Here is a 100,574-nt window from a genome sequence, read left to right as displayed (position 1 = left end):
GACTCCCGCTCCTGCTGGCTGCACGACGACCTCGCCGACTTCAACACGGAGAACGCCCAGGTGCAGAACTACCTGATCGGCGCCTACAACAAGTATCGCCCCCCGTCCTGCCCTGGTGGCGCGGCGGGGGCGAAGACGTGCACCACCCCCGGGTTCCGCCGCCCGGGCTCCCGCCGCTGCGGCAAGCCACGGCTGACGGCCCCGCTCGCCGCTGTGCGGACCTCAGCGACGCGGCAGGCGATACGGGCGCGGCATGCCGCCGGGCGTCCTCGCCCCGGTCCGACTTCGCCGTCCGTGTCACGCTGACGCGGCGAGCGGCATGACCACCGCCGCCGGACGGGCCCGCCAACCAGCGGGCGATACCGGCGCGGCAAGCCGCCGGGCGCTACGGGTACGGCCACCCGCCGGGCGGCCCCGACGGTCCGCTTCGCCTGCCGAGTCACGCAAACGCGGCAGGCGATGCGGGCGCGGCAGGCCGCGCCGGGCGTCCTCGCCCCGGCCCCGCTTTCGCCGTCCGTCTCGCGCTGACGCAGCGAGCGGCATGACCACAGCCGCCGGACGGCCAAGGTCCCGGCCGGACCCCGTCCACACGGCGGGCGCTACCGGCGCGGCATGCCGCCGGGCGACCTCGCCAACCGGGGGTGCTCGCCCGTCGCTTCAGGCTTCGGTGACGCGGCCGTTGGTCACCTGGAGGCGGCGGGTGGTGTGGACCGCGTCGAGCATGCGGCGGTCGTGGGTGACCAGGAGCAGCGTGCCGGTGTAGGAGGCCAGGGCGGACTCCAGTTGTTCGATGGCCGACAGGTCCAGGTGATTGGTGGGCTCGTCCAGGACCAGCAGGTTGACCCCGCGCGCCTGGAGGAGCGCCAGCGCCGAACGGGTCCGCTCCCCCGGTGACAGCGTGGCGGCGGACCGCAGCACATGGTTGGCCTTGAGGCCGAACTTGGCCAGCAGCGTCCGTACGTCCGCGGGCGCCAGCTCGGGCACCGCCGCGCCGAACGCGTCCAGCAGCGCCTCGCCGCCGAAGAAGAGGGCGCGGGCCTGGTCGACCTCACCCACCACCACACCAGGGCCGAGCGCCGCCGCGCCCGCGTCCAGCGGGAGGCGGCCGAGGAGGGCGGCGAGCAGGGTGGACTTGCCGGAGCCGTTCGCTCCGGTCACCGCGACCCGGTCGGCCCAGTCGATCTGGAGGTCGACCGGGCCGAAGCGGAAGTCGCCGCGCCGCGCCTCGGCCCCGCGCAGGGTCGCCACGACCGCGCCCGCGCGCGGCGCCGCGGCGATCTCCATCCGCAGCTCCCACTCCTTGCGCGGCTCCTCGACCACGTCCAGCCGCTCGATCATCCGGTCCGTCTGGCGCGCCTTGGCGGCCTGCTTCTCGGTGGCCTCGACGCGTGCGTTCCGCCCGATCTTGTCGCCGTCGATGGCTTTGCGGCGCGCGTTCTTGACGCCCTTCTCCATCCACGCGCGCTGGGTGCGGGCCCGTGTTTCGAGGGCGGCGCGGGTGTCCGCGTACTCCTCGTAGCGTTCGCGGGTGTGACGGCGGGCCGTCTCCCGCTCCTCCAGGTAGGCGTCGTAGCCGCCGCCGTAGAGCTTCACCTGCTGCTGGGCGAGGTCGAGTTCGAGGACCTTGTCGACGGTGCGGGCGAGGAATTCCCGGTCGTGGCTGACGAGCACCGTACCGGCGCGGAGTCCGCCGACGAAGTTCTCGAGGCGCTGGAGCCCGTCGAGGTCCAGGTCGTTGGTCGGCTCGTCGAGCAGGAAGACGTCGTACCGGGAGAGGAGGAGCGAGGCGAGTCCGGCCCGCGCCGCCTGTCCGCCCGAGAGGGCGGTCATGGGCCGGTCCAGGGAGATGTCGAGCCCGAGCGAGGCGGCGACCTCGCCGGCACGCTCGTCGAGGTCGGCGGCGCCGAGGGAGAGCCAGCGCTCCAGGGCGGTGGCGTACGCGTCGTCCGCGCCGGGCGCGGCGTCGACGAGTGCCTGGGTGGCGGCGTCGAGCTCGGCCTGCGCGGCCGCGACCCCGGTACGGCGGGCCAGGAACCCCCGCACGGTCTCCTCGGGCCGCCGCTCGGGCTCCTGCGGGAGGTGACCCACGGTCGCGTGGGGCGGGCTGAGGCGTACGGCCCCTTGCTCGGGGTCGGTGAGGCCGGCGAGCAGTCGTAGCAGGGTGGACTTGCCCGCACCGTTGACGCCGACGAGCCCGATGACTTCGCCGGGGGCGACGACGAGGTCGAGCCCGGAGAAGAGCGTACGGTCGCCGTGTCCGGCGGCGAGGTCCTTGGCGACGAGAGTGGCAGTCATCAGAGGGCCGATCCTAGTCGCCGTGGGGCGCCTGCCGCCTTGGGGTTTTCTCCGGGCCGGTGGGTGTGCCGCTCCGCCGCGTGATGGGCTCGGCCCTGGGCCCCCGCCGGGGTTCGGGACGGGCTTGTTCCCCACCGCCCGAGGGGCGTCCGGGGCCCGGGGCGGAGCCCCGGTGGGGGTCAAGGGGGCGGAGCCCCTTGTTCCGGGAAGGGGCGGGGTGGGGACTCCGCCCGTCGCAGGCGCCACACCGCGCGGCGGAGCCGCACACCCACCGGGACGAGGCGAGCCCTAACGGCGGGCCACCGGGGTCACCAGCACCGCGTCGCTCGTGCGGGCCACCACGAACGACTCGCCCCGCACCGCCCGGGCGTCCAGGGGAATCCGATGCGCCCCCGGCTCCAGAGAGGCGTCGAAGAGCTCATGCGCATGCGGGCGGGAGAGCCGGTCGAGCCGGTGGGCGACCAGCCGGACCCGGCACTCGGAGGCCACCTGCACCACCGCCTCGTCGCCGCCCGCCGTGAGGCCAAGGAGGCGGCGGCGGTCGTAGGGGGTGCGGTCCAGGGCCTGTTCGACCTGGGCGACGAGCAGGGGGACGATCGGGGAGAGCGCGGTCATCAGGACGGCCTCGGAGCGGGCGGTCGCGAAGGCGTCCCGTACGGCGTCGCGCTCCTCCTGACCCACCGTCCGGCCGAAGACCACCGCACTGTACTTCCGCAGCTCCTCCGCGAGCGCCCCTACCGCGTCGAGGGTGATCTCGGCGCCGATGCCGATGCGCCGCAGCGCCGCGGCGAGCTTGGCGAGGACGGCGGCCCGCTGCCCGACGAGCAGCACCCGGGGACCCGTGGGGACCTCGTGCGCGCCATCGGCGAGCAGCAGCCGCTCCAGCGCGGCATGGTACTGCTCGCCGCGGAAGCGGTACGGGCCGATGCCGTGGTAGCCGTTGAGTTCAAGGTCGGGGGTCTCGTCCGTCTGCCAGACGAAGTCCCGCCAGACGAAGTCCGCCCCGTCCCGCTCGATCACGGCGGTGACGGCCCCGCACTCCAGCCCCTCGCACTCGGGGCAGCCGTAGATGACGAACCGGCCCCCGTCCAGCGGCGCGTCGGTCTCCAGCAGCAGCCTGCGGACCTGCTCCGTGAAGATGGAGGGGCCGAGGTCGGAGGCGAGCGGCGAGACGGCGTCGAGGTCGGCGAGGCGCAGCAGCAGCGGTCTGCCGTCCACCACGAAGTCCAGGAAATCGCGGTGTATTTGGTACGCGCCATTGGCCAGGACACCGCCGGCGCGCATCGCCGGCGCCAGCCCGAAGGTCACGTACCTGAAGGTCATGCCCCAAGTATTCCCACTTCGGGGATCCATCACCGCGACTCGCCTATACAGAGCGGCATAAGGGATGAATCCGGAGTGCCGTGGACGGTCTGGTGTCCCCTCTCCACCCCGGCGATAGCCTCCGCACATGACATGCGATGCGATCGTCGTCGGCGGTGGGGTCATCGGCCTGACCAGCGCCATCGTGCTGGCCGAGGGCGGCCGGCGGGTAACGGTGTGGAGCCGCGATCCGGCCGGGCGCACCACATCGGCCGTGGCCGGTGGGCTGTGGTGGCCGTACCGCATCGAGCCGGAGGAGCAGGTGGCCGCCTGGTCCGTACGGACACTGCACACTCTGACCGCACTGGCCGAGCGGCCGGCGGAGACCGGCGTCCGGCTGGTCGAGGGGACACAGGCGGGCATCGGCACCCGGGACCTCGGGGCGTGGGCGGCGGCGGTGCCGGGGCTGCGCCCGGCGCGCCCCGACGAGCTGCCGGACGGCCTCACGCTGGGTCTGCGGGCCCGCGTCCCGCTGGTCGACATGGACACGTACCTCGGCTATCTGCGGCGACGGCTGGAGGCGGCGGGCGGAACGGTCGAGGAGCGCGCCGTGACCTCGCTCGGCGAGGCCCGCCGGGCCGCCCCGCTCGTCGTCAACTGCACGGGCCTGGGCGCCCGCGAGCTGGTGCCCGACGCCGAGGTGCACCCGGTGCAGGGGCAGCTCGTGGTCGTGGAGAACCCGGGCGTGGAGGAGTGGCTGGGGGCCGTGGACCCCCACTCGCCGGACACCCTGTACATGCTGCCGCAGCCGTACGGCCTGGTGCTCGGCGGCACCGCGCGCGAGAACGCCTGGAGCCTGGAGCCGGACCCCGCGACGGCCAAGGCGATCGTGGCGCGCTGCGCCCGCGTCCACCCCAGGGTGGCGCACGCCCGTGTCCTCGCCCACCGGGTGGGGCTGCGGCCGGCGCGGTCGCGGGTGCGGCTGGAGCCGGAGGAACTGCCGGGCGGCGGGGCCTGCGTCCACAACTACGGCCACGGCGGCGCCGGCGTCACGGTCGCCTGGGGCTGCGCCCGCGACGCCGCCCGCCTCGGCGGTCTCGCGGTGGAGTGACGGTGGCAGCGGCCTGTTGGCCCGCCCGTACGGCGGCCATACCGGCGCCCGGTCTCGGCGGGGCCCGCGGGGAGGCAACCGGGCGGCTGACCGCCGTACGGCGACGTCACGGCGAGGCCGGCCGGCGGACCGGGCCCGGCGGCCTCAACGTGACCCGGCCCGTGCGGGCGCGGTGAGGAACGACCCGGTCAACACCGCGCCGATGGCGCCACAGGCGGCGGTGCGGATGAGGGGCGACGACGAGAACCCGTGCGGGCCTCCTTGGGTAGAGGGGGTTGGGGACGGCGCGGGGTGGCAGAGCCTTGCCGTGCGGCCGGCTCGGTCAGTCGTGCGCGGACGCGAACGGGATCGGCGGCTGGTGACGCGGGGCTCGCACGCCCTTCAGGGGCGGCGTGGCGGCCGCCTGCCTGCCGGAGACCGCGGCCTCCGGCGCGCCGCCCACCAACGGGAGGCGGGCCGAGGTGCGGGGCAGGTCCACCGTGAGGCGCGGGGTGGTGGACGGCGGTTCGAGGAGGCCCGCGTCCGTGCCGGCGATGATCAGGGCGAGGCGGTGGCCGGCCGGGACGACATGGTCGGTCGCGGCGAGGTCGAGGGTGAGGGTGTACGCCCTGCCCGGGGTCAGCGGGCGGCCCTTGCCGTCGCCCGCGTAGTGGCCGAGGTCGGCCCAGCCGCGGCTGAAGACCGTGTAGTCGACGTTCGCCTTGTCCGCCGCGGTCTCCTTGAAGCAGGCGCTGTCGCCCGCCGTACTGCTGCCCCAGCAGGTGCGGTTGTCGAGGGTGACGATTCCTTCACCGTTCCCGGTGTAGTCACGGATGGTGGCCGGGCCGAGGTCGACCAGGACCGCCGAGAGATGGGCGCTGGTGGTGGAGGGCGTGGCGGTGACCGTCACCGTGCCGGAGCCCGACAGCCGCAGGTCCTTGGCGAGCGGACCGGTGGTGAAGCCCGCCTTGTCCGGTGTCGACGTGTCGAGCCGCGCGGCCCAGTCGGCCTCGCTCAGCCGGGGGTCGTCCGTGAAGGTCGCCGTCGCGCCGGGCCAGGCCCGCTCCGTACCGAGGACGCCCACACCGGGGGAAGCGCCGCCGCGCGGGCGCAGGGTCGTCTGCCGAGTGCCGGCCGGGGGCCAGATGCGGTCGGTGGACCACTGGTCGGCGGCGCGTTCGATATCGGCCATCGGCTCGCGCTCGATGCCGTTGTCGATGCCGAGGAGGTAGTGGTCGAACCAGCGGTGCAGGGTGCGCACCCACTCCCCGCGCCGGAAGTCGAAGGGGTCGACATGCCCCGCCTGGGAGAGCCAGATCTTGCGCTCCACACCGGCGTCGGCCAGTGCGCTCCACCACTGCCCGAGGTGCTTGGTGCGGACGTTGAGGTCCTGCGCGCCGTGGACGGCGAAGACGCTGGCCCGCACCTTGTCGGCGTTCGGCACATAGTCGCGCGCGCTCCACAGGCCGGTCCAGTCACCGGTCCGCGGCGCGCCGTCGATCAGCCGCCGCTGTACGGCGGCGCACCGCGCGTGCGCGCCGTCGCTCTCGACGGCGTCCGAGAGGCTGTCGGGGCCGGAGTCGAAGAGCGGGGCGCCCTTGGCGAAGTAGTAGTCGTACCAGGAGGAGATGGCGCCGATCGGCACGACGGTCTTGAGTCCCTTGACCCCGGTGGCGGCGACGCCGTTGGCGACGGTGCCGTCGTAGCTCTTGCCGATCATGCCGGTGACGCCGTTGGACCAGCTCGCCCTGACGGTCATTCCGCCGGTGCGGGTGGTGTATCCACTGGCCCGGCCGTTCAGCCAGTCCACGACGGCCTTGGCTGACTGGATGTCGGACCGGCCGCCGATGTCCACACAGCCGTCGGAGCGGTTGGTGCCGGCGAGGTCGACCAGGACGGTGGCGTAGCCGCGCGGCACGAAGTAGTTGTCGTAGAAGAGCGGGAACAGGACGGGTTTCCCGGCGGCGTCATAGGTCTTGGTCTGGCTCTCGTTGCCGCGTCCGCAGCAGGAGTAGTACGGACTGGCGTCCATGATGACGGGGATCCGGCGGCCCTGCCGCGTGGGTTCGCGCGGCCGGACAATGTCGACGGCGACACGGTCGGTCTTTCCGTCCGCGTCGCCGTCGACCTTGGTGTCCACCCATACGGATTCGCGTATGGCGTCCTGGTAGGAGTAGACGGGTCTGCTCTCCCGGGCGGTGGCGGCATGTGCGGCCGGTGTGCCGAGCGGTGGCAGCAGCGATACGGCGGCGGCGACCAGTGCGGTGACCGCCGACAGTACGAGCGTGGTCCAGTGGATGCGGGGTTTCCGCCTCTGTAGCAGCACGGGCGGACCGTAGCGCGAGTCAACTCCTGTGCAGAAGAGGGCGAAGGCGTGGCGTGAGGAAGCCTCAGGGGCCGGTGTGTCGGCCGGATGTCGATTACATGCCAGGTGACACGATGGACGGGAGACGGGCACAGGGAGTACATAGGGTCACGAGTGATCGTTCTTAGACTCCTCGTCCCGAGCGCGGCCGCGGCCTGCCTGCTGCTGGCGATCCCGGCCTCGGCGGCCGACGCCACGCCGGGCGCCCCCGGCATCGGAGACTCCTACTACCCCTCCTACGGCAATGGCGGGTACGACGTCTCCCACTACGACCTGCGGCTGAAGTACCAGCCGAAGACCGACGCCCTGGAGGGCACGGCGACGATCGTGGCCACCGCCAAACAGGATCTGTCCCGCTTCAACCTCGACTTCGCGCTCGATGTGAGCGAGGTCCTGGTGGGCGGGAAGAAGGCGGGGTTCACGGCGACCGGCGACCATGAGCTGGAGATCACCCCGGCCGCGCCGCTGGACTCGGACCGCCCCTTCACCGTGGTCGTGCGCTATGGCGGTACGCCTTCCAAGATCGTGACGAACGGCTTCACCGCCTGGCTGCGCACGCCGGACGGCGGGATCGCGGCCAATGAGCCGGAGTCGGCGTGGTGGTGGTTCCCGAGCAATGACCACCCGCTCGACAAGGCCACCTACGACGTCTCGGTCGCGGTGCCGGACGGGACACAGGCGATCAGCAACGGCACCCTGCAGTCGACCAGTTCGAAGCTGGGCTGGACCCGCTACAGCTGGCGCTCCAGCAAGCCGCAGGCCACGTATCTGGCCACGCTCGCGGTCGGCAAGTTCGACATCACGACGGACAAGACCGCGAGTGGCCTGCCGGTGATCAACGCGTACAGCAAGGACCTCGGGGCCAACGCGGGCGCGGCGCGGGCGAGCGTGGAGCGGTCGGCGGAGATCGTGGACTGGGAGTCCACGGTCTTCGGCCCGTACCCCTTCGACGCGCTGGGCGGCTATGTGCCGAATGTGCCCACCGGGTACGCGCTGGAGACGCAGACCCGGCCGTTCTACAGCCCGAAGGGGTTCGCCAGGGGCGCGAACACCTCGCTGATCGTGCATGAGCTGGCCCATCAGTGGTTCGGCGACAGCGTCTCGGTGAAGGACTGGCGCGACATCTGGCTCAACGAGGGCTTCGCCAGCTATGCGCAGTGGCTGTGGTCGGAGAAGGAGGGCGAGGGTACGGCGCAGGAACTGGCGGACTACACCTATGCCTCGTATCCGGCGGACGATCCGTTCTGGACGGTGAAGCCGGGGGATCCCGGGCCGGAGAACCAGTTCCATGACGCGGTGTACGACCGTGGGGCGCTGGCCCTGCAGGCGCTGCGCAATCACATTGGCGAGAAGGACTTCTTCGCGATCCTGAAGGGGTGGACGACGGAGCACCGCTACGGGAACGCCTCGGTGCGCGATTTCGTGAGCTACGCGGAGAAGGTGTCGGGGAGGCCGCTGGGTGCGCTCTTCGACACCTGGCTGTTCCAGCCGTCCAAGCCGACGGCGGCCGAGGCACGGACGGCGGCGGTGGGCAAGGCCCCCGCTCAGCCCAAGTCGTGGGCGCGGATCCAGGCGACGCACAGCGCGCACGCCCGCTGAGCCCGCCGGGCCCCCGCCGGGTGTTCCGCCCAGGACCCCGGCCGGGGGCTTCGCCTCGTATGCCCTAGCGAGTCGCGTCACGGTTGAAGACCGCCCGCGCCCAGAGGTAGCCGACCAGGGTGAGGCCCACGCCCGCCCATGCGTCACCGGGATCCAGTCCACACAGGCGAGTGCCGGGCGGAGTCGTCCGCCCGGCACCACGCTTCGGCGGGCGGTACGCCTCAGCCGGAGAAGAGGACGTTGTGCGGCTCGGAGTACGCGCCGGTGGCGCCGCAGTTGCCGCCCTTGATGGCGTAGCCGCCGGCGATCCAGGTGGTGGGGTCCGTCTGGTACGTGCGCACCGTCAGGTAGTCGCCCCACCGGGGGATGCCACCCGACAGGCAGGTGTTGCCCTCACCCCACAGGTAGTAGTTCGGGTCGATGGCGATGGTGGTTGGCCCGGAGCTGTTGACCGCGGACCCCGGGTAGTAGTGGGTACCGCCGGTACCGCCGCCCCAGGCGAACTCGCTCCCGACCTGGCCCAGGGAGTTGGACGCCAGGGACATGTACTGGATGCCTCCCCAGTCGGCCCACTGGTCGCCGGAGCCGACGTACGCCTTGTCGGACTCGTTGAACCACACGATCCGGGTGTACGGGAACGGGTGACCGGCGTCCTGCTTCGCGTTGAAGGAGAAGCCCAGCGCCCCGCCTGCGCGGTACGCGCCCAGCACGCGTGAGTCGGCGAACTGGCACCAGTTGGTCACGACGCCGTCGCTGCTGGCGCAGTTCTGCCCGTCATCCCGGTACATGAACACGTAGGGGGCGACCGCACGGTCCCACCACGCGTACGTGTCGGAGTTCTCGGGCCAGGCGAACACCCGGAAGGAGGCGCCGTTGCTCTGGCCCCAGTTGCTGCCCCAGTACAGGGTGTCGGTGGAGCCCGGCGTCAGCTTGAAGGTGAAGTCGTCGGTGCGGGTCAGGTAGTTGTACGAGATCGGCGCGCAGGCGCTCATCGCCTCCTTTGGCAACCGCAGCAGCCCGGTGGCTATCGCTGACGTCCCGCCCGGTGGGTAGACGTTGGTGGAGATGTTGACATTGCCGTTGGTGATGGTCAGGTCGTTGTAGTCCAGCGAGTTGTCGTCGGCCAGCCCGAGCCAGGACGGTGTGATCTCGTACGAGCACCAGTTGGTGAAGGCTCCGCTCCCGCTCGCCGGGGCGTTGGCGATCGTCAGGTGATCGTCGTACTGGAGCAGCCAGAACTGCTGCCCGGTCGCGGCGTCGTACTGGGTGACCTGGTCGCAGCAGAACCCGCTGCCGAAGAGCGTGAAGGGATTCAGGTAGGTCCACGTGGCGCCGCTGTCGAGCGAGCGGCTGGCGTACCAGTTGCCGACCTGGAAGATGTTCGGACCGTTGGCGTCGGTGCTCGGCTCCTGTGTCGACGACACATACGAGGCGCCGCCGGCGACCGCCGACGCCGGGATCGTCGAGTCGCGCAGCACAGTGGCGGCCAGCGGCCTGGCCTCATCGGTCTTCTTCGGCACCGCCAGCCCCGGTCCCAGCGGCTCCTGATCCGGGACCGACGCCGTCGCGTCCTTGGGCCCGGTGCCCTCGCGGTCGAGAAGGCGGTTCAACTGCTCCAGTTCCGCCGCGGTGCGCCGAGGCGGCGCGTCCAGCACCTCCGCGGTGACCCGGTCTCCGGCGCCTTGGCGGGCGCGCACCGAGTCGGCGTGGCTGGAAGCGGCTGCCGTGGCGGGGCCGGCCACACCGGCCTGCACACCGACCGGTATCACCAGCAACAGGACCGCGCCGACCGACCACCGGCGCAGGCGCGGGCCGAACCGGCCCAGCGCCGAGCGAGTGGATCTTCGCATGGCGTTCTCCTCATGTTGACGACAGGGGTGACGACCAGGGGAACGGCGAGACGCCCGGATCTCCGGTGGTTCTCCATCGCTGCGTCGGCCTTGGCCGTCCAACTACTCTCCGTCATGCATCGAACACGTGTTGCGACGATATCGGCGCGCGTCATCCGGCGACCAACTCAGCAGGGCCGGACGAGTGCACGAGGCCCCGCCGGGGACGACCGGCGTGCGCCACGTGTCAGGGGGTGCGTCAGCCGGGCTCCGGGCCGGACCCGTCGCGGGCGCGGGCGCGGTGGCGCGCCTGACGGGCGAGGGGGAGATACCGCAGTCGCTCGGGCAGAAGCGGCACCACGATCCGTACGAACAGGCCGAAGAGGCGCAGCCTCCGCTCCTGCCCCGCACTCCACCTCAGCCCGATCGCCTCACGCGCGTCCGCCGGCATGAGCCCGACGGTCAGAAAGGCGCGGAAGCGGGCGAAGGACGGCAGGAGGACAGGCCAGACGACGCGCAGCGCCCGCCGTACGACGGACGGGCCGTGGCCGGGCGGCGGCACGGACCGGTTGACCGCGACGAGCTCGCGCGCGACGGCCGTCGGCTCCAGCTCCTCGCGCAGCACCCGCCGGTAGTACGGCCAGAAGTCGTCGACCGTCTGCGGCATGTCCCGGTCGTCGATGCCGAGCAGCCGGCCGACCCTCAGCCACTCCGCGTACAGCTGCCGCTCCTCGGCCCGGGTGAAGGGCCGACGGCCCAGATAGCGCTGCGCGTGCCGGTAGACCGGGAAGCCGGTGGCGTGCACCCAGGCGTAGACGGGCGGGTCGAGCGCGCGATAGGGGCGGCCGTGCGCGTCGACCCCGCGGATGCCCTCGTGGAGCGCACGCAGCCGGCGACCCTCGGCCGCGGCCCGCTCCCCGCCGTACACCCACAGCTGCACGGACCGCAGCGAACGCTCGCCGCGCCCCCACGGGTCGGTGCGGAAGACGGAGTACCTGTCCACGCCCGCGCCGACGGCCGGGTGCGCGACCTGCATGGCCAGGGCGGCGGGCAGGGCGAGAACGCTGCGGATCTCCCCGGCGACCGACCACAGGATGCCCTCCGGGGGCGGAGGGGCGAGGCCGACCGGTCCGCCGCCCGCGCTGCTGCCGGGTGCGGTGACCACATGTCCATCATCGCTCGCCCCCGCGACCGCCCGTCCGTCCGGCCGTCACCCGGGGCGGCGGCGGCCGGACGGCGGGAACCGGCCCATATGAGGCCGAGGTGAGCGCGAGGTGCGGACGGAAGGTTTCACAGTGCTGATGAGACAGCAATACTGATGAACCCGATGGGGGCAGCAGCACACCGGAGAGCGAGGCGCGGCCGATGACCATCCCCGACACCGAGGAACCGACTCTCACCGTCGACGAGCTGGCGGCCCGTGCCGGGGTGACCGTCCGTACGGTCCGCTTCTACGGCACCCGAGGGCTGCTGCCGCCGCCCGTGATCGGCCCGCGCCGCGTCGGCCACTACGGCGCCGAGCATCTCTCCCGGCTCGCGCTGATCGAACAGCTTCAGCATCACGGCATGACACTCTCCGCCATCGAGCGCTATCTGGACCAGCTGCCGGAGGATCTGAGCGCGGACGATCTCGCGATCCACCGCGCCCTGGTCGCCTCCTGGGGGCCGGACGCACCGCAGGAGGCGAGCCGCGAGCAGCTGGCCCGGCGGGCCGGGCGGGAGCTGACCGAGGAGGACATCGACCGGCTGGCCGCGCTCGACGCGCTGGAGCGCACAGACGACCCGGACCTCTTCCGTATCGACCCCCGGGTGCTCCACCTGGGGCTGCGGCTGCTCGATGTGCCGATCGAGCTGGAGACGATACTCGCGGCCCATAGGGTCGTCCTGGAGCACACCCGCTCCGCGGCGCGGGAGCTGAGCCGGCTGTTCCGGGATGAGGTGTGGGGGCCGGAGCGCGACCATGAGTCCGTGGCGGGAGCGGAGCGGGTCAAGGCGAAGAAGTCGCTGTCCGCCCATATGCAGCCGCTGGTGGTGCAGGCGCTGGTGATCGCGTTCCAGCGGTCGATGAAGCAGGAGCTACGGGCCTGGTACGGCCAGGACCTCGACTGAGCCGGCCGCCGTCAGGCCTCCATCAGGGCAGCGGCGAGCTCTTCGGGGCGGGCGGCGAACGGTGAATGACTGCCCGGCAGGGTGCGCACGGTGAAGGGGTGGTCAGGCAGGGCCGCGTCCGCCTCCGCGATCATCAGATCCTGCAGGGCCGGTGTGGCGGCCCGGTCCTCGGCGCACCGGCTGTACGTACCCGCGGGTCGAACTGCCGGAGCTGGTGCTGTCCTTCCGGGCCCGGGACCGCTCCCCCGTCCTGGCGGCCTTCCTGGATACGACCCGTGAACTGTGCCCCGGGGTGAGCAAGCAGCTCGAACGCCGCCTCGGCCCCCGCTGACGGGGCGGGCCGAGACCCGCCCCGTCAGCGACCGGGAGCTAGTCCGTGAACCGCTCCCCCCGCTCCGCCTTCTCCAGCAGCAGCGCGGGCGGCGCGAACCGCTCCCCGTACGCCGACTCCAACTGCCGCGCCCGAGCCACGAACCCGGCCACTCCGCCCTCGTAGCCGTTGATGTACTGCAGCACCCCGCCCGTCCAGCCGGGGAAGCCGATGCCGAGGATGGAGCCGATGTTGGCGTCGGCGACGGACGTCAGCACGCCCTCCTCCAGCAGCCGGACCGTGTCGATGGCCTCGCAGAACAGCATCCGCTCCCGCATGTCCTCGAACGGGATGCGGGTGTCGGCGCCGAAGTGCTCGCGCAGCCCCGGCCACAGCCGGGTGCGCTTGCCGGTGGTCTCGTCGTAGTCGTAGAAGCCGCCGCCGCCGCTGCGGCCGGACCGCCCGAACTCCTCGACCATACGGTCGATGACCGCGTCGGCCGGGTGCGCCTGCCACTGGCCGCCCGCCTCCTCGGTCGCCCGCCGTGTCTCCTCGCGGATCTTGCGCGGGAGGGTCAGGGTCAGCTCGTCCATCAGGGACAGCACCTTGGCCGGGTAGCCGGCCTGGGCCGCCGCCTGTTCGACGGAGGCGGGGTCGATGCCCTCGCCCACCATCGCCACGCCCTCGTTGATGAAGTGGCCGATGACGCGCGAGGTGAAGAAGCCGCGCGAGTCATTGACCACGATCGGGGTCTTGTTGATCTGCCGTACCAGGTCGAAGGCGCGGGCCAGCGCCTTGTCGCCGGTCCGCTCGCCCTTGATGATCTCGACCAGCGGCATCTTGTCGACGGGCGAGAAGAAGTGCAGCCCGATGAAGTCGTCGGCGCGCTGCACCCCCTCCGCGAGCAGGGTGATGGGGAGGGTGGAGGTGTTGGAGCACAGCAGCGCGTCGGGTGCGACGAGGGGCTCGATCTCCTGGAAGACCTTGTGCTTGAGCGCCGGGTCCTCGAAGACCGCCTCGATGACGGCGTCACAGCCCTCGAGGTCGCGCGGATCGGCGGTCGGGGTGATCCGGGCCAGCAGCGCGTCCCGCTTCGCCTCGGTCGTACGGCCCTTGGCGAGCGCCTTGGCCAGCAGCTCCTCGGAGTACGCCTTGCCCTTGGCGGCGGCTTCCGCGGACACGTCCTTGAGGACGACCTCGATGCCCGCCTTGGCACAGGAGTACGCGATGCCCGCGCCCATCATCCCGGCGCCCAGCACCGCGACCTTGCGGACCTGATGGGGCTCGATGCCCTGGGGCCGGTTGGCACCGGAGTTGACCGCCTGCAGATCGAAGAAGAACGCCTGGATCATGTTCTTGGCGGTCTGTCCGATCACCAGCTCGGTGAAGTGCCGGGCCTCGATGGTCTGCGCCGTCTCGAAGTCGACCTGGGCCCCCTCGACGGCGGCGGCGAGGATATTGCGCGGCGCCGGGTAGGGCGCGCCGTTCAGCTGCTTGCGCAGATTGGCGGGGAAGGCGGGAAGATTGACGGCGAACTTCGGGTTCGCCGGGGTGCCGCCCGGGATCCGATGGCCCTTCTCGTCCCAGGGCTGCCGCGACTCGGGGTGGGCGTCGATGAACGCACGCGCCCTGGTCAGCATCTCCTCCGGGGTGTCCACGACCTCGTGGACCAGCCCCGCTTCCAGGGCGCGCCGGGGGCTGTACTGCGTCCCCTGGAGCAGCACCTTGAGCAGCGCGTCGGTGACGCCGAGCAGCCGTACGGTACGGGCGATGCCGCCGCTGCCCGGGAGCAGCCCCAGGGTGACCTCGGGGAAGCCGATCCGGGAGCCGGGGGCGTCCAGGGCGACACGGTGGTGGCAGGCGAGGGCGATCTCGAAGCCGCCGCCGAGCGCCGCGCCGTTGATCGCGGCGACGACGGGCTTGCCGAGGGTCTCGATCCGGCGCAGTCCGCGCTTGATACGGAGGTTCAGGTCGAAGATCTGCTGGGCCTCCTCGGGCCCGATCTTGATCATGTCCTTGAGGTCGCCGCCCGCGAAGAAGGTCTTCTTCGCGGAGGTGACGATGATCCCGCGGATCGACTCCCGCTCGGCTTCGACGCGGTCGGCGATGGCGTCGAGGGAGGCGATGAAGTCGGCGTTCATGGTGTTGGCGGACTGACCGGGATCGTCGAGGACGAGGGTGACGACGCCGTCGTCACTCTGCTCCCAGCGGATGGTCGAGGCGGTGGCGGAGCTGGTCATCTCACGGTCTCCAGGGGGAGGGGGGAAGCGGAAGCTTGTCAGGAGGGTCGTCGGGCCGTGGCCTAGAGCCGCTCGACCACCGTCGCGATGCCCATCCCGCCCCCCACGCACAGCGTCACCAGCCCGTACCGCTCGTCGCGCCGCTCCAGCTCGTCGATCAGCGTGCCGAGGATCATCGCGCCGGTCGCGCCCAGCGGATGGCCCATCGCGATCGCGCCACCGTTGACGTTGACCTTGTCCAGGCTCAGCCCCATGTCCTCCACGAAGCGCAGCACCACCGCCGCGAACGCCTCGTTGATCTCGACGAGATCGATGTCCTCGATCGTCAGCCCGGCCTTGGCGAGCGCCTTGCGGGAGGCGGGGGCCGGGCCGGTGAGCATGATGGTGGGGTCGGCGCCGGAGACGGCGGCGGAGAGGATACGGGCGCGCGGCGTCAGCCCGAAGCGCTCGCCGACCTCGCGGTTGCCGATGGCGACGAGGGCCGCGCCGTCCACCATGCCGGACGAGTTGCCCGCGTGGTGGACATGGTCGATCTCCTCGATCCAGTGGTACTTCTGCAGCGCCACCGCGTCGAAGCCGCCCGCCTCGCCGATGGACGCGAACGAGGGCTTGAGCCCCGCCAGGGTCTCGGGGGTGGTGCCGGGGCGGATGTGCTCGTCGCGGTCGAGGACGGTCAGTCCGCTGCGGTCGCGGACCGGCACCACCGAGCGTTCGAAGAGCCCGTCCTTCCAGGCGCGCGCCGCCCGCTCCTGTGAGAGCGCGGCGAAGGTGTCGACGTCATGGCGGCTGTAGCCCCCGATGGTGGCGATGAGGTCGGCGCCGATGCCCTGCGGTACGAAACCGGTCTCGTAGTTGGTCATGGGGTCCGCGAACCAGGCCCCGCCGTCGGAGCCCATTTTCACGCGCGACATCGATTCGACACCGCCCGCGAGCACCAGGTCCTCCCAGCCGGACCGGACCTTGGCCGCCGCCAGGTTGACGGCCTCCAGACCCGACGCACAGAAGCGGTTCTCCTGGACGCCCGCGACCGTGTCCGGGAGACCTGCCGCGATGGCCGCGACCTTGGCGATATCGGAGCCCTGATCGCCGAGCGGGCTGACGACGCCGAGCACGACATCGTCGATCGCCGCCGGATCCAGCTCGGGAAAACGCCGCCGGATCTCGTGGATGAGGCCCACGACGAGATCGACGGGCTTGGTGCCGTGCAGGGCGCCGTCGGCCTTGCCGCGCCCGCGCGGGGTGCGGATGGCGTCGTATACGTACGCTTCGGTGCTCACGTCTGCTGCCTTTCGAGGGCGGGGGCCGGGGGCGAGGGGGACGGGGACGGGGGCGAGGGGGACGGTGGGTCGATGAAGCTCAGTCGGCGAGCAGGGAGCGGCCGATGATCTCCTTCATGATCTCGGTGGTGCCGCCGTAGATGGTCTGGATACGGCCGTCGGTGAACGCCTTGGCGACGGGGTACTCGGCCATATAGCCGTAGCCGCCGTGGAGTTGCAGGCAGCGGTCGGCGGTCCGCTTCTGCAGCTCCGTCGCCCACCACTTGGCCATCGACGCCCGCACCGCGTCCAGCCCGCCCGCCGCGTGGTCGGCGATACAGCGGTCCAGGAAGGCGCGGGTGACGGCGCATTCGGTGGCCATCTCGGCTATTTCGAAGCGGATGTGCTGGAGCCTCGACAGCGGCTTCCCGAACGCCTCGCGCTCCTTGACATACGCCGTGGTGATCTCGAGCAGCCGCTCGGCGGCGGCGATCGCGGAGACCGCGATCGTCAGCCGCTCCTGGGCGAGATTGGTCATCAGATGGCCGAATCCGCCGTGCAGCTCGCCTTGGAGGTTGCCCTTGGGCACCTGGACGTCGTGGAAGAACAGCTCGGCGGTGTCCTGCGCCTTCTGGCCGATCTTGTCGAGGTTGCGGCCGCGCTCGAACCCCGCCATCCCGCGCTCGACGACCAGCAGGCTCAGCCCCTTCGCACCGCCCTCGGGGGTGGTCTTCGCGACCACGATCACCAGATCGGCGAGGATGCCGTTGGAGATGAAGGTCTTGGAGCCGCTCAGCACCCAGTGGTCGCCGGCGTCGGTGGCGGTGGTGCGGATGCCCTGGAGATCGGAGCCCGCGCCCGGCTCGGTCATGGCGATGGCGGCGATGGTCTCGCCGGAGCAGAAGCCGGGCAGCCAGCGGCGCTTCTGCTCCTCGGTGGCGAGCGAGAGCAGATACGGGCCGATCATGTCGTTGTGCAGACCGATCGCGAGCCCGGGGGCGCCCGCCCGGGCCAGCTCCTCGTTGAGCACGGCGGAGTAGCGGAAGTCGTCGGTCCCGCCGCCTCCGTACTCCTCCGGGACGGCGAGCCCGAGCAGCCCCTGCCGCCCCGCCGCGCGCCAGACGGCGCGGTCGACCACGCCGTCCCGCTCCCACCGCTCGTAGTGCGGCGCCACTTCCTTCGCCACGAAGGTGCGGACGGTCTCGCGGAAGGCGTCGTGCTCGGCGGTGAAGATCTCGCGCTGTGGAGGCATGGGCGTCACGACGGGGTCTCCTCGGTGAAGGGGGGCACGCCCCAGTCGCGGGCCACCTCGGCGGCGTCCGCGCCGGGCCGGGCGGGCGGGCGGCGCACCCCGCCCGGGGTGGCGGAGAAGCGCGGTGCGGGCGCGGGCTGGGTGATCCCGCCGTGGTCCACGAAGGTGGAGCGGGCGGCGAGATGCGGATGGGCCGGGGCCTCACGCAGCGACAGAACGGGCGCGACACAGGCGTCGGAGCCGGCGAACACGGCGGTCCACTCCTCGCGGGTGCGCTCCTTGAAGCGGGCGGCGATGGCGGCCCGCAGCGCGCCCCAGCTGCCGAAGTCCTCCCGCGCCGGGGCCTGGTCGGCGATTCCGAGGAGCTCGATGAACTCCTCGTAGAACTTGCGCTCCAGCGCGCCGACCGCCATATGACCGCCGTCGGCGGTCTCATAGGTGCCGTAGAAGGGGCAGCCGCCGTCGAGCAGATTGGCGCCGCGCCGGTCCTGCCAGCCTCCCGCCGCCATCATGCCGTGGATGACGGCGGTCAGATGCGCGGTGCCGTCGACGATCGCGGCGTCCACGACCTGGCCGGGTCCGCCCGCGCGGGCGTGCTGGAGAGCGGCGAGGACCCCGATGACGAGATAGAGCGAGCCGCCCGCGTAATCCCCGAGGAGGTTGGCGGGGGGCACGGGCGGGCCGTCAGCCGCGCCGATCATGCCGAGGGCGCCGGTGACGGCGATATAGCCGATGTCGTGCCCGGCGGATTCGGCGAGCGGGCCCTGCTGGCCCCAGCCGGTCATCCGGCCGTAGACGACCTTGGGGTTACGGGCCAGGCATGCGTCCGGCCCGACGCCGAGACGCTCGGCGACCCCCGGGCGGTAGCCCTCGATGAGGATGTCGGCGCGCTCGACGAGGTCGAGCACGGCGGCCACGCCGCGCTCGGACTTCAGATCGAGCAGCACCGAGCGCTTGTTGCGGTTCGCGAGGTCGTAGTCCGGGTCGATCCGCAGGCCCCCGGTGGAGCCGGGCCGGTCGACGCGGACGACATCGGCTCCGAGATCGGCCAGGACCATGGCGGCGAACGGCCCCGGCCCGATCCCGGCGAGCTCCACCACCCGCACTCCCGCCAGCGGGCCGGCCACCGCCGCCCTGTCCTGTGCCGCCCCGCCCGGTGCCGCCCCGCCCGGTGCCGCCCCGTCCGCCGTCGCCGCCATCCCGTCCCCAACCTTGTGACACTACTGCTGTAACACCGCTGATGCTAAGAACGCGGTCCGTATTCCACAAGCCCCCCGGCGGGTCTGTGGACAGCGAAAACTCATGGCCCGGCCGGTCTTTGGCCGCCGGAGCCACGGGGTGGGCCGGGTGTGGCGCCGTCAGCCCGCGTCGAGCTCCGCGACCAGCTTCTTGGGGGCGACGGTCCGGTAGCTCTCCTCGACCCAGTCACACAGCAGGTCGGCCCTGGGCGCGCCCTCGCCGAGCGGTATGGACACCCAGCCCGCCCGGCCCAGCCCGTACCCGGTGGGCACCGCGCCGGGGGCGGACATCGCATGGGCATGCGCCTTCTCGTCCCCCAGCTTGACGGTGACGCCGGGCGGTCGGTCGCCCTCGCCCTCCCCCAGGAAGACGAAGATCTTCTTATTGACCTTGATGACGCAATCGCCCCACGGGAAGTCCTCATAGGCGCCGGGGAGCCCGAGCGCGAAATCACGCACCGCGCCTCGTACGCGCAGCGGGTCCTTCGACGCGGCCATCGGCTCCTCCGGTGGGTCGTGCTAGCTGGTCTTCTCCACGCTAGCCTCCGCCACTGACAACGGCCGTCCGGGCACGAGATGGTCCTCGGCCCCCGCCGGATCGGTCAGCCGGCCCAGACGGCGCGGCACATCGCCGCCGATCAGCACGATCACCACCAGCGTCAGCCCGAAGGTGAGCACCGCCAGCGCCCGTCCGAGTGACATGCCCTCGGCCAGGTTGGCACCGAGCACCGGCGCCACCGCGCCGCCGAGCGCCCCGGTGTTGTAGACGAAGCCGAGCGAGGCGGCCCGGCTCCCGGTCGGGAAGTGGCTCGCGATGTACTTCGGCAGAATGCCGGAGATCCCCTGGCTCAGCGCGAGCAGGAAGAACAGCAGCACCCCGAGCCCGACCAGAGTGTCCCGCACCGCGAAGACCGGGAAGACGAAGGCCAGCGAGGCGAGCAGGGTGCAGGCGTAGGCGCGCCGGGTACCGAGCCAGTCGCCCGCGAAGCCCGCGAGCCAGCAGCCGAACATCGTCCCGAATCCGGCGTAGAACATCACATCCGTGACCTCGCCGGGCGAATATCCCAGCTCCGTCTTCAGATAGGTCGGCAGCAGCGCCTGGATCGGCCAGCTGTAGAGGAACGCGCAGAAGACGGTGCACATCAGCGCCACATACAGCAGCCGGCGGGGCCGCCCGCCCAGCTGTGCCGCGAAGGCGAACAGGCACCCCGCCGCCAGCAGCGACAGCGGCCAGCGCAGCCCCTCCCCCAGCGGGGTGAAGACACAGAACAGCGCGGCGCTCGCGGCCACGGCCAGCACGGTGTTGACGGAGGCCCGGCGGCGTCCGGCGAACAGCGACCGGAAGGGGTTCGGCCGCGCCTTTGCCGCCGCCACCTCCTCATGCCAGTCCCCGGCCTCCGGGAGCGCACGCCGCACCCACAGCGCCACCAGGACCGGCAGCACGCCGATCCAGAACATCCAGCGCCAGCCCCAGTGCGGGACCACCCACTTGTAGAGCTCGGAGGCGATGATCGTGCCGCCCGCGTAACCCGAGATCAGAAAGCCGGAGGCGCGGTTGCGCAGCCGCGCGGGCCAGCTCTCCAGGACATACGTCGCGCTCGCGCTGTACTCGCCAGCCATGCCCATGCCAATCACAAGGCGGGCCGTGAACAAGCTGATGTAGTTCCAGGCGAAGCCGCACGCGAAGGTGCCGAGCGAGTAGAGCAGAATGCTGACGATCATCGCGGGCTTGCGTCCGTAGCGGTCCCCCAGCGCGCCGAGCAGCGCCCCGCCGAGCCAGCGGGTGATGAACGCGCCCGAGATCAGGCTCGCCGCCGACGCCGTACTCAGATCGAACTCATCGGCAATCTCGGTCAGCACGAGCGTGATCAGCACGAAATCGAAACCGTCGAGGAGATAGCCGATCCACGCGGCGAACATCGACTTCCACTGGCCCGGGGAGACCTCCCGGTACCAGGGCGCAGCGGCGGCGTCGGTCACGGCAACAGCCCCCCGTCCACAAGGACCTGACGTACGGTCTTGACGGCGGCGTCGCCGAGCGGCACCTGCGGCGCGGCGGTGGCCGGGCAGTCGATGACGCCCAGCAGATGCAGCGCGGCCTTGAAGCCGCCGAGCCCCGAGGAGCTGCCGCCCATCAGGGCCGGGTCCCCGGCGCCGGTGAGGGCGAAGAGCGCGGCCAGCCGGTCCTGTTCGGCCGCGGCGTGCTCCCAGCGGCCCGCCCGCGCGTGGTCGTAGAGCCGGACGAAGCCCGCCGGATCGACATTGGCCAGGCCCGGTACGACACCATGGGCCCCGGCCAGCAGCGCGCCGTCCACGGCGAGTTCGGAGCCGGTGAGCACGGAGAACGACCCGGCGAGACCGCGGCGGCGGACCTCCACGAGCAGCCGGCGCAGCGCCCCGTCGTCCCCGCTGCTGTCCTTGACCCCGGCGAGCGTGCCATCGGCGGCCAGCGGAAGGACGATCGCGGGCGTCAGCTTGGAGTGGACGGCGATCGGGATGTCGTACGCGAACAGCGGCAGCCCGGCGCCGTCGCGCAGCCGCCGGAAGTGGTCGGCGATCTCCACGGGGTGGGTGCGGGTGTAGAAGGGCGCGGTGGCCACGATCCCGTCCGCCCCCAGCTCGGCGGCGGTACGGGCGTGGTCGAGGACCCGCTCGGTCGTCATGTCGATCACCCCGGCGAGCACGGGCACCCGGCCGTCCGCCGCCTCGATGACCGCCTGGAGGACGGTACGGCGACGGCGGTCGCCCATATAGGCGGCCTCGCCGCTGGAGCCGAGCGCGAACAGGGCGCTCACGCCCGCGCCGATCAGCCGCTCGACGAGGACGGTGAGGGAACGCGTGTCAACCTCACCCGCCGGGGTGAGCGGGGTGCACAGGGGCGGAACGACACCGGTGAGCGGAGCCGGAAGACTCATGGCGACCCAGCTTTCTGAAGAGCAGGGCAATCTGAAGAGCAGGGCAATACGGACGTGGGACGTCCTGTGTTCGGGGCCGAATCTGACGGAGCACCGAGCGTGCTGTCAAGTATTTCGCCACCGGCCGTTTCGCCCCAGCGCACTGTCCGAATCCCGCCGGCGCCCGGAGAATCCACGGAGAGCACGGGACCCATGAGCGACGACGACCAGAACCGCTATGAGATCCGGGCCCTCGCGCCCGACGTGCTGAAGCAGCTCGGACCGGCGACGACGCGGGCAACCCCCCGCGCCTGGTGGTGGAGGACGAGGAAGGCGGCAACCCGCTGCGCTGCTGTCTGGGCCGCAGCCTGCCGTACGCGGCCATCGCGCTCGTCTCCTACGCCCCGCTGCGCCGCTGGGCGCGCGAGACGGGCGCCACCCCCGGCCCCTACAGCGAGGTGGGCCCGGTCTTCATCCACCCGGACGAGTGCGGCGGCTGGACGGGGTCCGGCTTCCCGGACGGCATCCGCGGCCGGCGGCGGGTGCTGCGGGCGTACTCCGCCGCGGGCGGCATCCTCGGCGGCCGGCTGCTCGACGGCGGGGAGATGACGATCGCGGAGGGGCTGGCCGAGCTGTACCGGGATCCGCGGGTGGCGGCGCATGTGCGCGCGGTCGAGTTCGGCTGCTTCCTGGCCGGGACACGGCGGAGCTGACGGCCGCTGTTCTCAGGGACGCGTACCCGCGAGAGCCCGGCGGCACAGCGCGTCGGCGCGCCGTGTCGTCTCGGGCTGCCGGTAGTCACGGGCGAGGTGGAGCGTGTACGCGCAGGCATCCGCGATGCCCACCCGGTGGCCGACCGAGACGAATACCGGCTTCACCCCGTCCTGGGTCCGCAGGGCGCGGCCGACCTCTTCGTCCCCGTCCAGGAGCGGCGACCAGTCGCCACGGCGCGGACCGGGCGCGTCGTGGCGGACGGTGAAGGGATTCTTGGCCACGCCGATGGCGGGCAGCCCGGTGAGCACCCCCAGATGGCTGGCCAGCCCGAAGCGGCGGGGGTGGGCAAGGCCATAGCCGTCACAGATCACCAGGTCGGGGCGGTGGCCAAGCCGGTCCAGGGCACCGAGCGCGTCCAGCACGGCCGGGATCTCACGGAACGCCAGCAGACCCGGTATGTACGGAAAGGCCACCCGGCCGACCGCGGTCGCCTCCCCCACGACGGCGAGACTCCGGGCGTCCAGCGCCACGGCGGCGGCCGCCACCACACCGCGCTCGTCGTCGTACGCCACATCCACCCCGACGACCGCGCCCGCGCCCTTCCCCGGCTCGGGCACCTCGCCCTCGGCCACGACAGACGCCCGCAACCGCTCCTGGACGGCGATCGCCTCGGCCTCGGTGGTGGGCCAGTCGCGGGGCGTATCGGACGGTGGATCGACGGCACTGGTCATGGTGCGGCCCACGTTACTAGCCTGCGGATCATGTTCGTACTGGAGCTGACCTACACCGCGCCCCTCGACCGCATCGACGCCGCCCTCCCCGAGCACCGCGCCTGGGTCGACGCCCACTTCGCCACCGGCGCCTTCCTCGCCTCCGGCCCCAAGCAGCCGCGCGACGGCGGAATCATCCTGGCCCTCGGCGAAGACCGCACGAAGATCGAGGAGATGGTGGCCAGCGACCCCTTCACGGTCGCGGGCGTGGCCGATTACACGATCACGGAGTTCGTCGCCACGAGGACGGCACCGACGCTGGAGGAACACCGCCGGCAGCCGCCGTCCTGACCGGTGGTGGGGCGCGGGCGCCGCACGCGGTTGCTCGGGCGCAGCGCACCCCGAGCAACCGCGCCGGCGCGGGCGCTTCGGCGGCGCAGCCCAGCCGCCCCACCGCGCTCGCCCGCACCGACTCCGGACAGATCCTCGTCCGCGGCGATCTGCTGATCGAGACCGCGGACGGCCCCCGCAAGGAGACCCGCGCCACGCTGTGCGGCTGCGGGGCCAGCCGTAACGACCCGTACTGCGATGGGTCCGGCCCGTGCGGGAACGCCGTCCGCGGCTGCGGGGGCCCGCAGGCCTAACGGCTGACGCAGACCCGGACCAGCAGCGACACACAGTCCTTCGAGTCGTCGGGGGACGACGCGGTCGGCTTCGGCGTGGACCCGTCGGTCGGCTTATCGGTCGGCGAGTCGCTCGGCTGCGGCTGCTGCGGCCGGCTCGGCGTGCCCTGCGGATCCGCCGTGCCGCCGCCGTCCGTCGGCTGCCCTGTCGGCTCGTCCGTCGGCGTATGGGACGGGGTACCCGACCCGGACGAAGAGGGCGAAGAGGGCCGTGACGAGGGCGAAGCGGAAGACGACGGTGTCGACCGCGAGGGGGACACGGCGCTCGACGGCACATCCGTCGGCGAGTGCCCCACGGGCACGCCCGACGCGGACGCCCGACCCCGCGACGCATCCGACCGCGGGGCGCCCGGCTGTCGCGATGACGCTCCGGACGCGGAAGACGCAGCGGACGCGGCGGACGACTCCCCCGAACCCGACGACGAGCCGGACGAACCGGACGAGCCGGAAGAGCCCGAAGCGTCGGAAGAGCCCGAAGAATCGGACGATCCGGATGTGTCGGAACCCCGCGGCTTCGCCGGCGCCGATGCCGCCGCCGGCTGCCCGGCCTCCACCGAGCCGCCGCCCGTCAGCGTCAGGCCCGCCGCGACCGCCGCCCCCGCGATGACCAGCACACCGACCCCGGCCACCGTCGCCGTGACCGGCCCTGCCTGGCGTATCTGCCCGCGTATGAGGTGATGCACGGAACGGCGTGTGGAGACGAGCGGCCCGCCCGTCGGGGCCGCGTGCGCGGCGCCGAACGCCACGGTCGCCGCCCCGGCGCCCGCCCCGGCGGCGCCGAGGGCACCGGCGGCCGCCAGCGGCGCCAGGAACCGGGCCGTGCCCCGGTCGTGCAGGGCCAGCAGCGCCGGCCCGGTCAGCGCGGGCAGCCGGTCGTCGGCCGCCACCAGCTGCTCCATCCGGGCCCGGCAGTCGGCGCAGCCGTCGATGTGCACCGCGATCCGCTCGGCCTCGTGCGGGGAGTCCGCGCCCTGCACATGTCCGGGCAGCCGCTCCCAGTGCCCACCGCAGGCCGCGCTCGCCGGCGTACCGGGCTGGGCCCGCAGGAACTCCTGACGCACGCTCTCCCGGGCCCGGTCCACCAGAGCCGCCGCGCCGTCCGCGCTCGCCCCCGTGCGCCGCGCCACCCCCTCCGGCGACAGCCCGTCCACCTCCGCGAGCCACAGCGCCGTGAGCCACCGCTGCGGCAGCTCCTCGAGGACCCGTACCAGCGGTTCGAGGTACGACGCCTGCTGCGGCGCCCCCCAGCCCGCCGCCGCGGTGGAGAGCCCGCGAACGGCGCTCGTCAGCTCGGCCGGGACGGCGTCGGCGCCGATCTCATGGCCCGCGCGCAGTCGCCGCCAGACGCGGTAGTGCGCCTCGGCGGCCAGGTCACCCGCCGTCCAGGGGTTACCGGTGAGGGTGCGGGCATACCCGACAAGGCGCGGATATTCGGCTTGGTAGATACGGGTGCAGGCGGCCGCGTCCAGCGCCGCGTGACCTTCGGTCATGGTGGAACAACCCCTGGGGTGGGTGCCTCGTCGCGGCCGGAGTTTTGTAACAGCTCCGCACGGCGCCCGAGACCTTGCATGGATTTCGCAAGCCTAAATGGCGTATGTCCCCTCCAAAACCACGTCGTGATGTACGTCACGTGCACCGTGGGTGCACTGCCCTGATCGCCCGTACGTCTTAACGGTCGTAAGAGGCAAGGACCCCCGCCACGATCGCAAGGGAGCCGGCGTTGACCACTGTCATCGACCAAGCCGTTCAGGCCCACCTCATCGCGTCGACGCCCGAGGCACGCGCCATCCCGGCTTGCCTGCGCTACGAACGCGACGACCCCTTCGCCGTCCGGATCTCCTTCCCGCCCGCGGCGTCGCTCGACGGCTCCGCGGTGGAGTGGACGTTCGGACGTGAGCTGCTCGCGGCCGGGCTGCGGGGCCCCGCGGGCAACGGCGATGTGCAGATCTGGCCGTGCGGGCCGCACCACACGGTGCTGGAGTTCCATGCCCCGGAGGGCATGGCCATGGTCCAGTTCACCACCGGCGACCTCCTGAGATTCCTCGGCCGCTCGTACGCCATCGTCCCCGAGGGCAGCGAGATCGGGGAGCTCGACCTGGACGACGGTCTGGCGTCGCTGCTGAACGACGCCGCCTAGCCAGCGCGCGCCCAGCGCTCGTACGCACGGCGGTGGAGCGGCGTGCGCGCCGCGTGCCGTACCGCCCCGTACGGCCCCGTACGGCCCCGTACGGCCCGGTACGGGGTCGTGTGCGCGTCCGGCGCCGCCACCGCTCGGTCAGTTGTTGATCGCGGACGTGGTCGCCGCCAGCATCGCCGTGGTGACAGCGGCGGCGAGCGCCGTCCGCACCTGGGCGATCACCTTCTCCAACGCCCGCCCCACGCCCCCGCAGCGCTCCCCCAGTTCGATGATCCGCTCCTTGCGCGCCTTGGCGTCCTTGGCCGTCACCACGGTCCGTAGCTCACCCGCCGCCGCGAGGGCGACCAGCGCCGCGTCCCGTTCGGACACCTCGGCCACGGGCTGCGCGCCGTGCAGGACGCGCACCGCCTCGTCCCGCATCCCGGCCACCAGGTCGGCCCGTTCCAGTGCGTACTCCCTGGCCGGGAACAGCCCCAGGACGCGCTTTCCCGCCGAGCGCACATACCCGGCCGCCACCATCTGGTGGCGGACCGCGCGCTCGGTCAGCTGCGGCTGATGTCCCACCCAGGTCTGCCAGGTGCGCGGCCGGGACTCGCCGATCAGCTCCAGCAGCCCGTCCAGGGCCGGGTCGCCGGTGCCGGCGTCGGGGATCGGGCAGGGCCGGCCGTCCGCGTCGGTGAGCATCCCGCGCTGGACGAGTTCGGTGAGGGCCGCGGCGCGTACGAGATAGCCGGTGTGGGCGCCGGCGGGCTTGCCGGTCTCGGGGTCGTAGGAGAGCAGGTAGAGCGAGGCGGCGAGGGAGAGCGGGCCGTTGGGCACGGGAACCTCCGGCGGTCGGGTGTCCGGTGGGCGGCCCTCCCGACCATAACGGCCGGGGCCCTCATGACCCGTCACTCCACCGCCGTCACTCCGTCGCCGTCGTCAGCCGCAGCGCCGCGTCCCGCACATCCGGGTGCGGATGGCGGCGCAGCGCGCGCAGCCGCTCCCGCCAGGGCTCCGCCCATTCCGTCCGCGCCCCGCCCACTCCCGTGAGGGTCGCGGCGAAGAGCCCGGAGGCGTGGCCTCCGTCCTCGCCCAGCCGGCGCGCGGCGCGCAGCAGGGCCTCGCCGGAGCCCGGCCGCATCGCGGTGTTGAGCCGCTGGTGCAGTACGTCGGCGGTGCGGGCGGCGAGCGCGGAGCGGGCGGCATGGAGCCGGGCGAGGCGGGCGAGCGCGGCCGCGAGCGGGCCGGGGTGGGCGTCCAGGTCGAGGGCGTTGACGAGGACATGAGCGGCGTCCTGGACGAAGGTCTCGTAGCCCGCGAGGAGTTCACCGGCCGCGGTCGCGGTGGGTCGCATCGCGGGGGACCGCATCCGGCTGTGCATCGCCAACCGGTCGGCGATGTGCCGGATACGGCGGCGGGCGGGCCGGTCGCGGTCCGGTTCGGCGTCGGGCGCGCCGGGCCGGGCGTCGGCGGTGGCGAGGGCGGCGAGGGCCCAGGCCAGGGGGTTGTCCTCGGGCACCCCGTCCGGGGCCGCCGCCATCAGGTCGAGCAGGGAGTCGGCGGCGGACCGCCAACTCGTCCGGTTCTCCAGGTCGGTGACGGCCGCCACCAGCACCGCCGCCGCGTCCGGCGCCCATGGCGACCAGACGGCGAGCGCCGCGTAGCCCGGCGCGGCCACCTCGGGGTCGTCCGTATCGCAGACGACGCGTATGAGCTGGGCGTAGCGGGCCCGGTGTGTTTCGGGGAGGTCGAGCGGGCGGGTGCGCAGCACGGCGTGGCGCAGCTCGCGCCGCCCGCCCGCGGCGGCTGCCAGCAGCTCCCAGGCGCGTTTGTGGTCGAGCAGCCGGGTCGCGAAGGCCACACAGGCGGCCTGTACGTCGTGGTGCTGGCCGGGCAGCTCGTACGCGTCGGCGAGCAGCGTGGCCGCGTCGGGCACCGGCAGCAGGGTGGCGGCGAGCCGCGCGGCCTCCTTACGGCTGGTGACCTTGGCGGGGACGGGCGGTACGGCGGTGGCCACACCGTCGGGCGCGAGGACGCCGCGCACCAGCCGGCCCAGCCGCGACGGCTCGACGTACAGGGAGGCTCCGGTCGCGGCGTGGACCGCCACCCGGGCCCGGTCGCCGCCCGCGTGGGCGAGCAGCGCGGGCAGCGACTCCCCCGGCCGGTCGGTCCGGGCGAGGGCGGCGAGCGCGGTCTCGGCGAGGACCACGTCATCGGCGGCGGCCCAGGCCCGTACGGCGGTGGCCCCCACGTCCGGGATCGGGGCGGCGGCGGCGATGGCCGAGGCGCGCTCATGGGACCGCAGCGAGGTGTCGGCGGCGGCGCGGGCCAGGAGGCGGGCGGCGGCGGCCTGTTGCCGGGGCAGCCAGCGGCCCGCGTCGCGCCCGGTGGGCGGGGTCCAGTGGGTGCCGGGTGTCAGGAAACGCCCGTACGGCGGGGTGTCGGCGAGGACGAGGTCGAGCAGATCGGTGCGGCGGCGCGTCAACACCGCGAGAACGGGCGGCAGTACGGCCGCCGAGGGCTCCTGCGCGAGGAGGTCCGCGACGCGCGCGTCCCGCTCGCCCGCCGGCTCCAGCCACAGCCCGATGGCGGTGCCGACGGTCGCGTCGCGGCCGAACTGGATGGCCTGCCGCAGCAGTTCCTGCAGCTCCGGCATGGCGTGGGCACGCCGGCCGAGCGAGCGGGCGAGGGCGAAGGTCAGCTCATGGTCGACGCGGTCCGCGCCCGCCTCCAGCCAGGGCCGTAGCGCCTCGAACACCGCGTGCTCCTGGCCGCGCCGCAGCTTGTGGTCGAGCCGCCCGAGGTCGGCGGCGCCGACGCTGCCCGCGAGCCGGGTGACGGTGCGCAGCGCCCAGCCGAGCAGCTGACGCCGCCCGGTGACGGAGTGCTCGCGCAGCAGCGCGACGGCGAGGCGACGCAGCGCCTGCCGGGTGGCCGGGGACGAGTCGCGGGCCTGGATCGCGTCGGCCGCGACGCGGTCGAGATGCTCGGCCGCGTCGTCCGTGAACAGCGCGGGGTGGGTCGCGGCCAGCGCGCCGAGCGCGGCGGAACGCACCGGGTCCTGCTCATTGCGCAGCCGCTCCAGCAGCCGCAGCAGGGAGGTGACGGCGTCGGGGTCGCCGGAGCGGGCGGCGTTGCGGATCAGCAGCGGATAGGCCAGGGCACGGTCCTCCGCCGAGGAGCGGCCCACCGCCGCCAGCAACTCCTCGCGCGCCTCCTCCACGGGCAGATACGCGACCGCCTCCAGCACGGTGGTCCACGGCGCGCCGCACTCCCGCGCCTGGACGGCCATCCGGCGCGCCTCGGCCTGGCGGCGCGGACGTGGCAGTACATCGAGTACGGCGGGCTCGACGACGGTGTGGGCCGGGTCGCGCCCGGCCGTGGCCGTGTCGAAGAAGTCGGCGCGACGGGCGGGCGGCAGGGCGGCCAGCAGCCGGGCGAGCGCCTCGGCATCATGCCGCAGGGCGCGGCCCAGGTCGATGAGTTCGGGCGGGTCGGCACGCACGAGTCGGCGCAGCACGGCGGGGTGCGGACCCGGGCCGCGGAGGGCCCCGGCGCGGTCGGGGGCGAGCAGCAGCCGCAGCGTACGGCCGGGCTCGACGGCCACCAGCGCGCCCAGCCGTCGCCGCACGGGCAGCGGCAGCGGTCCATGGCACAGCAGCTCCAGCAGGTCCAGGACGCGCCGCGGCTCGGCGGACGCGGCGAGCGCGACGCCGGGCGCGTAGCGGAACCACCAGTCGCCGCGCAGCGCGACGGGCAGCCCGGTCAACTGGCGCGCGGCCTCATCGAGCACTGCCACCGGGTGGCGGGAGACGAGCGGCCGCCAGCCACGGACAGCATGGAACAGCCCGGGCAGCAGCCGCTTCACGGTCTCGGCCCCGCACCCGGGCAACAGCCGGGCCGCCTCGCCGTCCCCCCAGCGCTCCCGCAACGGCTCGATGAGCCGGTCCGCCAGCGCGGTCCGCCGCCCGGCCACGACCGTACGCACCAACTGGCGCCGTACGACGGCGGGCGCGTCCTCGAAAGCCGCCTCCAGCGCGTCGTCGCTCACCGCACCCCGACGGGCGGCCCGCAGCGCGCGGTGGCGCACCACGGGGTCCGGGTCCGCCAGCCTTGCCCCGAGATAGTCGGCGCGCCCACCGACCGCCGCCACCACGACCGCCAACCGCCGCTCATACGCCCCGCCCCGGCCCAACCCGTCGAGCAGCGCCCCGAGCTCGCCCTTGTCGCTCGCCGCCCGCGCACGCACGGCCAACTCTCGCATCCGACGCGGACAGGACAAGGGATCGAGAGCGCCGAGCAATTCGTCAACGAGGGCGCGAGGGGCTTCGACGTCGTGGACCATGCCAGGGATTGTGCACGCTGGAGGAGGATTCAGGGGATGGATGGGGGACCGATGCCGACACTGGATGATCTCAACGAACCGGAACGTCGTCTGAGGGAGGCCTTCGCGACCGGTGCCGAGGTCGATCTGCGGCGCGCCGCGGTAGCGGGTGAGTCCGACGACGACGGTTCCGGCTGGGGGCCGCAGCGCACCGTGCGAGCCGAAGTCATCCGTTCTCTGCTGCTCGGCGGCGTCGACAGTCGAAGGGGCGAAACCCCGGTGGTCCACCTCGTCGGCGCCCGGGTGTCGGGACAGCTGAATCTGGAATTCTCCGAGGCGTGCTGCGTCCTACGGCTGGAGCAGTGCTGGTTCGAGCAGGCACCCAAACTGTACGGGGCCACGCTGCGCGTCACCGGTTTCGGTGGCTCACACCTGCCCGGGCTCCAGGCCAGCGGCACCACGGTGGCGGGAAACCTGGACTTGACGCACACACGGGTCCGGGGAAAGCTCGGCCTGACCAACGCCCGCATCGACGGCAGTCTGCTCCTGCAGGGCGCACGTCTGTCCAACCCCGATGGCCTGGCGCTCAACGGTTCGTGGCTGGAGGTCGGCGGCGGCATCGTCGGCCGGGACGGATTCCGCGCCGAGGGCGAGATACGCCTGCTGGAGGCGCGGGTTGGCGAAGGGCTGCATCTGGAGGGCGCGCATCTTCACCATCCCGGCGGTGACGCCCTGCGCGCCGAGAGCATGCAGATCGCCTCCCGAGTCGACTGCGACCAGGGCTTTCATGCCCATGGTGCGATCGTCCTGACCGACGCCACCGTCGGCGGCCGCATCACCTTCCAATCCGCCACGATCCGCAACCCCACCGGACATGCGGTGGCCTGCCGACGCCTGCGGTCCCCGGAACTCGACCTGCGGACCGCGCACGCGGAAGGCACCGTCGATCTGCGCCATGCCCACCTCGATGTGCTGCACATCGCGGCCGGCGCAGCCCATCCTCCCCTCTACCTCGACGGACTCGTCTACCGCTCATGGGAACCGCACCTGCCCGCCGAGCGACGCCTCGCCCTCCTGCGGCATGACCCCGAGGGCTATCGGCCGCAGCCGTACCAGCAGTTGGCCGCCACCTACCAGTCCATCGGCCACGACGACGACGCACGCGGCGTCCTGCTGGCCAAACAGCGTCACCGCCGCGCCACCCTCCGCCCTGCCGCGCGGGCATGGAGCTACCTGCTCGACGCGGCAGTCGGCTACGGATACCGTCCCTGGCTGGCCGGACTCTGGCTCACGGCACTCACACTCCTCGGCACAGCGACCTTCAGCACCGCCGGCCCGAAGCCCATCAAACCCGGCGAAGGCGCGCCCTTCAGCCCCCTCGTCTACACCCTGGACCTCTTGATCCCCATCGGCGGTCTGGGGCAGCGGAACTCCTGGTACTGGGAGACGGGCCCCGTCCAATGGCTCGCCTACACGCTGATCGCGGCAGGCTGGCTGCTGACGACGGCCGCCGTCGCGGGCGTGACACGCGTACTGAACAGAAACTGACGTCCTGACCAGCCGCGGCTCCGCCGACTGCCGCCCCGGTTCCGCGCCTGCGGTACCCCCTTCCGAAAAACGCTTGACCCGGCGCAACTACCTCGTCAAGCAACTTCGCGGGGGTCGGACGTTGCCATGGGGCGACGGCCGGCAACGCACACACCCGGCCAGGGCGACTCGCCGCCGGCGTCGGGATGCGTTCTCGCTTGCTCGGGGAACTTGACGTTCCCAGCGTCGGTCGGTCACCCCGTGGCGGCGTCGTAGGCTTCCTGGCCCGGCTGAGGGCCCGTACAGAGTGTCGGCTCGATCATGCGGGCGACCCCCATCGGACCGTTGCCACGCCCGGCTCGCGGGAGCGGAATCCGCGCCGGGGCAGCAGCGGCCGGGCAGCCGTCACCCGGCGTAGGACGAAGGCAACGAGCAGTACGAGGGCGAGCGCGCCGAGGCCGAGGGTGTGCGCCCGAGAGCCAGCCGCGCTGGTCCGTCTCGACGATCGTGTGGACGCCGAGCATCAGACCGCTGGTGACCAGGAGCGCGTCCGCGCCGGCACCGAGCCCGGTCCCGGGGCTCCGGGAAGAGCGTCACGATCATGCCGAGGCTCACCGCCGAGGCCATGGCACCGCCGAGGCCATGGCACCGCCGATGCCCTGGACAAAGCGTGCGGCGATGAGCGTCTGCGGGCTCCCGGCCGCCCCGCACAGCACGGCCACCGGGCCGCCCCGCCAGAAGCAGCAGCCCGCCAAACGCGATCGGGTACGCGTTCACCGTCCAGGCCGGCCCGGAGGGCGAGAAGCCGAGGTCGCGCTGGATGGCGGGGAGCCGCCGCACACACGGTCCGCCTCACCGGGCTGGAGCGCTCGATCGAGGGCATCAGCCGGCGCATGCTCACCCTGAACCTGCGCAAGGCACCCGACCGTGCCGCCCAAGGTCGAGTACGAGCTGACGGACATGGCCAGGGAGCTGTACGAGTCGCTGACGGGGCTGGTGAGCTGGGCGGAGCCGCATCGCACCGCGATCCGCTCCGCCCGCCGCGCCTACGGCGCGGCCCAGTAGAGCCCCGCGAGGGGGCCGGAGCGATCCCGTACGCCGTGCGCGGGTGACCGGCGCCGCTTACGCTCGGTGTGTGGGCCGGCCACGCGGATCGACGGAACGACCACGGGGGTCGGCACTCCGTCCGAGCCCGGAGGCGAGACACCCATGCCGGAGCTGTTCATCGGCGGCCAGTGGACGACCGCCCTCGACGGACACACCCGTGAGATCCGCTGCCCCGCGGACGGCGCTCTGGTCGCCGTGGTCGACGAGGCCGGGCCGAAGGACGCCGCGGCCGCGGTGGCGGCCGCGCGTGACGCCTTCGACCGCGGGCCGTGGCCCGGCACCCCGGCCGCCGAGCGCGGCCGGCTGCTGCTGCGCGTGGCCGATCTGCTGAAGCGCGACAAGGCCGACCTCGCCCGCGTGGAATCCCTGGACACCGGGAAGCGGCTGGTCGAGAGCGAGTACGACCTCGATGACATCGCGAACTGCTTCCGCTACTTCGGCAATCTGGTCGCCTCCAGCGGCGCGGGCCGCGTGGTCGAGGTGGGCAGCCCGGAGGTCGACAGCAGGGTGGTGCATGAACCGGTCGGGGTCTGCACCCTGATCACCCCATGGAACTATCCGCTGCTGCAGACCGCCTGGAAGGTGGCCCCCGCACTCGCCGCCGGGAACGCCTTCGTCCTCAAGCCCAGCGAGCTGACCCCGCACACCGCGATCGGTCTGATGCGGCTGCTGGCGGAGGCCGGGGTGCCGGCGGGTGCCGCCAATCTGATCCTGGGCGCCGGGTCGACGGCGGGTGCGCCGCTGGTCACGGACGGACGGGTGGACATGGTGTCGTTCACGGGCGGTGTGGTCACCGGGCGGTGGATCATGGCGGCCGCCGCGCCCACGGTGAAGAGGATCGCCCTGGAGCTGGGCGGCAAGAACCCCAATATCGTCTTCACCGACTCCGATTTCGACACCGCCGTGGACTATGCCCTGACGGCCGTGTTCCTCCACTCCGGGCAGGTCTGTTCGGCCGGTGCCCGGCTGCTGGTGCAGGAACAGCTGCATGACGCGTTCGTCGACGAGGTCGTGCAGCGCGCCCGGGAGATCCGGCTGGGCGGCCCGTTCGACGAGAACGCCCGCGCCGGCCCGCTGATCTCCGCCGCGCACCGTCAGAAGATCGCCGACTATGTGACGGCCGGGCTCGAGGAGGGCGCGGTGCTGCGCTGCGGCGGGGCGCCGCCCGACGACCCGGAGCTGGCCAACGGCTACTACTACCTGCCGACCGTGCTGGACGACTGCACCCCCGATATGTCGGTGGTCCAGGAGGAGTCGTTCGGCCCGGTGCTCACCGTGGAGCGGTTCCGCGACGAGGAGGAGGCGCTCGCGCTCGCCAATGACACGGTGTACGGCCTGGCCGGGGCGGTATGGACGCAGGACGCGGAGAAGGCGCACCGGGTGGCGTCCCGGCTGCGCGCCGGGACCGTGTGGATCAATGACTTCCATCCGTATGTGCCGCAGGCCGAGTGGGGAGGTATGAAGCAGTCCGGTATCGGCCGTGAGCTGGGCCCGACGGGCCTCCACGAGTACCAGGAGCTCAAGCACATCTGGCGTAACACCGCGCCCCGCCCCCTGCGGTGGTTCGCATGACGGCGACCGAACCCGCCGCACCAGAACCCCGCCCGGACCGTTCGCACGACGACGACTCGCTCGCCGAGCTCGGCTATCGCCCCGAGCTCAAGCGCACACTGGGCAACTTCCACACCTTCGCCGCCGGGATCAGCTATATCTCCATCCTCACCGGCACCTTCCAGCTCTTCTACTTCGGGGTGAGCCACGGCGGCCCGGCGTACTGGTGGTCCTGGCCGATGGTGTTCCTCGGTCAGCTGATGGTGGCGCTGTGCTTCTGCGAGCTGGCGGGCCGCTATCCGGTGGCCGGGTCGGTCTACAACTGGTCGAAACTGCTGGGCGGCCCGCACGTCGGCTGGCTGGGCGGCTGGATGATGATGACCGCCTCCATGGTGTCGCTGTCGGCCGTCGCCCTCGCCTACCAGGTCACGCTGCCGCAGATCTCCCCGTGGTTCCAGTTCATCGGCGACGGCAGCAGCGGGACCGAGCGGGCGGCCAACGCGGTGGTCCTCGGATCCATCCTGATCCTGTTCACCACCCTGGTGAACGGCTTCGGCGTGAAGCTGATGGCCCGTATCAACTCCGCGGGCGTGGCCATCGAGCTGATCGCCGCGATCGTCCTGATCCTGCTGCTGGCCGCGCACATCTCCCGCGGCCCGTCCGTCGTGTTCGACACCTTCGGCCGCGGCCACGGGCAACCGCTGGGCTACTTCGGCGCGTTCCTGACCGCCTCGCTCGCCTCGGCATACGTCATGTACGGCTTCGACACGGCGTCATCGCTCGGGGAGGAGTCCATGGACCCGGGCCGTAACGCGCCGCGCGCCATCTTGCGGGCGCTCGTCGCCTCGTTCCTCATCGGCGGGCTCATCCTGCTGTTCGCCCTCATGGCGGTGGAGAACCTGCACTCGAAGCTGCTGTCCGTGGACGGCCTGCAGTACGTGGTGCTCTCCACCCTCGGTCACACCATCGGCGAGATCATGCTGTGGTGCGTGGTGATCGCGATCACGGTGTGCGCGCTGGCCGTGCACACCGCGAGCATCCGGCTGATGTTCGCGATGGCCCGGGACAACAACCTCCCCGGCGGCTCCAGGCTCGCCCATGTCCATCCGCGCTTTCAGACACCGGTGCTCCCGGCGATCCTGATCGGCCTGGTGGCCGTGGGGATCCTGGTCATCAATATCAACCAGCCGCAGATCTTCTCCGTCGTCACCAGCATCGCGATCATCATGATCTACATCGCGTATCTGCTGGTCACCCTGCCCATGCTGGTGCGGCGGCTGAAGGGGGAGTGGCAGCCGGCCAAGGGCCGCTTCTCGCTGGGCCGGTTCGGACTGCCGGTCAATGGGCTGGCCGTGCTGTGGGGCATCGCGATGTCCGTCAACCTCGCCTGGCCACGCGCCGAGGTCTACAACGCGACCGAGCCGCACCACTGGTATCTGCGCTGGGGCGCGGTCCTGTTCATCGGCGTGGTGGCGCTCGGCGGCTTCGGCTACTACTGGTTCGTCCAGCGGAAGTACACGGGCGTGCTCTCCGAGCACGCCGCCGCCACCACCTCGTGAGGAGAGGGCCGTGGATGAGTTCGACTACGTAGTGGTCGGGGGCGGTACGGCCGGGTCGGTTGTCGCGTCGCGGCTGACCGAGGACCCGTCGGTGACGGTGTGTGTCCTGGAGGCGGGCCCGTCGGACGTCGGAGACGACAACATCCTGCGACTGAACCGCTGGATGTGGCTGCTGGAGTCCGGCTACGACTGGGACTACCCCATCGAACCGCAGGAGAAGGGCAACAGTTTTATGCGGCAGGCCCGCGCCAAGGTGCTCGGCGGCTGCTCCTCGCACAACTCCTGCATCGCCTTCTGGGCCCCCGCCGAGGACCTCGACGAGTGGGCGGCCCAGGGCCTGGACGGCTGGTCGGCCGAAGACTGCTTCCCGCTGTTCCAGCGCCTGGAGAACAACGACGCGCCCGGCGACCACCACGGCCGCAACGGCCCGGTCACCATCAGCACCATCCGGCCGAGGGACCCGTGCGGCAGGGCGCTGCTGGCGGCCTGCGAGGAGGCGGGCATCCCGATCACCCCCTTCAACACCGGCACGACGGTGCTCCGCGGCGCCAACTGGTTCCAGATCAACGCGCGCGAGGACGGCACCCGCTGCTCCGCGTCGGTCGCCTACCTCCACCCCGTCATGGACTCGCGGCCGAACCTGGACGTGCGCACCACACTGCAGGCCAAGCGGCTGGTCCTGGACGAGAACCTGCGCTGCACGGGAGTCGACTACCTCTCCCCCGATCTGATCCGCACCCTCAGGGTGCACGCCCGGCGGGAAGTCATCGTCTCCTGCGGCGCCATCGACACACCGAAACTGCTGATGCTGTCCGGCATCGGCCCCGCGAACCATCTGCGGGAGACCGGAGTGGAGGTGATCGTGGACTCCCCCGGTGTCGGCAGCAACCTCCAGGACCACCCCGAGGGCGTCATCATGTGGAACGCCGAGCAGCCCATGGTCACCACCTCCACCCAGTGGTGGGAGATCGGCATCTTCGCCGCCACCGAACCCGATCTCGACCGCCCCGACCTGATGTTCCACTACGGCTCCGTGCCCTTCGACATGAACACCTACCGCCACGGCTACCCCACCTCGGAGAACGCGTTCTGCCTCACCCCCAACGTCACCCGCGCCCGCTCCACCGGCACCGTGCGCCTGCGCACCCGCGACTTCCGCGACAAAGCACGCGTCGACCCCCGCTACTTCACCGACCCCTACGACATGGGCATCATGACCCACGGCCTGCTTCTCGCCCGCAATATCGTTGCCCGGCCCGCCCTGGCCCTGTGGGCGGGTTCCGAACTCGCCCCCGGGCCCGACGTCAACACCGACAACGAGCTCGCCGCCTACGTCCGCGAGACGCACAACACCGTCTACCACCCGGCGTGCACCGTGAAGATGGGCGCACCCGACGACCCGGCGGCCCCGCTCGACCCCCAGCTGCGGGTCAAGGGCGTGACGGGCCTGCGGGTCGCCGACGGCTCGGCCATGCCGTACCTCATCGCCGTCAACCCGTGCATCACGACGATGATGATCGGGGAGAAGTGCGCGGACATGATCAAGCGACGCCATCCGTGACCCGCGCCGCACCCTCGGTGGCCACGGAGCGCCCGCTCGGATCGCGGAGGAGGCGGGGGCGGACGCCGCGCTCGTCGTGCGTGACCGGGACGACGCCGCCGCGATGCCGGTCGCGGACCCCGGCCGGCTCACCCCGGCCGTTCCCCGCCGGTAGCACACGGCGGCTCCGAGCGGCCCCTCACTCCAGTGGCGGTATCCGGCGTGAGGGTTGCGGGACGGGTGGTCATGGTGGGGGGACGGACCGGTCGCGGTCATGGCGTTTGGCGGCGGAGAGGAGCGGTACCCCGTGACGATGCGATGGGGATACACGATGATGACCGAGCAGGCCGGGCCGCGTCAGCTGGTGGACGATGTGGTCCGGGCCGAGCAGGTCGGGTTCGACTTCTCGGTGACCTCCGACCACTACTTTCCGTGGCTCGACTCCCAGGGTCACTCCCCGTACGCCTGGAGCGTTCTGGGCGCCGCGGCGCAGGCCACCTCGCGGATTCCGCTGACGACGTATGTCACCTGCCCGACCGTGCGCTACCACCCCGCGGTGATCGCGCAGAAGGCCGCGACGCTGCAGCTGCTGTCCGAGGGGCGGTTCCGGCTGGGGCTCGGGTCCGGCGAGAACCTCAATGAGCATGTGGTCGGCGCGGGCTGGCCGTCGGCGGATGTGCGGCACGAGATGCTGGAAGAGGCGGTGGAGATCATCCGTGCGCTGTTCGGCGGCGGCTATGTGAATCACCGCGGCGCGCACTTCGATGTCGACTCGGCCAAGCTGTGGGATCTGCCCGACGAGACGCCGCCCATCGGGCTGGCGGTCTCCGGTCCGCGGTCCTGCCGGATGGCGGGGCGGCTGGCCGACATGCTGATCGCCACCGAGCCCAAGGCCGGACTGGTGGAGGACTTCGGGCGCAACGGCGGCGGCGGAAAGCCGTGCATCGGGCAGATTCCGGTCTGCTACGACCCCGACCGGGACGCGGCGATCGCCCGCGCCCATGACCAGTTCCGCTGGTTCGGGGGCGGCTGGAAGGTCAACTCGGAGCTGCCGGGGCCCCTCTCCTTCGAGCAGGCCACCCGCTTCGTACGGCCCGAGGACGTGGCCGCGTCCATCCCGTGCGGCGACGATGCCGAGGAGTTCGTGGAGCGGATCCGGCCGTTCGCCGACGCGGGCTTCACCGATGTCGCGCTCGTCCAGATCGGCGGCGACCATCAGCGGCCCTTCCTGGACTGGGCCGAGAAGCGGCTGCTGCCCGCGCTCAGGGAGCTGTAGCCCCAGCGCCGGCGCGCCGTACGAAGAGCTGGTGCAGATCGCGTACGGCGCGGGGAGCGGATCCGGAGCGGCGGCGCTGGATGACGAGCAGGACATCGGTGCCGCCGCCGTCCGCGAGCGGGCGGTAGGTGATCGCGCCGCCGCGCTCCAGGGGGTCGCCGATGACGCTGAAGTCGGGGAGCACGGTGGCGCCGAGCCCCCCGGCGACCATCAGCTTGCCCATCTCGGCGCCGTCGGTGGAGTACGAGAAGGACGGGGTGCGGCCGTCGAGCAGACGGTGGATATAGCGGTGCATGACATAGCCGGACCGCATGACGATCAGCGGCTCGTCCTCGTCCAGCAGATCCGCCGCGCTGACCGTCCGCCGGGCGGCGAGAGGGCTGTCGGGGTGGACGCAGACCACGGGGCGGCCGCGCAGCAGCTCGGTGGTCTCGAAGTCGGGCGGGAGATCGTCCCCCTGGAGGTAGTTGACCAGCCCCAGGTCGAAACTCCCCTCCAGCAGCGCGCGGTGGATCTCGGTCTGCTGCGCGCCGACCACCTCGACCTGGGTCACCGGATGGGTCGCGCGGAACTCCCGGACGGTCGGGATCAGCAGCGGGACCGTCGCGGTGTTGACCGTGCCGAGCCGGATCATCCGGCTGACGCGGTGCTGGTCGCCGGCCGCGCCACGCAGCCGGTCGACCGCCTCGATCACGCTGACGATGTGGGGCAGCAACTCACGGCCCTCGTCGCTGATCTTCGCGCCGGAGCGTTTGCGCTCCAGCAGATCCACGCCGAGCTCACGTTCCAGATTGCGCACGGTCTCGCTGAGCGCGGGCTGGGACAGATGCAGCTCCTCGGCGGCGCGGCGGAGTGAGCCGAGCCGGGTGACGGCGGCGATGTATTCCAACTGTTCGATCCGCACACCCAGCACCATGCCCGCCCCGATGCGGGGCATTCAAGGGGATCCCTATCACGGTCTCATGAATACCGACTCACTCCCCGGCCGCCGTCCCGGGTAATCTCGAACCAGGGGCCGCGGCATTTCCGCAGCACAACCCCCATGTCCGGGATGTGGAATCAGAACCGGGCCTTCTTGACCGGCTGGACTTCCCACTGGTTGGATCGGTGACATGAAGCGACAGGATCTCACGCGGCGACGCCACGTCGACCTCGCGCGTGTCTCCAGCGCGTTCTGTTGCTGTCCGGCCTGACTTTCTGACCAGCCGCCGGGCCTGAGCGAACCCCAAGGGACCCGAGGGACCCCAGGGACTCCTCCGTTTCGCTCCCCCGCCGCCTTCATGATCGGGCCAGGCTGGTAGCCGCCCTTTTCTGACATTCGGCCGCGCTCCATCGCCCTGCCGCTTTTTCCGCGCCGCCCGATCTCCGCACGCCCCGCACGCCCCGAATTCCCTCGGCGCCGGGCGCCGATTCACCCTGCTCGTATTCGCTCACTCGGGAGCTCCTCATGCCCGCAGACCCCCTCCGTTTCGCCTATTGGGTGCCCAATGTCAGCGGCGGCCTGGTCACCAGCACGATCGAACAGCGCACCGACTGGGGCTATGACTACAACCGCGAACTGGCCGTGCTCGCCGAGAACAACGGCTTCGACTACGCCCTCAGCCAGGTCCGCTACATGGCCAGCTACGGCGCCGAGTACCAGCACGAGTCGACCAGCATCAGCCTCGCGCTGCTGCTGGCCACCCAGCGGCTGAAGGTCATCGCCGCCGTCCACCCCGGGCTGTGGCACCCGGGCGTCCTGGCCAAGCTCGGGGCCACCGCCGATCAGCTGTCCGGCGGACGGTTCGCGGTGAACGTCGTCTCCGGCTGGTTCAAGGGCGAGTTCACCGCGCTCGGCGAGCCCTGGCTGGAACATGACGAGCGCTACCGGCGCTCCGAGGAGTTCATCCGCGCGCTGCGCGCGATCTGGACCGAGGACCATGCCGAACTCGCCGGGGACTTCTACCGGATCCGCGACTTCTCCCTCAAGCCCAAGCCCCTGAACAGCACGGAGCGCCCGCATCCGGAGATCTTCCAGGGCGGCAACTCCACCGCCGCCCGCGCCATGGCGGGCCGCGTCTCCGACTGGTACTTCAGCAACGGCAAGGACTTCGACGGCGTCACCGAGCAGATCGGGGACGTCCGCACCTCCGCCGCCGCCGCCGGCCGCCCGGCCCCCCGCTTCGGTCTCAACGCCTTCCTCATCGCCCGTGACACCGAGGCCGAGGCCCGCGACACGCTGCGCGAGATCGTCGCCAAGGCCGACACCGAGGCCGTCCACGGCTTCCGCTCCGCCGTCCAGCAGGCCGGTCGGTCCACCGCCGACGGCAAGGGCATGTGGCAGGACTCCGCCTTCGAGGACCTGGTCCAGTACAACGACGGCTTCCGTACGGGGCTGATCGGCACCCCCGAGCAGATCGCCGAGCGCATCGTCGCCTACAAGCGGCTCGGCGTCGACCTCTTCCTCCTCGGCTTTCTGCACTACCTGGAGGAGGTCGAGTACTTCGGCAAGCGCGTGCTCCCCCTCGTACGCGAACTGGAAGCGCAGCTGCCGGACCCCGAGCGCGCGCTCTCCTGACCCGCCGCCACACCGCCCCGCACATGCCCCCGCACATGCCCCCGCACACCTCCCGCACACCGTCCGCACAGCGAAAGGGAACCGACATGAGCACCGCCCCCCGCGCCGACTGGCAGACCCGGCCCCGGCCCACCGACCCGGCCGGCTGGATCGGGCGCGCCGCCGAGGTCGCCGGCGTGCTGGCCACCGACGCGGCCGCCCGCGACAAGGCCGGCGCCACCCCGTACGCCGAGGTCCGGCTGCTCAAGGACGCGGGCCTGGTCACCCTTCTCGGCCCCGCCGAACACGGGGGCGGCGGCCAGGACTGGACGACCGCGTACCGCGTGGTCCGCGAGATCGCCAAGGCCGACGGCTCCATCGGCCAGCTGCTCGGCTACCACTATCTGTGGAACTGGGCCGCCCGGCTGGTCGGCACCCGGGAACAGTGGGAGCAGGTCGAGGCCGAGGCGGCCCGCAACCGGTGGTTCTTCGGCGGCGCCGTCAATCCGCGACGACCACGACGTGGTCGTCCGGGACGAGGGTGACACCCTCACCTTCACCGGCCGCAAGTCCTTCTCCACCGGCAGCAAGGTCTCCGACGTCACCGTCCTGGAAGGCGTCTTCGAAGGCACCGACCGCCATGTCTTCGCCATCGTCCCGTCCGACAGCGAGGGGCTGACCTTCCACGACGACTGGGACAACATCGGCCAGCGGCTCACCGAGAGCGGCGGCGTCACGATCGACGGCGTACGCGTCCCCTGGTCGGCCGCCGCGGGCTATGTGGACAAGGAGTTCCGGCCCCGCGTCTACAACACCCTGAACGTGCCGACGATCCAGCTGGTCTTCGTCAGCTTCTACCTGGGCATCGCGGCCGGGGCCCTGGAGACCGCCGCCGTCTACACCCGCACCAAGTCCCGGTCGTGGCTGCACGGCGGATACGGCGGTCGACGAGCCTCATGTCATCGACACCTACGGCGATCTCACCGCCAAGCTCTGGGCGGTCGAGGCGCTCGCGGACGCCGTGGCGGCCGAGGGCCAACGGCTGCACGAGGACCCGGACGCGGTGACCGAGGCGGCCCGCGGCGAGTTCGAGGTCCGGGTCGCTGCGGTGAAGGCCCGGGCCACCGATGTCGCCCTGGAGGTCACCAGCCGGATCTTCGAGGTCACCGGCGCCCGCTCCACCGCCTCCGCCGAGGGCCTGGACCGCTTCTGGCGCAATGTGCGCACCCACACCCTGCACGACCCGGTGGCCTACAAGCGCCGCGAGGTGGGCCGCCATGTGCTGACCGCCGAACTTCCCGAACCCACCTGGTACTCCTGACCGCCCCCCGGGTGCCGTCGGCCCGCCGACGGGCCGGCGGCACCCGCACCCCGACCCCGTGAAAGGTTCCCCATGGCCACCGTCCTGTCCATCTCCGGCTCCCCCTCCGCCACCTCCCGCACCGCCCGTCTGCTGCGCCATCTGGACGCCCGGCTGGTGTCCCAGGGCCATGAGGTGATCCCGCTCGACGTCCGTACGCTCCCCGCCGCCGCGCTGCTCGGCGCCGACTTCGCGCATCCGGCCATCACCCGGACCGCCGCCCTGGTCGAGCGGGCGGACGGGCTCGTCATCGGCACCCCCGTCTACAAGGCCGCCTACTCCGGGCTGCTGAAGTCCCTGCTGGATCTGTTGCCGCAGTACGCGCTCGCGGGCAAGACCGTGCTGCCGCTGGCCACCGGTGGCACCACGGCCCATGTGCTGGCCATCGACTATGCGCTGCGCCCCGTGCTGTCGTCCATGGGCGCGGCCCATATCGTCCAGGGCTGGTTCACGCTGGACAAGGACATCACGGTCGAGGCGGACGGCGGTATCGGCGTGGCTCCCCCCGCGGCCGAGGCCCTTGAGCAGGTCGTGGACCAGTTCTCGGTGGCGCTCGGCCACACCTCCCTGTTCGCCGCCGCGGGCTGACGCCCGCCCAGGAGCCGAGGAGTACGCCATGTCGTCCCTGCCCGGGCCGCCCGAGGGCGCCCATGTGATCGCCGACGACGCGGAGGCGCTGAAGGTGGCCGCCGCGCTGGCCGAGGAGTTCCGTACGGCGGCCGCCGAGCGCGACGCGACCCGCAGGCTGCCGCACGCCGAGCTGGAGCGGCTGTCCGCGTCGGGGCTGCCGGCGATCACCGTCCCGGCCGAGTACGGCGGCGCGGAGGTGACCGCCGTGACCCTCGCCGAGGTCTTCCGGCTGCTGGCCACCGCCGACGCCAGCCTCGCCCAGATCCCGCAGAGCCACTTCGTGTACGTCAATGTGCTGCGCCGCCAGGGCAGCGCGGCGCAGCAGGCGTTCTTCTTCGGCGAGGTGCTGGCGGGGAAACGGTTCGGCAACGCCCAGTCCGAGGCGGGTACGAAACACCTCCAGGACATCCGCACCCGTCTGGAGCCGCACGCCGACGGCTCGTACACGCTGACCGGCGTCAAGCACTACTCCACCGGCGCTCTGTTCGCCGACTGGATCCCGGTGCTCGCCCGCGCAGAGGACGACGAGCTGTACGTGGCGTACGTACCGCGGGACGCACCCGGTCTGACCGTCGTCGACGACTGGGACGGGATGGGCCAGCGGACGACCGCGAGCGGCACCGTCCGGCTGGACGCCGTCCCCGTACCCGCCGACCGGGTCGTACCGCACCATCTCACCTTCCGAGGCCCGCAACTGCACGGCGCCCTCGCGCAGTTGCTGCACGCGGCCATCGACGCCGGGATCGCCTCCGGGGCGCTGGCCGAGGCCGTGACGTTCGTCCGCACCAAGAGCCGCCCCTGGTTCGAGAGCGGCTTCGACACCGCCGCCGAGGACCCGCTGCTCATCCAGCGCTTCGGCGAACTGGCCATTCAGGTGCGGGCCGCCGAGGCCCTGGTGGCCGCCGCCGCCCGGGCGGTGGACACCGCCCGGGACGGCCTGACGGACGACACCGCCGCCGAGGCGTCGATCGCGGTGGCGACGGCGAAGGTGTCGGCGGCGAACGCGGCCGTCGAGACGGGCAGCGCGCTCTTCGAGGTGTCCGGCACCCGCTCGGCGCTGCACGCCCTCGGCCTCCACCGCCACTGGCGGGACGCCCGTACGCACACCCTCCACGACCCGGCCCGCTGGAAGGTCCAGCACATCGGCCGCCACGTCCTGAACGGCACCCCACCGCCCCGCCACGGCCTGCTGTAACCCACCCTCGATCGGAGCCCCACCGTGTCCCTCACCTTCCACTGGTTCCTGCCCACCAACGGCGACAGCCGCCATGTCGTCGGCGGCGGCCACGGCACCCCGGTCACGGCGGCCGGCGGTGACCGCCCGCCGTCCGTCGGCTATCTCACCCAGATCGCCCGCGCCGCCGAGGACCTCGGCTTCGTCGGCGCGCTGACCCCCACCGGCGCCTGGTGCGAGGACGCGTGGCTGACCACCGCCATGGTCAGCCAACACACCGAGCGGCTGAAGTTCCTGGTCGCCTTCCGGCCCGGCTTCGTTTCGCCCACCCTCGCCGCGCAGATGGCCTCCACCTACCAGCGGCAGACCGGCGGCCGGCTGCTGCTCAACGTCGTGACCGGGGGCGAGAGCCATGAGCAGCGCGCGTACGGCGACTTCCTCGACAAGGAGGCCCGCTACGCCCGTACCGGCGAGTTCCTGAGCGTCGTCCGCGATCTGTGGGACGGCAAGACCGTGGACCTCGCGGGCCAACACCTCCAGGTCGAGGACGCGACGCTGGCCCGGCTCCCCGATCCGGTCCCGGAGGTCTACTTCGGCGGCTCCTCCCCCATCGCCGGGCAGATCGCCGCCCGCCATGTGGATGTCTATCTCACCTGGGGCGAACCGCCCGCCCAGGTCGCCGAGAAGATCGCCTGGATCCGCTCCCTGGCCGCCGCGGAGGGCCGTACGCTCCGCTTCGGCATCCGGCTGCACGTCATCACCCGCGACACCTCCGAACAGGCGTGGGCCGAGGCGCGGCGGCTGCTGGACGGCTTCGACCCCGAAACCGTACGGGCCATCCAAAGCGGCCTCGCCCGCAGCGAGTCCGAAGGACAGAAGCGCATGCTCGCGCTGCACGGCGGCAGCCGCGACGGTCTGGAGATCCACCCCAATTTGTGGGCGGGCATCGGACTGGTCCGGGGCGGCGCCGGAACGGCCCTGGTGGGCAGCCACGCCGAGGTGGCCGAGCGGATCGCCGAATACCACCGGATCGGCATCGACGAGTTCGTCCTGTCCGGCTATCCGCATCTGGAGGAGGCGTACTGGTTCGGCGAGGGCGTCCTGCCCCAGCTCCAGGCCCAGGGCCTGTGGTCCCATCCGGCACGGCCCACCGCCACCCCGCGGCCCGCAGCCCAGGTGCCCTTCGCGGCGTCCGGACGCTCGTGACGGCCGCGTGGGGCGTGGCGCGGCGCCGGCCGACGCGGCCCCGCGGCGGGCGGCCGCCGGAGAAGAGCGCGAGCGCCCGCTCCCGCACCGCCCGCGGGTAGGTGCCGGCGAGGGCGGCGCTGACCGCACCTGGACCACCTCCCCGGTCCTGCTCGTCCTCGCCAACGACGGCCCGGTCTCTCTCCCCGGTGGTTCGACGTCCGCCGCCGGATCCGCCTCCTGGGCGGCCACTTCGCCGTGGCCGCCCACGCCGACGCAATAGCGCAAGCCGTCCTTGAGGAGCTCGCGGACCGTCGAGGCGCTCGCCCGCGGCGTGAACATGTCGGCCGGGCACCTCAGCCGCGAGTTCCGGCTCGCCTACGGCGAGTCGCCGTACAGCTACCTCATGACGCGGCGCACCGAGCGCGCGATGGCGCTGCTGCGTCGTGGCGACCTCAGCGTCACCGAGGTCTGTTTCGCGGTCGGCTGCGCGTCGCTGGGCACCTTCAGCAGTCGCTTCACCGAACTGGTCGGTGTGCCGCCCAGCGTCTACCGGCGCCAGGCGGCGCGCGCGACGGCGGAGATGCCCTCGTGCGTGGCGAAACAGGTGACCAGACCGATCAGGAATCGAGAAGCGCGGGTCACCGAGCCGCACCTAGGGTAACCGCCATGGACATCACAATTCACACGACCTTCCTCCCGCACGACGACCCGGACGCATCCCTGGACTTCTGTCGCGACCGCCCGGAGGTGGTTCCGGTGGTCCGTTCCGGTGTCCTCCTTCTCTTGCGGGCTGGGCCCGGTTAAGACCAACGGCCAACGCGAAATCGCCATCCGGGGCGATCGGGCTGTCGATTTCCGGACTTCCCGTTCGTCTTTAAGCTGGACAATCCCGACCGGACCCATGACTTCAGGAGTGACCATGACCAGCTCTTCCACTCAGGGAATCAAGACCGTGCTGCATCCCGTGTCCGACCTGGCGACGGCCAAGGCGGTGTACGCCGCCCTGCTCGGCGTACCGCCGCAGACCGACGAGTCCTACTACGTCGGCTTCGAGGCCGCGGGCCAGCACATCGGGCTGGTGCCGGGCGGTGGACCGCAGGGCATGACCTCGCCGGTGGCCTACTGGCACGTGCCGGACATCGAGGCGAAGCTGGCCGAGGTGACCGCCGCGGGTGCCACCGTGAAGGAGCCCGCGCACGACGTCGGTGGCGGCCGCCTGGTGGCCACCGTCACCGACCCCGATGGCAACGTCCTCGGGCTGCTTCAGGACCGATGAGTGCCGACCCCCGCTCCCGCGCTCAGCGTCGTCGCGACACCGAGCATCGGCTCACCCACGACGAAGACGTCTGGGTGGCCAGTGCCTCGGCGGACGGTGCGCCGTACCTGGTGCCGCTGACCTTCGACTGGGACGGCGAAGCGCTGCTGATGGCCACGCCGACGGACAGCCCGACCGGCAGGAACCTGGCCGTCACCCGGGCCGCTCGGCTGGGGCTGGGCCACACCCGCGACGTGTCCATGATCGAGGGCGAAGTCGGGGTCCTCGGGATCGACGCGCTGCCGCAGGAGCGGGGTGACCGGTTCGTCGCGCACACCGGCTCCGACCCGCGTGCGCCGGCCACGCCGTACCCGCTGGTTCCGCATCTCCCCGCGCCGCATCCAGGATTGGCGCGAGGTGAACGAGATGCCCGACCGCGAGCTGATGCGCGACGGCCGCTGGTTGGTCTGACGCCTCGGCCGGGCGCGCCGCGTGGCCGGGGCCCAGAGGCTCCACGGGCCGAAGCGGCATGGATGCCTTGGTTCTTGCGCCGAGCGCGACCCCTAGCCAGCGTCAGCCGGATGGGCGTCGCGCCACCCCGGCCGACACCGCCGGTCAGGTAGACAGCGGACCGTTGCCGCGACCGCGCCGACAATGGAGAACCAGACGTACTGCTCGAAGCTGGTCAGATCGAGCCAGGCGACGCCGACGGAGACCGCGAAGGCGGCCCCGCCTAACAGATGGAGACACGATGAGCATGGCCACGAGGACGGACATGCAGTCGCCTGCGCTGCACGTTGATGCCGACAGCCACGATCTGATCCGCGTGCACGGCGCGCGCGTGAACAACCTCAAGGACGTCAGCATCGAGATCCCGAAGCGCCGGCTGACGGTGTTCACCGGCGTCTCCGGCTCGGGCAAGAGCTCGCTGGTGTTCGACACGATCGCCGCGGAGTCGCAGCGGCTGATCAACGAGACCTACAGCGCCTTCGTGCAGGGCTTCATGCCGACGCTGGCGCGGCCCGAGGTCGACGTCCTCGAAGGGCTGACGACCGTGATCACCGTCGACCAGCAGCGGATGGGTGCCGACCCCCGCTCCACGGTCGGCACCGCCACCGACGCCAACGCGATGCTGCGCATCCTCTTCAGCCGGCTCGGGAAGCCGCACATCGGCCCGCCCAGCGCGTTCGCCTTCAACGTCCCCTCGGTCCGGGCGAGCGGTGCGATCACGGTCGAGCGCGGTGCCAAGAAGGCGGTGAAGGCCACCTTCACCCGTACCGGCGGCATGTGTACGCGCTGCGAAGGCCGCGGCACCGTCTCCGACATCGACCTCACCCAGCTCTACGACGACTCCAAGTCGATCGCCGAGGGCGCGTTCACCATCCCCGGCTGGAAGTCCGACAGCTTCTGGACCGTGCGGGTCTACGCCGAGTCAGGCCTCCTCGACCCGAACAAGCCGATCCGCAAGTACACCAAGAAAGAGATGCAGGACTTCCTCTACCGGGAGCCGACCAAGGTGAAGGTCGAGGGCGTCAACCTCACCTACGAGGGGCTGATCCCCAAGATCCAGAAGTCGTTCCTGTCCAAGGACAAGGAGGCGCTGCAGCCGCACATCCGGGCGTTCGTGGACCGGGCGGTCACCTTCACCACCTGCCCCGAGTGCGACGGCACCCGGCTCAGCGAGGGGGCCCGGTCGTCGAAGATCAAGGGGATCAGCATCGCCGACGCCTGCGCGATGCAGATCAGCGACCTCGCCGAATGGGTCCGCGGCCTCGACGAGCCGTCGGTGGCGCCGCTGCTCGCCACGCTGCGGCAGACCCTCGAGTCGTTCGTAAACATCGGGCTGGGCTACCTCTCGCTCGACCGGCCGTCGGGCACGCTGTCGGGCGGCGAGGCACAGCGCGTCAAGATGATCCGCCACCTCGGCTCCTCGCTCACCGACGTCACCTACGTCTTCGACGAGCCGACCATCGGCCTGCACCCCCATGACATCCAGCGGATGAACGACCTGCTGCTGCGGCTGCGGGACAAGGGCAACACGGTGCTCGTCGTGGAGCACAAACCGGAGACGATCGCGATCGCCGACCACGTCGTCGACCTCGGCCCCGGTGCCGGTACGGCGGGCGGCACCGTCTGCTTCGAGGGAACCGTCGAGGGGCTGCGGGCCGGCGGCACCATCACCGGCCGCCATTTCGACGACCGGGCCGCTCTCAAGGAGACGGTGCGGAAGCCCACCGGCACGCTGGAGATCCACGGCGCGACGACGCACAACCTGCGCGACGTCGACGTCGACGTCCCGCTCGGGGTGCTTGTCGTCGTCACCGGCGTCGCCGGCTCCGGCAAGAGCTCGCTCGTGCACGGGTCGATCCCCGCCGGCGAGGGTGTGGTGTCGATCGACCAGGGCGCGATCCGCGGCTCGCGACGGAGCAACCCGGCGACGTACACCGGACTGCTCGACCCGATCCGCAAGGCGTTCGCGAAGGCCAACGGCGTGAAGCCGGCGCTGTTCAGCGCCAACTCCGAGGGCGCCTGCCCCAACTGCAACGGCGCCGGCGTCGTCTACACCGACCTGGCGATGATGGCCGGCGTCGCCACCACCTGCGAGGAGTGCGAGGGGAAGCGGTTCCAGGCATCGGTGCTGGACCACCACCTCGGCGGCCGCGACATCAGCGAGGTGCTCGCAATGTCGGTGACCGAGGCCGAGGAGTTCTTCGGCGCCGGCGAGGCGCGCACGCCGGCCGCGCACGCCATCCTCGGCCGGCTCGCCGACGTCGGGCTCGGCTACCTCAGCCTCGGCCAGCCGCTCACTACGCTGTCCGGCGGAGAGCGGCAGCGGCTCAAGCTGGCCACCCACATGGCCGAGAAGGGCGGCGTCTACGTCCTCGACGAGCCGACCGCCGGCCTCCACCTCGCCGACGTCGAGCAGCTGCTCGGCCTGCTCGACCGGCTCGTCGACTCCGGCAAGTCGGTCATCGTCGTCGAGCACCACCAGGCGGTCATGGCGCACGCCGACTGGATCATCGACCTCGGCCCCGGCGCCGGCCACGACGGCGGCCGGATCGTCTTCCAGGGCACACCCGCCGACCTCGTCGCCACCCGCTCCACCCTCACCGGCGAGCACCTCGCGGCCTACGTCGGCACCTGACCGAGGCCCTCGCGGACACCGTGGGACGAGTTCTCTCATCTGTTTCGACTCGTCCCACTCGACTCCTGACGAGACGTGTTGACGTGGGACGAGTAGCGGATGCCTCAGGGCCTGAGCGGGTCGGGGACGTAAGCCGGAGCAGACCTGGCCAGAGCGGACACGGAGTGGGGTGGGACGCCAGCGGCGCTGGCAACTCCGGCGCGACGTACGATCTCGCATGTGACCAGCAGACCCGCCGCGGCGCAGCACCTGCGCGACCTCGCGCGGCTGCGCCGCGTCCGCGACCGGATCGACCGGGAGTACGCGCAGCCGCTGGACGTCGAGGCGCTCGCCCGCGGCGTGAACATGTCGGCCGGGCACCTCAGCCGCGAGTTCCGGCTCGCCTACGGCGAGTCGCCGTACAGCTACCTCATGACGCGGCGCATCGAGCGCGCGATGGCGCTGCTGCGTCGTGGCGACCTCAGCGTCACCGAGGTCTGTTTCGCGGTCGGCTGCGCGTCGCTGGGCACCTTCAGCAGTCGCTTCACCGAACTGGTCGGTGTGCCGCCCAGCGTCTACCGGCGCCAGGCGGCGCGCGCGACGGCGGAGATGCCGTCGTGCGTGGCGAAACAGGTGACCAGACCGATCAGGAATCGAGAAGCGCGGGTCACCGAGCCGCACCTAGGGTAACCGCCATGGACATCACGATTCACACGACCTTCCTCCCGCACGACGACCCGGACGCATCCCTGGCCTTCTATCGCGACACGCTCGGCTTCGAGGTCCGCAACGACGTCGGATACGGCGGGATGCGCTGGATCACGGTCGGCCCCGCCGACCAGCCCGGCACGTCCATCGTCCTGGAGCCGCCGGCCGCCGACCCCGGCGTCACCGACGACGAGCGCCGCACCATCGTCGAGATGATGGCCAAGGGCAGCTACGCCCGCATCATCCTGGCCACCGCCGACCTCGACGGCACCTTCGCGCGACTGCAGGCCGGCGGCGCCGAAGTCGTCCAGGAGCCGACCGAGCAGCCGTACGGCGTACGCGACTGCGCCTTCCGCGATCCCGCGGGCAACCTCGTCCGCATCAACGAGCTGCGCTGAGCCGACCCGCTCGCCCGGAGGAGAGGTGACCGGAGTCCTGTAGGCGGGCGACCGTCCTTGACGGCCTCGGCGACACGTTCCACCGCTTCCCCGACGGCCGAGACAACCGCTTCCAGAGCTTCGTAGCCAGCATACGGATCGGGGACATCATCCGTGACCGCGACGTCGCTCGCCGGCGCGGACGGCATTGCGATGCTCTCCGGCTTCGATTCGGCGGTCCTGGGGTTGAATGTCGGCGCGGTCTCCACGACGCCCGCTGCAGCTTCCCGTACGGTGCGGAGCACCTTCGCGTCAGCCTTCGCACCGAGCCAGCCGCGGTCGGCCGTCCACAGAGGAATCCTGGCGTCGACCACGGACGCCTGCACTTGGCGAAGACCGTGAGCCGTACCAGCGTCACCCCCCCATCGTTCGACGGGGTCGACGGTAGTGCCCTCGGCCAAAACGGCGGTTTGCACATCGGACATGACCTGGGGAGTCAGCCACTGCACGGCGCAGGTACACGCATTCTGCCTGGCGTCACGTCGCATACGGGCAAGCACGTCACGGCAGAGGGACATGCTTGCCCGACGGGGGCCGCGAGCTGACCCGGGGGGTGAGTTCCAAGCGTACGAGGGCCTGGTGCTGACCGAGCTGGCGCAGCTCGTCGGCGACGATCGGGCGAAGCGGGAGATAGCCCTCGATGAGGTGGGCGAGCCGCAGTGGCATCCGCCTGGAGATCTCGCTGTCGCCGATGCGCAGCAACCGTCCGGTCCCGAGACCGTCGTCGTCATCGAGTGGTGCGTCCACCGGCTCGGCGAAGGGCGGCGAGGCAGGTTCCTCTACGGGCTCGCTCGATGGTGCGGGCGGCTCGATTCCGGGGATGGGCGCATCCGTGGTGGCACGCCAGCCCAGTCCGGCCGCCGCCAGCGGATCGCCAAACCCCGGCTCCTCCCCCGGGTGGCAAGACCGCCAGATGCCTCCACCCTCGAAGGAGTCATCCAGGCTGACTCGAGTCCCGTTTTCGAAGAGGCCGGCTTACCCGTTCCGAGCCGCGAAAGTGGCGATGCGTGAGTCGGAATCCGTTGCCCGGAACGACAAACTTCGACGGGAGCGCATGCTTCCTGTACCGAAGGAAGTGCACCCCCGACAGGGAGGTCTTCATGCAGGCGCACCTGCGCATCTGCTCGGGCAACACCATCGCTCCACGTCTGCACTTCTACGACGATGGACCTCAGACGGGTCTGGTGTATGTGGGATACCTCGGTCCCCACCTGCGCGCAACACCCTTACGCGAAGCCACGGGGGTCCGGCCCGCCTCCAGGGCCGTGGCGCCGTCTCGCGCCTTCGGCGATTGAGCATGGGGCAGGTGGGGGCGGGCCCGGCACCGCCGCCGTCCGGCGGGCCGGTGGGACGGTCGGCCGCTGGCGGCTCAGCGCGGTGGGGAGCGGAGACCCATCCGAACTGACGGCCGTCATCGGGGGTACGGGGCACCCTGCGCGAAAACCTTTGACAAAACAGTTGCGCCACATCAAGCGTTTTTTTCGAGGGGTACCCCGGGGCCCCGCTGTCCGGCAGCGGCCCCAGCCCCGGGTCACAGAGCCGCCACCGGGCCATGCCACCACCGGCCAGCAGTCGGCGACGTGGCCCGGGCTCGGCACCCCCCGGCCCCATGCTCCATTGCGCCGAAGGCGCGACACGAAAAAGCGGCAGTCGCTGTCCTTCGCCCTGCTCGCCGCGTTGACTGCGCGGGGGCTCGTCCCGACTACTCCCCCGCGACGTAGCGTACGAACTGGTCCCAGCCTTGGCGCCCGGCCGCGAAGGCTGGACGGCTGACGTCCTTGGAATCCCGTACGTAGATGGCCTCTTCGGTAACGGCGACCTCCAGGCAGTCGTCTCCCTGGCTGCCGCTGTAACTGGACTTGAACCAGGCGAGTTCCGTCGCGCTCATAGCTCTCCTCGCAGTCGCTCGAGCAAGCCCCGCGAGTCTTTAGGGGTCAGGGCCTGCGAGCGCAGTGTGTCGTAGCGCTGGTGGAGGAGGCTCACCTCTTTCGGGTCGGCAATCAGCCGTCCGTTCTGCTGCCCTTCCGAGTAGGCGAAGCGCCGCCCCTCCGGGGTTTCCAGCAGCCGCACAGGCCCGTCCAGGCAGGCATGCAACTCGGCCTACAGCGGCACGACTTGAAGCTTCACATTGCGCAGCGCGCTGAGTTCCAGTACGTGGCCGAGCAGGACCCGCATCTTCTCCCTATCACCAAACCTCCGCCGGAGAACGCACTCCCGCGTGGTTCCGGCGGTGGGCGCGGCTGGAGAAGGTGGTGGTCAGTCTGTGTACGTATGAGTGCAGGCTGGTGCCGGGGTTGTTGCAGTCGGAGGACTATGCGTTGGCGGTGTTTGAAGGCACCATCCCGCTGCTGACGGACGCGCAGTTGGAGGCCCAGGTCACGGCTCGCATGGAGCGGCAGAAGATGCTGCACGAGCGGCCGGACGTCCCGTTCAGCTTCATCGTGGAGCGAGTGGACTCTGTGGCTGGCCGACTCGACCAGCGCATCGTGGGCGTCCGTCGACTACGAGCCGGACGCCACCGAGTACGAGGTGCGGCAGCATGGACCGCGGCGGCTCTGGGGCGAGCTGGAGGCGGCGCACACCTGGTGGGCCGACGCCGGGCGCCCGGCCCGTACACGGTTCGGGCTCACCGTCACCCGGGCCGGTCAGCGGGTGTGGCTCGACGAGCCGAGCAACACTGTCTTTGCCGGCGCGCTCGGGTAGTCACCGGGCGGCTGCGTGCGTCTCACGGCGTTCACGATGACGCGACCGGACGCTACTGTCCGGTAATGGCCGAGTAAAAAACTCCTGCGTACGATCCGTTGACCGTCATACCATCCGGTCGGTACGGTCCCCGCACTCCTCGTCCCCCGCACCCATCGGAGTGTGCACGCATGGACACGGCACCCCCTTCCCCGCTCGCCGCTACGGCGCGGACGACCGCTCCCACCGACCAACACCGCCGCCGCGTGGCCACCGCGGCCACCCTCGCCTCCGCCGTCGAGTGGTACGACTACTTCGTCTTCGGCATCGCCGCCGCTCTCGTCCTCGGGGATCTCTACTTCCCCACCGGCAGCCCTTCGGCCGGCGTGCTCGCCGCCTTCGCGACCTTCGCGGTCGGCTTCCTCGCCCGCCCCATCGGCGGCATCATCGCCGGTCAGCTCGGTGACAAGCACGGCCGCAAGCCGATGCTCGTCCTCGCGCTCACCCTGATGGGCCTCGCCACCACCGGTATCGGCATCCTGCCGACGTACGAGACGATCGGCATCGCGGCACCGCTGCTGCTCGTCCTGCTCCGCGTCATGCAGGGCATCGCGGTCGGCGCCCAGTGGGGCGGCGCGATGCTGATGGCCACCGAGTACGCACCCGAGGGCAAGCGCGGGCTCTACGGCAGCCTCGTCCAGCTCGGGGTGCCGATCGGCGTGGTCACCGCCAACACCGTGTTCCTCGCCACGGGCGCCCTCACCGACGACGCCACCTTCGCGTCCTGGGGCTGGCGGGTGCCGTTCCTGGTCGGCCTCCTCGTCCTCGCCCTCGCCTGGTACATCCACGCCCGCGTCGAGGAGACCCCCGAGTTCCGCGAGGCCGAACAGGCACTGGCCGAGCAGGAGAAGAACGAGTCCCGCTCCCCGCTGCGGACGATCCTGCGCACCCACCTCGGCACCGTGTTCCTCGCCGGCGGCTCCTTCGCCGTGAACACCGCGACGTTCTACATCATCATCACTGGTGTGCTCGACTACTCGACCCGCGAACTCGGCATGGAGCGCGAGTCGGTGCTCACCGTCTCGCTCTGCGTCAGCGTCACCCAGCTCGCGCTGATCCCCGCCGCCGCCGCGCTCTCCGACCGCATCGGACGGCTGCGGATCTACGCCGCGGGCGCGGTCGGCCTACTGGTCTGGGCGGTCCCGCTGTTCCTGCTCATCGACACCAAGTCGCTGCTGTGGCTGGCCGTCGGCACGTTCGTCACGAGCTGTTTCCTCAGCATCATGTACGGCCCGCAGGCCGCCCTGTTCGCCGAGCTGTTCACCGCCGAGATGCGCTATACCGGCGCCTCGCTCGGCTACCAGATCGCCGCGGTGTTCGGCGGAGGTCTGGCGCCGTTCATGATGGTGCTGCTGCTGGAGGCGACGGGCACCTCGATGGCCGTCTCCGGCTACATCATCGGCCTCGCCGTGATCGCGCTCATGTCGATAAGAATTCTCGCGAAGCGGGCGGCTGCCCGGGAGTGACATCGACTCTCCGAGCCGCAGCCGCGGCTTCCTCGGCGCCGGTGCGGTCCTTCCGCACCGGCGCTTCTTCGAGCCGTCCCGCCGCGATCGACAGGATTCGGACCTGTCAGCTGACCCGGCCCGCCCGCGGGGGTGCCAGATGATGCCACGTCAGCTGGGCTCGCGTTGACAGCGTTAACACGCCTCCGCCATGGCTATGGAGCCAACGGCGGCTCAGGTGACTGAGCCCGCCTCAACTGCCATGCCCAGCACAGGAGCAGAGCGATGGCTGACGAAATCTCCTCCACCCCCATGTCCCTGCGGGACGTTCTTCTCAGACGCCTGACTGAATCCGGCCTGGCGCCTGAGGCGCAGGAGGTGCTGCGGGACCTCTTGCCCGATGCACCGGTCAGGAGCGACGGGCAGACCCGTCCCCTCTATCTGCGGTCCATCGCTGCCGCGGGATGGCGGGGCATCGGTCCCGCCGCCACGCTCGACCTTCGGCCCGAACCGGGCCTGACGGTCATCGCGGGACGCAACGGCTCCGGAAAGTCGAGCATCGCGGAAGCCGCCGAGATGGCACTGACGGATAGCAACTATCGCTGGCAGGACCGGACCCAGATCTGGAAGCAGGGCTGGCGCAACCTGCACGACCACACCGACCCGCAGGTTTCCGTCGAGCTCTGTGCAGATGGCGCGAGCGCTCCGTCACCGTCCGTCGGCGCTGGAGCAGCCCGGGTCTGGACGATTGCCGTACCGAGGTCGAGGGAGCCGCATCCGCCCCGCACGAGGTCATCGACCCGGAGCAGATGTCGCTGTACCGGCCCTTCCTCCCGTACAGCGAGCTCGGGGCAATGATCAGCGGGCCGCTCACCACGCTCCATGACGCGCTCCGTCGTCGACCTCACCTCGGTCCAGGCCCTCATCGAGGGGCTCGGGCTGACCGATCAGGAGCTGGCCGAGGAGGCCGAATCCATCGAGCGCGACCCGACCGTGGAGATACCGTCGATCACCGCCCGGCGCGAGCTGGAGCTGCCCGAGCCGACGGACGAGCTGGCCGCCGAACTCCTCGTGCACGGCGTGGACCGGTTGCGTGAGGTGCGTGATCTGTTGTGGGACGACCGGCAGTTGGTGCTGTACGGGCCGCCGGGCACAGGCAAGACCTACCTCGCGCTGAAGCTCGCGGAGTTCCTCGGGGGCGGGCCGGAGCAGGTGAAGCTGGTGCACAGGCTTGCCCCTGCGGCTACGGCTAGCGCCAGCTCCGTTATGATGGGGGCTCAACCGGGGGCCGACACCCCCGATCTCTCCGCGCCGGCAGCCGCTGAAGGGCCCAGGTGCGTGCCCGGTCAGTCCAGAAGGCTCGCCAGATCCTTCGGCACGACGGATTTGATGTCCTCCCATTCGCCCTCGCTGATGTGCGGGCGCACGGCCTGCAGAACCGTGTGGACGAGCCGTTCCGTTCCGCCTTCCACCGCATACGGAAACTCTTCCCGTACCCGCTCCAGGAATTCCTCTCGGCCCATCTTCACGGGCACGTGGGACGGGTCCCAGCCTTCGTAGTAGATTCCCCGCACGAGGATCGGCAATTGCGCGCCGAGTTGCGCGATCTCGTCCACCGTCAGGCGGTCCCGCAGATTCCGCAGAACGGCCCGCAGAGCCGCGTACGACTGGTTTCTGCGCTCTTTCGGCCACCCGTAGGCCTGCTCGATTTCCTTGAGGATGTGGTTGGTCTTGTCCACCGTGGTGTTGAAGGAGGGGAACCCTGTCTGTGCCATGCGCTTGGTCCTTCCGCTCATTCTTCCTCTGACGAGCCGGGTGGGCCTCCTCCGCACAGGTCAGACACCGACGGGGTAGGTCTCGGGCGCCTCGCCCGCTTCCCACCTGGCCGTACGCTCCAGCGGCTCGACCGCCCGGGTCTCGTCGATGTGGATCACCGCGTCGAACTGGTCGGCCATCCGTGCCTGGAAGTAGTGGCTCTGCCGCTCGGTCTGCGGGCGGTAGATGACGCCGATCGCCCGCTCCATACGTGCCGAGCGCAGCGCCTCGGCGGCACGGGGCGCACGGGCGAAGGGGATGAGGAAGTCCTTCTGGCCGACCTCGTGGAACAGCTCCTCGACGCTGCCGGCGAGGGCAGGGCGCACCCTCTTGCGCTCGGCCGGCCCTCCCCAGTCGTCCGCCGCCGTCACCGTGCCGGCGTAGGTGGTGAAGCCCAGCAGACGGCAGTCGCCGGGGTGCCCCTCGCGTACGAGCTGGCCGACGTTGAACTCGCCCCGGGACGCGGCCTCCGTGGCCCGGGCGTCCCCGAGATGCGAGTTGTGCTCCCACACCACGATCTTCGCGGGCTCGCCCCGCTGGCGGCCGAGATGATCGGCCAGGGCATTGAGGGTGTCGACCATGTGGCGGTCGCGCAGGTTCCAGGAGGAGACCTGACCACCGAACATCGTGCGGTAGTACTCCGCGGCGTTCTTCACCGTGCGGGCGTTCTGCTCGGCGTAGAAGTGCTCGTCCTCGGCGAGCAGCCCGTCGCGCCGCGCGTACTCCACCGCGTTCCGCTGCAGGTCGACCAGTTGGTCCACCACCTCCTGCTCGCAGGTCTCGCCCGCCCCGAACGCCGCCTCGAAGCCCCAGGCCTGGGCGTCCTCCTCGGCTCGGTAGTGGTCGAAACAGGCGTAGCGCTCCCGGGCACGGGCCGCGGCGGCGGGGTCGACACGCTCCAGATAGGAGATGACCTCCTGGATCGACCGGTACAGGCTGTAGACATCGAGGCCGTAGAAGCCGGCCTTCTCCCGCTCCTCGCCCCCGGACCGCTCGTTGTGCTCGCGCAGCCAGCCGACGAAGTCCAGCACGGCGGTGTTCCGCCACATCCAGGTGGGGAAGCGTTCGAAGCCGCGGAGCGCCTCCTCGGCCACGGCGTCGGTGCTGCGGCCGCGCACATAGCGGTTCACCCGGTACGCGTCGGGCCAGTCGGCCTCGGCCGCGACGGCGCAAAAGCCCTTCTCCTCGATGAGGCGCCGGGTCATGCGCTCACGGGCCGCGTAGAACTCCTGGGTGCCGTGGGAGGCCTCGCCGATCAGGACGAAGTGCGCGTCGCCCACCAGGTCGAACAGCGCCTCGTCGCTCGGCACGCCCTCCTCGACCGGCACGGCCTCGGCCGCGATGACGGCCACCTCGCTGGGCCCCTGCGGGCCCGGTGCGGCCGGCCGCCTCGACGCCGCGCGCAGCAGATCCCGTACCTCCTGGTCCGTGGTCTGGGTGAAGTCCCAGTAGGAGGCACCGACCGCGAAGAACGGCGACGGCGTGGTGGCGCACACCACCTCGTCCACCATCGCCGCCAGCTCCCGGCAGGTCGACTGGGGCGCGGCGGGTACCGCGGCGACGGTGCTCGCGGGCCGGTGCTTCCGCAGGGCCTGGATGGCGGCCCGCATGCTCGCGCCCGTCGCGAGGCCGTCGTCGACCAGGATGACCTTTTTGCCCTCCAGATCCGGTGGGGGCCGCCCCTCGCGGTACGCCTGCTCGCGCCGCAGCAGCTCCCGGGCCTCTCGCTCGGCCACGCGCCGCAGCGTCTCGGGCTGGATGTCCATGCCTCGGATGACATCGTCGTTGAGGACCACGACACCGCCGTCGGCGATCGCCCCCATCGCGACCTCTTCGCGGCCCGGCACTCCGAGCTTGCGGACCAGGAAGACATCGAGCGGGGCGTCGAGGGCCGTGGCAACCTCGTACGCCACCGGGACACCGCCGCGCGGCAGGCCCAGAACGATGACGTCGGGGTCCTCCCGGTAATGCTCAAGGAGTCCGGCGAGGACCTGGCCGGCATCCTTTCGGTCTCGGAACAGACGGTCCGGCATCTCTACCCTCCCTGCCCGGTGAACGTGCGCCCGAGGACTTCATCCTCGGGCATTTACCTGCACATAGGTGGCATGTGGGTGACATGTGGGTAACTATGGCCAGTCTTGTCCAATTTTACCCCTGCGGTTCCGCGCGCTCGAATGGACCGGACCGCCGGGCGTGGAGGCGCAGACGGCAGTACGGCCCCCAGCGCTGTCCTTCCGCGCATCATCAGGCGGGAACGAGCCGGATCAGCTCGCCGACCACCAGGCGCGCGAACCGCAGGAACAGGCGGGGGCGAGCAGGTCAGAGTCACGGCCGCGCAGCCTTGAGGAACTCGCCAAGAACACGCCAAGTGCCGGCTCAGGCGTCGCCGGCTGTCAGACCTGCTGGGGCCGGCCGAAGAGCACGTCGTAACCTGGTGGGAGCTGGAGGAGGACACGGCGCATCAACTCCTGGTCTGCGGCGTCGGCTACGACGCTCAACACGGCACTCACGTCCCATTTCGCCGTCTCGTCGGTGGCTCCCTCGATCCACGCCGCGGTGGCCCGCACGAACCGCTCGGGGTCCAGCGGTTCGTGCGCCTGGAGCGGATTGAGCAGCACGAGTGCGCAGGTCTCGGGCAGCCGGGCCGCCAGGCCGGCCCGTACGGAGCCCACCAAGTGCGCACCCAGTAGCCCGAGCACGACGCGGATCGCTCGCTCGGCCTCCTGAGGCGTCTGGTATTCGCCCCGCTCCTTGACGGCTGACACGAACGTGTCCCACTGCATCACCATCACGGTCCCCTTTCCTCAGCTGCGGGGCGCGTCCCCCGCGCGGGCGGGCCCGGCCGTCAGTCCGTCGTCTCGACTTCCGCGCTTTCGCCTGCGCTGGGAGCCCGTCGGCCTCGCTGCGGTACCCAGCACCTGCTCGTCAGCCTGTCCACCCCCCGGAAGGGATCGGCTCGCATGAGCATCGTTGATCACTCCTCTCCCGTTGACGCGATGCACATGGCGACACTTCCTATACAAAGGCACACCAGTGCCGGATGCGCTCTCAACGACGCTTGTGGCCGTCCGGCGACGAGGGAGGCTCGTCGGTCGGTCAGGGCGCCGCGGGCGCGGCGGGCATCGTCGTGGCGCGTGCGGTGGTGGCCGATGCCGGTAACCGTGTTTGGCCACCAGCCCTCCTGTCACGGCGCTGCCTGCGACCCAGCCGAGCGCTGAGAGCCCGACCACGAGAGCGATCTTCGCAGTGGACATGCCGAGTGCTGGCAGCCGTACGGGCAGGACGGTGACCGTTGCGTACATCACCACGCACGCGCCAATGGTGGCGAGTGCCGCTCCCGCTGAGGGCGTTCGGCTGAACATTGCCCTCGGTATGAGGGATCCGCCAAGCCGGCGAATCAGCGCCAGGACAGCGAGGCCGAGTGCCGCGGCGGCCACTCCGCCCATGGCTCCGATACCCGGCGAGGCGCCTTGCAGGCCGATGAGCAGGAGGGCGGAACCGCCAGTGACCAGCGCGTATTCCGTTGCCGGGAACCCGTGGTGCTGGCTCTGCGTGCCGTGCGCTTCCTGGTGTCCGGGCAGAGCAACAATCACCGCGGCGATGACGAGTACGCACAGAGGCACGTTGACGAAGAACACCCACCGCCAGCCCCAAGCCTCTTTTCCGGACTAAAGGTGGTGCCTCATAACGTTGGTGCCACGAAGTTCTCGATCGTGAGCTGGTGCGGGAAGGTGTCGAGCAGCTCCGGTGACTGGTCGAAGGTGACGCGGTAGGAGTTGTAGAAGCCGGCGAGCGCGGCACGATTACCGTGGGCGAGTAGACGACGATTCGGCCGCGGGTGTCGAGAACGTGGCGGCGTCTCCGTCCCAGGGACATAGCGGCCACGAGCGGCCGCGCGACAGTAGAGGACGACGAGTCATGGACCCCAAGCAGATCGCACAGGAGCTGGCCGACGCCCACGAGGTGTTGAGCCAGGCGTCAATGGCGCGGCTGGCATACAACGGACTCGACGGGCGGCCACGCGTCATCCCGATCGGGATCTTCTGGACCGGCGACGAGATCGTCATGTCCACCGCGGCCACGGCGCCCAAGGTAAGAGCGCTGTCCGCCCGCCCCGAGGTTGCCCTGACCATCGACGCCGGCGACAGCCCCGGCTCGGCCAAGACACTGTCGGTGCGCGGCGTCGTGCACCTCACCATCGTCGACGGGGTGGTTCCGGAGTACCTCGCGGCCGCGCGGAAGAACTTCGACGCCGAGTACGCGGCGGAGTTCGAGCGGAACTGCCGGGCTATGTACGACCAGATGGCGCGTATCGCGGTCGAGCCGCAGTGGGCACGGTTCTACGACTTCGGTGCCGGCCGAATGCCGCAGTTCCTCGCCGAACTCGCCAAGAAGTCGAGCTGACCGCGTCGCCACGGAGACAGGTGACGGGAACCTCGCCAACTATCTGTGGGACGGCTCTCGCGTACGGATCGTCGATTTCGAGGAGTCCGGTCTCAGCGACCGGCCCTTCGAACTGGCAGAGATCACGGAACACGTGGCCAGCTGGGTTGACCAGCCTCTGGATGTTCGAGCTGGTCACCCCAGTCCAGATCGACCCCGCGCACGCCCAGCAGCTCCGAGGCGCGGGCACCCGTTGCTGACAGCCAGGGCCAGGATCGCCCGGTCGCGGTTCGAGCGCAGGGCCGCGAACAGCTCGTTCCACCGCTCGTCCGGCATCTGCCGCGGACGCCGCTTGGGGACCTTCGGGTTGTAGCGCAGCCGCCCCTCGCCCCGTTGTGGTGAGCGTGCGGCCGGCGCCGGTCGGACCGCACCAGCGGCACCGGGTTGACCAGCGGGCCGTCCGCAGGATGAGTCGGCATGACCGGTGGCGGGACGATGATGACAACAGCAGAGCGGATCGCGGGGCGCGCTGCGTGGGCGCAGGCATGACCGGTGCCTGGACCGACCACGATCTGGCTGCGCTCCGCGCCGCCCGCTACACGGCGGACGTCAGGTCACTCGTCGCGCTGCTTCGCGCACGTGATGCGGAACCGGTGCTCCAGCAGTGCGGAGACGTACTGACCGCCGCCATTACCCGGGGCGTGCCGGCGGCCGTGGAAACGGCGGCCCGATGCTCGGCCGCGCTGCACGTGCGGAATTGGGTAGGCGACGAGGTACTGGCAGATCGGCTTGACGCTGCGATCGGTGGCGCCGCCCCTTTCCTGCGTCCCTTGCCTGTCGATCTGGAGGAACTCTCCGGCCTGCTGGAAGGCGATCCGGCCTGGGGCGGTGGCTGGGTCGACCTGAACACCGGCGAGTGTCGGCTGGTGACGGCGGACTCCGGGGAGCTCTGGCATGGAGACGAACCGGAGGACACCGGGCGGTGGCTGCATGTGGCATGCGCGGGGTCACATGATGCTTACCGGGACATGGAGGACTTCATCGCCGTAGTCGGCGATCGCAGCCTCGCCGACGCCTTGGGCACCACGATCACGGACCGGGGAGCCTTCCGCCGGTTCAAGGATGTGCTGGCCGCCTCACCGGCCGAGCAGCGCCGTTACTGGTTGTTCAACGCGGAACGCCGGCACGGCCGGGCCCGGACCTGGCTCGCCGATCACGACTACCGGCCTACGCCGCATGCAGGTTTCAGCCGGGCCCGGTCCACTCCGTACACCCCGGGGCGGTCGTCATGAGATACGAGGGCGCGGGTCGGGAGGGTCAGCGGCGGCGCTTGCGCTTCTTCGTCGTGCTGTGCCCGCGCCGGGCGCGGGCCGCGTCGAGCCGTCCGAGCTGGGTCGCCTTGGCGCGAACGGGGCCGTCGGCGATGCGGCGCAGATGCTCGAGTCCTGCCTGGTCGGGGTGACCGGAGACGAGTGCGGCTCCGATCGCCGTTTCGGCTTCCACCCGGCCCGAGGCGAGGAGGGCTTCCAGGAGGGCCTGCTCGCCGCCCAGGTCGAGAAGTTGGAGGAGGCTTTCGGCGACCATCAGCCCGGCCTCGGTGTCGGTGAGGTCCTCGTGGTCGAGGATGCCGCGCTGGGTGAGGACGCTGAGGGCGGTGGGAGCCAGCTCCGGGTCGCCGCGCAGGGAGCGCAGCAGTTCCGCACCGTCGGGGAGGGCGGTGGTCAGAGTGTCGAGCAGGGCGGCGGCGCGGGTGCGGAACGGGGTGGTGCGTACGGCGTCCAGGAGCAGGTGCCGGGCGGCCTCGGGGCTGTCGTGGGCGGCGGTCCAGGCGGCGAGTTCGGCTTCGGCGTGCTCGGGGTCGTACTCCTGGGCCAGCACGCCCAGCAGTCCGGCGGCGGATGCGTGGGCGAGCTCGCCCACCAGCGGTGCGCTGCGGCCCTGGGCGAGCAGCCGCCGCCGGACGGAGCGGGTGCCCAGATCGGTGAGGCGGATCAACTCCACGGGGTTTGAGGCCAGTTCCGCGCGGAGCTCCCTCGCGCGTGCCGTGGCTTCCGGGTCCGGGGCGGCCGGGAGGGCCCCCAGCAACTGGGCGAGTTCGGCAGGCATCCCGGCGGGCGGTCGCGGAGCGGCCAGGGGCTCATCGAGTGCGGTTTCCAGGAAGACGGGGTCGGCCATGCCCTGCTCGCGGGTGATCGCGCCGAGGCGCTGAAGGACGTCCAGGACATGGCGCAGGTCGTGGTCGGCGTCCAGCAGCAACGCCCGCCGCTCGCGTTCCGGCGCCCCACCGAAGTTGAAACTCATCCGGTAGGCGAGGTGGACGGAGTCGCGCAGCCGGGGCCAGGGCATCGGGTACGGGAGGCTGTAGAGAGTGTTGAGGACGTCGGGCAGCACCTCCTGGTACACGTCGAACAGCATCGACGTGGCGCCGTACCCGTCGGGGCCGCCCAGCAGTGGGCCGCGCAGCTCGAAGAACGCCTCGAAGGCACGCCCCCACAACGCGAGTGGATCCGCGAGCACCGGGCGCGCCTTGGCCACCGCGTGCACCCGGCCCTTGACCACCCGGATCAGCCGAGCCTGCTTCGCCCAGGCGAACAGCAGATTCAGACGCGGCAGTTCCGCACTGGTGCGCACCTGATCGGCCCGATCCCCGGTGTCCAGAGCGCGGACGAGATCCCGGGCATCGGCGAGGCGCAGCCGACCCGTCTTCGTCAGATCACGGTCGCTCCCGGCCCACCCGGCCAGCCCCGCCAGCTGCCCGATCAGCGGGACCGCGGCGGCCCGCTCCCGCAGCACGTCCTCCTCCGGCAAGGTGACCGGCAGCTGCGGTTCGGCCCGTTCCACCTGCGCCGGGCCGGCCGTCATCTGCCGGGTCATGATCGCGTCGAGGGCATCGCGGTCGTAGGGAACCTCCCCGCGCCGGGCCCGCTCGGCAAACTGTGCCATCGCCGCCTGGTCCATGATGTCCACGCCCTGCTCGGCGGCGGTGACCGTCCAGAACTTCGCCGGCCCCCAGCGGGTACGGTCCGCCATCCGGACGCCGAACTCCCCGGCCGCACAGCTCACCGCCCGCTCCAGTGCGGTCAGGCCGTCCCCGCGGGGATCAGCCAGTCCGACCGCGTCGAAGTACCGCAGCAGGGCCAGCAGCGAACCCGGCCCGGCGGGCACCGACTGTCCGGGCAGCACGGTCAGCGTCCGCGGCAGCCAGTCCAGGAGGAACCCCTCCACATGAGCTGCCCGCCACAGCCCCAGACGGCCGTCCACCGTCCCGCGGTGGCGGTAGTCGAGAGCCGACTGCACAACGAACGCGTCCGCCACTTCATCGTGCTCCCGCGCCCATTCCTCCACCCGGCTCGCCAGCGTCTCGGCGGCAGCCTCGAACTCCTCGGCGTCGGGCTCGAACAACATGCGCATGGAACAGACACCCTCACGGACGACGGAACGGCACCCGACCACGCTACCCGGCAGGAGCAGGCCCCTGGACACCCACGACCACGCTTGCCATCCCGCCGACACGGATCCAGCCCACCGGGCCACCACAAAAGCACCGAACGGATCCACATCGAACTGGCCGTACTCGGGTGGCGTGCCTGAGGCTATCGGCCATGCAGCACGCTACTGCCGAAATCAACGGACACCGATCTTCAACCGTACGAGTGGTTCGGTGAGTTGATATCCGGCCAGGTGGCTGGGACGTGTCTCTGGATGAACGCGACTGACACGGGAGAATAAGACCAGGAGGAGAAGCCGACGGAGGGGGCGTCGTGGCACATGTACGCGCGGTGCAAGTCGGAGTAAGCGACGGCAGGCCATCCGTCTTGGCCCAGGGGTGATCGAAGTCGTAGGGGCCGGGATCCAAGGCGTGGGCGACCTCGTGGCCGGTGATCGCGGCCCGGTGATCGGCGGGCGGTGCCACCGAGAAGCCGACCCGGATGTGGGCCAAGCGCCGCGAGAACACCCCAGCCGACACACCCTGCGGGCTCCGGATCTCGCCCTGCTTGAGGATGTAGCCAAGGGACTGCACGATCCGCTCGGCCGTGCCGTCGCCGACCGCCGTCGGCGACGCGTCGCCGGATGCCACGTCGCCAGATTCGGAGAACAGACCGCGAGGGGCGTTCCCCCACCCGCTGAGGAAGCCGGCTACCTGTGCGGCGACGTCGAGGTGCGCGACAACGGTCACGGCCGCCTCGTGCCGACGAGCGTGGAGAGGTCCGGGGCTAGCCGCACCTCTGTGCAGAGCAGAGCCGGATGCTCAAGCCAGGCCAGGCGGGCGGCGTCCGGCTGGCCGTCGAGCAGCGGTGGCCATTGCGTCATGGGGGTGAAGTCGTCAACGACGATCGTGCCAGCCGGACGGAGCAGGCGCTCCGGATCCACTGGAGACGTCTTCTTACCGTTGCCGCCGCCGTCGGGGACGAGCAGGTCGAATGGCGCGCGTTCGTAAATGCGGGTCCAGTCGCCGCAGAGGATCTCCACGTCGGGGATCTCCGCGAAGAGCTTGGCAGTCTCCTCGGCGCGCCGTTCGTCCCGCTCGACGCTGACGATCCGGACGCCGGGTCGACGTCCCGCAATCATCCAGGCCAGACCCACACCGCAGCCGGTCCCCGTTTCCCCGATGCTCTCTCGAGCACCGGCGGCCAGCGCGTGTAGGAGGCGCCCCTGTTCCGGACGGCACGAGGATGGGAAGTCCAGCCGCCCAGCGAGCTCGACTGCCTCTACCACGAGATCAGGCAGGCCAGTCAGGCGTGCGTAGGCGTCTGTTCCAGAACGGGACATGCTCCCCCTATCCGCGTACGTCAACGACTAACTTAGGTCCAGGTGCTCCCCCGGGGGCACCCCCGAACCCGCCCAATGGCGCGGGCTCGGCGAGGGCTCGGAGGTGCCGTTCGACAAAGCCGTTCTGGGCCAAGGCGAGTTGGAAGGACATCCGCGCACAGCCGCTCAGGCCCGCACCGCGGAACGGGAGGCCGAGGTGGACGCCGGGCTGGAGGACCAGCCGGCCGGCCGCGGCGAGGACGCCCTGGTCCAAGCGCTGAACGCCGCTGAGCCACACGAGCCGGAGGCGTTCGGCCCCGCACAACCGCGCAACAGCTGCAGCTGATCCGCGCCGATTGAAACGGCCTTGGCGGCCTTCCGATTCAGCCGTCGTACTGAAAGCGCGACGACTCGTCGAGCACCGAGCGGGCGCTCTCGAAGTCGGCCAAGCGGGCCGCCACCGTGGCCACGGCGAGGCGTTCCGGGAGGGCGGCGGAGAACTTCAGGCCGCGTACGGCCCGACGGTCCACGTCGGGCAGGACGAGGTTCTCGCCGACATTCTCGCGGGCCACACGCCAGGCGGCCGGGGTGAGGTTCTCGCGCAGGCGCAGCCAGCCGTCGGTGGGTCGTTGCAGGGGGTCGGTGACCGACTGGAGGGTGGCCGCCAGGGTGGCGTTGGCGCGGTAGCCGGCCCAGGTCCACCAACGGACATCGGAACCGACGCGCGTGATCAACGTGCCGCCCGGGTGGACGGTGTCAGGTGCGTCGGTTTCGCGCTGCTCGGCCAGGCACGCCTCCGCACGCCGGGTGAGGGAGACCGGCGGGGCCGTGCCCAGCAGCACCTCACGCATGGCACGCGTCAGGGCGTACGACAGTCCGGCGACGCCGCCGTTCATCCACTTGGCGATTCCGCCGCCGTCGGCCGGCTCAACGAAGACGCGTTTGCGCAGCCAGTCGATGTACGTGACCTGCCAACTGCGTCCACCGAGTAGCAACCGCCTGGGGCCGGGGCGTTCCTCCGTGAGCACGCTCGGGTCGGTGCGGCCGATCTCCGTGCGTCCGGACAGGACGGTGAACTGCGGAGGTGCGGTGAAGGAGGCGGTGAGTTCGATGAAGTGCCTTTTGCCGAAGCGGCGTTCCGCCTCGGGGCCGACGAACAGCATCCCACCGTCGCTGTCGAGGAAGCCTTCCTCAGCGAGAAAGCGCAGGATGGGGGCAGCCGACTTGTCGAAGGGGGCGAGGCCGTTCCACTGCCGGTCCCACAACTGGTCGCCGAGCTTGTGCTGTTGCAGGGTGAGGGCGAGCAGTTGCTGGGCCACCAGGTGACGCGGCTCTGGCGGGGGGACGACCGGTTCCACCCAGCCCCGCGACCACAGCAGCAAGAGGCCCGCCGCCTGGAGCAGTGTGTCCTTGCGGGTGGTGAGGAACAGACAGTTTCGCACAGTCCCGGGACGCCGGCCGGTGCGGCCGATGCGCTGCAGGAACGAGGCGACGGAGGCCGGTGAGTCGATCTGGATGACGCGGTCCAGGTCACCGACGTCAATGCCGAGCTCGAGGGTTGACGTGGAGACGATGACGCAGTCGCGGGCCTCAGCGAACGCCTGCTCGGAACGGGTGCGTTCATCGACGGAGAGCGAGGCGTGGGACAGGAAGACGGTCACCTCGCGCGCGCGGAGCGCCGCGCCCAGCTCCTCGACCTGGCGGCGCGAGTCGCAGAAGACGAGCCGCTTCCCTCCCCTGTGCAGGGCCGCGATGAGTTTGGCCGCGTTGTCGAGGGAGCCGACGTAGTCGAGTTCCACTTCGCCCGCAGGCCTGCTGGACGGCTCGGGACTCGCTTTGTCGCCGTGTCCGCTGCCGTCGGTGGCCGGCAGGTGCACTCCAGGGGCGACCACCTGACCGGTGCGGCTGCCGGCGCCCGCGCCTTGCAGCCAGTGCAGCAACTCGGCCGGGTTGCCGACGGTCGCCGAGAGCCCGACGCGCTGGATGGGCCGTCCGGTGACCCGCTCCAACCGTTCGAGCACGGCGAGCAGGTGCCATCCCCGGTCATCCCCTGCGAACGCGTGCACTTCGTCGATGACGACGGCCCGGACGCTTCCCAACAGGCGGGCGTGGTCGGTCTTGACGCCGATCAGCATCGCTTCGAGCGACTCGGGCGTGGTCAGCAGGATGTCTGGCGCCTCGGCCCGGATGCGCTGCCGCCTCGATTCCTTGGTGTCGCCGTGCCAGAGTGCAGCCCGTCGCCCCAGCCACTGGGCGTACGCGTCGACGCGGTCGACCAGGTTGTTGAGGAGTGCCTTGAGCGGGCACAGGTACAGCACGGATGTGCCGGTCCACTTCTGCTCGGTCATCGCCGACAGAAGGGGGAAGCAGGCCGCCTCGGTCTTGCCCCCCGCCGTCGGAGCCAGCAGTACGGCGTCCTGCCCCTGCATGAGCGGCGTGATCGCCGCCCGCTGCAGGGGGCGCAGATCGGGCCAGCCGAGAGTGTTGACGATGTGATGCAGGACGACGGGGTCGAGTCGGTCCAGTACGTCGACATCCTCGTCACCCGAGTCCCTCCCGGCCGGGAGTCCCGCGTCCGCCATCACAGCTCCAGGTCGATGTCATCGGCCGACGCGGAGTCTCCGGAGACCGTGGCGGCCAGGTTCCGCTCGACATCGGTGAGTTCGCTGCCGGCGACGGTGAGCCGGTAGTGCTGCCGGGGGTCGAAGTCGTGGAACTGGTCCACGCGGTCGAGCACGTCCCCGACGAGTTTCTTCAGGAACAGCCGGGGAGCCACCCCGACTTTTCCGCCCAGCGCCCCGCCGACGGCCACCGCGAGGTCGGCGACATACGCGTCGTCGACGACCTTCCGCACGCGCTCGGGCATTTCTGCGGCGTCGGCGTACAGGTCACGGATGGTGAGGCCGAGTCCGACCAGGGACTCCTGGTTGAAGCCGGGAAGCCTGATCTGCACGGCGCGAGGGTTGTCGAAGCGCGGGTCGGTGGTGAAATCGGTGGCCAGCCGCTGAGCGAGCGGGGCCAGACGCTGCACGCCCTGCTGACCGTCGTAGAAGGCCGGGGTGCCCGTGATGACCAGATAGAGGCCGGGGAAGCGGCCCGAGTGCACCTCGTCGATGAGCTGCCGCAGCGCGTTGAGTGCCTTGTCGCGGGCGTCCGACCGGACCCGCTGCAGCGTCTCCACCTCGTCGAGGACGACGAACAGCCCGGTGTGCCCGGAGTCGCGCAGCACGGTGAGGAGCCCCTGCAGGCACCCGAGCGCGCCGAAGTGGTCGAGGTCGCCGCGTACCCCGGCGGTCCGGCGGGCGGAGGCCGCGACGTGCGGCTGGCCGCCGAGCCACGCCAGGACGGCCGCAGCGGTCGCCTCGTCGCCGCCGGCGAGGGCGGCCCGGTAGCCGCGCAGAGCGGTGGCGAACGACGGGGCGTGCCGGGAGACCTCGGCGAGCCGTGCGACGAGCAGCTTCTCCACCTCGCCCGGAAGCTCCTCCTCGGTCACGCCGGCCGCGAGGGCGTCCTCCTCCAGGGCGTAGAACCAGGCGTCGACCACGGGCCGCAGCGCGCTGGGCGGGAAACTGGAGGTGGTGAGCCGTTCGGTGAGCCGCCGGTAGACCGTCTCCAGCCGGTGCAGCGGGGTCTCGTTCTCCGAGACCTGGATCTCGGCCACGGCGAAGTTACGGCGCTTGGCCCGCTCCCCCAGCCAGCGGGTGAAGAACGTCTTGCCGGACCCGTACTCACCCCGCACGGCCTTGAACACGGAGCCGCCGGACGCCACGGCGTCCAGTTCCGCGTCCAGGGCCGCTTCGAACCGGTCGAGTCCGGTGGCCAGCAGGTCGAGTCCGCTGTCGGGTACGGCACCGCGCCGCAGCGCGTCGATGACGGTACGGCGGCGGGCGGCGCTCACCTGTGCGGGGCGCTGGGATCCGGTGGTGCTCACAGCAACCAGTCTTCCATTTCCACGGGCACGCCCGTAACGGACCGCTTCGAGGGCGCGGCACGGCCCTTCTTCATCGTCGGGGAGAGCGAGTCCCTGCTGCGCCGCTGCCTGGGCGCGGCACTGGACGAGGAAACCATCAAGGCCGTACAGACGAACAAGAAGATCGAGCACCGCACCGGCCAGCTCTCCCACCTCATGTTCGGCGACTATCTGAAGCTCCTTGACGGCGACCAGACAAAGACATCGCTGGCCGACCGCGCCGACGCAAACTGGGAAGCCCTGAAGTGGCCCAACATGCCCAGGGAACAGTTCATCGGCCGCCTGAAACGAGTGAAGGACATCCGCAACCGGATCGCTCACTTCGATGAGAAGCCGCTTCCGCAGGAGCTGCTCGACGAGCTGACGACGTTCGCGAAGCTGCTGCGGGCGTTCGTGGCCTGAGGCGGCGGGTGGAGGTACCAGGAGAGGGGTGCCGCTTGCGAACGCTGTCAGCCCGCTCGGAGGGCGAACTGCTCGCGCAGCAGCGCCCCGTGGAGCCGTAGCGTGCGCCCGTCCGGCAAGGTCTCCAGCACCTGTACGCCGTCGTAGTTGAGGAGCTGCCTCAGGACCGCGGCGAAGCCGTCGCCCCGGGTGGTGGGCATGCCCGCGCGCTGGGCGAGCGCGGTCACGGGCAGGGTGCCGCCTGCGTCGAGCAGGGCGGCAAGGGCCTTGTGGACCTGCTCCTGCTGCGGCTTGCGCGCCAGACCGTCGAGCTGCGCCTGATATGTCTCCGAATCGAGCAGCGCCGTCACCAGCGCCTCGGTCCGGGAGACGACGACCGGCGTGAGCAGGGCGTCGTCTCCTCCGGCAGTCAGCGCCACGTCGAAGAGCGCGTCGGGCAGCGTCCCTGGTTCGGGTTGCTTCTTCCGGGGTTTCGCCGTCCCCTTCTTCGGAGCCGCGCCTGCCGGCTGAGCCGAACGCTCACCCGATCCCGGCCTCCCCGCCTCCTCCGGAGCCCACCAGGGTGGCCGCTGATCCCCCAACTCCCGCCACGCTGTGGGCGGTTCCGCCCCGAACGGCAGGAAGGCGAGCACCGGGATGGTGAACTCGGCGAGGGAGGCCCCGCCGTGATAGCCGGCCTTGAGGGCGGTGTAGCGGGAGTCCGGGTCCCAGAGCGCGACGATGGACGCGCCGGACTCGGGCCAGACCACGCGCGGCCCGGAAAGGGCGATCTCCCGTTCGCCGAGCGGGCCGCCGCCGGGCAGGCGGTGGCGCGCGGACGCGGGCTCGGTGGCCGCGTCGGCCTTCGTTCCGTGCCGGTCGACGACGTGTCCGTGGTCGCTGGTGACGATGACCGCCATGCCCTGGGCCGCCGCCACCCGGAGCAGGTCGCGCAGGCCGGGCACGTCGTCGATCCGCCAGGCTCCGTCGCCGAGTTTCTGTTCCTTGGCGAGGCGGTCGTCGATGGCGTTGAGGACGACGGCGACGTGGGTTCTGCCGTCGGTGAGCGCTTCTGTGAGGTCCGGGCCGAAGGTGTCGCCCGCGGTCTGGGTACGCAGGTCGTCCTTGTGGAAGACGGCGGCCGGTGCCCCGCTCCACAGTTTCAGCGCGGGGAAGAGCCGCTTCTCATCGGCCTGGGTGCCCTTCATCAGGGTGCCCGCGAAGAGCGATGTCCGGGACACGGCCGTCACGGTGGGGAGGACGGCGGCCATCGCCCGCCGACGCGGGGTGTCCTCGGCCAGCGGGTCGAACTCCGCCCAGGAGCGGCGCAGTTCCTCGCCGAGTTCGTTCGCTATGGCTGCGCTCATGCCGTCGAGCACGAGCAGCAGCACCCGCCGCTCCTCTCCGCGCCGGACGACGGGTCCGACGACCCGGTCGAGGAAGGTCTCGACGGTGAGCATGCTGCCGGGCCGGGTGCCGTCCTGTGTCCAGCCGGCCAGCGAGCGCGCGAAGGACGCGTCGATCTGCCGCCGCCGGTCCCTGACGCGCGTGCCGAGCGTGTCGTAGGCGGCCTTGAGGACGGAGTCCGGGTCACCGCCGGCCTCGATGTGCTCCAGGGCGAGGTCGGCCCAGCCGGTCTCGGCGACGTGCCGCTGTATGGCGTCGGCGACGGTGGGTGCGTCGGCGGACGGGTCGGTGGCCAGCCAGAGGGCGAGGCGCTGCCCCATGCGGGCGCGTTCGATGCGGGCGGACTCCTCCGGATCGGTGGCGAGCCTGTGGTCCACGAGCCGCCGGACGGCCTCCGCAGCTGCGGCCGTGTCGCCCGCCGCGAGGGCTTGGCCGACGGCGGTGAACCGGGCTTCCAGTCCGCCGCGCAGGACGGGGCTCGCCGCGACGGCCGCCTCCGCGCCGAACTGGCGGGCCAGCACGGCGGCCCGGTCGAGCACGATGCCGCTGGTGCGGCGCGCCTCGCGGGCCTGGTCGGCGTCGGCGCCGCCGCCCCGGTGCCCGGCCGTCAGCAGCGTGCTCACGTACTCCTCGGCGGACCGGCCGAAGACGCCCACCAGGGCGTCGAGTTGTTCGCCGACGGCTGGGGGCTGGTCGCCGAAGTAGCGTTCGGCACGGCCCCGGGCCTGATACGTCTCGGGGGCGGGCTCGGCATGCCGCCACAGGGCCTCGCATACGAGGCCGAAGGCGGCGGCGTCCGCGCCGCGCTCGGCGTCGACGAGAGCGAGCAGAGCGCGTCCGGCGAGACCGGCCTGGTCCTCCTCACCGAGGAAGGCGGTCAGCCCGGCGCGCTCGGGACCCCGCAGGCCCAGCAGCCGCTCGGGGGCGCCAGGCCGGGTCGACCAGTGCAGCAGACTCTGCGCGTCGAGCCGGTCTTCGCCAGGGCGTCGCGGGCCGCCCTCGGTGTCGTGGCGGCCGAGGCGCAGGCGGCGCTGGGCGAGCGCGGTGAGGGCGTACTGACGGGACAGCCAGCCACCGGGCACCGGCGGCCAGCCACCGGGCGGGGTGGCGTCGAGCAGGGCTTCGGCGGCCCAGTTGACGTCCTTCAGACGCGGGTCGATCTGCCGGGCACCGAACGCCTCCCGCACGACGTCCCAGCTGTCGACCATGTCGATGCGCTGCTTGTGGACGCGTGCGGTGATCGCCGGATCGAGTTCGTTCTGCTCGCGGTCGGTGAGGACGACCAGGACGGCGGGGCCGGGGCGCCGGCCCGTCAGATGGTCGAGGACGAGTTCGTGGACGGCGAGCGGTGAGGGCGCCACGGCGACGCCGGCCGTCCGGCCCTCGCCCCAGGCGGGTTCGGCGGGCCCGTCCCACTGGGGCGCGGACCGCAGCAGCACGACCCGGCGCCTGCCCCCTCCGTCTCCGGTCAGAGAGGAGGCGAGGGAGGACTGCGAGGACAGGTACTGGGTGACGGTCGCGGTGTTCAGCCGGACGGCGCCTGGGGCGGCGGCGACGGTGTCCGTCATTCGACGACCTTCCAGGTGATCTCGATGGTCGCGTCGGGGTGGCGTGCGGCCAGTTCGGACAGTTCCGTCTGGAGGTCGGCGGCGGCGCGTGCCACGGTCGTACGGCGGCCACCGGCCGTTCGTGTGGAGCCGCTGCCGGAGGAGGCCGGTGTGGGTGTCTCCGGCGGGGCGTAGGGGATGCGCGGGTCGCTGGTCGGTGTGTTCAGGGACAGGTCGTCGGCCGTGGGCTGCGGCGCGACGGGAGGGGGCGGCGGGGTGGCGGCGGCCTGGCTGCGCTTCAGCAGGGCCACGACCTCGCGCTGAGTGCGGGTGAGCGCGTCGCGCAGGTCGGCGGTGCGCTGGTCGTCGCGGGCGATGTTGCGCAGCGAGTCGAGCAGTGCCGCGCCCTCGGGGCCGAGTCCGGCGGCGAGTTCGAGGGTGCTCCAGGGCGCGGAGGCGACGGCCTCCGCGACGCTGCGGGCCTGCTTGATGGAGGTCCCGTACCGGTCGGCGCTGGTCTCGCCCAGGCCGAAGGAGGCGAGGGCCTCCACGGTCTTCTTCGCCCCGGCCGCGCCCTTGCCTGCCTCCGCCGTGAGCGCGTCCAGCAGTTGCAGGGAGCGTCGGGCGAGGGCGAGCCGTCCGGTGTCGGCGGTCTGGTCGAGGCCGAGGAAGGAGGCGTGGGCCTCCAACTGGTGTACCAGGTCCGCCGCGTGGTCCCGGTGGGCGCGGGCGGCCTCGATGATCTGGCGGGCGAACTGGTTGACCATCCGGCCGCGCCGCAGGGCGGGAGCCTTCTGCCCGAAGACCGCCTCGAAGCGCTGCCGTGCCGTGTCCCAGTCGGGCTCGGCGGGCAGCGGCTGGCTGCGCAGCGCGTCATGGTCCTTGATCGCGGACAGTTCGGGCGCGGGGTCGAGTACGGTGCCGCCGCGCACCCACACCCGGTCGTCCATCTCGGCGAAGGCGGCGACGACGAGCCGGGCGAGGAAGTCGGGCAGGCCGCGCGGGTCGGGCTTGTCCGTCCAGTCGGTCAGGGTGATCAGGGACAGGTCCCCGGTGACGCCCTGGGCGCTCCCGAGCCGGCGGAAGTGGTCGGCCCAGTAGCGGGACAGCTCGAAGTACGCCTCCTTCTGCTGCCCGAGCCGCAGGGGCCCCGCGATCCGCTGCATGAGCTTGCGGTCGGCGGCCGGGACCTCCACCCGCCCGTCACGCGCCTCGGCGGCGGCCCGCACATGGGTGAACACCTTGCGGGTGTCGGCGGATTTGACGGCGGTGCCGGTGCCGTCGGGGTCGAGGTCGGGGTGCACCGGGTACTGGTGGGCGAGCAGCTTGCCCGCGACGTGCCGGATGCCGTCGTGCAGGCTCTGCCCGAAGGACAGGGTGAGGCCGCTCACGTCGGGCAGCGGGACGAGGTGGTCGTCGAAGTCGGGCACGACGTCGGCTGCCTGCTTCTGGGCGAGCCCGTACGCCTGCTTGAAGGCGCCCTTGACCTGCTTGAGCAGGGCCTCGCGCTGGGTTTCGAGAAGGCCCTTGGCGCGGCTGCGGTTGTCGGCGTTGAGGTGGCCGGCGTACTGGGTGTCGAAGCGGTGCTCGTCGGCGAGGGCCTTGTCGATGACGACGAGACGCCGGAAGTCGGCGAAGCGCTGCGCGGACAGATGGGCGGGCAGCCAGGCGACGATACGGGACCGCTCGCCCTGCTGGCGCTCGCGCAGCCGCCGGATGCGGTTGACGTCCTCGACCGGGCCCCACTCGCCCTCGTCGAAGGGAAGGTCTATCGCGATACGCCAGCGGCCGTCCTCCTGCGGCATCAGGTCGTGGTCGGGCAGCTCGTCCTCGTCGGCGACGTTGCCGAACACGATCTCGGCGGTGCGGGATGTACCGCGCCAGGTGAAGCCGAGCTGGTCGCTCAACTGCCCGTGCTCGACGCCCAGTTCCTCGGACAGCAGACGCCGGGCGAGGGCGACCCGGTTGCCGGGGTTGTCGTTGACCTGGGCGTTGGCGATGACGGAGTCCACGTCGACGCCGGACAGCTCCAGCCGTACGCCGGGGTTGGCGTCGGTGCCGGTCTCCTTGATCTCGGGGAACCTGGCCGCCCACTCGGCGACCTTGTTCTTGATGATGCCGACCTCGGCGCCCGGGATGGGTGCGAGGACCGACCCGTGGTTGAGCGCGCCGAGCCGCCGGATGGTCAGCTCGGCCAGGGAGGGCACGCTGGGCGCGAGTGCCGAGAGCAGCAGGGTGCACACGAGCCGGTTGTCGCCGGTGAACATGCGGCAGCGGTTGAGGCGCTGCGGGTCGGTGATGGCCTCGGGCCGGTTGACGTACTGCTCGACGTCGTCCTCGGTGATGTCGTACGAGCTGAGGAGGTAGGGCCGAAGCTTGGTCCTGTAGAGCTTGTCGGCGGCCTCGAAGACGACCTTCAGGCTGTCGGTGAATGGCTTGTCGCCACCCTCCGCGATCACCGGGTAGAGATCGCCGACCGGGATGAGCTGCCCGAGCCGGATCTCGTTGCGGTGGTCGGCGAGCAGCTGCCCCATCAGCTTCAGACCGGTACGGGAACGCTGCAGCGCGGACGAGATGTGGACGAGGGTGTCCATGAACGCCGGCGAGAACGGGTACGTCAGCCCGAACGACTCCGCGTCCGCGCCGGTCGTGCCCTTCTCCGAGCCGAGGAGGGTGTCCCAGACCTGGGTGCCGACCCGCTTGGTCTGCTCGAAGGCCGCGTTGACGAGCCGTTCCGCCTCGGCGTCCTTCGGCTTGAGGATGCGCGCGTGAGCGATCTGCGGGAGGTTGCGGTCCTCCAGGGTGATCTTGTCGAACCGGCCGGAGGCCAGGTTCAGGGTGTCCTGGATGGAGGCTTCCGCCGCGCCGGACACCTCTTCGCCGACGAGTTCCCGCAGGTCGCGCTGGCGGGCGATGAACGACACGACGGGGATGGCGCGGCGGGCGTCGCCGCCCTCCACGAAGTTCGTGATCTTGCTGGCCTCGCGGGCCACGAACTTCTGCTCGTGGATGAGGGTCGCGAGCCAGAGGATCAACTCGTCCAGGAACAGGATCAGGCCGTCGTAGCCGAGCGACTTGGCGTGCTCGGCGATGACGGACAGACCGGCGTCCAGGGAGATGAAGCCGTGCTCGTTCTCGACGGCGTTCTTGGCGAAGCCGGGGAAAAGGTTGGTGCTGGCGTCGTTGACCAGCTTGGCGCGCAGCTCGGCCGGGGTGGAGGGGTTGCGGAGGTCGAGCGGAGTGCCCCCCTCGTGGTTCTCCTCGGCGGCGAGAGCGGTGTCGAGGAGCTGCGGGGTCCAGGCGAAGCCCTCACCCCACTCGTCCGTCTCGCCGTCGCCCGTGTCGCTGCCGCCCAGGCCCCGGATGACCGCCTCGTCACCGTAGGTGGCACGGTTGGCCCGGATGTCGGCGAAGAGGGAGTCGGTCCGGTACACCTGCGGGGTCGGAGCGTCCGGGTGCAGCTTCTTGACGTGCGTGACGTACCCGCCGAGCACCCGCTGTTCGAGGGCCTTCGCGCCGAGCATGTGGTACGGCACGAGCAGGAACCTCTTGCCGTCCGTGGTCAGCCACTCGTGCTTGGTCAGCACCGGGTCGAACTCGGTACGGGCACGGGCGGCCGGGTCGCCGCTGAGCAGCGCGTACAGCACGGCCATGAAGTGCGACTTACCGGAACCGAACGAGCCGTGCAGGTAGGCAGCCTTGGAACGGTGCCCGTCGAGCGAGGACTTGATGAGCGCCAGCGCCTCGTCGAAGTTCTCCAGCAGCCGCTCGGTGACGACGTAGTCCTTCAGCGCGTTCTGGGCGCCTTCGGGTGTCGTCGCCTCGGCGAGGGACAGCACGAAGTCCGAGGTGGAGATGTTCTCTTTGATGTCGATGACATCGCGGAGGAGGGGCGGCTGGGCCATTGCGGGTCTCGCTCTCCCTGACGGTGGTCGGTGCTGCTGCTCGTACTCGGTGTCGTGCGGGGTCCGCCGCCGAGGCCCGAGGCCGGTCCGAGGGGTGGGGCGGGGCTCAGGGGTACGGATGGCCGGTGCGGCGGGCCGGCTGTCCTGGCCGGTGGCGAGGACGGAACTGTTCATGCGGTGACCGGACGGGAACGACGCTCACGGCGTCGGCCGGGTCAAGGTAGGTGGGTTCGCGGCGTCTGCACTTTTCGTCCCCCTCGTACTGAACGTCACCCATACGGCCTGCGCATAGCACCCTACATCCGTACCCCCGTCGACCCCGTGCCGTATACCCTCGCGCACCGTCCGTGCGGGCCGCTCCCATCCCGCCGTGAGCACTACGGCCGCCATCGCCCTGACCAGTAGGCGTCCAGCAGCTGACGGCTCGCGACCGTGAAGGGGTGTCCGGGGCCCAGGCCGCGTTCCCGCCGCTCGACGACATCGGTCATCAGCGCGATCCCCTCCTCCACGTGTCCGAGCGCGGCCCGGGTCCGGGAGAGGAGTTGCCGGGCGGCGAGCACCATCGGGTACTCGGGCCCGAAGCGCCGCACATACGCCTCGGCGACCCGCCGGATCTCACGGTCGGCCTCGTCGAAGCGGCCCAGGAGGTACAGCGCCCACGCGTGGTTGTGCCGGGCGCCCAGTGTCACGGTGTGGTCGGGGCCGAGGAACCGCTCGCATTCCGACGGCAGCGTGAGCAGGGTGCCACCTTCCTCGGTGACCACTTCGGCGGCGGGCAGCATCTCCAGCAGGCTGGCGCGGGCCCGCAGGGTCAGCGGATGCGTGGGGCCCAGCGCCGAGCGCCGCCCGGCGACGGTGTCGCGGAGCAGCGCGACGGATTCCTCGCGTCTGCCGAGGTTCGCCAGCACGAGCTGGAGGCCATAGCCGCTGTCCGTGGTATCGGGGTCGTCGGCGCCGAACAGGCGCTCCTGGGCGTCCCGGACCGCGCGGAGCGCCGCTTCGGCTTCGGCGTACCTGCCCAGCCGGAACAGTGCCCGCCCTGCCCTGGAGCGGGCGGCGAGGACCGTACGGTGGTCCGCGCCGAGGAGTCGCTGTGCGAGGTCCGCCGCGCTTCGGGCGGTCTCCCAGGCGGAGAGGTAGTCACCGGTCCGGTGCAGGGCGACCGACAGCCGCGTCGCGACGGCCAGGGCGTCGGCGGCGGACGGCCCGCCGATGTGCCTCAGCAGGGCCAGCGCGTGAGGTACCAGCAGGCGCAGTCGCGGGTTGTGCGGACCCGCGTCGGGTACGCCGGGCACGGCCGCGTCGAGCAGCCGGACGGCTGTCGTGTCGAGGGCGGGCACCAGGTCCGCGGGGGTCGCCGCCGAGACGCTGTCGAGCAGGATGCCATGACTCTGTACGCAGCGCGCGCCGGCGGCGTCGACCAGTTCGGACAGCGACTGGTCGAGGAGGGCTCTGAGGGCTGTCTCGGTTCGGGCACGAGGCAGTACGGCGCCGATGCCGGCGTGGTTGAGCAGAGTCAGCGGCAGCGGCTCGGCGGCGAACCGGGCCAGCAGTCTGAGCAGGGCCGCCGCTTCGGGCAGCCCGCGCATTTCGAACGCGTCGAGGGTCAGTTGCCAGGTCAGGCCGACCAGATGCCGGGGGTCCGCTTCGGACAGCGCGTCGGCTCCGCGGTCGATCAGCTGGACCCGTTCGTCTCCGTCGAGCTGGTCCGCGTAGGCGTCCATCGTCCAGGGGTCGATGACCTGGTGGGAGAGGAAGCCGCCCGCCAGGGTGAGGGCGAGGGGTAGCCGCCCGAGCCGGTCCGCGACCCGCGCCGCCTGCTCCGCCGTACCGCTGTGCGGTGCGAGATCGCGCAGCACGAGCGCGGCGTCCTCTCGGGGCAGTACGCCGATGTACTGCAGCTCGGCGCCCGGCCACCACCGGGCCGCCGCTCGCCGTGTGGTCACCAGGACGGTGCCGCGCGGGCTGGTGCGAAGCCAGTTTCCGTCCCGCAGGATCTCCGGCTCGTCGGTGTTGTCCAGGACCAGTAACCAGGGTTCGGCGGAACGGTCGAGATACGTCCAGACGAGATCGGCGGCAGGTCTGAGGCCGTTGCGTGCGGCGAGCAGTTCGCCGTCGCCCGCCCCTCGGTCGGCGGCGACGGCGAGCATGCCGGCGCGCAGGCTCGCACGGTCGGAGGCGTTGACCCACAGGCCCACCCGGCCCTGTTCTCCCGTGACCTCCTGGAACAGGGCGCAGGCGACCGCCGTCTTGCCCGAGCCGCCCATGCCGTACAGCACGTAGACCTGGCCGCCGCGCTGCGACTCGACGCTCGCCCGCAGGCGTTCCATCACCTCGCTGCGGTCGCGGAGCGCGACGGGGGGCCGGCCGACCGCCGGGCGTCGCACCGAGTCCGGTCCGCCGTGCTCCGGCCCGTCACCGCCGTAGTGGTGGTGTTCGCTGATGTGCTGGTCGCCCCGCGACTGGTAGACGCGCCCCTGGTCCTCGGCGTGGCCGTCCGTCCCACCCGTCATCGCTCTGCGATGTGCTGGTCACGTCCCGCTTGGTACACCCGGGCCTGACCGGACGCGGTGGCATGCTGGATGATCTGCCGGACGGCCGAGCCATCGGGATCGAGTTGGTCCAGCAGTGCGCGCAGTTCCTCGACGACGGCGGGCCGGGCTACCAGCAGCCGCCGCACCAACCCCTGCCACTGAAGGCGTAGTTCGTCCAGGGTCTCCTGGTCGTCCGCCGCCGCGGCGGCCAGCACGTCCTCGCGACCGGCCTCCAACTCGGCGGCGACGGTCTCGGCGCGCTCGGGTTGCGTTCGGCGCCAGAGCTGTGTGATCCCGTCACGCGCATGGTGCCAGGCATCGGTCGCCATCAACGCGACCAGGGTGGTCCCCGCGCTCTGTGCGAGCAAGCCCACTTCTGGGTCCACAGCCGCCCCTCCGTTCACCCGATTATGCGATAGCACAGATGGAAAGTGTCACCTGTCAGGCGCTGGCATGATTTTCTTTCCGATCAATATCATTCCACCCCTGAGCGACATGGGACAAGGAGGAATCAATCCTCGCCATTGCCCCCGCAGGCCGGGTCTGACACATGGTCAGGCAGGCGAGTTGCACGCTACAGTGAGGCATCCCGACCGATCGAGGGGGCGATGGAAATGGCCAGGCCATGGGAAGCGGATCCGGACACGAGTTTCAAACAGCGCCTGGGAAAAACACCCCAGGAACTCGGAAACACAACCGGAACTCCTGACTGCCCGGACATCTGGGAACTCGCCAACGGCGACATCGCCGTCATCGGCCGGGACCTCACCCAGTCACTCGGCAGGAACCTGCCCGACGGGGTCTCGATCGGGTCGGACGAACGCCTCGTGGTCATCCCCAGGAACATGCTCATCGCGGCGAAGCCGGACATCCCCAGTGTTTGACTCCTTCCCCGGCGACGCCTTCGAACGCCTGGACCGCCCCACGTACCACGCGGACTTGGGCCGGGTCTACACCAGCGGGATCGGCTTCCTCAACAAGCTCGAGCGCGGCCAGCACTTCCAGGAGCGCGGCTTCCCGAGCTGGGAGGCCTTCGCCGACGGCGACTGGGAGAGGGCTCTGTCCCTGGCCGACGAGAGGCGCGAGGACTACGCCCAGGAACTCCGCCAGGCGTCGCGACTGGGCGTCACGCACCGCCGCCTCCGCGTCGTGGAATTCCCGATCACGCCGTATGTGCAATGGGAGTTGTTCGTCCTGCGCGTACGCGTGGACCTGGGCGACGACATCAAGGTTCTCGACGCTCGCGATATTTCGAACATCGAGCGGACCCGCCCGGTCCCAGAAGTAGTGATTCTCGGCGATGTGGCCATGTATGAGGTCGTTTACGACAAGGACGGAAATGCGGCCGGAGCCAACCGTTACACCGACGGCTCACTGATCCGGGAAACGAACGTCGGATTCGATGCGCTGTATGAGCGCGGTGAGGGATTCCACGATTTCTTCGACCGGGAGATCGCCACCCTGGCCCCGCCCCGGGTGTCCGGTGCACCGACGGGTTTTCGCGGTTCGCGGTGACCAGCAAGGCGGGTGACGAGCGAGCCCTCACGCCAACAGATCACCGCCCCCGGCGATGACGAGAACGCCCGCCGCATCGGCCACCCCTTCGGCATTCAGGAGGGCGCTTGCGGTCTCAAGACTGAGGTTCCTCCAGCTTGATGGCAGTGGCGTCTGCGCCGTGCTGTTCAGCGTGTGGGGTGGCGAAAGGCCCGTGGTCTTCCACGACTTCCCCATCCACGACTCGGTGCGACGGTTTCGCCAGTTCCAAGCCGGAGAGGTGCCTCTTGAGCCTCCGGGCCATCGGAAGGTAGGTCGCAAAAGTGAGCCCGCCAGAGACAACGGCCCCTACGAGAGGGATGGCCTTCGAGACGCTCTTCGCGAAGGACTGCTTTGTCATCTCGACGCCGAGGTAGCCTGCGACTTTCTTCACGATGGGATAGATGAGGCCCTGGGTGAGTGCCTTCTGAGGCAGCTTCTTGGCGACCTGCTCCGACATCATCCCCGCAACCTTCCCCACCGCGGCGTTCGCCGACTGGGTGCCGAACATCACGCCGAAGAACAGCGTGAGCACCCCCATGGTCGCGTCATCGACGTCATCGCCGTCGTCGGAGAACAGATCGGGCCAGCTGTAGAGGTACGCGAGTTTCTGCGCGATACGCAGCATGTGGCCGAAGTACTGGGCCACGTCGGCGGGCACAGTGGCGGGAAGGGCGAGGATGCCGGGTATCCCGGCAGCCGCGGAGAGAGCGCTGACCTTGGCGGTTTCGTAGCGGATGGAGTCGTTGGCCACTTTGTCGAGAACCTCGACAGTGATCCCCGCCGCAGCGGGGGTCTCTTCTATCGCTCTTCGGATGTCGTCCTCGGAGCAGTGGCGAGCCAGCGCACTTCGGAGGTACGCCTCCCTGTTGATACGCACACCCGGAAGCTTTGCTGCGCTCACCAGCACCGCGGAGAAGCGCGACTCGGGGTTCTCGATCCCTTTGCCCTGTTTCATAGCAGGAACCTACAGTAACTCTGCGCTCCAAGGGCAGGACTGTGTCAGCTCCGTTGGGGCCTCGTTATGTGAGTGACAGTGGCGTGCGGGCTGGGTCCATCACGATGTCGATCGTCACCCGGGAAAGCGACCGCCGTCGCGAACCGACCGTCTCTGGGCGGACGTTGATCGTCGCAGCGGCCAGCGCCGGCGCGACACCCAAACACCCCACCCTCCCCAAGCACTCGCAGGGGCTGGCCCCTTTGTTTCCGGGGGCCGGGGACGGGGACCGGCGTAGGGCCGTTCATGGGCCCGCCGCCTGGGCTCCGGGGTCGGCGCCTCAGCGTGCGAGACAGGGGACATATCCGCTGAGGTGGACCATGATGCGACCGGGCACCAGGCCGACCCCAGGCGCGCGCCGTCAGGGCTTGCGATGGCGTCCTCGGCCGGGCCCCAGGCCAGGGTGGGCGGGCTGGTCGTCCGGCCCGTTCTCGGGCTCAGGGGCGGGCACGTGGCCGAGGAACTCCCTGGCAGCGTCAGCGTTCGGAGCGACTCCGACGGTCACCCACGCGTGCCCGTCCCATTCGAGCAGGGCGCGCGGAGCGTCGGGGGCAACGTGGGAGGCGCGGGCACCGTCGGAGACGGGGACGGCGCGGCGTGTGCCGAGCATCTCCCGTTCCGCCGCCCGTCGCCGGTCGCGTCGGGCGGCCCACTCGTGCAGGGGTTCCTCTTCCGCCATCGCCCGCGTCCTCCTGATGCTCGTTGCCGTCAGACCTTGGACCAGGTCACGGTCTGCGCGGCACGGGTGACCGTCACCTCGAAGTGGTCGAGCCCGGGGGCACCCTCGGCACGCCACTGGTTCACGGTCTCCTCGATGTCGTCCCACAGGCGCACGGGGCCGCCCTGGCGTACCGTCCAGCTGTCGCCGTGCTGGACGAGGGCGGCCCAGGCGCCGGCGTGGACGTCGACCAGAAGGTGTTCGTTTCGACCGTCCCGGTTGATGCTGAGGCGCTGCGCGTGGGGGGCTGCGAGTTGGGCGACGAAGCGCGTGTTCCAGTCGTCGAGGGAGTCAGCGGCGAGCGGGGTGTCGCGTTCGTCGTCGCTGTCGTCCAGATCGGGCAGCAGGCCAAGCCGAGGCGGGAGCTGGGGGCGGGCGATCATGAAGGAGACATGGCCGTCAAGGAGTCGGCCTCGGGCGGTGCCGTCGTCGCCCACGGTGAGGCGGGCGAGCCCGGAGGAATGGAGCCAGCCGCCCAGGGTGGCGAGGATGATCCCGCCGGGCCGGGTCTGTTCCACCCACGCGTAAGGCAGCTCGGTGACGCCGCACGTGGCGATCAGCCGGTCGTACGGGGCGCCGTCAGGGTGACCGGCCAGCCCGTCACCGACGACCAGGAGCGGCGCGTACCCGGCGTGCCCGAGTGCGGCACGAGCACGGGTGGAGACCTCCGGGTCGACCTCGATGGACGTCACGAAGCCGTCGCCGATCCGGTGGCAGAGGAGGCCGGTGGAGTAGCCGGTGCCGGTGCCGATCTCCAGCACACGGTGCCCGTCTTCGACCTGGAGGTCTTCGAGCATCCGAACGACGAGGCCGGGCAGGGTGCTGGATGAGGTGGGCTCGCGCAGGATCTCGCCGCGGATGTCGCGAGGTGCGATCGTTCCAGCGATCTGGGTGACGAGGGAGTCATCGTCGTAGCAGCGGCCCAGCCATTGGGGGGCATCGGGAAGAACGGGCTGCCAGGCGGTTTGTCCGGGGCTGTCGGCCCGTTCGAAGAAGCCGCCGCGCAGGAACTCGTGCCGGGGCACGGCTTCGACGGCGACTCGCCACGGGTCGGTGCGCAGCTGGCCGCCGGCGGCCAGGCGCTCGGCGAGCGCGAGACGAAGGCCCTTGTCATCGATCACGTCGTGCTCTTCCTCTCCAAGAGGTCTGCCAGGGCCGCGCACATGGGCAGGCCCGTCTCAGGCTCCAGCCAGTACCACTGGCCGGACGGGTTGCACTCCAGGAACCACCATTGCCCGTCTTCGGCCACGCAGAAGTCGAAAGCCCCGAAGACAAGCCCGAAGTGGTCCATGTAGTGGCGGAGGGCCGGCACGATTCCGTGCGGCGGTTCCACGGGCGTGTAGGCCAGGCGGTCGTAGTCGGTGCGCCAGTCCAAGAGGTCGGAGTCGATCCGGACGGAGAACACCTGGTCGCCGATGACAGTCACCCGTACGTCGGCGGATTTGGGGATGCGCCGCTGGAACAGGTGGGCGGTGCCCGCCACGCCGTCGTCGATGTCCACTGCGGACACCTCGGCGACCTTCACGACGTTCGACACGCCGTCGACCCGGTAGACGGCGTTGTGCAGGGGCTTGTAGATAACCGAGCCATGCCGCTTGATGAAGGCCCGTGCGGCGTCGGGGCTGGAGGTGATCAGAGTGGGCGGCACCAGGAAGCCTGCCTCCACGGCTGCGGCCAGACCAGAGGGTTTGAACTCCGCGTCTCCGATGCGGTGGGGGTGGTTGATGTAGAGGCAGCCCGGCAGCGAAGCCAGCACTCCGCCGAGCCCGTACCGGGCCTGGGTGATGGCGAACCGCGCGTCCTGCTCATCGAGGTGCGGGAAGGCGAACCCGGTCGGCCGACGGTAGTAGAGGGCATGGACGTTGGCCAGGTCGGCCACGCGGGACGGGGTGAGGAGGCGTCCCCGGATGCCGTGCGGGGTGATCTCGGCCTTCACCGACAGTGATGCGGGGAAGTCCCCGGAGTCGAGCCGCACGACCGGGATGTCCCGGTCGTGCAACTCGCGGATCACCACGTCGGCGGTGGGGTCGTGCAAGCTGGTGACGACCAACACCGGACGCGGGTCGTTCACTGGTCGCTGTCACTCCCGGTATCGGTGTCCGTAGCGCCCTGGTTCTGCCCGTCGGGGCTGGTGCCGGTGGAGGGGCTGGTGCCGGTGCTGGTGCCGTGGCCCGGCATCTCCATGGCCTGGCCGGCCGCGTCGAGGAACACGGCGGTCTGGGTGACCGCGTCCAGTCGAGCGGTGGTGTACTCGGGGGCCATGGTGGGGTACGGAGCCATGCGGCCGACTCCCCACGGCTCCGGGGTGATGGTTCCCTGCGGGACCGCCGTGCTCGTGGGCAGACGGTCGGAATGGACGAACATGCCTCTCCTCGGTGTCACAGTAGGACCCGCCTGGGCAGGTCTTGGACCTCTACGGGGACATGAAGGCGCTCTCGGCGTTCGCAGCGCTCATCGTGCTGCCCTCACGACCCGGTGGTGCGGGCACGCGCAGGCGGGGAACTCCTGCCCGAGACTGATCGCTGCCCCGGCCTCGCCGCCCTCGAAGCCATGCGTGCCCGAGTCGCTCGTGACGCGGCTCGTACGGTCCACTGTGTAGACCCGGAGCGTCATCCGGAGCGGGAGGCCGCCGTCCTCGTGGGTTCTTCCAGCTACGCTCTTGCGCCGCCGTCTTTCCGGAGCGCTCTGCCAGGCGCATCGCCCACTCGGCACGTACGCGGCCCGGTTCCACGAGCTGGAGAGTGGGCGAGCCGGCATCGACTGCGAGTGAGGGAACGACGATGCCTGCCTGAGAAAGTGCCGCCTTCAGAGCTTCTGCGGCCGCGAACGGATCGGTCTCCTGCGCCTGTTGCGCTGTAGCCATCAACGGGACAGTAGGGAAGGGCAGGGCCCGGAGACAGAGAAGTTCCTCGAAGTTGCTTGACTTCGCAGGGAAGTTCCCCGAAGTTCCTCATATGGCTCGGCTGAACAGCACACATGAGGCAGCGCCTGTGGGGAGGCTTAACGCATCGGTCCCCGGCGAAAGGAACTGCTCATGGTGCGACGGCTGCGATTCAACGGGACAGGCAGCGGCGACGACGGATGCTCCTCGGTGCACGAGGACCTCGACTCGGGAGAAGTCGTCGTGCACGGCCCGCCACTCACCAACCCCGAGGACATCGCCCAGCTTCAGCACTTGGGCGAGGGCGAGGTCCCGATCGTGGTGCCTCGATCACTGCTCGTGGACTGGGGGCCAAAGGACATGACTCGTGAGGCGAAGATCATCGACCTGGACAGCTTCGGTCGACTCTTCGAGCAGTTCGAGCACACAGCGTGGCGGCTGGAGACCCGGCGGCGCTACGCATCCGACGAAGGCACCGACACATACGCCCAGTTCATCCGTGGCGAGTCGGTCGACTGGGACGAAACCGACTCGGAGTGGTGTGCCAATCGCCGCGTGCAGACCGCGCTCGGTAAGCGCATCGAGCGCGTCCGCATCGTCGACAACCCGCCTACGACAGGTCAGTTGTACCTGCTCGACAACGCACGTCGTAACAGCGCCGTAGGCGAAAGGATGATGAACCTCTCGCGCGCGGATGCCGACCGGCTCAACCTGCCCTCCGAGGACTTCTGGCTCTTCGATTCGCGCATGGTCGCGTTGCTTCAGTTCGACGACGCCGACAACCTGACAGGCGTCGAACTGATCACGGAGCCCGCCGAGGTGGTGCGGTACTCCATGGTGCGCGACGCGGCCATGCATCACGCCGTCCCGTACGAGGAGTTCGCGGCCGGCCTGGCCGTGAAGGAGTAACAGAAACAGGTGTGTACCGGTGAGCACGGACTACCAGAAGGCGCGCGAAGCCCTCGGGCTACGCCTCCGGGAGCTTCGGCTGTCAGCCCCCGGTGGCCGTCTCACCGGTACCGAACTCGCCGACAAGTGCGGATGGCACAAGTCGAAGGTCAGCAAGCTGGAAAACGGCCGGACAACGCCCACGCCGGAGGACCTGCGGAAGTGGGCCGAAAGCACCGGTCGGCCAGAGACGCGCGACGAGTTGCTTGCCAGGCTCCGAGGCTTCGAGTCTCACATTCGATCATGGCGTCGGCAACTCGCCGCAGGACACAAGCCCGTACAGGACGAACGCAACGCCGAACACGCGAGGACACGCACCTTTCACGTCTGGCAGGGCTCCATGATCGTCGGCGTTCTCCAGACACCGGACTACGCCCGGTCGGTCTTCACGCGCTTCACGGAGCTGCATCAGTCGCCGCGCGACATCGAAGAGGCAGTGGCCTCGCGCATGAGGCGACAAGGGGCCCTGTACGACTCGACGAAGCGGTATCGCGTCCTCATGTGGGAAGCCGCCCTACACGCCCTGGTCTGCCCTCCGTCGGTGCTCGCCGCCCAACTCGACCGCCTCGCCGGAGTCATCGGCCTCACCACGGTCGAACTGGGGATCATCCCGCTCTCCGCCGCCCTCAAGATCCCCCCGGCCACCGCCTTCTGGATCTACGACGACCGCCAGGTGATCGTCGAGAACTGGCACGCGGAGTTGTGGATCGACGACGAGGCCGGCGTGGACACCTATCTGCGCACGTGGAGGACACTCCGGGAGTCCGCCGTGTACGACGCTGACGCGCACCATCTCATCAGTGCGGCCCGACGGGCGTTGCACTCACGGACCGGGACGACAGACCACTCCTCGGAGGAACGCCGCTCATGACCACGGGCACCGACATCCCCGCAGGGCCGCTCATCCCCATGCCGGACAGGAATCCCGCCGCCCTCCGGGTTGCCGTCGCCCGCCTCAGCCCCGAAGCCCTGCCCAAGTTCGACACACACTGGGCCGAAGCCATGAACCAGACCCGCGACGAGTTCAGCCTTCTGCCCGGCCGCCACTTCGTCGATCACTGGTGGGCATGGGTCGCTGTCCAGCGGTGGCCCGAACGAGCCGCCCGCTTCCGCGCATGCGAACACACCGTCGCCACCAGCGACGACAAGGACGCCCGCCGCGCCGCCTCCGCCGAACTCGGCCGGATCCTCGCCGACGCGGAGGCCGACCGTGCGTGAGTGACTGAACCTGGGAGCACAACTCCGACGCCGAACACGTCGTCGTCGACCTCCCCGAGGCCCACAGGCGAGATGCCGAAGACTTCGCCCGCCCCATCGCCGAAGCCGTGGGCGTCCGCCGCATCGGCCACCCCTTCGACTTCCAGGAGTCCGCCTCCGGTGTCAAGACCCACGCCGAAGGGCCCGTCATGATCTGGTACCAGGAGAACTACCGCGATGACGTCGTGCTGATCCTCCGCGTACAGCACTACCTGGCCCCCGGTGCCGGCCCGGACGGCGAGGGCTTACGGGCCCGCGCCGTGTTGGCGCCCCGCTCCGGGGTTGGAGCGGGGCGCCGACGCGTGACGGAACTGCGCGCGGGGTCTCCCATCAGTTACGCCACGGATGAAGCCAGCCCGGCCTACAGGTCCGGCCTCAACACAGAGGCGGGTCAAAGTGCCGCGAACTCGACGAACGCGGTCCACGCCGTGGGTTCCACGGTCAGCGCGGCACGGGTTGTGTCCTTCGAGTCGCGGACGTGAACCCTGGCGGGGAGGACGGCGACCTCGACGCATTCGCCGCCTTCCTCGCTGCTGTAGCTGCTCTTGCGCCATACCAACTGGTCTATGTGCGGCTGATGTACGTGCGCGTTCATAGCTCTCCCAGCAACTTCTCTACGTACGCCAATGATTCACGAGGAGTCAGGGCCTGCGCCCGGATGATCCCGTACTTGGCCTCCAGCGCACGGACGCGTTCCCGCTCCGTCTGCAGGCGGCTCACGTTCTGTACCTCGGCGTACGCGATCCTCCGCCCTTCCTTCGTTTCGATCAAGGTGAAGGGACCAGCCATACCCGCGTTCTCCTCACGGTCGAGCGGCATCACCTGGATCTCGATGTTCCGTCGCTCCCCCATCAGGAGGATGTGCTCAAGCTGGCCACGCAGGACGCCTCGACCCCCGATGGGACGCCTCAACACGGCCTCATCGATGACAAAGCTGGCGAGCGGCGCATCACGGCTGGACAAGACCTCCTGCCGGGCCAGGCGTGCGCCCACTCGCTGTTCGATCAGTTCCTCATCCATAGGTGGCCGCATCATCATGAAGATGGCCCGCGCATACTCCTCCGTCTGCAAGAGTCCGGGCACCGCCTGGTTCGCGTACACATGCAGTTCGACGGCCTCCGCCTCCAACCGCGCCGCGTCCCGAAAGAAGGCCGGATACTGAGCCCGAGCCACCTCCTCCTTGCTCGCACTCAACACCCCACCAGCGTCCAGCACTTCATTGGCCCGGTCGATAAATTTCGGCGGCGGGATACGCCTTGCCTGCTCGAACGACGCGATCGTCGAGGCCGAGTACCCGGTCAGCGACCCGAGCTTCGCGCGGTCCATGCCCGCTCGCTCCCGGAACAGTTTCAACTGCCGCCCGAACACATGGAGAATGCCCGCCCCGAACTCGTACTCCGGCTGCTGAACCTCTTCGTCCACGCCGCAGCTCCTCCCGTACAACCATCAAATCACCGGACACCGCCCGCCCAACGCACGGCCCCGAAAGCGGTCACGCCCAACATCACGTACAAGCGCACCGCCCACGTGTACAGTCCGTACCCGTCAGCGCATCGCTCCTGTTCAACGCTACGCAGAGTCCGCAACCGTTGACCCCATGAAGTCAGCAACTCCCCCGAACGGGCATATGCCACAGCACCCCGCCCCCGAACGCGAGTTCACCATGCGCTTCACCTCAACCCCACGCGGCGCCCGCCTCGCCCGCCGACTCGTCTCGCACCGCCTGAACGACTGGGGCCACCCCTACACGACCCCGGTCAACGAGACGCTCACTCTCATCACGGCAGAACTCACCGCCAACGCCGTACGCCACGGCCACGTCCCCGGCCGGGACTTCCACGTCCAACTCACCCTGGCCGATGACAACTTCCGCATCGAGGTGACCGACACCCGCGCCGAGAAACAGCCCCCGTCCACTCCCCCGACCCCCGACTCCACATCCGAGTCCGGCCGCGGCCTCCTCCTCGTCGTCGCCCTCGCGGACGACTGGGGCATCACGCCTCGCCCGGCCGCCCCCGGCAAGACAGTATGGGCCGAGCTGCGCGTAACGACAGGAGGCCACCCGCGCATGCACCAGGTGGCCCCTCGACCGGCAGACTCGGCATCGGCGTACGGGCACGACACCGAGTCGCCTTCGACTACTTCTTCACGGCGGCGCGACGACCTCGGGTCGCGGCCGGGGGCTGCCAGTTACGGAGATCGTCGTCGGTGAGTCCGTGCTCGCCCTGCTTCTGCTGGCGGTAACCGGCGAAGAAGTCCGCCGGGGAGCCGCTGTAGAGCATGTCGAACTCGTTGTGCCACTGGGACAGCCACGGCTGGAGTTCCAGCAGGCCGGCGAGGAACGGCGTGATCTCCTCGGTGGACAGCGCGGTGTTGGTGAAGTACGTGGCGAGGGCCTGCGCCTGCTCCCGCTGATCCCAGCCGGCCCAGCCGTACAGCTCGGGAGTGGCGGCATTGGTCTGCCCGTAGGAGACGAACCGCTCCTTGGGCACGTCGAGCTTGCCGCGCGCCCTCCAATACGACGGGCGGAGGAAGTCGGCCGAGCTGTACTTCGGCGGTACGGGGATGGAGTCCCGGATCTTCCGCTTGGCAGGCTCGTCGGGCGCGGCGTCCTCCTTGCGCTGGAGGTCCCACACCTCTTCCCAGTCGGCCCGCTTCTTGAGCCCGGAGGGCTTGTAGCGCAGGGAGGAGAGGAACGGCACGTGCTCGTCCGTGATCAACTCGGCGACCACCTTCGCGAGTTCCTTGCGGGGCGCGTAGAGCTTGGCTACGGAGACGAAGTCCTCATCGCGAGAGAGAGCGTCGGTGAGGCGGGCCAGGGTGAGGATGGCGGGCTGACCGTTCTCGTCGAACCAGTGGTCGCGGTTCTCCATACGGTCGAGCAGCCAGGAGCGCAGGGCCTTCTCCTGGAGTGCGTCCCAACCCTCAGTGGTCCAACGGCGCTTGTACTCGGGGCGCTCCACCATGCCGATGGCACGGTTCGACTCGATGGCGTCGATACGCTTCTGGACGATCTCGCGGTAGAGGGCGGGCCAGTGGGCGGGGATCTCCGTGATGGGCGTGGAGTTGTGCCGCTTGAACCACGCCGTCACCACCTCGCCTCGCTGCGCCCGGCGGGCAAGGATGATTTCGAATGCTCTCTCGCCAAGGGCAAGTTCAGGAAAGCACGGATCGTCAATATCGACAGAAGCGCGAAGATCTTCGAAATGAAGATGATACAGGGAATACACCTGCCAATCAAGCTCTTCTTGAAGGCAAATCATGCGGGCGCGAATTGATTCCCATTCTCCCTTCGCCTTTCGCAACATGGAGAAGGTCGGGACGCCATCAGTCGCGACAGCAGATGGAGTCACGGCAGATAGCTGCTGAGCAAGGTCATCCAAGGCGCCAGCAAGAGCGACAGGGTAGGAGGCCGGGAGCGGAAAATCCTGAATATTGGTGCCCGTGAATTCGTAGCGCTCCTCCCATGCCTCATCCTTAATTCCGCAGCCAATACCACTGCCACCCTTCCCTTGACTAACTTGCTTGAGCCAGAAGCACGACGTCGAACTATTAAGCAAGCCCAGGAGTTGCAGATAGTCAGCCTCACCCGCACCTTCTCGGAGTTTGATCAACGGCGCCGACTGTTTAAATATCTTTCCGCCTCGATCCAGTACGAAGTGGTTTCCCGTAGCAACAAATGCAAAGGTGATCGACAGCGACGTCCGAATTTTCTCTCGATAGAATTCTCGAAATTCATACCAAGAGAACCCAGGGATTGAGCTGACTACCTTGCCGAACCTCTTTCTAGTCGTCAAGTACTGACGACTAAGCCACAAGGTAGCGATAGCCTTCGGAAATCGGCTCTCGGGCACGAGGTCCAAATTCTGACCGTACGGCCAAACAGTGACAGTACCGGGGGTGATCACGTAATCCCGCACGGCTTCGCCGATCACCATTGGGATAGCATGTTCAATCTTCAGTCGACGAGCCGTTGCCTCATCGGGTAGAAAGTATGCCGCATCCTCGCCTGAGATCGCCCCGAATCCAATAGCCATTGCAAGCCGGGAGCCCAGGCGAGATGCCATCGCCGACTCCATTTGCGTAATCAATTCACGGCCACCGTCACCCAGAATCCACGGGTGGGCACTGAAGAATTCAACACGAGGAAGATCACTCACAGAGATCCAAGCGCTGCGCGACGGAGAAGAATCAATTTGCCTAACGATTGCTCGCCAAACCTGCCCCTCCTCCGCCTTCTCGGGAACAGAAGGTTCCCCCTGAACGCTTCGCACCGTACGGACGGAATGAGAACGGCTATTCCCTCTCCGTCGCCTACCCACAAGAATGACGGTCGGCGTTCCGTGCCCAGGAATATAAGCCCCAGAGGTATCGATCACCTCCGTCAATTCCACTTCATCCTTAAAGTAGCCTTCGACAATTTTAGCGCCAAATTCCCGCTTCATGAAAGAATTGGACGTAATCTGGCCGACAATCCCGAAGCCGCCCCCGTCGCCCTCGCCACGCTTCGCCAATTCAAAAAACCGCTCCACAAAAGGAACCGACAAGGCATATTCCATAGAGCAGCTCTTATAGAGTTCTCGATATAGCTGATTGAGCAGCTTATCTTTGACGGTGATATAGGGCGGGTTACCCACCACCACGTGGTATCGCCCTTGCTGCAGAATACCCGGATGTTCGTGCACGTCCTCAGTCGAGTAAGCGAACTCTGCAAGCTCGTCTTCTCCGTCAATCCCGTTAAATAGGCCCAACTGCCTTGCCTTGATGAGTGAGTCACCGACTGCCAGGTGAACCGGCCACTCAAGCTTCGCCGCCTCCCCTAGCGTCCGCACCCCACTAGCCGCCATCGCCGCAACCAACAACCGGAACCGAGCAACAGCCACGGCAAACGGGTTGATGTCCACCCCGTGCACCGAGTCCAGCGCAGCCCGCACCCGCTCATGCACATCACGCCCAGGCTGCCCCTCCCCCCACAGCCGCACCAACCGCCGAAACGCCCCCAACACAAAGTGCCCCGACCCACACGTAGGGTCGATCATCTTCAGTTCCTCGTACCCGAACTCCCGAACCGCCGGGTTCATCGTCCGGTCGAGGATGAACTCCTCCACGAACTCCGGCGTCTGGAGCAGGGCATACGTCTTCCGGGCGGCCTCGCTCAGGTCCTGGTACAGGTCACCCAGGAACCGCGTGTCCCACCCCTCCGTACCGTCCTCGTTCAGCGGGTCGATGAAGTCGTGGACGAGAACACCCGCCTCATCCCTCCCCCGCCAGAACTCGACCAACTCCCGGCCACCATCATGCGACAGCGGAACCTGATACAGCGGGTTGTGCCGCCTATCAAAAAGAAGCCGACCCGCCTGCCCCTGCCCCAACTCCTCGAACGCCTTCTCCAGCCACCCCCGGTACGTTGGGTCCTCGTCCGACTCCACATACGCGTCGTACCGAGACTCCGCCAGCTCACGCCGATCACCATCCGGCCCCGTCAGGTACGGCTCCGGAATCAGCCGGTTGTCCTCACAGAACCGCACGAACACAGTCCCCAGCACCCACGCCACCGCGACCTGCGTGACCCGCTCATCCAGCCACGAGTTCCACGTCGCCGCCGTACGCCCCAGCTTGCGCGCCCGGTCGTACTCTGTCCTCAGCCGCGCGCCGACATCCCCCAGCGCCTTCACCTGGCGCCCAAGGTCGGTCTCGACCGCCTTGACCTGCTGCTTCAGGTCGTCCAACAGAGCCTTGCGGTCGATCACTTCGCGTCTCCCTCGACACCACTGGCACTAGCCACAACCTCGCCGGACCCACGATGGGCGTTACCCACCCACGTGTCCGGAAGCTGAATCCACTCCCCCAGGCCGGCCTGGTACGGCACAGCCACCTGCCCGAGCCGGGGCTCGCGCGAGGGGTCGCTCTGCGGGACAAGGAGCCACAGCCCCCGCCCGCCCCGCCGGGCCGCCGACGCCAGCCGGTCCAGGACGCCCATCGCGTCGTACCGCGCGAACACCCCGGCCTCCGTCAGCAGCACAGGACCGGCCCCGCCGCCCCCGCCACCGTTGCCCAGCAGCTCCGCGATCCGAGGCTCCACCGCGCCCCACGCCGTCCGCGCGTACTCCGCGAACCGCACCGCACCCTTCGAGCCCGGCTCGGCGGCATCCGCCTTGAGCAGCGTCTCCCAGGTGGGCTTGGTGCCCGGCGTGACCTGCGCGTGCAGGGCCTCCAGGAACAGCTCCGTCACCGACACCGCATCCGTGCCCAGCCGCCCGGCACCCAGCTCCCGCACCGCGTCCCGCACCAGCTGCTGCCGTACGGTCAGCACCCGGTACCCGTCCCGGCGGGCCGACGCCAGCAGCCGTTCCTCCGCGCGCACCGCACCCGCGAGCTGCGGGTCGTCGGCGTACCGCGTCACCGCACCCGTACGCGTCGACTGCCGCCACGCACCCGTCGTCAGGTAGCTCGACGCGTCGTCCACCCGCGTCGGCAAGTAGCGCAGCACGCCCTCGCGTTCGTGCATGCTGAGCGACAGTTCGAAGCCGGCGTCGCGCAACGCCTTGGTGAGCGGGCCGCCCGTCGGCAGTTCGTGGTGCGTGCCGCCACGCCCGTCGGGAACGACCATCTCCGGGAAGCGAGCACGGACCCGCTCGTGCACAGCCTCACCGGTCAGGCCCGGCTGCTGCCCCTCCGGCATACCCGGGATCCAGCGGACGAGCCCGGCCTGGGTGAGACGCAGCGCCCTGACCAGCGACAGGTCACGCGGGTAGATCTCCAGGCGTGGAGTGGCGGCGGCGTTCACGGACGCCGCAGCCGCCAGCTCCACCATGCGCCGCTCGTCCCAGTCGACCGCGCCCGGCGGCACCGTCAGCGCGCCCAGCTCGGCCAGCACGGTGGCCGCCGTCGGCAGGGTGTCCAGCTTGGCGAGCCGATCCGCCGTCTTACCCAGCCGGGTCGCGTACTCCAGCAGGCCCGGCGCGGTCGGGGTGTCCGGGCCGTCGTTCTCCCGTACGTCGAGGGCGAGCAGGCCGGCGCCCAGGGACTCGTCCGTCGCCTTGCGGTTCGGCTGGTGCTGGAACTCGGCCTCCTGTGGCAGCAGTTGCTCGACCTCGACCACGGCCCGTACGGCCGCCAGCGCCATCGCGCGCCGCTGCTCGCGCCCCGCGAGATGCGTGCCGCGCCGGACCGCCAGGGCATCCGCGATCTCCACCGCCGAGGCGACCCGGCCCATGCTCACCAGCAGGTCGATGATCTCCTCGCGCAGTGCCTGGACGGCGGGCTCCGCCTTCCAGCGCTTGCGCTCGTCCTTGAGCATCTGCGGGATACGGCCGTGGCTCAGGGCGAGCGCGTCCGCGACGTCCTTCTGCTTCGGCCAGACCCCGATGCCGGGCAGCACCCCGTGCTCGTCGGGCAGGCGCAGCAACAGCCGTACCATCTCGGCCTTGTTGCGGTTGGAGCCGTTGTTGTTGACGGCGGGCACGAAGACGGTGGCGAGGGTGTCCAGGCTGACGGAGCGGAGCATGCGGGGGGACAGTGCGCCCGCCGAGGCGCCCGTGGCGAGTTCGCCGACGAGGGCCGACTCGGCGGCGGTGAGCTGCTCCAGCTCCTCCTTGGCCTCCGCGCGGCCCTTTGGTGTGAGCGGCGAGACAGGGATCTCACGCAGCCGCTCGCCCCACTCGCGCTGCCGCTGCTGGACCTCGTTGCGGGTCTTGGCGCCCAGTCCGGGGGCGTTGACCAGCTTGCGGCGGCTGTAGTCGAGCAGTTCGCCGACCGTGGTGATGCCGAGGCCGTAGAGGAAGGACTGGGCGGCGGGCGTGAGGCCGGAGACGGTCAGCGGGGTGTCGCGGGTGACCTCGGCGGCGAGACGGTCGCGCTGCTGCTCGGCGGTCTCCGGTTCGGCGTCCGCGATCGCCGCGGCGGCGGCCTCGGCGGGTGTTCCCTCCCCCGTGGTCGCGGCGGCCGGGGGACGGGAACGGTGACTGGACGGGACGGTCTGGGAGGCGTCGAGGAAGACCTTGCGCCAGGCGTCCCGCATCGGCTTCAGCTCGGGGAACCGCCGGCTGGCGTCGCGGTGCAGGGCCTTCTGGAAGAAGTCAACGAGACCGTCCCGTACGGCCGGGTCGAATGCCTCGGCCGCGATGGTCGGGTACGGCCACTCCTTCGCGTCGGTCATGCGGGGCAGGACACTGCCGTCGCCCCACTTGGGCAGCTCGCCGGAGGCCATCTGGTGCAGGGTGACGGCGACGGCGTACCGCTCGGCGTGCGAGTCGTACGAGCCGCGGGTGATGACGTCGACGAAGGGGTCGAGGTAGCCGTCGGTGCCCGCGTTGGTGCTCTTCGCCGGGTAGCCGGCGAGGGAGAAGTCGATGAGGACGAGCTCGCGGGTGCGGTTGGGGCGGATGCGGATGGCGATGTTGTCGGGCTTGATGTCGCGGTGCCAGACGCCCTCGCCCTCCAGGAAGTCGACGGCTCCGAAGAGGTAGTCGCCGTACGCCTCAAGCTGGTCGACCTGGAGGCGGCCGTTCTCGCGGAGCTGACGGGCGACGGTCTCCTCACGGCGGCGCGGACGTCCGCCGCCCTCGGTGCCCTGTCCGTTGTCGTCGCGCTCGTCGCCGACGTACTCCAGTGCCAGGACGGTACGGCCGCCGATGTGCAGCGGCTCGGGTTCGACGAGGCGGATGATGCCGGAGTGGGGGCGCAGGCGTCCCATGGCCTCGGCCTCGCGGGCGAGGATCTCGCTGCGGCTGTCGGAGAGGGCGACCTTCAGCACGGCCAGCGGGCGGGTCCTGCGGGCTTCCGCCTGCAGGTCGCGGACGAGGAAGGCGCGACTGGTGGAGCCGGTGCCGAGGCGGCGGCGGATCTCCCACCGGCCGGCGAGCACGTCACCGGCGACGGCCTCCAGCGGGTCCTTGTCTGCGGCGATCTCGTCGTCTTCGTCGCCCGGCCCTTCCGTACCGGCGGCCGCCGGGGCCGGGGCGGTGAGGGAATCCTCGACGACCTCCAGCAGCTCCAGGAACTCGTCCACGCCGGACAGCCGCTGGCCGGGCCGGTAGGCGGTGGCGGCCTGGACCAGGTCGTCCACGTCCTCCGACAGGCCGTCCACCAGGGAGCTGGGGCGCAGTCCCTCCCCCGCCTCCAGCCGGGCCAGCAGCTCGGCCTGGCTGGCGGCCGGGGCCTTGCCGGTGACCAGCAGGTAGGTGAGGACGCCGAGCCCGTACACGTCGAGGTGGACCGGGTCGGGGTTGAGGGCGGTGAGTTCGGGGGCGAGGTAGGCGTCGGCGTCGTCGGCCACGTGCTGGGCGGACAGCGCGGTCGGCGCGAAGCGGGTCATGCCCTGGCCCTGGGAGGAGTCGCCGCTGCGCTGGGTGGCGATCTGCCAGTCGGAGATCTGGAGCTGTGGGGTGAGCCAGGCGGCCTCCTCCCCCACCGCCCGGCCCTTCCTGCCGCGCGGACGGGGGACGACGAGCACGGAGCGGGCGGCGAGCGCCCGGTGGTGGATGCGGCTGGAGTGCGCGGAGCGCATGGTCTCGGCGAGCTGGCGGACCAGCGCCATCCGGCCGAGGATGTCCAGCTTCTCGCCGTACTGGACCAGGTACTCGTCCAGCTTCAGGGTGTCCGGGTGGTAGTCGAAGATCAGCGCGGGGCCGGCGGCGTGCCCGGAGGGGAAGTACTGCTTGAGTTCGACCACGCCCGGGTGCTTGAAACGGCCCAGCACCGCGGCCTCGCGCCGGGCGGCGTTCTCGACGGACTGGCGCAGGGATGCGTCGGAGCCGCGCTCGCTGAGGTAGATACGGACGCGGGCGGCCTCGGGCAGGTCGCTGTGTCGGGCGAGGTAGTCCGCCCAGGTGGGCCCGGAGTCGAAGGACTTCCGCTCCAGCTCGTACGGGCCGACCTTGTACTGCGCGTCGCTCTTGCGGATGCCGATGTTCTTGAGGGCCGCCTCGATCTGGCGCGAGCCGATCGCGGTGATACGGCGCCGCTCGTCCCGCGGAGGCTGCTTGAGCATCTCGACCAGCTGGTGGACGGTGTAGACGCCGTTCTGGTCGTGGGCGGGCAGGCGTACACGAAGGCTGTTGTCCGTGAAGCAGACGGCCTCCGCGACCCAGACCCGCTTACCCCCGGGCAGCGCGAGCAGGCCGGCCAGTTCCTTGGCCTTGCGGTTGACCAGGTGCAGCGGATTGCCGTGCGTACGGCGGCGGCCACCGGGAGTGGTCTGTACCCAGGTGCCGTTCTCGGACGTGACCGAGCCGTGCCAGTCCTTCAGCTCGATCATGCAGACGCCGCCGGGAGCGACGACCAGCAGGTCCACCTCGCGGACGTGACCGGTGGTGGCGGTGAAGGTGAAGTTCGACCAGGCACGCCAGGGGTCGGAATCCGGCAGCTTCTCCCGGATCGCGTCCAGGCCACGGCGTTCGTGATCGAACTCGGACTCGGTGACCGTGACCCACCGGCCTTCCCGCATGCCTGTTCCCCGCTCCTTGTGTCCCGCGAGGGTCGCCGTTCCCCATGGTCAGACCCAGGGTGCAGATCCTAGTCCCTGCCTGTGACATGAGAAGGGGTGATGAAGGACGGAACGATAGGACATACCTCTCTCATAGGTGGAATCGGGGACTCTGCACCACGTACGCCGGATGCGCGCAACGGCCGCCAACTTCTTGAAGACCGGGTCCTTCGACGCCGTACGGTCCGTGATCCAGCGGTCGCCGCGCCAGAGCAGATCGGGGCCAATGATCACGCCGGACCAGTCGTACTCGAAGCCCTGGGCGGTGTCGACGCAGCCGACCTGTCCGAAGCCCGCCGGGTCGGTGGCCCACAGGGCGGCCGGGGGCGCCCCCGAGACGGAGCGGTCGCCACGCAGGTTCCAGGGACGGGCCCAGTCGCCGATGACGACGTCGGGCGGGAGCGGGTCGCCGGGCTTGGGTTCCGGAGACCAGCGCCAGCAGTAGCCCGCGGACATACGGGCGCCGTAGCCCTGAGTCCGACGAGCTTCGAGGAAAGCTTCCATCTCCTGCGGGCTGTCGGCGACCAGCAACTGCATGCGGCCGTCGGGTTCCCAGGCGACCGGCCCGCCCGACTCCGGGCCTTGTTCACGAGAGCGTCCCACCTTCGATCGCTCACGTCGTCAACGACACATTGCATAGCGCTTGCCCCATCCTGCCAGCTCAGCGGGCCCTCCGGGCGATACGAGGAGAGCCCACCGCAACGGATCAAGAACCCTTCCTAGAGACTGAGCGGGAGTGAGTCCTGTCTTCGACCTCGACACCACACTCGTGGACCGGCGGGGAACCCTCGCCGACTGGGCCGTCGAGTTCACCACCCGGCACGGTCTGGAGGACGAGGAGCAGGCGTACGTCCTGGGCATGGTGGCCGAGCGGGCCCATCCGTCCACCTTTGACCCGATCCGCACCCGGTACCGGCTGCCCATGTCGACCGTGCAGTTGTGGGGCGCGTACTGCGCCGATATCGCGGACATGGTGTCTTGCCCGGCCGAGGTCCTCGACGGCTTGGACGAGCTGCGTGCAGCGGGCTGGCGAGTGGGCGTGGCGACCAACGGTTCGGTTGACATCCAGCGCGCCAAGCTGCGGGCCACCGGTATCTCCGAGCGTGTGGACGGCGTCTTCGTCTCCGAGGAGGCCGACGCGCGCAAGCCGCAGCCCCGGCACTTCGCCCTGGCCGCGGCCCGCTGCGGCACCGTGCTGGGTGACGGCGGCTGGATGGTCGGCGACAACCCGGTCAACGACATCGGCGGCGGACGCTCCACAGGGCTGCGCACCATCTGGATCGGTAGCGACGGCTCTTGGCCGACGGACGATCCCGGGCCAGACCACATGGTGTCGCACGCCCGCGCCGCCATCGATTTCCTACTTCTGCACGCCGCCGACCACGCGAGGACCACGGCATGACGGACACCATCGGGTTGCTGCACCCCGGCAGCATGGGATCCGCCTTCGGCGCGCAACTGCCGTCCGCGGCCACATCGTGGGTCTTCAAAGTTGAGCGGTGCGGAGGTGTCCACGGGCTCGGCGGGTGGTAACGCAGCGTGTGCGTAGGCGCTGGTTGTCGGCGTTGCGGAACC

At 70.6% G+C, this 100,574-nt stretch carries 76 protein-coding genes and 14 pseudogenes; 45 read left to right on the top strand and 45 right to left on the bottom strand.

All coding sequences use genetic code 11. The annotated features are described in order from the left end of the window. Window positions 1-306 (top strand): hypothetical protein (locus tag ABZS71_RS22185; protein WP_356212689.1); only part of this gene is annotated, 306 nt, incomplete at its 5' end. A 351-nt stretch (window positions 307-657) separates the two neighbouring features. On the opposite strand, the gene ABZS71_RS22180 is transcribed toward ABZS71_RS22185, so the two are convergent. Both ABZS71_RS22180 and ABZS71_RS22175 read right to left on the bottom strand, forming a co-directional pair. Next, entirely contained in the window at window positions 658-2,295 is a 1,638-nt protein-coding gene (locus tag ABZS71_RS22180) for an ABC-F family ATP-binding cassette domain-containing protein (protein ID WP_356212686.1), read from the bottom strand. 288 nt (window positions 2,296-2,583) lie between these two features. After that, a complete protein-coding gene (locus ABZS71_RS22175) occupies window positions 2,584-3,618 on the bottom strand; it encodes an oxidoreductase (RefSeq protein WP_356212683.1) in 1,035 nt (344 codons plus the stop codon). Between the two features lie 127 nt (window positions 3,619-3,745). On the opposite strand from ABZS71_RS22175, the gene ABZS71_RS22170 reads away from it, so the two are divergent. Then, entirely contained in the window at window positions 3,746-4,708 is a 963-nt protein-coding gene (locus ABZS71_RS22170; protein ID WP_356212680.1) for an FAD-dependent oxidoreductase, read from the top strand. Between the two features lie 322 nt (window positions 4,709-5,030). Here the strand turns inward: ABZS71_RS22170 and ABZS71_RS22165 are convergent, their stop codons facing one another. After that, a complete protein-coding gene (locus tag ABZS71_RS22165; RefSeq protein ID WP_356212677.1) occupies window positions 5,031-7,013 on the bottom strand; it encodes a Xaa-Pro dipeptidyl-peptidase in 1,983 nt (660 codons plus the stop codon). A gap of 156 nt (window positions 7,014-7,169) precedes the next feature. On the opposite strand from ABZS71_RS22165, the gene ABZS71_RS22160 reads away from it, so the two are divergent. Then, the gene (locus ABZS71_RS22160) at window positions 7,170-8,651 is read left to right on the top strand and encodes a M1 family metallopeptidase (protein WP_356212707.1); all 1,482 of its coding nucleotides are present in this window, start codon (window positions 7,170-7,172) and stop codon (window positions 8,649-8,651) included. A gap of 221 nt (window positions 8,652-8,872) precedes the next feature. On the opposite strand, the gene ABZS71_RS22155 is transcribed toward ABZS71_RS22160, so the two are convergent. Both ABZS71_RS22155 and ABZS71_RS22150 read right to left on the bottom strand, forming a co-directional pair. Then, window positions 8,873-10,501, bottom strand: coding sequence for a hypothetical protein (locus tag ABZS71_RS22155; RefSeq protein ID WP_356212674.1), 1,629 nt, complete (start codon window positions 10,499-10,501; stop codon window positions 8,873-8,875). A 238-nt stretch (window positions 10,502-10,739) separates the two neighbouring features. Next, complete coding sequence (locus tag ABZS71_RS22150; RefSeq protein WP_356212671.1) at window positions 10,740-11,645, bottom strand: oxygenase MpaB family protein; 906 nt, start codon at window positions 11,643-11,645, stop codon at window positions 10,740-10,742. A gap of 200 nt (window positions 11,646-11,845) precedes the next feature. On the opposite strand from ABZS71_RS22150, the gene ABZS71_RS22145 reads away from it, so the two are divergent. Further along, the gene (locus ABZS71_RS22145) at window positions 11,846-12,589 is read left to right on the top strand and encodes a MerR family transcriptional regulator (RefSeq protein WP_356212668.1); all 744 of its coding nucleotides are present in this window, start codon (window positions 11,846-11,848) and stop codon (window positions 12,587-12,589) included. 11 nt (window positions 12,590-12,600) lie between these two features. On the opposite strand, the pseudogene ABZS71_RS22140 reads toward ABZS71_RS22145, so the two are convergent. After that, window positions 12,601-12,777, bottom strand: a pseudogene (locus ABZS71_RS22140) (alpha/beta hydrolase); the annotation flags it as partial. On the opposite strand from ABZS71_RS22140, the pseudogene ABZS71_RS22135 reads away from it, so the two are divergent. Continuing rightward, window positions 12,774-12,920 (top strand): annotated as a pseudogene (locus ABZS71_RS22135) (LysR family transcriptional regulator); the annotation flags it as partial. The pseudogenes ABZS71_RS22140 and ABZS71_RS22135 sit on opposite strands and share 4 nt — an antisense overlap. 38 nt (window positions 12,921-12,958) lie before the next feature. Here ABZS71_RS22135 and ABZS71_RS22130 read toward each other — a convergent pair. The 7 genes from ABZS71_RS22130 to ABZS71_RS22100 all read right to left on the bottom strand — a co-directional run bounded on the left by ABZS71_RS22130 (window position 12,959) and on the right by ABZS71_RS22100 (window position 21,800). Beyond that, complete coding sequence (locus ABZS71_RS22130; protein WP_356212665.1) at window positions 12,959-15,139, bottom strand: 3-hydroxyacyl-CoA dehydrogenase NAD-binding domain-containing protein; 2,181 nt, start codon at window positions 15,137-15,139, stop codon at window positions 12,959-12,961. Between the two features lie 62 nt (window positions 15,140-15,201). Next, complete coding sequence (locus tag ABZS71_RS22125) at window positions 15,202-16,416, bottom strand: acetyl-CoA C-acetyltransferase (protein WP_356212662.1); 1,215 nt, start codon at window positions 16,414-16,416, stop codon at window positions 15,202-15,204. 79 nt (window positions 16,417-16,495) lie between these two features. Then, window positions 16,496-17,647 (bottom strand): acyl-CoA dehydrogenase family protein, encoded by a 1,152-nt coding sequence (locus ABZS71_RS22120; RefSeq protein ID WP_356212704.1) that lies wholly within the window; start codon window positions 17,645-17,647, stop codon window positions 16,496-16,498. 5 nt (window positions 17,648-17,652) lie between these two features. Then, on the bottom strand, window positions 17,653-18,753 hold the full coding sequence (locus ABZS71_RS22115; RefSeq protein ID WP_356212702.1) for a CaiB/BaiF CoA-transferase family protein: 1,101 nt from the start codon (window positions 18,751-18,753) through the stop codon (window positions 17,653-17,655). Window positions 18,754-19,005: 252 nt separating this feature from the next. Beyond that, complete coding sequence (locus ABZS71_RS22110) at window positions 19,006-19,383, bottom strand: MmcQ/YjbR family DNA-binding protein (protein WP_356212659.1); 378 nt, start codon at window positions 19,381-19,383, stop codon at window positions 19,006-19,008. Window positions 19,384-19,404: 21 nt separating this feature from the next. After that, on the bottom strand, window positions 19,405-20,865 hold the full coding sequence (locus tag ABZS71_RS22105) for a sialate:H+ symport family MFS transporter (RefSeq protein WP_356212656.1): 1,461 nt from the start codon (window positions 20,863-20,865) through the stop codon (window positions 19,405-19,407). Continuing rightward, window positions 20,862-21,800 (bottom strand): dihydrodipicolinate synthase family protein, encoded by a 939-nt coding sequence (locus ABZS71_RS22100; RefSeq protein ID WP_356212653.1) that lies wholly within the window; start codon window positions 21,798-21,800, stop codon window positions 20,862-20,864. Before ABZS71_RS22100 ends, ABZS71_RS22105 begins: the two co-directional genes overlap by 4 nt. Window positions 21,801-22,096: 296 nt before the next feature. Here ABZS71_RS22100 and ABZS71_RS22095 point away from each other — a divergent pair, with 296 nt between their 5' ends. Then, on the top strand, window positions 22,097-22,492 hold the full coding sequence (locus ABZS71_RS22095) for a DUF1203 domain-containing protein (RefSeq protein ID WP_356212650.1): 396 nt from the start codon (window positions 22,097-22,099) through the stop codon (window positions 22,490-22,492). 12 nt (window positions 22,493-22,504) lie between these two features. Here ABZS71_RS22095 and ABZS71_RS22090 read toward each other — a convergent pair whose 3' ends face one another. Then, entirely contained in the window at window positions 22,505-23,224 is a 720-nt protein-coding gene (locus ABZS71_RS22090; RefSeq protein WP_356212647.1) for an endonuclease V, read from the bottom strand. 30 nt (window positions 23,225-23,254) lie between these two features. On the opposite strand from ABZS71_RS22090, the gene ABZS71_RS22085 reads away from it, so the two are divergent. Both ABZS71_RS22085 and ABZS71_RS22080 read left to right on the top strand, forming a co-directional pair. After that, on the top strand, window positions 23,255-23,554 hold the full coding sequence (locus ABZS71_RS22085; protein ID WP_356212644.1) for a YciI family protein: 300 nt from the start codon (window positions 23,255-23,257) through the stop codon (window positions 23,552-23,554). Then, window positions 23,551-23,847 (top strand): CDGSH iron-sulfur domain-containing protein, encoded by a 297-nt coding sequence (locus ABZS71_RS22080; RefSeq protein WP_356212700.1) that lies wholly within the window; start codon window positions 23,551-23,553, stop codon window positions 23,845-23,847. The genes ABZS71_RS22085 and ABZS71_RS22080 overlap by 4 nt, the downstream gene beginning before the upstream one ends. On the opposite strand, the gene ABZS71_RS22075 is transcribed toward ABZS71_RS22080, so the two are convergent. Beyond that, entirely contained in the window at window positions 23,844-25,376 is a 1,533-nt protein-coding gene (locus ABZS71_RS22075; RefSeq protein ID WP_356212640.1) for a hypothetical protein, read from the bottom strand. The genes ABZS71_RS22080 and ABZS71_RS22075 overlap by 4 nt on opposite strands. Before the next feature lie 230 nt (window positions 25,377-25,606). Here ABZS71_RS22075 and ABZS71_RS22070 point away from each other — a divergent pair, with 230 nt between their 5' ends. Beyond that, window positions 25,607-26,023, top strand: a complete 417-nt coding sequence (locus tag ABZS71_RS22070) for an SsgA family sporulation/cell division regulator (protein WP_356212637.1) — start codon at window positions 25,607-25,609, stop codon at window positions 26,021-26,023. A gap of 138 nt (window positions 26,024-26,161) precedes the next feature. Here the strand turns inward: ABZS71_RS22070 and ABZS71_RS22065 are convergent, their stop codons facing one another. Together ABZS71_RS22065 and ABZS71_RS22060 are read right to left on the bottom strand one after the other, a co-directional pair. Beyond that, entirely contained in the window at window positions 26,162-26,842 is a 681-nt protein-coding gene (locus ABZS71_RS22065; RefSeq protein ID WP_356212634.1) for a GPP34 family phosphoprotein, read from the bottom strand. 85 nt (window positions 26,843-26,927) lie between these two features. Continuing rightward, on the bottom strand, window positions 26,928-30,269 hold the full coding sequence (locus tag ABZS71_RS22060) for a hypothetical protein (protein ID WP_356212698.1): 3,342 nt from the start codon (window positions 30,267-30,269) through the stop codon (window positions 26,928-26,930). 132 nt (window positions 30,270-30,401) lie between these two features. Between ABZS71_RS22060 and ABZS71_RS22055 the strand changes: the two genes are divergently transcribed. Next, entirely contained in the window at window positions 30,402-31,877 is a 1,476-nt protein-coding gene (locus ABZS71_RS22055; protein ID WP_356212631.1) for an oxidoreductase, read from the top strand. A gap of 340 nt (window positions 31,878-32,217) precedes the next feature. Here the strand turns inward: ABZS71_RS22055 and ABZS71_RS22050 are convergent. Continuing rightward, a pseudogene (locus tag ABZS71_RS22050) lies at window positions 32,218-32,696 on the bottom strand (MFS transporter); the annotation flags it as partial. Here ABZS71_RS22050 and ABZS71_RS22045 point away from each other — a divergent pair. From ABZS71_RS22045 to ABZS71_RS22025, 5 genes and pseudogenes are all read left to right on the top strand, one after another. Continuing rightward, window positions 32,687-32,921 (top strand): annotated as a pseudogene (locus ABZS71_RS22045) (helix-turn-helix domain-containing protein); the annotation flags it as partial. The pseudogenes ABZS71_RS22050 and ABZS71_RS22045 sit on opposite strands and share 10 nt — an antisense overlap. 144 nt (window positions 32,922-33,065) lie before the next feature. Beyond that, entirely contained in the window at window positions 33,066-34,535 is a 1,470-nt protein-coding gene (locus tag ABZS71_RS22040) for an aldehyde dehydrogenase family protein (protein ID WP_355853877.1), read from the top strand. Further along, a complete protein-coding gene (locus ABZS71_RS22035) occupies window positions 34,532-36,073 on the top strand; it encodes an APC family permease (RefSeq protein WP_355853874.1) in 1,542 nt (513 codons plus the stop codon). Before ABZS71_RS22040 ends, ABZS71_RS22035 begins: the two co-directional genes overlap by 4 nt. A 10-nt stretch (window positions 36,074-36,083) precedes the next feature. Then, window positions 36,084-37,634: a GMC family oxidoreductase N-terminal domain-containing protein gene (locus tag ABZS71_RS22030; RefSeq protein WP_356212627.1), complete on the top strand. Its 1,551-nt coding sequence runs from the start codon at window positions 36,084-36,086 to the stop codon at window positions 37,632-37,634. 292 nt (window positions 37,635-37,926) lie between these two features. After that, complete coding sequence (locus ABZS71_RS22025) at window positions 37,927-38,889, top strand: LLM class F420-dependent oxidoreductase (protein WP_356212697.1); 963 nt, start codon at window positions 37,927-37,929, stop codon at window positions 38,887-38,889. On the opposite strand, the gene ABZS71_RS22020 is transcribed toward ABZS71_RS22025, so the two are convergent. Continuing rightward, window positions 38,876-39,793: a LysR family transcriptional regulator gene (locus ABZS71_RS22020; protein ID WP_356212694.1), complete on the bottom strand. Its 918-nt coding sequence runs from the start codon at window positions 39,791-39,793 to the stop codon at window positions 38,876-38,878. The genes ABZS71_RS22025 and ABZS71_RS22020 overlap by 14 nt on opposite strands. Window positions 39,794-40,001: 208 nt before the next feature. Here ABZS71_RS22020 and ABZS71_RS22015 point away from each other — a divergent pair, with 208 nt between their 5' ends. From ABZS71_RS22015 to ABZS71_RS21955, 13 genes and pseudogenes are all read left to right on the top strand, one after another. Next, on the top strand, window positions 40,002-40,082 hold the full coding sequence (locus ABZS71_RS22015; protein ID WP_355853955.1) for a putative leader peptide: 81 nt from the start codon (window positions 40,002-40,004) through the stop codon (window positions 40,080-40,082). 254 nt (window positions 40,083-40,336) lie between these two features. Further along, entirely contained in the window at window positions 40,337-41,446 is a 1,110-nt protein-coding gene (gene sfnG / locus ABZS71_RS22010; RefSeq protein WP_356212624.1) for a dimethylsulfone monooxygenase SfnG, read from the top strand. 86 nt (window positions 41,447-41,532) lie between these two features. Then, window positions 41,533-42,746, top strand: a pseudogene (locus tag ABZS71_RS22005) (acyl-CoA dehydrogenase family protein). Between the two features lie 72 nt (window positions 42,747-42,818). Then, window positions 42,819-43,373, top strand: coding sequence for an NADPH-dependent FMN reductase (gene ssuE, locus ABZS71_RS22000; RefSeq protein ID WP_356212621.1), 555 nt, complete (start codon window positions 42,819-42,821; stop codon window positions 43,371-43,373). A gap of 28 nt (window positions 43,374-43,401) precedes the next feature. Further along, entirely contained in the window at window positions 43,402-44,610 is a 1,209-nt protein-coding gene (locus tag ABZS71_RS21995) for an SfnB family sulfur acquisition oxidoreductase (RefSeq protein ID WP_356212618.1), read from the top strand. 24 nt (window positions 44,611-44,634) lie between these two features. Then, window positions 44,635-45,795 (top strand): LLM class flavin-dependent oxidoreductase, encoded by a 1,161-nt coding sequence (locus ABZS71_RS21990; RefSeq protein WP_355853850.1) that lies wholly within the window; start codon window positions 44,635-44,637, stop codon window positions 45,793-45,795. 274 nt (window positions 45,796-46,069) lie between these two features. Further along, window positions 46,070-46,438, top strand: a complete 369-nt coding sequence (locus ABZS71_RS21985; protein ID WP_356212614.1) for a helix-turn-helix transcriptional regulator — start codon at window positions 46,070-46,072, stop codon at window positions 46,436-46,438. Between the two features lie 5 nt (window positions 46,439-46,443). Then, window positions 46,444-46,515 (top strand): annotated as a pseudogene (locus ABZS71_RS21980) (VOC family protein); the annotation flags it as partial. Window positions 46,516-46,696: 181 nt separating this feature from the next. After that, a complete protein-coding gene (locus ABZS71_RS21975) occupies window positions 46,697-47,053 on the top strand; it encodes a VOC family protein (protein ID WP_356212611.1) in 357 nt (118 codons plus the stop codon). After that, window positions 47,050-47,503: pseudogene (locus tag ABZS71_RS21970) on the top strand (pyridoxamine 5'-phosphate oxidase family protein). Before ABZS71_RS21975 ends, ABZS71_RS21970 begins: the two are co-directional and overlap by 4 nt. Window positions 47,504-47,783: 280 nt before the next feature. Continuing rightward, a complete protein-coding gene (locus tag ABZS71_RS21965) occupies window positions 47,784-50,177 on the top strand; it encodes an excinuclease ABC subunit UvrA (protein WP_356212608.1) in 2,394 nt (797 codons plus the stop codon). A gap of 219 nt (window positions 50,178-50,396) precedes the next feature. Next, complete coding sequence (locus ABZS71_RS21960) at window positions 50,397-50,846, top strand: helix-turn-helix transcriptional regulator (RefSeq protein ID WP_356212605.1); 450 nt, start codon at window positions 50,397-50,399, stop codon at window positions 50,844-50,846. Between the two features lie 5 nt (window positions 50,847-50,851). Continuing rightward, a complete protein-coding gene (locus ABZS71_RS21955; RefSeq protein ID WP_356212602.1) occupies window positions 50,852-51,262 on the top strand; it encodes a VOC family protein in 411 nt (136 codons plus the stop codon). 540 nt (window positions 51,263-51,802) lie between these two features. Here ABZS71_RS21955 and ABZS71_RS21950 read toward each other — a convergent pair. From ABZS71_RS21950 to ABZS71_RS21940, 3 genes and pseudogenes are all read right to left on the bottom strand, one after another. Next, window positions 51,803-52,048, bottom strand: coding sequence for a hypothetical protein (locus tag ABZS71_RS21950; protein WP_356212599.1), 246 nt, complete (start codon window positions 52,046-52,048; stop codon window positions 51,803-51,805). A 955-nt stretch (window positions 52,049-53,003) separates the two neighbouring features. Next, complete coding sequence (locus ABZS71_RS21945; protein ID WP_355842802.1) at window positions 53,004-53,189, bottom strand: DUF397 domain-containing protein; 186 nt, start codon at window positions 53,187-53,189, stop codon at window positions 53,004-53,006. Next, window positions 53,186-53,515: pseudogene (locus ABZS71_RS21940) on the bottom strand (Scr1 family TA system antitoxin-like transcriptional regulator); the annotation flags it as partial. The gene ABZS71_RS21945 and the pseudogene ABZS71_RS21940, both read right to left, overlap by 4 nt. A 2-nt stretch (window positions 53,516-53,517) precedes the next feature. Between ABZS71_RS21940 and ABZS71_RS21935 the strand changes: the two are divergent. The 5 genes and pseudogenes from ABZS71_RS21935 to ABZS71_RS21915 all read left to right on the top strand — a co-directional run. Next, window positions 53,518-53,748 (top strand): annotated as a pseudogene (locus tag ABZS71_RS21935) (Scr1 family TA system antitoxin-like transcriptional regulator); the annotation flags it as partial. 82 nt (window positions 53,749-53,830) lie between these two features. After that, window positions 53,831-54,004: a hypothetical protein gene (locus tag ABZS71_RS21930; protein ID WP_356212596.1), complete on the top strand. Its 174-nt coding sequence runs from the start codon at window positions 53,831-53,833 to the stop codon at window positions 54,002-54,004. 170 nt (window positions 54,005-54,174) lie between these two features. Next, window positions 54,175-55,509, top strand: coding sequence for an MFS transporter (locus ABZS71_RS21925; protein ID WP_356212593.1), 1,335 nt, complete (start codon window positions 54,175-54,177; stop codon window positions 55,507-55,509). 264 nt (window positions 55,510-55,773) lie between these two features. After that, complete coding sequence (locus ABZS71_RS21920) at window positions 55,774-56,346, top strand: ATP-binding protein (RefSeq protein WP_356212590.1); 573 nt, start codon at window positions 55,774-55,776, stop codon at window positions 56,344-56,346. A 36-nt stretch (window positions 56,347-56,382) separates the two neighbouring features. Beyond that, window positions 56,383-56,712, top strand: a pseudogene (locus ABZS71_RS21915) (AAA family ATPase); the annotation flags it as partial. 122 nt (window positions 56,713-56,834) lie between these two features. Here ABZS71_RS21915 and ABZS71_RS21910 read toward each other — a convergent pair. From ABZS71_RS21910 to ABZS71_RS21895, 4 genes and pseudogenes are all read right to left on the bottom strand, one after another. Then, a complete protein-coding gene (locus tag ABZS71_RS21910; RefSeq protein WP_355842811.1) occupies window positions 56,835-57,263 on the bottom strand; it encodes a DUF2267 domain-containing protein in 429 nt (142 codons plus the stop codon). A 60-nt stretch (window positions 57,264-57,323) separates the two neighbouring features. Beyond that, window positions 57,324-59,336 carry an erythromycin esterase family protein gene (locus tag ABZS71_RS21905; protein WP_356212587.1) on the bottom strand — a complete coding sequence of 671 codons (2,013 nt, stop codon included), beginning with the start codon at window positions 59,334-59,336 and terminating at the stop codon, window positions 57,324-57,326. 360 nt (window positions 59,337-59,696) lie between these two features. After that, window positions 59,697-60,092 (bottom strand): DUF2267 domain-containing protein, encoded by a 396-nt coding sequence (locus ABZS71_RS21900; protein WP_355842817.1) that lies wholly within the window; start codon window positions 60,090-60,092, stop codon window positions 59,697-59,699. A gap of 15 nt (window positions 60,093-60,107) precedes the next feature. Next, window positions 60,108-60,947, bottom strand: a pseudogene (locus tag ABZS71_RS21895) (hypothetical protein); the annotation flags it as partial. Window positions 60,948-61,221: 274 nt separating this feature from the next. Between ABZS71_RS21895 and ABZS71_RS21890 the strand changes: the two are divergent. Both ABZS71_RS21890 and ABZS71_RS21885 read left to right on the top strand, forming a co-directional pair. Beyond that, window positions 61,222-61,707, top strand: a complete 486-nt coding sequence (locus ABZS71_RS21890; RefSeq protein WP_356212584.1) for a pyridoxamine 5'-phosphate oxidase family protein — start codon at window positions 61,222-61,224, stop codon at window positions 61,705-61,707. A gap of 512 nt (window positions 61,708-62,219) precedes the next feature. After that, on the top strand, window positions 62,220-62,978 hold the full coding sequence (locus tag ABZS71_RS21885) for a hypothetical protein (protein WP_356212581.1): 759 nt from the start codon (window positions 62,220-62,222) through the stop codon (window positions 62,976-62,978). 25 nt (window positions 62,979-63,003) lie between these two features. Here ABZS71_RS21885 and ABZS71_RS21880 read toward each other — a convergent pair whose 3' ends face one another. Together ABZS71_RS21880 and ABZS71_RS21875 are read right to left on the bottom strand one after the other, a co-directional pair. Next, window positions 63,004-65,097: a hypothetical protein gene (locus ABZS71_RS21880; RefSeq protein ID WP_356212578.1), complete on the bottom strand. Its 2,094-nt coding sequence runs from the start codon at window positions 65,095-65,097 to the stop codon at window positions 63,004-63,006. 762 nt (window positions 65,098-65,859) lie between these two features. After that, the gene (locus ABZS71_RS21875) at window positions 65,860-66,270 is read right to left on the bottom strand and encodes an SAM-dependent methyltransferase (protein ID WP_356212575.1); all 411 of its coding nucleotides are present in this window, start codon (window positions 66,268-66,270) and stop codon (window positions 65,860-65,862) included. A 289-nt stretch (window positions 66,271-66,559) separates the two neighbouring features. On the opposite strand from ABZS71_RS21875, the gene ABZS71_RS21870 reads away from it, so the two are divergent. Continuing rightward, window positions 66,560-66,781, top strand: coding sequence for a hypothetical protein (locus ABZS71_RS21870; RefSeq protein ID WP_356212573.1), 222 nt, complete (start codon window positions 66,560-66,562; stop codon window positions 66,779-66,781). Window positions 66,782-66,818: 37 nt separating this feature from the next. Here the strand turns inward: ABZS71_RS21870 and ABZS71_RS21865 are convergent, their stop codons facing one another. Then, window positions 66,819-69,017, bottom strand: coding sequence for a DEAD/DEAH box helicase (locus ABZS71_RS21865; protein WP_356212570.1), 2,199 nt, complete (start codon window positions 69,015-69,017; stop codon window positions 66,819-66,821). Further along, complete coding sequence (brxD, locus tag ABZS71_RS21860; protein WP_356212566.1) at window positions 69,017-70,366, bottom strand: BREX system ATP-binding protein BrxD; 1,350 nt, start codon at window positions 70,364-70,366, stop codon at window positions 69,017-69,019. Before brxD ends, ABZS71_RS21865 begins: the two co-directional genes overlap by 1 nt. A gap of 33 nt (window positions 70,367-70,399) precedes the next feature. Between brxD and ABZS71_RS21855 the strand changes: the two are divergent. Continuing rightward, window positions 70,400-70,807: pseudogene (locus ABZS71_RS21855) on the top strand (CBS domain-containing protein); the annotation flags it as partial. A 47-nt stretch (window positions 70,808-70,854) separates the two neighbouring features. On the opposite strand, the gene pglZ reads toward ABZS71_RS21855, so the two are convergent. From pglZ to ABZS71_RS21835, 4 genes are all read right to left on the bottom strand, one after another. Continuing rightward, window positions 70,855-73,761 (bottom strand): BREX-2 system phosphatase PglZ, encoded by a 2,907-nt coding sequence (gene pglZ, locus ABZS71_RS21850; protein WP_356212563.1) that lies wholly within the window; start codon window positions 73,759-73,761, stop codon window positions 70,855-70,857. Continuing rightward, window positions 73,758-77,645 carry a phage resistance protein gene (locus ABZS71_RS21845; RefSeq protein ID WP_356212560.1) on the bottom strand — a complete coding sequence of 1,296 codons (3,888 nt, stop codon included), beginning with the start codon at window positions 77,643-77,645 and terminating at the stop codon, window positions 73,758-73,760. The genes pglZ and ABZS71_RS21845 overlap by 4 nt, the downstream gene beginning before the upstream one ends. A 377-nt stretch (window positions 77,646-78,022) precedes the next feature. After that, entirely contained in the window at window positions 78,023-80,158 is a 2,136-nt protein-coding gene (locus tag ABZS71_RS21840; protein ID WP_356212557.1) for a tetratricopeptide repeat protein, read from the bottom strand. Then, the gene (locus tag ABZS71_RS21835) at window positions 80,155-80,565 is read right to left on the bottom strand and encodes a hypothetical protein (RefSeq protein WP_356212554.1); all 411 of its coding nucleotides are present in this window, start codon (window positions 80,563-80,565) and stop codon (window positions 80,155-80,157) included. Before ABZS71_RS21835 ends, ABZS71_RS21840 begins: the two co-directional genes overlap by 4 nt. Window positions 80,566-80,793: 228 nt before the next feature. Here ABZS71_RS21835 and ABZS71_RS21830 point away from each other — a divergent pair, with 228 nt between their 5' ends. Both ABZS71_RS21830 and ABZS71_RS21825 read left to right on the top strand, forming a co-directional pair. Next, window positions 80,794-81,063 carry a hypothetical protein gene (locus tag ABZS71_RS21830; protein WP_351697649.1) on the top strand — a complete coding sequence of 90 codons (270 nt, stop codon included), beginning with the start codon at window positions 80,794-80,796 and terminating at the stop codon, window positions 81,061-81,063. Then, complete coding sequence (locus tag ABZS71_RS21825) at window positions 81,056-81,694, top strand: DUF6879 family protein (RefSeq protein WP_356212551.1); 639 nt, start codon at window positions 81,056-81,058, stop codon at window positions 81,692-81,694. The genes ABZS71_RS21830 and ABZS71_RS21825 overlap by 8 nt, the downstream gene beginning before the upstream one ends. A 115-nt stretch (window positions 81,695-81,809) precedes the next feature. On the opposite strand, the gene ABZS71_RS21820 is transcribed toward ABZS71_RS21825, so the two are convergent. The 6 genes and pseudogenes from ABZS71_RS21820 to ABZS71_RS21795 form a co-directional block, all read right to left on the bottom strand. After that, window positions 81,810-82,670, bottom strand: coding sequence for a hypothetical protein (locus tag ABZS71_RS21820; protein ID WP_356212548.1), 861 nt, complete (start codon window positions 82,668-82,670; stop codon window positions 81,810-81,812). A gap of 400 nt (window positions 82,671-83,070) precedes the next feature. After that, window positions 83,071-83,388 carry a DUF6087 family protein gene (locus tag ABZS71_RS21815; protein WP_356212545.1) on the bottom strand — a complete coding sequence of 106 codons (318 nt, stop codon included), beginning with the start codon at window positions 83,386-83,388 and terminating at the stop codon, window positions 83,071-83,073. Window positions 83,389-83,417: 29 nt separating this feature from the next. Beyond that, window positions 83,418-84,548 carry an ATP-grasp peptide maturase system methyltransferase gene (tgmC, locus tag ABZS71_RS21810; RefSeq protein ID WP_356212542.1) on the bottom strand — a complete coding sequence of 377 codons (1,131 nt, stop codon included), beginning with the start codon at window positions 84,546-84,548 and terminating at the stop codon, window positions 83,418-83,420. Beyond that, entirely contained in the window at window positions 84,545-85,498 is a 954-nt protein-coding gene (gene tgmB / locus ABZS71_RS21805) for an ATP-grasp ribosomal peptide maturase (RefSeq protein ID WP_356212539.1), read from the bottom strand. Before tgmB ends, tgmC begins: the two co-directional genes overlap by 4 nt. Then, window positions 85,495-85,791, bottom strand: coding sequence for a putative ATP-grasp-modified RiPP (gene tgmA / locus ABZS71_RS21800; RefSeq protein ID WP_356212536.1), 297 nt, complete (start codon window positions 85,789-85,791; stop codon window positions 85,495-85,497). Before tgmA ends, tgmB begins: the two co-directional genes overlap by 4 nt. 319 nt (window positions 85,792-86,110) lie before the next feature. Then, window positions 86,111-86,290 (bottom strand): annotated as a pseudogene (locus ABZS71_RS21795) (hypothetical protein); the annotation flags it as partial. A gap of 171 nt (window positions 86,291-86,461) precedes the next feature. Between ABZS71_RS21795 and ABZS71_RS21790 the strand changes: the two are divergent. From ABZS71_RS21790 to ABZS71_RS21780, 3 genes are read left to right on the top strand one after another with little or no spacing between them, the layout of a single operon-like run. Continuing rightward, window positions 86,462-87,217, top strand: coding sequence for a DUF6879 family protein (locus ABZS71_RS21790; protein WP_356212533.1), 756 nt, complete (start codon window positions 86,462-86,464; stop codon window positions 87,215-87,217). 19 nt (window positions 87,218-87,236) lie between these two features. Next, window positions 87,237-88,127, top strand: coding sequence for a helix-turn-helix transcriptional regulator (locus ABZS71_RS21785; protein ID WP_356212530.1), 891 nt, complete (start codon window positions 87,237-87,239; stop codon window positions 88,125-88,127). Continuing rightward, window positions 88,124-88,474, top strand: coding sequence for a DUF6247 family protein (locus ABZS71_RS21780; RefSeq protein WP_356212527.1), 351 nt, complete (start codon window positions 88,124-88,126; stop codon window positions 88,472-88,474). Before ABZS71_RS21785 ends, ABZS71_RS21780 begins: the two co-directional genes overlap by 4 nt. A 430-nt stretch (window positions 88,475-88,904) precedes the next feature. On the opposite strand, the gene ABZS71_RS21775 is transcribed toward ABZS71_RS21780, so the two are convergent. Next, entirely contained in the window at window positions 88,905-89,108 is a 204-nt protein-coding gene (locus ABZS71_RS21775; protein WP_356212524.1) for a DUF397 domain-containing protein, read from the bottom strand. Then, window positions 89,105-89,935: a helix-turn-helix transcriptional regulator gene (locus ABZS71_RS21770; RefSeq protein WP_356212521.1), complete on the bottom strand. Its 831-nt coding sequence runs from the start codon at window positions 89,933-89,935 to the stop codon at window positions 89,105-89,107. The genes ABZS71_RS21775 and ABZS71_RS21770 overlap by 4 nt, the downstream gene beginning before the upstream one ends. Before the next feature lie 205 nt (window positions 89,936-90,140). Here ABZS71_RS21770 and ABZS71_RS21765 point away from each other — a divergent pair, with 205 nt between their 5' ends. Then, entirely contained in the window at window positions 90,141-90,725 is a 585-nt protein-coding gene (locus tag ABZS71_RS21765; protein WP_356212692.1) for an ATP-binding protein, read from the top strand. Here ABZS71_RS21765 and pglX read toward each other — a convergent pair. The 3 genes and pseudogenes from pglX to ABZS71_RS21750 all read right to left on the bottom strand — a co-directional run. Beyond that, window positions 90,652-94,263 carry a BREX-2 system adenine-specific DNA-methyltransferase PglX gene (pglX, locus tag ABZS71_RS21760; protein WP_356212518.1) on the bottom strand — a complete coding sequence of 1,204 codons (3,612 nt, stop codon included), beginning with the start codon at window positions 94,261-94,263 and terminating at the stop codon, window positions 90,652-90,654. The two genes, ABZS71_RS21765 and pglX, sit on opposite strands and share 74 nt — an antisense overlap. Continuing rightward, window positions 94,260-98,960: a BREX system serine/threonine kinase PglW gene (gene pglW, locus ABZS71_RS21755; protein WP_356212515.1), complete on the bottom strand. Its 4,701-nt coding sequence runs from the start codon at window positions 98,958-98,960 to the stop codon at window positions 94,260-94,262. The genes pglX and pglW overlap by 4 nt, the downstream gene beginning before the upstream one ends. A 189-nt stretch (window positions 98,961-99,149) precedes the next feature. After that, a pseudogene (locus ABZS71_RS21750) lies at window positions 99,150-99,569 on the bottom strand (DNA/RNA helicase domain-containing protein); the annotation flags it as partial. A 166-nt stretch (window positions 99,570-99,735) separates the two neighbouring features. Here ABZS71_RS21750 and ABZS71_RS21745 point away from each other — a divergent pair. Together ABZS71_RS21745 and ABZS71_RS21740 are read left to right on the top strand one after the other, a co-directional pair. Next, window positions 99,736-100,401 (top strand): HAD-IA family hydrolase, encoded by a 666-nt coding sequence (locus ABZS71_RS21745; RefSeq protein ID WP_356212511.1) that lies wholly within the window; start codon window positions 99,736-99,738, stop codon window positions 100,399-100,401. Beyond that, entirely contained in the window at window positions 100,398-100,532 is a 135-nt protein-coding gene (locus tag ABZS71_RS21740) for a hypothetical protein (RefSeq protein WP_356212508.1), read from the top strand. The genes ABZS71_RS21745 and ABZS71_RS21740 overlap by 4 nt, the downstream gene beginning before the upstream one ends. The last annotated feature ends 42 nt before the right edge of the window (window positions 100,533-100,574 follow it).

Source organism: Streptomyces sp. NPDC005393, from assembly GCF_040606675.1.
Lineage (GTDB): Bacteria > Actinomycetota > Actinomycetes > Streptomycetales > Streptomycetaceae > Streptomyces.
This window is presented reverse-complemented; position numbering and strand designations above follow the sequence as displayed.

Excerpts from the sequence above, each read along its gene's own strand:
- ABZS71_RS22180 (WP_356212686.1), bottom strand. The coding sequence starts at position 2,295 with ATGACTGCCACTCTCGTCGCCAAGGACCTCGCCGCCGGACACGGCGAC.
- ABZS71_RS22175 (WP_356212683.1), bottom strand. The coding sequence starts at position 3,618 with ATGACCTTCAGGTACGTGACCTTCGGGCTGGCGCCGGCGATGCGCGCC.
- ABZS71_RS22170 (WP_356212680.1), top strand. The coding sequence starts at position 3,746 with ATGACATGCGATGCGATCGTCGTCGGCGGTGGGGTCATCGGCCTGACC.
- ABZS71_RS22155 (WP_356212674.1), bottom strand. The coding sequence starts at position 10,501 with ATGCGAAGATCCACTCGCTCGGCGCTGGGCCGGTTCGGCCCGCGCCTG.
- ABZS71_RS22145 (WP_356212668.1), top strand. The coding sequence starts at position 11,846 with ATGACCATCCCCGACACCGAGGAACCGACTCTCACCGTCGACGAGCTG.
- ABZS71_RS22130 (WP_356212665.1), bottom strand. The coding sequence starts at position 15,139 with ATGACCAGCTCCGCCACCGCCTCGACCATCCGCTGGGAGCAGAGTGAC.
- ABZS71_RS22120 (WP_356212704.1), bottom strand. The coding sequence starts at position 17,647 with ATGCCTCCACAGCGCGAGATCTTCACCGCCGAGCACGACGCCTTCCGC.
- ABZS71_RS22110 (WP_356212659.1), bottom strand. The coding sequence starts at position 19,383 with ATGGCCGCGTCGAAGGACCCGCTGCGCGTACGAGGCGCGGTGCGTGAT.
- ABZS71_RS22100 (WP_356212653.1), bottom strand. The coding sequence starts at position 21,800 with ATGAGTCTTCCGGCTCCGCTCACCGGTGTCGTTCCGCCCCTGTGCACC.
- ABZS71_RS22090 (WP_356212647.1), bottom strand. The coding sequence starts at position 23,224 with ATGACCAGTGCCGTCGATCCACCGTCCGATACGCCCCGCGACTGGCCC.
- ABZS71_RS22085 (WP_356212644.1), top strand. The coding sequence starts at position 23,255 with ATGTTCGTACTGGAGCTGACCTACACCGCGCCCCTCGACCGCATCGAC.
- ABZS71_RS22075 (WP_356212640.1), bottom strand. The coding sequence starts at position 25,376 with ATGACCGAAGGTCACGCGGCGCTGGACGCGGCCGCCTGCACCCGTATC.
- ABZS71_RS22060 (WP_356212698.1), bottom strand. The coding sequence starts at position 30,269 with ATGCGAGAGTTGGCCGTGCGTGCGCGGGCGGCGAGCGACAAGGGCGAG.
- ABZS71_RS22055 (WP_356212631.1), top strand. The coding sequence starts at position 30,402 with ATGCCGACACTGGATGATCTCAACGAACCGGAACGTCGTCTGAGGGAG.
- ABZS71_RS22040 (WP_355853877.1), top strand. The coding sequence starts at position 33,066 with ATGCCGGAGCTGTTCATCGGCGGCCAGTGGACGACCGCCCTCGACGGA.
- ABZS71_RS22035 (WP_355853874.1), top strand. The coding sequence starts at position 34,532 with ATGACGGCGACCGAACCCGCCGCACCAGAACCCCGCCCGGACCGTTCG.
- ABZS71_RS22025 (WP_356212697.1), top strand. The coding sequence starts at position 37,927 with ATGCGATGGGGATACACGATGATGACCGAGCAGGCCGGGCCGCGTCAG.
- ABZS71_RS22015 (WP_355853955.1), top strand. The coding sequence starts at position 40,002 with ATGAAGCGACAGGATCTCACGCGGCGACGCCACGTCGACCTCGCGCGT.
- sfnG (WP_356212624.1), top strand. The coding sequence starts at position 40,337 with ATGCCCGCAGACCCCCTCCGTTTCGCCTATTGGGTGCCCAATGTCAGC.
- ssuE (WP_356212621.1), top strand. The coding sequence starts at position 42,819 with ATGGCCACCGTCCTGTCCATCTCCGGCTCCCCCTCCGCCACCTCCCGC.
- ABZS71_RS21995 (WP_356212618.1), top strand. The coding sequence starts at position 43,402 with ATGTCGTCCCTGCCCGGGCCGCCCGAGGGCGCCCATGTGATCGCCGAC.
- ABZS71_RS21975 (WP_356212611.1), top strand. The coding sequence starts at position 46,697 with ATGACCAGCTCTTCCACTCAGGGAATCAAGACCGTGCTGCATCCCGTG.
- ABZS71_RS21965 (WP_356212608.1), top strand. The coding sequence starts at position 47,784 with ATGAGCATGGCCACGAGGACGGACATGCAGTCGCCTGCGCTGCACGTT.
- ABZS71_RS21955 (WP_356212602.1), top strand. The coding sequence starts at position 50,852 with ATGGACATCACGATTCACACGACCTTCCTCCCGCACGACGACCCGGAC.
- ABZS71_RS21945 (WP_355842802.1), bottom strand. The coding sequence starts at position 53,189 with ATGAGCGCGACGGAACTCGCCTGGTTCAAGTCCAGTTACAGCGGCAGC.
- ABZS71_RS21925 (WP_356212593.1), top strand. The coding sequence starts at position 54,175 with ATGGACACGGCACCCCCTTCCCCGCTCGCCGCTACGGCGCGGACGACC.
- ABZS71_RS21920 (WP_356212590.1), top strand. The coding sequence starts at position 55,774 with ATGGCTGACGAAATCTCCTCCACCCCCATGTCCCTGCGGGACGTTCTT.
- ABZS71_RS21910 (WP_355842811.1), bottom strand. The coding sequence starts at position 57,263 with ATGGCACAGACAGGGTTCCCCTCCTTCAACACCACGGTGGACAAGACC.
- ABZS71_RS21905 (WP_356212587.1), bottom strand. The coding sequence starts at position 59,336 with ATGCCGGACCGTCTGTTCCGAGACCGAAAGGATGCCGGCCAGGTCCTC.
- ABZS71_RS21900 (WP_355842817.1), bottom strand. The coding sequence starts at position 60,092 with ATGGTGATGCAGTGGGACACGTTCGTGTCAGCCGTCAAGGAGCGGGGC.
- ABZS71_RS21890 (WP_356212584.1), top strand. The coding sequence starts at position 61,222 with ATGGACCCCAAGCAGATCGCACAGGAGCTGGCCGACGCCCACGAGGTG.
- ABZS71_RS21880 (WP_356212578.1), bottom strand. The coding sequence starts at position 65,097 with ATGCGCATGTTGTTCGAGCCCGACGCCGAGGAGTTCGAGGCTGCCGCC.
- ABZS71_RS21865 (WP_356212570.1), bottom strand. The coding sequence starts at position 69,017 with ATGGCGGACGCGGGACTCCCGGCCGGGAGGGACTCGGGTGACGAGGAT.
- pglZ (WP_356212563.1), bottom strand. The coding sequence starts at position 73,761 with ATGACGGACACCGTCGCCGCCGCCCCAGGCGCCGTCCGGCTGAACACC.
- ABZS71_RS21845 (WP_356212560.1), bottom strand. The coding sequence starts at position 77,645 with ATGGCCCAGCCGCCCCTCCTCCGCGATGTCATCGACATCAAAGAGAAC.
- ABZS71_RS21840 (WP_356212557.1), bottom strand. The coding sequence starts at position 80,158 with ATGACGGGTGGGACGGACGGCCACGCCGAGGACCAGGGGCGCGTCTAC.
- ABZS71_RS21830 (WP_351697649.1), top strand. The coding sequence starts at position 80,794 with ATGGCCAGGCCATGGGAAGCGGATCCGGACACGAGTTTCAAACAGCGC.
- ABZS71_RS21820 (WP_356212548.1), bottom strand. The coding sequence starts at position 82,670 with ATGAAACAGGGCAAAGGGATCGAGAACCCCGAGTCGCGCTTCTCCGCG.
- ABZS71_RS21815 (WP_356212545.1), bottom strand. The coding sequence starts at position 83,388 with ATGGCGGAAGAGGAACCCCTGCACGAGTGGGCCGCCCGACGCGACCGG.
- tgmA (WP_356212536.1), bottom strand. The coding sequence starts at position 85,791 with ATGTTCGTCCATTCCGACCGTCTGCCCACGAGCACGGCGGTCCCGCAG.
- ABZS71_RS21790 (WP_356212533.1), top strand. The coding sequence starts at position 86,462 with ATGGTGCGACGGCTGCGATTCAACGGGACAGGCAGCGGCGACGACGGA.
- ABZS71_RS21780 (WP_356212527.1), top strand. The coding sequence starts at position 88,124 with ATGACCACGGGCACCGACATCCCCGCAGGGCCGCTCATCCCCATGCCG.
- ABZS71_RS21775 (WP_356212524.1), bottom strand. The coding sequence starts at position 89,108 with ATGAACGCGCACGTACATCAGCCGCACATAGACCAGTTGGTATGGCGC.
- ABZS71_RS21765 (WP_356212692.1), top strand. The coding sequence starts at position 90,141 with ATGCCACAGCACCCCGCCCCCGAACGCGAGTTCACCATGCGCTTCACC.
- pglW (WP_356212515.1), bottom strand. The coding sequence starts at position 98,960 with ATGCGGGAAGGCCGGTGGGTCACGGTCACCGAGTCCGAGTTCGATCAC.
- ABZS71_RS21740 (WP_356212508.1), top strand. The coding sequence starts at position 100,398 with ATGACGGACACCATCGGGTTGCTGCACCCCGGCAGCATGGGATCCGCC.